128 protein-coding genes, 5 tRNA genes and 2 pseudogenes (1 of these 135 only partly in view) are annotated in these 110,802 nt (G+C 45.9%); 109 read left to right on the top strand and 26 right to left on the bottom strand.

What is annotated here, in order from left to right; genetic code table 11:
* Positions 1-770, top strand: the final stretch of a protein-coding gene (locus G6R29_RS05510) for an ATP-dependent Clp protease ATP-binding subunit (RefSeq protein WP_213809360.1). 1,708 nt of this gene lie to the left of the window's left edge; only the last 770 of its 2,478 coding nucleotides appear in the window; its start codon lies beyond the left edge, outside the window; the stop codon is at positions 768-770.
* A gap of 33 nt (positions 771-803) precedes the next feature.
* Here the strand turns inward: G6R29_RS05510 and G6R29_RS05505 are convergent, their stop codons facing one another.
* Positions 804-1,502 (bottom strand): prepilin peptidase, encoded by a 699-nt coding sequence (locus G6R29_RS05505; protein WP_213809359.1) that lies wholly within the window; start codon positions 1,500-1,502, stop codon positions 804-806.
* Between the two features lie 496 nt (positions 1,503-1,998).
* On the opposite strand from G6R29_RS05505, the gene rpsL reads away from it, so the two are divergent.
* From rpsL to G6R29_RS05305, 40 genes are all read left to right on the top strand, one after another.
* A complete protein-coding gene (gene rpsL, locus G6R29_RS05500) occupies positions 1,999-2,412 on the top strand; it encodes a 30S ribosomal protein S12 (RefSeq protein WP_213809358.1) in 414 nt (137 codons plus the stop codon).
* Positions 2,413-2,428: 16 nt separating this feature from the next.
* Entirely contained in the window at positions 2,429-2,899 is a 471-nt protein-coding gene (rpsG, locus tag G6R29_RS05495) for a 30S ribosomal protein S7 (RefSeq protein WP_213809357.1), read from the top strand.
* Between the two features lie 120 nt (positions 2,900-3,019).
* Positions 3,020-5,134: an elongation factor G gene (gene fusA, locus G6R29_RS05490; protein ID WP_213809356.1), complete on the top strand. Its 2,115-nt coding sequence runs from the start codon at positions 3,020-3,022 to the stop codon at positions 5,132-5,134.
* Positions 5,135-5,411: 277 nt separating this feature from the next.
* Entirely contained in the window at positions 5,412-6,563 is a 1,152-nt protein-coding gene (locus G6R29_RS05485; RefSeq protein ID WP_213809355.1) for an ABC transporter ATP-binding protein, read from the top strand.
* Positions 6,556-7,383: an ABC transporter permease gene (locus G6R29_RS05480; RefSeq protein ID WP_213809354.1), complete on the top strand. Its 828-nt coding sequence runs from the start codon at positions 6,556-6,558 to the stop codon at positions 7,381-7,383. Before G6R29_RS05485 ends, G6R29_RS05480 begins: the two co-directional genes overlap by 8 nt.
* Positions 7,383-8,183 carry an ABC transporter permease gene (locus G6R29_RS05475; RefSeq protein WP_213809353.1) on the top strand — a complete coding sequence of 267 codons (801 nt, stop codon included), beginning with the start codon at positions 7,383-7,385 and terminating at the stop codon, positions 8,181-8,183. The genes G6R29_RS05480 and G6R29_RS05475 overlap by 1 nt, the downstream gene beginning before the upstream one ends.
* The gene (locus tag G6R29_RS05470; RefSeq protein ID WP_213809352.1) at positions 8,180-9,262 is read left to right on the top strand and encodes an ABC transporter substrate-binding protein; all 1,083 of its coding nucleotides are present in this window, start codon (positions 8,180-8,182) and stop codon (positions 9,260-9,262) included. Before G6R29_RS05475 ends, G6R29_RS05470 begins: the two co-directional genes overlap by 4 nt.
* Before the next feature lie 322 nt (positions 9,263-9,584).
* Positions 9,585-9,893, top strand: a complete 309-nt coding sequence (rpsJ, locus tag G6R29_RS05465) for a 30S ribosomal protein S10 (protein WP_010691177.1) — start codon at positions 9,585-9,587, stop codon at positions 9,891-9,893.
* Positions 9,894-9,948: 55 nt separating this feature from the next.
* The gene (gene rplC / locus G6R29_RS05460; protein WP_213809351.1) at positions 9,949-10,632 is read left to right on the top strand and encodes a 50S ribosomal protein L3; all 684 of its coding nucleotides are present in this window, start codon (positions 9,949-9,951) and stop codon (positions 10,630-10,632) included.
* A 26-nt stretch (positions 10,633-10,658) separates the two neighbouring features.
* On the top strand, positions 10,659-11,282 hold the full coding sequence (gene rplD, locus G6R29_RS05455; RefSeq protein WP_213809350.1) for a 50S ribosomal protein L4: 624 nt from the start codon (positions 10,659-10,661) through the stop codon (positions 11,280-11,282).
* A complete protein-coding gene (gene rplW, locus G6R29_RS05450; RefSeq protein WP_213809349.1) occupies positions 11,282-11,569 on the top strand; it encodes a 50S ribosomal protein L23 in 288 nt (95 codons plus the stop codon). The genes rplD and rplW overlap by 1 nt, the downstream gene beginning before the upstream one ends.
* A 22-nt stretch (positions 11,570-11,591) precedes the next feature.
* Entirely contained in the window at positions 11,592-12,428 is an 837-nt protein-coding gene (gene rplB / locus G6R29_RS05445; RefSeq protein ID WP_213809348.1) for a 50S ribosomal protein L2, read from the top strand.
* A 17-nt stretch (positions 12,429-12,445) separates the two neighbouring features.
* Complete coding sequence (gene rpsS / locus G6R29_RS05440) at positions 12,446-12,721, top strand: 30S ribosomal protein S19 (RefSeq protein ID WP_213809347.1); 276 nt, start codon at positions 12,446-12,448, stop codon at positions 12,719-12,721.
* A 14-nt stretch (positions 12,722-12,735) separates the two neighbouring features.
* On the top strand, positions 12,736-13,092 hold the full coding sequence (gene rplV / locus G6R29_RS05435; RefSeq protein ID WP_213809346.1) for a 50S ribosomal protein L22: 357 nt from the start codon (positions 12,736-12,738) through the stop codon (positions 13,090-13,092).
* Complete coding sequence (rpsC, locus tag G6R29_RS05430; protein ID WP_213809345.1) at positions 13,092-13,757, top strand: 30S ribosomal protein S3; 666 nt, start codon at positions 13,092-13,094, stop codon at positions 13,755-13,757. The genes rplV and rpsC overlap by 1 nt, the downstream gene beginning before the upstream one ends.
* Positions 13,758-13,771: 14 nt before the next feature.
* Positions 13,772-14,185: a 50S ribosomal protein L16 gene (rplP, locus tag G6R29_RS05425; RefSeq protein WP_213809344.1), complete on the top strand. Its 414-nt coding sequence runs from the start codon at positions 13,772-13,774 to the stop codon at positions 14,183-14,185.
* Complete coding sequence (gene rpmC / locus G6R29_RS05420; RefSeq protein WP_213809343.1) at positions 14,185-14,391, top strand: 50S ribosomal protein L29; 207 nt, start codon at positions 14,185-14,187, stop codon at positions 14,389-14,391. The genes rplP and rpmC overlap by 1 nt, the downstream gene beginning before the upstream one ends.
* Before the next feature lie 22 nt (positions 14,392-14,413).
* Positions 14,414-14,680, top strand: coding sequence for a 30S ribosomal protein S17 (gene rpsQ / locus G6R29_RS05415; RefSeq protein WP_213809342.1), 267 nt, complete (start codon positions 14,414-14,416; stop codon positions 14,678-14,680).
* Positions 14,681-14,727: 47 nt separating this feature from the next.
* Positions 14,728-15,096, top strand: a complete 369-nt coding sequence (rplN, locus tag G6R29_RS05410) for a 50S ribosomal protein L14 (protein WP_213809341.1) — start codon at positions 14,728-14,730, stop codon at positions 15,094-15,096.
* 22 nt (positions 15,097-15,118) lie between these two features.
* Positions 15,119-15,427 (top strand): 50S ribosomal protein L24, encoded by a 309-nt coding sequence (gene rplX / locus G6R29_RS05405; protein ID WP_213809340.1) that lies wholly within the window; start codon positions 15,119-15,121, stop codon positions 15,425-15,427.
* Between the two features lie 37 nt (positions 15,428-15,464).
* Positions 15,465-16,007: a 50S ribosomal protein L5 gene (gene rplE / locus G6R29_RS05400; RefSeq protein ID WP_213809339.1), complete on the top strand. Its 543-nt coding sequence runs from the start codon at positions 15,465-15,467 to the stop codon at positions 16,005-16,007.
* A 124-nt stretch (positions 16,008-16,131) separates the two neighbouring features.
* The gene (rpsH, locus tag G6R29_RS05395) at positions 16,132-16,530 is read left to right on the top strand and encodes a 30S ribosomal protein S8 (protein ID WP_213809338.1); all 399 of its coding nucleotides are present in this window, start codon (positions 16,132-16,134) and stop codon (positions 16,528-16,530) included.
* Positions 16,531-16,554: 24 nt separating this feature from the next.
* The gene (rplF, locus tag G6R29_RS05390; RefSeq protein ID WP_213809337.1) at positions 16,555-17,091 is read left to right on the top strand and encodes a 50S ribosomal protein L6; all 537 of its coding nucleotides are present in this window, start codon (positions 16,555-16,557) and stop codon (positions 17,089-17,091) included.
* A 90-nt stretch (positions 17,092-17,181) separates the two neighbouring features.
* Entirely contained in the window at positions 17,182-17,535 is a 354-nt protein-coding gene (rplR, locus tag G6R29_RS05385) for a 50S ribosomal protein L18 (protein ID WP_213809336.1), read from the top strand.
* 19 nt (positions 17,536-17,554) lie between these two features.
* The gene (gene rpsE / locus G6R29_RS05380) at positions 17,555-18,061 is read left to right on the top strand and encodes a 30S ribosomal protein S5 (RefSeq protein ID WP_213809335.1); all 507 of its coding nucleotides are present in this window, start codon (positions 17,555-17,557) and stop codon (positions 18,059-18,061) included.
* 11 nt (positions 18,062-18,072) lie between these two features.
* Positions 18,073-18,255, top strand: coding sequence for a 50S ribosomal protein L30 (rpmD, locus tag G6R29_RS05375; protein ID WP_010691200.1), 183 nt, complete (start codon positions 18,073-18,075; stop codon positions 18,253-18,255).
* 28 nt (positions 18,256-18,283) lie between these two features.
* Complete coding sequence (gene rplO / locus G6R29_RS05370) at positions 18,284-18,718, top strand: 50S ribosomal protein L15 (protein ID WP_213809334.1); 435 nt, start codon at positions 18,284-18,286, stop codon at positions 18,716-18,718.
* Positions 18,718-20,016, top strand: a complete 1,299-nt coding sequence (gene secY, locus G6R29_RS05365; protein ID WP_213809333.1) for a preprotein translocase subunit SecY — start codon at positions 18,718-18,720, stop codon at positions 20,014-20,016. The genes rplO and secY overlap by 1 nt, the downstream gene beginning before the upstream one ends.
* Before the next feature lie 20 nt (positions 20,017-20,036).
* Complete coding sequence (locus tag G6R29_RS05360) at positions 20,037-20,603, top strand: adenylate kinase (RefSeq protein ID WP_213809332.1); 567 nt, start codon at positions 20,037-20,039, stop codon at positions 20,601-20,603.
* A gap of 94 nt (positions 20,604-20,697) precedes the next feature.
* Positions 20,698-20,913 (top strand): translation initiation factor IF-1, encoded by a 216-nt coding sequence (infA, locus tag G6R29_RS05355; RefSeq protein ID WP_010691205.1) that lies wholly within the window; start codon positions 20,698-20,700, stop codon positions 20,911-20,913.
* A 46-nt stretch (positions 20,914-20,959) separates the two neighbouring features.
* Positions 20,960-21,079 (top strand): 50S ribosomal protein L36, encoded by a 120-nt coding sequence (gene rpmJ, locus G6R29_RS05350; RefSeq protein WP_213809331.1) that lies wholly within the window; start codon positions 20,960-20,962, stop codon positions 21,077-21,079.
* Positions 21,080-21,156: 77 nt separating this feature from the next.
* Positions 21,157-21,528 (top strand): 30S ribosomal protein S13, encoded by a 372-nt coding sequence (rpsM, locus tag G6R29_RS05345; protein WP_213809330.1) that lies wholly within the window; start codon positions 21,157-21,159, stop codon positions 21,526-21,528.
* 153 nt (positions 21,529-21,681) lie between these two features.
* Positions 21,682-22,068, top strand: a complete 387-nt coding sequence (gene rpsK, locus G6R29_RS05340) for a 30S ribosomal protein S11 (RefSeq protein WP_213809329.1) — start codon at positions 21,682-21,684, stop codon at positions 22,066-22,068.
* Positions 22,069-22,118: 50 nt separating this feature from the next.
* The gene (locus G6R29_RS05335) at positions 22,119-23,063 is read left to right on the top strand and encodes a DNA-directed RNA polymerase subunit alpha (RefSeq protein WP_213809328.1); all 945 of its coding nucleotides are present in this window, start codon (positions 22,119-22,121) and stop codon (positions 23,061-23,063) included.
* Positions 23,064-23,097: 34 nt separating this feature from the next.
* A complete protein-coding gene (gene rplQ, locus G6R29_RS05330; RefSeq protein ID WP_213809327.1) occupies positions 23,098-23,481 on the top strand; it encodes a 50S ribosomal protein L17 in 384 nt (127 codons plus the stop codon).
* A gap of 114 nt (positions 23,482-23,595) precedes the next feature.
* Positions 23,596-24,420: an energy-coupling factor transporter ATPase gene (locus G6R29_RS05325; protein WP_213809326.1), complete on the top strand. Its 825-nt coding sequence runs from the start codon at positions 23,596-23,598 to the stop codon at positions 24,418-24,420.
* Positions 24,396-25,388: an energy-coupling factor transporter ATPase gene (locus G6R29_RS05320; RefSeq protein ID WP_213809325.1), complete on the top strand. Its 993-nt coding sequence runs from the start codon at positions 24,396-24,398 to the stop codon at positions 25,386-25,388. Before G6R29_RS05325 ends, G6R29_RS05320 begins: the two co-directional genes overlap by 25 nt.
* Positions 25,381-26,178, top strand: a complete 798-nt coding sequence (locus G6R29_RS05315) for an energy-coupling factor transporter transmembrane component T family protein (protein ID WP_213809324.1) — start codon at positions 25,381-25,383, stop codon at positions 26,176-26,178. Before G6R29_RS05320 ends, G6R29_RS05315 begins: the two co-directional genes overlap by 8 nt.
* A gap of 39 nt (positions 26,179-26,217) precedes the next feature.
* A complete protein-coding gene (gene truA / locus G6R29_RS05310) occupies positions 26,218-27,003 on the top strand; it encodes a tRNA pseudouridine(38-40) synthase TruA (protein ID WP_213809323.1) in 786 nt (261 codons plus the stop codon).
* A 29-nt stretch (positions 27,004-27,032) separates the two neighbouring features.
* Entirely contained in the window at positions 27,033-27,449 is a 417-nt protein-coding gene (locus tag G6R29_RS05305) for a pyridoxamine 5'-phosphate oxidase family protein (protein ID WP_213809322.1), read from the top strand.
* Between the two features lie 81 nt (positions 27,450-27,530).
* On the opposite strand, the gene G6R29_RS05300 is transcribed toward G6R29_RS05305, so the two are convergent.
* Complete coding sequence (locus G6R29_RS05300) at positions 27,531-27,668, bottom strand: hypothetical protein (RefSeq protein WP_213809321.1); 138 nt, start codon at positions 27,666-27,668, stop codon at positions 27,531-27,533.
* Positions 27,669-27,689: 21 nt separating this feature from the next.
* Positions 27,690-28,235 carry a hypothetical protein gene (locus G6R29_RS05295; RefSeq protein ID WP_213809320.1) on the bottom strand — a complete coding sequence of 182 codons (546 nt, stop codon included), beginning with the start codon at positions 28,233-28,235 and terminating at the stop codon, positions 27,690-27,692.
* Positions 28,236-28,420: 185 nt separating this feature from the next.
* Between G6R29_RS05295 and G6R29_RS05290 the strand changes: the two genes are divergently transcribed.
* From G6R29_RS05290 to G6R29_RS05255, 8 genes are all read left to right on the top strand, one after another.
* Entirely contained in the window at positions 28,421-28,837 is a 417-nt protein-coding gene (locus G6R29_RS05290) for a hypothetical protein (RefSeq protein ID WP_213809319.1), read from the top strand.
* Between the two features lie 99 nt (positions 28,838-28,936).
* Positions 28,937-31,099 (top strand): peptide cleavage/export ABC transporter, encoded by a 2,163-nt coding sequence (locus G6R29_RS05285; protein WP_213809318.1) that lies wholly within the window; start codon positions 28,937-28,939, stop codon positions 31,097-31,099.
* 11 nt (positions 31,100-31,110) lie between these two features.
* Positions 31,111-31,629 carry a hypothetical protein gene (locus G6R29_RS05280; protein ID WP_213809317.1) on the top strand — a complete coding sequence of 173 codons (519 nt, stop codon included), beginning with the start codon at positions 31,111-31,113 and terminating at the stop codon, positions 31,627-31,629.
* Between the two features lie 675 nt (positions 31,630-32,304).
* Positions 32,305-32,664, top strand: a complete 360-nt coding sequence (locus G6R29_RS05275; protein WP_213809316.1) for a CPBP family intramembrane glutamic endopeptidase — start codon at positions 32,305-32,307, stop codon at positions 32,662-32,664.
* A 371-nt stretch (positions 32,665-33,035) separates the two neighbouring features.
* A complete protein-coding gene (locus tag G6R29_RS05270) occupies positions 33,036-33,212 on the top strand; it encodes a hypothetical protein (RefSeq protein ID WP_213809315.1) in 177 nt (58 codons plus the stop codon).
* Positions 33,213-33,254: 42 nt separating this feature from the next.
* Positions 33,255-33,410 carry a hypothetical protein gene (locus G6R29_RS05265; RefSeq protein WP_213809314.1) on the top strand — a complete coding sequence of 52 codons (156 nt, stop codon included), beginning with the start codon at positions 33,255-33,257 and terminating at the stop codon, positions 33,408-33,410.
* Between the two features lie 27 nt (positions 33,411-33,437).
* Complete coding sequence (locus tag G6R29_RS05260) at positions 33,438-33,602, top strand: hypothetical protein (protein ID WP_213809313.1); 165 nt, start codon at positions 33,438-33,440, stop codon at positions 33,600-33,602.
* 208 nt (positions 33,603-33,810) lie between these two features.
* Complete coding sequence (locus tag G6R29_RS05255; RefSeq protein WP_213809312.1) at positions 33,811-33,951, top strand: ComC/BlpC family leader-containing pheromone/bacteriocin; 141 nt, start codon at positions 33,811-33,813, stop codon at positions 33,949-33,951.
* Positions 33,952-34,928: 977 nt separating this feature from the next.
* Here G6R29_RS05255 and G6R29_RS06610 read toward each other — a convergent pair.
* Entirely contained in the window at positions 34,929-35,459 is a 531-nt protein-coding gene (locus G6R29_RS06610) for a collagen binding domain-containing protein (RefSeq protein ID WP_213809311.1), read from the bottom strand.
* Complete coding sequence (locus tag G6R29_RS06605) at positions 35,441-36,211, bottom strand: Ig-like domain-containing protein (protein WP_213809310.1); 771 nt, start codon at positions 36,209-36,211, stop codon at positions 35,441-35,443. Before G6R29_RS06605 ends, G6R29_RS06610 begins: the two co-directional genes overlap by 19 nt.
* A 554-nt stretch (positions 36,212-36,765) precedes the next feature.
* Here G6R29_RS06605 and rplM point away from each other — a divergent pair.
* The 12 genes from rplM to G6R29_RS05185 all read left to right on the top strand — a co-directional run bounded on the left by rplM (position 36,766) and on the right by G6R29_RS05185 (position 43,697).
* Positions 36,766-37,209, top strand: a complete 444-nt coding sequence (gene rplM / locus G6R29_RS05240; RefSeq protein ID WP_213809309.1) for a 50S ribosomal protein L13 — start codon at positions 36,766-36,768, stop codon at positions 37,207-37,209.
* A 17-nt stretch (positions 37,210-37,226) separates the two neighbouring features.
* Positions 37,227-37,622 carry a 30S ribosomal protein S9 gene (gene rpsI / locus G6R29_RS05235; protein ID WP_213809308.1) on the top strand — a complete coding sequence of 132 codons (396 nt, stop codon included), beginning with the start codon at positions 37,227-37,229 and terminating at the stop codon, positions 37,620-37,622.
* A gap of 343 nt (positions 37,623-37,965) precedes the next feature.
* Positions 37,966-38,544: a hypothetical protein gene (locus G6R29_RS05230; protein WP_213809307.1), complete on the top strand. Its 579-nt coding sequence runs from the start codon at positions 37,966-37,968 to the stop codon at positions 38,542-38,544.
* 348 nt (positions 38,545-38,892) lie between these two features.
* A complete protein-coding gene (locus tag G6R29_RS05225; RefSeq protein WP_213809306.1) occupies positions 38,893-39,294 on the top strand; it encodes a hypothetical protein in 402 nt (133 codons plus the stop codon).
* Positions 39,295-39,568: 274 nt separating this feature from the next.
* The gene (locus tag G6R29_RS05220) at positions 39,569-39,808 is read left to right on the top strand and encodes a hypothetical protein (protein WP_213809305.1); all 240 of its coding nucleotides are present in this window, start codon (positions 39,569-39,571) and stop codon (positions 39,806-39,808) included.
* A 3-nt stretch (positions 39,809-39,811) separates the two neighbouring features.
* On the top strand, positions 39,812-39,985 hold the full coding sequence (locus G6R29_RS05215; RefSeq protein WP_213809304.1) for a hypothetical protein: 174 nt from the start codon (positions 39,812-39,814) through the stop codon (positions 39,983-39,985).
* A 185-nt stretch (positions 39,986-40,170) separates the two neighbouring features.
* On the top strand, positions 40,171-41,586 hold the full coding sequence (locus G6R29_RS05210; RefSeq protein ID WP_213809303.1) for a hypothetical protein: 1,416 nt from the start codon (positions 40,171-40,173) through the stop codon (positions 41,584-41,586).
* A 276-nt stretch (positions 41,587-41,862) separates the two neighbouring features.
* On the top strand, positions 41,863-42,030 hold the full coding sequence (locus G6R29_RS05205) for a hypothetical protein (RefSeq protein WP_213809302.1): 168 nt from the start codon (positions 41,863-41,865) through the stop codon (positions 42,028-42,030).
* 18 nt (positions 42,031-42,048) lie between these two features.
* Entirely contained in the window at positions 42,049-42,207 is a 159-nt protein-coding gene (locus G6R29_RS05200; protein WP_213809301.1) for a hypothetical protein, read from the top strand.
* A 265-nt stretch (positions 42,208-42,472) separates the two neighbouring features.
* A complete protein-coding gene (locus G6R29_RS05195; RefSeq protein ID WP_213809300.1) occupies positions 42,473-42,946 on the top strand; it encodes a hypothetical protein in 474 nt (157 codons plus the stop codon).
* A gap of 168 nt (positions 42,947-43,114) precedes the next feature.
* Positions 43,115-43,318: a hypothetical protein gene (locus G6R29_RS05190; RefSeq protein WP_213809299.1), complete on the top strand. Its 204-nt coding sequence runs from the start codon at positions 43,115-43,117 to the stop codon at positions 43,316-43,318.
* On the top strand, positions 43,311-43,697 hold the full coding sequence (locus G6R29_RS05185) for a DUF2335 domain-containing protein (RefSeq protein ID WP_213809298.1): 387 nt from the start codon (positions 43,311-43,313) through the stop codon (positions 43,695-43,697). The genes G6R29_RS05190 and G6R29_RS05185 overlap by 8 nt, the downstream gene beginning before the upstream one ends.
* A gap of 206 nt (positions 43,698-43,903) precedes the next feature.
* On the opposite strand, the gene G6R29_RS05180 is transcribed toward G6R29_RS05185, so the two are convergent.
* A complete protein-coding gene (locus tag G6R29_RS05180) occupies positions 43,904-44,320 on the bottom strand; it encodes a hypothetical protein (protein ID WP_213809297.1) in 417 nt (138 codons plus the stop codon).
* Between the two features lie 3 nt (positions 44,321-44,323).
* Positions 44,324-44,920 (bottom strand): ImmA/IrrE family metallo-endopeptidase, encoded by a 597-nt coding sequence (locus G6R29_RS05175; RefSeq protein WP_213809296.1) that lies wholly within the window; start codon positions 44,918-44,920, stop codon positions 44,324-44,326.
* 185 nt (positions 44,921-45,105) lie between these two features.
* Here G6R29_RS05175 and G6R29_RS05170 point away from each other — a divergent pair, with 185 nt between their 5' ends.
* The 4 genes from G6R29_RS05170 (at position 45,106) to G6R29_RS05155 (ending at position 49,886) form a co-directional block, all read left to right on the top strand.
* A complete protein-coding gene (locus tag G6R29_RS05170) occupies positions 45,106-46,287 on the top strand; it encodes a Fic family protein (RefSeq protein WP_213809295.1) in 1,182 nt (393 codons plus the stop codon).
* A gap of 161 nt (positions 46,288-46,448) precedes the next feature.
* Positions 46,449-47,924: a collagen binding domain-containing protein gene (locus tag G6R29_RS05165; protein ID WP_213809294.1), complete on the top strand. Its 1,476-nt coding sequence runs from the start codon at positions 46,449-46,451 to the stop codon at positions 47,922-47,924.
* 195 nt (positions 47,925-48,119) lie between these two features.
* A complete protein-coding gene (locus G6R29_RS05160; RefSeq protein ID WP_213809293.1) occupies positions 48,120-49,292 on the top strand; it encodes an AAA family ATPase in 1,173 nt (390 codons plus the stop codon).
* Positions 49,293-49,298: 6 nt separating this feature from the next.
* Positions 49,299-49,886 (top strand): RloB family protein, encoded by a 588-nt coding sequence (locus tag G6R29_RS05155; RefSeq protein ID WP_213809292.1) that lies wholly within the window; start codon positions 49,299-49,301, stop codon positions 49,884-49,886.
* 96 nt (positions 49,887-49,982) lie between these two features.
* Here G6R29_RS05155 and G6R29_RS05150 read toward each other — a convergent pair whose 3' ends face one another.
* A complete protein-coding gene (locus tag G6R29_RS05150; RefSeq protein ID WP_213809291.1) occupies positions 49,983-50,501 on the bottom strand; it encodes a DUF6287 domain-containing protein in 519 nt (172 codons plus the stop codon).
* A gap of 116 nt (positions 50,502-50,617) precedes the next feature.
* Positions 50,618-51,601 (bottom strand): DUF6287 domain-containing protein, encoded by a 984-nt coding sequence (locus tag G6R29_RS05145; protein ID WP_213809290.1) that lies wholly within the window; start codon positions 51,599-51,601, stop codon positions 50,618-50,620.
* 362 nt (positions 51,602-51,963) lie between these two features.
* Here G6R29_RS05145 and G6R29_RS05140 point away from each other — a divergent pair, with 362 nt between their 5' ends.
* Entirely contained in the window at positions 51,964-53,649 is a 1,686-nt protein-coding gene (locus G6R29_RS05140) for an SAV1803-related protein (protein WP_213809289.1), read from the top strand.
* Positions 53,650-53,757: 108 nt separating this feature from the next.
* On the opposite strand, the pseudogene G6R29_RS06645 reads toward G6R29_RS05140, so the two are convergent.
* Positions 53,758-54,278, bottom strand: a pseudogene (locus G6R29_RS06645) (SAV1803-related protein).
* 188 nt (positions 54,279-54,466) lie between these two features.
* Here G6R29_RS06645 and G6R29_RS05125 point away from each other — a divergent pair.
* The 5 genes from G6R29_RS05125 (at position 54,467) to G6R29_RS05105 (ending at position 60,705) form a co-directional block, all read left to right on the top strand.
* The gene (locus G6R29_RS05125; RefSeq protein ID WP_213809286.1) at positions 54,467-56,173 is read left to right on the top strand and encodes a DUF2075 domain-containing protein; all 1,707 of its coding nucleotides are present in this window, start codon (positions 54,467-54,469) and stop codon (positions 56,171-56,173) included.
* A gap of 184 nt (positions 56,174-56,357) precedes the next feature.
* A complete protein-coding gene (locus tag G6R29_RS05120) occupies positions 56,358-57,602 on the top strand; it encodes a DNA cytosine methyltransferase (protein WP_213809285.1) in 1,245 nt (414 codons plus the stop codon).
* Between the two features lie 98 nt (positions 57,603-57,700).
* Positions 57,701-59,302 carry a hypothetical protein gene (locus G6R29_RS05115; RefSeq protein ID WP_213809284.1) on the top strand — a complete coding sequence of 534 codons (1,602 nt, stop codon included), beginning with the start codon at positions 57,701-57,703 and terminating at the stop codon, positions 59,300-59,302.
* Between the two features lie 223 nt (positions 59,303-59,525).
* The gene (locus G6R29_RS05110; protein WP_213809283.1) at positions 59,526-59,678 is read left to right on the top strand and encodes a hypothetical protein; all 153 of its coding nucleotides are present in this window, start codon (positions 59,526-59,528) and stop codon (positions 59,676-59,678) included.
* A complete protein-coding gene (locus G6R29_RS05105) occupies positions 59,665-60,705 on the top strand; it encodes an LPO_1073/Vpar_1526 family protein (RefSeq protein ID WP_213809282.1) in 1,041 nt (346 codons plus the stop codon). Before G6R29_RS05110 ends, G6R29_RS05105 begins: the two co-directional genes overlap by 14 nt.
* Before the next feature lie 67 nt (positions 60,706-60,772).
* Here the strand turns inward: G6R29_RS05105 and G6R29_RS05100 are convergent, their stop codons facing one another.
* Positions 60,773-61,354, bottom strand: a complete 582-nt coding sequence (locus G6R29_RS05100; protein WP_213809281.1) for an FUSC family protein — start codon at positions 61,352-61,354, stop codon at positions 60,773-60,775.
* Positions 61,355-61,446: 92 nt separating this feature from the next.
* Here G6R29_RS05100 and G6R29_RS05095 point away from each other — a divergent pair, with 92 nt between their 5' ends.
* The 5 genes from G6R29_RS05095 (at position 61,447) to G6R29_RS05075 (ending at position 65,773) form a co-directional block, all read left to right on the top strand.
* Positions 61,447-62,193, top strand: a complete 747-nt coding sequence (locus G6R29_RS05095) for a nitroreductase family protein (protein WP_213809280.1) — start codon at positions 61,447-61,449, stop codon at positions 62,191-62,193.
* Positions 62,194-62,378: 185 nt separating this feature from the next.
* Complete coding sequence (locus G6R29_RS05090; protein WP_213809279.1) at positions 62,379-62,663, top strand: co-chaperone GroES; 285 nt, start codon at positions 62,379-62,381, stop codon at positions 62,661-62,663.
* 12 nt (positions 62,664-62,675) lie between these two features.
* Positions 62,676-64,319: a chaperonin GroEL gene (gene groL / locus G6R29_RS05085; RefSeq protein ID WP_213809278.1), complete on the top strand. Its 1,644-nt coding sequence runs from the start codon at positions 62,676-62,678 to the stop codon at positions 64,317-64,319.
* Positions 64,320-64,631: 312 nt separating this feature from the next.
* Positions 64,632-65,075, top strand: coding sequence for a DUF3290 family protein (locus G6R29_RS05080; RefSeq protein ID WP_213809277.1), 444 nt, complete (start codon positions 64,632-64,634; stop codon positions 65,073-65,075).
* Complete coding sequence (locus tag G6R29_RS05075; RefSeq protein WP_213809276.1) at positions 65,075-65,773, top strand: DUF421 domain-containing protein; 699 nt, start codon at positions 65,075-65,077, stop codon at positions 65,771-65,773. The genes G6R29_RS05080 and G6R29_RS05075 overlap by 1 nt, the downstream gene beginning before the upstream one ends.
* 521 nt (positions 65,774-66,294) lie before the next feature.
* On the opposite strand, the gene G6R29_RS05070 is transcribed toward G6R29_RS05075, so the two are convergent.
* The 3 genes from G6R29_RS05070 to G6R29_RS05060 are packed head-to-tail and all read right to left on the bottom strand — an operon-like array spanning position 66,295 to position 67,583.
* Entirely contained in the window at positions 66,295-66,591 is a 297-nt protein-coding gene (locus G6R29_RS05070; protein WP_213809275.1) for a hypothetical protein, read from the bottom strand.
* Positions 66,592-66,624: 33 nt separating this feature from the next.
* Positions 66,625-67,044 (bottom strand): Panacea domain-containing protein, encoded by a 420-nt coding sequence (locus G6R29_RS05065; protein WP_213809274.1) that lies wholly within the window; start codon positions 67,042-67,044, stop codon positions 66,625-66,627.
* Positions 67,045-67,067: 23 nt separating this feature from the next.
* Positions 67,068-67,583 (bottom strand): hypothetical protein, encoded by a 516-nt coding sequence (locus tag G6R29_RS05060; protein WP_213809273.1) that lies wholly within the window; start codon positions 67,581-67,583, stop codon positions 67,068-67,070.
* 297 nt (positions 67,584-67,880) lie between these two features.
* Here G6R29_RS05060 and G6R29_RS05055 point away from each other — a divergent pair, with 297 nt between their 5' ends.
* The gene (locus G6R29_RS05055; RefSeq protein ID WP_213809272.1) at positions 67,881-68,879 is read left to right on the top strand and encodes a Fic family protein; all 999 of its coding nucleotides are present in this window, start codon (positions 67,881-67,883) and stop codon (positions 68,877-68,879) included.
* Between the two features lie 52 nt (positions 68,880-68,931).
* On the opposite strand, the gene G6R29_RS05050 is transcribed toward G6R29_RS05055, so the two are convergent.
* Genes G6R29_RS05050 through rbsK form a run of 3 tightly spaced genes read right to left on the bottom strand, consistent with a single transcriptional unit; the run spans position 68,932 to position 71,535 of the window.
* On the bottom strand, positions 68,932-69,891 hold the full coding sequence (locus G6R29_RS05050; protein WP_213809271.1) for a DMT family transporter: 960 nt from the start codon (positions 69,889-69,891) through the stop codon (positions 68,932-68,934).
* Positions 69,892-69,950: 59 nt separating this feature from the next.
* Positions 69,951-70,586, bottom strand: a complete 636-nt coding sequence (gene rpiA, locus G6R29_RS05045; protein WP_338017265.1) for a ribose-5-phosphate isomerase RpiA — start codon at positions 70,584-70,586, stop codon at positions 69,951-69,953.
* Positions 70,587-70,596: 10 nt separating this feature from the next.
* Entirely contained in the window at positions 70,597-71,535 is a 939-nt protein-coding gene (gene rbsK / locus G6R29_RS05040; RefSeq protein ID WP_213809270.1) for a ribokinase, read from the bottom strand.
* 428 nt (positions 71,536-71,963) lie between these two features.
* On the opposite strand from rbsK, the gene G6R29_RS05035 reads away from it, so the two are divergent.
* Positions 71,964-73,187: a NupC/NupG family nucleoside CNT transporter gene (locus tag G6R29_RS05035; protein ID WP_213809269.1), complete on the top strand. Its 1,224-nt coding sequence runs from the start codon at positions 71,964-71,966 to the stop codon at positions 73,185-73,187.
* Between the two features lie 324 nt (positions 73,188-73,511).
* Here the strand turns inward: G6R29_RS05035 and cbpA are convergent, their stop codons facing one another.
* Positions 73,512-74,159, bottom strand: coding sequence for a cyclic di-AMP binding protein CbpA (cbpA, locus tag G6R29_RS05030; protein ID WP_213809268.1), 648 nt, complete (start codon positions 74,157-74,159; stop codon positions 73,512-73,514).
* A gap of 111 nt (positions 74,160-74,270) precedes the next feature.
* On the opposite strand from cbpA, the gene pth reads away from it, so the two are divergent.
* From pth to G6R29_RS04940, 18 genes and pseudogenes are all read left to right on the top strand, one after another.
* Positions 74,271-74,837, top strand: coding sequence for an aminoacyl-tRNA hydrolase (gene pth / locus G6R29_RS05025; RefSeq protein ID WP_213809267.1), 567 nt, complete (start codon positions 74,271-74,273; stop codon positions 74,835-74,837).
* 3 nt (positions 74,838-74,840) lie between these two features.
* Positions 74,841-78,425: a transcription-repair coupling factor gene (gene mfd, locus G6R29_RS05020; protein WP_213809266.1), complete on the top strand. Its 3,585-nt coding sequence runs from the start codon at positions 74,841-74,843 to the stop codon at positions 78,423-78,425.
* An 18-nt stretch (positions 78,426-78,443) separates the two neighbouring features.
* Positions 78,444-78,719, top strand: coding sequence for an RNA-binding S4 domain-containing protein (locus G6R29_RS05015; protein ID WP_213809265.1), 276 nt, complete (start codon positions 78,444-78,446; stop codon positions 78,717-78,719).
* A 78-nt stretch (positions 78,720-78,797) separates the two neighbouring features.
* Positions 78,798-79,196, top strand: coding sequence for an FtsB family cell division protein (locus G6R29_RS05010; RefSeq protein WP_213809264.1), 399 nt, complete (start codon positions 78,798-78,800; stop codon positions 79,194-79,196).
* Between the two features lie 38 nt (positions 79,197-79,234).
* Positions 79,235-80,572 (top strand): tRNA lysidine(34) synthetase TilS, encoded by a 1,338-nt coding sequence (gene tilS / locus G6R29_RS05005; RefSeq protein ID WP_213809263.1) that lies wholly within the window; start codon positions 79,235-79,237, stop codon positions 80,570-80,572.
* The gene (hpt, locus tag G6R29_RS05000) at positions 80,572-81,108 is read left to right on the top strand and encodes a hypoxanthine phosphoribosyltransferase (RefSeq protein WP_213809262.1); all 537 of its coding nucleotides are present in this window, start codon (positions 80,572-80,574) and stop codon (positions 81,106-81,108) included. Before tilS ends, hpt begins: the two co-directional genes overlap by 1 nt.
* A gap of 87 nt (positions 81,109-81,195) precedes the next feature.
* Entirely contained in the window at positions 81,196-83,289 is a 2,094-nt protein-coding gene (gene ftsH / locus G6R29_RS04995; RefSeq protein ID WP_213809261.1) for an ATP-dependent zinc metalloprotease FtsH, read from the top strand.
* A gap of 54 nt (positions 83,290-83,343) precedes the next feature.
* Positions 83,344-84,291, top strand: a complete 948-nt coding sequence (hslO, locus tag G6R29_RS04990; protein ID WP_213809260.1) for an Hsp33 family molecular chaperone HslO — start codon at positions 83,344-83,346, stop codon at positions 84,289-84,291.
* 99 nt (positions 84,292-84,390) lie between these two features.
* Positions 84,391-85,875 carry a lysine--tRNA ligase gene (gene lysS / locus G6R29_RS04985; protein ID WP_213809259.1) on the top strand — a complete coding sequence of 495 codons (1,485 nt, stop codon included), beginning with the start codon at positions 84,391-84,393 and terminating at the stop codon, positions 85,873-85,875.
* A 72-nt stretch (positions 85,876-85,947) separates the two neighbouring features.
* Positions 85,948-86,020, top strand: a tRNA-Asn gene (locus G6R29_RS04980).
* Between the two features lie 159 nt (positions 86,021-86,179).
* Positions 86,180-87,442 (top strand): annotated as a pseudogene (locus G6R29_RS04975) (MFS transporter).
* Positions 87,443-87,619: 177 nt separating this feature from the next.
* A complete protein-coding gene (locus tag G6R29_RS04970; protein ID WP_213809258.1) occupies positions 87,620-88,870 on the top strand; it encodes an MFS transporter in 1,251 nt (416 codons plus the stop codon).
* Between the two features lie 328 nt (positions 88,871-89,198).
* Positions 89,199-89,271 (top strand) — tRNA-Asn (locus G6R29_RS04965).
* A gap of 3 nt (positions 89,272-89,274) precedes the next feature.
* Positions 89,275-89,347, top strand: a tRNA-Thr gene (locus tag G6R29_RS04960).
* A gap of 252 nt (positions 89,348-89,599) precedes the next feature.
* Positions 89,600-90,115: a Panacea domain-containing protein gene (locus G6R29_RS04955; RefSeq protein WP_213809257.1), complete on the top strand. Its 516-nt coding sequence runs from the start codon at positions 89,600-89,602 to the stop codon at positions 90,113-90,115.
* Entirely contained in the window at positions 90,116-90,523 is a 408-nt protein-coding gene (locus tag G6R29_RS04950) for a hypothetical protein (RefSeq protein ID WP_213809256.1), read from the top strand.
* Between the two features lie 11 nt (positions 90,524-90,534).
* Positions 90,535-90,756 carry a hypothetical protein gene (locus G6R29_RS04945; protein ID WP_213809255.1) on the top strand — a complete coding sequence of 74 codons (222 nt, stop codon included), beginning with the start codon at positions 90,535-90,537 and terminating at the stop codon, positions 90,754-90,756.
* Positions 90,740-91,114, top strand: a complete 375-nt coding sequence (locus G6R29_RS04940) for a DUF2335 domain-containing protein (RefSeq protein WP_213809254.1) — start codon at positions 90,740-90,742, stop codon at positions 91,112-91,114. Before G6R29_RS04945 ends, G6R29_RS04940 begins: the two co-directional genes overlap by 17 nt.
* A gap of 37 nt (positions 91,115-91,151) precedes the next feature.
* Here G6R29_RS04940 and G6R29_RS04935 read toward each other — a convergent pair.
* Positions 91,152-91,237, bottom strand: a tRNA-Leu gene (locus G6R29_RS04935).
* Between the two features lie 122 nt (positions 91,238-91,359).
* On the opposite strand from G6R29_RS04935, the gene G6R29_RS04930 reads away from it, so the two are divergent.
* The 4 genes from G6R29_RS04930 (at position 91,360) to G6R29_RS04915 (ending at position 94,644) form a co-directional block, all read left to right on the top strand.
* On the top strand, positions 91,360-91,695 hold the full coding sequence (locus tag G6R29_RS04930) for a hypothetical protein (protein ID WP_213809253.1): 336 nt from the start codon (positions 91,360-91,362) through the stop codon (positions 91,693-91,695).
* Complete coding sequence (gene tpiA, locus G6R29_RS04925; protein ID WP_213809252.1) at positions 91,695-92,465, top strand: triose-phosphate isomerase; 771 nt, start codon at positions 91,695-91,697, stop codon at positions 92,463-92,465. Before G6R29_RS04930 ends, tpiA begins: the two co-directional genes overlap by 1 nt.
* 189 nt (positions 92,466-92,654) lie before the next feature.
* Complete coding sequence (gene eno, locus G6R29_RS04920) at positions 92,655-93,980, top strand: phosphopyruvate hydratase (protein WP_213809251.1); 1,326 nt, start codon at positions 92,655-92,657, stop codon at positions 93,978-93,980.
* Between the two features lie 94 nt (positions 93,981-94,074).
* Positions 94,075-94,644, top strand: a complete 570-nt coding sequence (locus tag G6R29_RS04915) for a DNA-3-methyladenine glycosylase I (protein ID WP_213809250.1) — start codon at positions 94,075-94,077, stop codon at positions 94,642-94,644.
* A 72-nt stretch (positions 94,645-94,716) separates the two neighbouring features.
* On the opposite strand, the gene G6R29_RS04910 is transcribed toward G6R29_RS04915, so the two are convergent.
* Together G6R29_RS04910 and G6R29_RS04905 are read right to left on the bottom strand one after the other, a co-directional pair.
* Positions 94,717-94,788: transfer RNA gene (locus tag G6R29_RS04910), tRNA-Arg, on the bottom strand.
* A gap of 18 nt (positions 94,789-94,806) precedes the next feature.
* Positions 94,807-95,442 (bottom strand): YigZ family protein, encoded by a 636-nt coding sequence (locus G6R29_RS04905; protein ID WP_213809249.1) that lies wholly within the window; start codon positions 95,440-95,442, stop codon positions 94,807-94,809.
* 81 nt (positions 95,443-95,523) lie between these two features.
* Here G6R29_RS04905 and G6R29_RS04900 point away from each other — a divergent pair, with 81 nt between their 5' ends.
* The 7 genes from G6R29_RS04900 to G6R29_RS04870 all read left to right on the top strand — a co-directional run bounded on the left by G6R29_RS04900 (position 95,524) and on the right by G6R29_RS04870 (position 102,467).
* On the top strand, positions 95,524-96,831 hold the full coding sequence (locus G6R29_RS04900; protein WP_213809248.1) for an ATP-dependent helicase ComFA: 1,308 nt from the start codon (positions 95,524-95,526) through the stop codon (positions 96,829-96,831).
* A gap of 75 nt (positions 96,832-96,906) precedes the next feature.
* Positions 96,907-97,608 carry a ComF family protein gene (locus G6R29_RS04895; protein ID WP_213809247.1) on the top strand — a complete coding sequence of 234 codons (702 nt, stop codon included), beginning with the start codon at positions 96,907-96,909 and terminating at the stop codon, positions 97,606-97,608.
* Between the two features lie 171 nt (positions 97,609-97,779).
* Complete coding sequence (gene mreB / locus G6R29_RS04890; RefSeq protein ID WP_213809246.1) at positions 97,780-98,763, top strand: rod shape-determining protein; 984 nt, start codon at positions 97,780-97,782, stop codon at positions 98,761-98,763.
* A gap of 11 nt (positions 98,764-98,774) precedes the next feature.
* On the top strand, positions 98,775-98,984 hold the full coding sequence (locus tag G6R29_RS04885) for a DUF2969 family protein (protein ID WP_213809245.1): 210 nt from the start codon (positions 98,775-98,777) through the stop codon (positions 98,982-98,984).
* Positions 98,985-99,056: 72 nt separating this feature from the next.
* Positions 99,057-100,268, top strand: coding sequence for an FtsW/RodA/SpoVE family cell cycle protein (locus tag G6R29_RS04880; RefSeq protein WP_213809244.1), 1,212 nt, complete (start codon positions 99,057-99,059; stop codon positions 100,266-100,268).
* A gap of 9 nt (positions 100,269-100,277) precedes the next feature.
* Positions 100,278-101,273, top strand: a complete 996-nt coding sequence (locus tag G6R29_RS04875) for a DUF2785 domain-containing protein (RefSeq protein WP_213809243.1) — start codon at positions 100,278-100,280, stop codon at positions 101,271-101,273.
* Between the two features lie 51 nt (positions 101,274-101,324).
* On the top strand, positions 101,325-102,467 hold the full coding sequence (locus tag G6R29_RS04870; protein WP_213809242.1) for a D-alanine--D-alanine ligase family protein: 1,143 nt from the start codon (positions 101,325-101,327) through the stop codon (positions 102,465-102,467).
* Between the two features lie 81 nt (positions 102,468-102,548).
* Here G6R29_RS04870 and G6R29_RS04865 read toward each other — a convergent pair whose 3' ends face one another.
* The 4 genes from G6R29_RS04865 to rpsD form a co-directional block, all read right to left on the bottom strand.
* Positions 102,549-103,001: a universal stress protein gene (locus G6R29_RS04865; protein ID WP_213809241.1), complete on the bottom strand. Its 453-nt coding sequence runs from the start codon at positions 102,999-103,001 to the stop codon at positions 102,549-102,551.
* A gap of 596 nt (positions 103,002-103,597) precedes the next feature.
* Complete coding sequence (locus tag G6R29_RS04860) at positions 103,598-104,893, bottom strand: replication-associated recombination protein A (RefSeq protein ID WP_213809240.1); 1,296 nt, start codon at positions 104,891-104,893, stop codon at positions 103,598-103,600.
* Between the two features lie 61 nt (positions 104,894-104,954).
* Positions 104,955-105,323 (bottom strand): DUF1694 domain-containing protein, encoded by a 369-nt coding sequence (locus G6R29_RS04855; protein WP_213809239.1) that lies wholly within the window; start codon positions 105,321-105,323, stop codon positions 104,955-104,957.
* A gap of 302 nt (positions 105,324-105,625) precedes the next feature.
* On the bottom strand, positions 105,626-106,237 hold the full coding sequence (rpsD, locus tag G6R29_RS04850) for a 30S ribosomal protein S4 (protein WP_213809238.1): 612 nt from the start codon (positions 106,235-106,237) through the stop codon (positions 105,626-105,628).
* A gap of 375 nt (positions 106,238-106,612) precedes the next feature.
* Here rpsD and G6R29_RS04845 point away from each other — a divergent pair, with 375 nt between their 5' ends.
* Entirely contained in the window at positions 106,613-108,313 is a 1,701-nt protein-coding gene (locus G6R29_RS04845) for a septation ring formation regulator EzrA (protein ID WP_213809237.1), read from the top strand.
* Positions 108,314-108,568: 255 nt separating this feature from the next.
* On the opposite strand, the gene G6R29_RS04840 is transcribed toward G6R29_RS04845, so the two are convergent.
* Positions 108,569-109,975 (bottom strand): APC family permease, encoded by a 1,407-nt coding sequence (locus tag G6R29_RS04840; RefSeq protein ID WP_213809236.1) that lies wholly within the window; start codon positions 109,973-109,975, stop codon positions 108,569-108,571.
* Between the two features lie 179 nt (positions 109,976-110,154).
* Here G6R29_RS04840 and G6R29_RS04835 point away from each other — a divergent pair, with 179 nt between their 5' ends.
* Positions 110,155-110,727: a guanylate kinase gene (locus G6R29_RS04835; RefSeq protein WP_213809235.1), complete on the top strand. Its 573-nt coding sequence runs from the start codon at positions 110,155-110,157 to the stop codon at positions 110,725-110,727.
* Positions 110,728-110,802 lie beyond the last annotated feature (75 nt).

The following is a 110,802-nucleotide window of genomic DNA, read 5'->3' as shown; positions in this document are numbered from 1 at the left end:
AATTGGTCTTCGGTTCTGAAGACAACATGATTCGAATCGATATGTCCGAATATCAAGAAAGCTATTCATCATCTCGCTTGATTGGTTCTGCTCCGGGATACGTTGGTTACGACCAGGGTGGTCAATTGACGGAACAGGTTCGCAAGCACCCTTACTCCATTGTGTTGTTGGATGAAGTTGAAAAGGCTCACCAGGACATCTACAACTTGATGCTCCAGGTCTTTGACGACGGATTCCTTACAGATTCGAAGGGCCGCCGCGTGAACTTCCGAAACACGATTATCATCATGACGTCAAACTTGGGTGCGACCCGTTTGCGTGATGAAAAGACGGTCGGATTCGGTTCCGTGGACTTACACGAAAACAACGAAGCCGTTGCCAAGAAGATTCGCGAAACGGTGAAGGAAACGTTCCGTCCCGAATTCGTGAACCGAATTGACGAAGTGCTCGTCTTCGATCCGTTGGAAGAACCAGAAGTTGAACAAATTGTACGTCTCTTGTCTAAGTCACTGCTCGAACGCGTGGCTGAACAGGGCGTGAAGATTAAGATGACAAAGGCGGCTGTCGCAGCCATTGCAAAGGATGGTTACGACCGTGAATACGGTGCTCGCCCGGTACGTCGCTTAATCCAAACTGAAATTGAAGATAAACTTTCCGAAGCTTTGTTGTCTGGTGAAATTTCAACCGCCGACATGGTCACAATTGGTGCCTCAAAGGGTGAAATCACTTTGAAAATCCAAAAGGCTGAAGAGAAGGAAACAAGCAAGTAATATCTTGTAAAGCGCGCCTCTAGGGGCGCGTTTTTATATGCAATGAAAAAGCAGAAGCATGATCCAGCCCATCAAAAGAGACGGAATGAAGGGGATTGCCCGTTTTCTTGTGACACCCGCCGTCACCAGTCCGACAAGACTCGACGCACAGATCCATATGCCAAAGTCCCACCCGCACCAGGCCACGCCTCCCGTCACCAACACCGGCACGTCACCCACACCAAGCTTGCCCATCCGCACCGCGCAAAAGAACGCCCCTGCTAAAAACAGTGCGCACGGTAGCTTGTCTTGTCCAAGCAGTAAAATAACGAGCCATAGTCCGTCCGTCGACGCCTGCCTGCTTTGTTGATCCTGCCTGGCCAAAAAGAAAAGCGGGTAGCACAGCAGGAAGTTTGCGTGGAATGCTTCAAAAAAGCGCGTGCCGTCTAAGTAAGCAAGCAGGCCGTGCCAGCAAACAAAGGTTATTGCCAAAGGAAAGATTCCCTCATAGAAGAGCCAGTCCCACAAGTTTGTAAATCGTTTCTGACAAACAGAACAGCGAAAAAGCAGGAAGAATGCTGACCAGAAGGGGATGAGCTCACATGGCTTCAAGGTGCGTTTGCAGCCATAGCAAAAAGAGCGTCCCTTCCATAAAGAAACGCCAGATACCGAGCGGTCGGCCAGGCAGCACAAAAAGGATGCCAGCACAGACTGGCTAAATAATAGAAATAAAAAGAGTGTTAGTTTTTCCATGTGGAATAATACGCGGACCAGTGGAATTTATTGCGCCCTCAGTTAAGAAATTATCATGCCCTCAGTTAAGAAATTCATGCCCTCAGTTAAGAAAGAGACCGCCGCCTGAATAAAAATCGCCGGCCCACGGCTAGCGCATCGAATTTAAAAAGGAACCATCCTCGGGGCCGACTTTTTAATAGTCGTGCAAAACATTCAACCAACCATACAAAACATCCACCCAACCTTCCAAGAGAAAAACGCCGCTCACCTTCCAATTCAGCCCAAGAAATTCTTAACAAATTTCTTCCAAAAACCCCGGCACAAAGCCTTGACATTCCCTATAAACCTGCTATTATATTCAACGTGCTTTTAAGTCATTAGCTCTTTTTGTCAGCAATATCGCTGAAAAGGGCGGTGTAAAGGCAAGTCTAAGCAGGGCTTCCGGGAGCACTTTTGTTTATTGACAAAAATGACACACCTGGAACTGTGAAATAAAACTAAGGAGAATAGTAGGATGCCTACAATTAACCAATTGGTTCGTAAGTCACGTAAGTCTCAAGCTACGAAGTCAAACTCACCAGCTTTGAACTACGGCTACAACTCAATGAAGAAGAAGGCAACGAAGAACGTTGCCCCACAAAAGCGTGGTGTTGCTACCCGTGTTGGTACGTTGACGCCAAAGAAGCCTAACTCAGCTTTGCGTAAGTACGCCCGTGTGCGTTTGTCAAACTTGTTTGAAGTTACGGCATACATCCCAGGAATCGGTCACAACTTGCAAGAACACTCCGTTGTCTTGATCCGTGGTGGTCGTGTTAAGGATTTGCCTGGTGTGCGTTATCACGTTGTTCGTGGTGCGTTGGATACTGCCGGTGTTGACGGTCGGATGACTTCTCGTTCTAAGTACGGAACGAAGGCTCCTAAGAAGTAATAGGAAAGGAAAACTCATGCCACGTAAAGGTTACACGAAGCGTCAGGAAGTTTTGCCTGACCCAATTTACAACTCAAAGTTGGTATCACGTTTGATCAACCGTTTGATGGTTGATGGTAAGCGTGGAACGGCATCTACTATTTTGTACGATGCCTTCGACCAAATTAAGGAAACGACTGGTAACGATCCATTGGAAGTTTTCGAACAAGCCATGGAAAACATCATGCCGGTATTGGAAGTTAAGGCCCGCCGTGTTGGTGGATCTAACTACCAGGTTCCAATCGAAGTTCGCCCAGAACGTCGTACGACGTTGGGACTCCGTTGGTTGGTTAACTACGCTCGTTTGCGTAACGAACACACAATGGACGAACGTTTGGCCAAGGAAATTATCGATGCAGCTAACGAAAACGGTGCATCTGTTAAGAAGCGCGAAGACACGCACAAGATGGCAGAAGCCAACCGTGCCTTTGCTCACTACCGTTGGTAGGATGAGCGCTGCTTAACATTCTTGTTAGGCAAACGCTTGTTGCAAATAGTTTTATCTAAAAAGCGAACTACAACTAGGTCGCTTTTTATTGCAAATGATTGAATAATTTAGGAGATAATTATGGCTAAACGTGAATACGAGCTTAACCGTACTCGTAACATCGGTATCATGGCCCACATCGATGCCGGTAAGACGACTACGACTGAACGTATCTTGTACTACACGGGTAAGATCCACAAGCTTGGTGAAACCCACGATGGTGCATCACAAATGGATTTCATGGACCAAGAAAAGGAACGTGGAATCACTATCCAATCTGCCGCTACGACTGCCGTATGGCGCGGATTTACTGACCAATACGAAAACGACCCATTCCGTGTTAACATCATCGATACGCCAGGTCACGTTGACTTCACGATCGAAGTTGAACGTGCCCTCCGTGTTTTGGATGGTGCCGTAGCCGTATTGGACGGTGCTGCTGGTGTTGAACCACAGACCGAAACTGTTTGGCACCAAGCCACAACTTACAACGTTCCACGTATTGTTTTCGTTAACAAGATGGACAAGTTGGGTGCCGACTTTGCGATGTCAGTTGAATCAATGCACAAGCGTCTTCAAGTTAACGCCGAAGCCATCCAATGGCCAATCGGTGCCGAAGACGACTTCGAAGGTGTTATTGACTTGATCAACGAAGAAGCTTACTACCCAACTGATGAACTCGGTTCATCATGGGAACCAAAGCCAATTCCTGACGATTACAAGGACATCGTTGCAGAACGTCGCGAAACGTTGATTGAAGCGGTTGCGGATGTCGACGAAGAATTGATGGACAAGTACCTTGGCGGAGAAGAAATCTCTGTTGACGAATTGAAGGCAGCTATCCGTCGCGCAACGTTGGCCCTTGAATTCTACCCAGTTCTTGCAGGTTCTGCCTACAAGGATAAGGGTGTTCAAATGATGTTGGATGCCGTTGTTGACTACTTGCCATCACCATTGGAAGTTCGCCCATACGAAGCAACTGATCCAAAGACTGATGAAGAAGTTAAGTTGGTTGCCGATGACTCAAAGCCATTCGCCGCTTTGGCATTTAAGATCATGACGGACCCATTCGTTGGTCGTTTGACGTTTATGCGTGTGTACACTGGTTCATTGAAGGCCGGTTCATACGTACAAAACACCACTTCAGATACGCGTGAACGTGTTGGACGTTTGCTCCAAATGCACGCTACTTCACGTACTGAAATCGACGAAGTCTTCTCAGGAGACATCGCCGCTGCTATCGGTTTGAAGAACACTACGACTGGTGACTCATTGACTGATACGGGTCACCCATTGATCCTTGAATCAATGGAATTCCCAGAACCAGTTATCGAATTGGCCATCGAACCAAAGACGAAGGCCGACCAAGACAAGTTGGCTACTGCTTTGCAGAAGTTGTCTGAAGAAGATCCTTCATTGCGTGCCTCAACGAACCCTGAAACGGGTGACACGTTGATCGCCGGAATGGGAGAATTGCAATTGGACATCACGTTGGACCGTATCAAGCGTGAATTCAACGTTGACGCCCAAGTTGGTGCCCCACAGGTTGCCTACCGTGAAGCCTTCACGAAGACTGTTTCAGCTCGTGGATTCTTCAAGCGTCAGTCTGGTGGTAAGGGACAGTATGGTGATGTTACCATCGAATTCTCTCCTAACGAAGAAGGTGCTGGATTCGAATTCGAAGACAACATCGTCGGTGGAGTTGTTCCTCGTGAATACATCCCTTCAGTTGAACAAGGTTTGAAGGACTCATTGAACGCTGGTCCATTGGCCGGATTCCCATTGGTTGACTTGAAGGCCCGTTTGTACGATGGTTCTTACCACGATGTCGATTCTTCTGAATCAGCATTTAAGATCGCCGCTTCTCTCGCATTGAAGGAAGCTGCTAAGACTGCCGGTGCGGTTATCTTGGAACCAATCATGGCTGTTTCAATCGTTGTTCCTGAAGAAAACCTTGGTGATGTGATGGGACACGTTTCTGCACGTCGTGGTTTGATTGAAGGACAAGAAAACCGTGGTGCTGTTTTGGCTGTTTCAGCTCAAGTGCCATTGTCAGAAATGTTCGGATATGCAACGACTTTGCGTTCAGCTACGCAAGGACGTGGTACGTTCCAGATGTCATTTGACCACTACTCAGCAGTGCCAAAGAACATCCAAGAAGAAATCATCAAGACGCACGGTTCAGCAGAAGACTAATCTTCGACCGTTTCTTGAAATTAACCAGGTTAGCTTTGCTAGCCTGGTTTTTCTTTTGCTATAAAAACGCGCCCCTTACTGGGCGCTCCAAACGCCATCGGCCCAGGGCATAACAGCCCGGGGCCTTTTTTCATGAAGAAGTGTGGGCAATGAGGGACGCGCGGGTCGGACTTTTCCATTCCCCGTAACCCTAATTGTTCTAATCTATGTCCTAGTGCTTTATACCGCGGTGCTGGCGTTGTAAAATAAGAGTTACTAATCACTTTGGAGATTTGATATGACAGCAGAAAAGATTCTTGAATTTAAGCAGGTGGCTTTGGCCTTCGGGGAAACCGAAGTGCTAAAGAACATCGATTTGACCCTAGACTCCGGGCAGTTCTACACCTTGCTCGGGCCTTCTGGCTCCGGAAAGTCCACGATTTTGAAGCTGATTTCAGGTCAACTCCAACCGTCCGGGGGAGAAGTGGTCTTTGACGGGAAGGTTATCAACGACCAGCCGGCTGAAAAGCGGCGAGTGAACACCGTCTTCCAAAACTACTCGCTCTTTCCTAACATGAACGTCTACGACAACGTGGCCTTCGGGCCCCGGTTGAAGAAGATGTCTGAAACGGTGATTGAAGAAAAGGTGAAGGAGATGCTTTCTTTGGTGAAACTCTCTGGCTACGAAAACCGTGAGATTAACGAATTGTCTGGTGGACAACAACAGCGTGTGGCCATCGCCCGTGCCTTGGCTAACGATCCGGAACTGCTTCTCTTGGACGAACCCTTGTCGGCCTTGGACTACAAGTTGCGAAAGGTGCTGCAGACTGAACTGCGGACCATTCAACGCCGTTTGGGTATCACCTTCGTCTTCGTTACCCACGACCAGGAAGAAGCCTTGGCGATGTCGGATTGGATCTTTGTCATGAACGACGGGGTCATCCAGCAGCAGGGAACGCCTGAAGACATTTACGATGAACCCGTGAACCACTTCGTTGCGGACTTCATCGGAGAATCAAACATCGTGCCCGGTATCATGAAAGACGACTACCTCGTCCACTTCGTTGGCAAGGACTTTGAAAGTGTCGACGCCGGCATGCGACCAAACGAAGCGGTCGAGGTTGTGCTTCGTCCGGAAGACTTGGATTTGACGACACCGGAAGAGGGAAAGCTCTCCGTGACCATCAAGAACCAGTCCTTCCGTGGGGACTACTATGAAATCATGGCCCAGGATGATGATTTGAACCTCTGGCAGGTGCAGGTCACGAACCCGGCCGAAATTGGGGCACGGGTGGGGCTGACTTTTGACCCTGAAGACATCCACATCATGCGCTACAACGAGTCCGAAGAGGACTTCGACGCGCGTTTGGAAGCCTACGAGGACGACGAAACGCCAACCGACCCATCGGATTCCGCCGACAAGGTGCCCGAGGTGTTCGACCATGAATAAGACGAAGAAACGCTTTACGGAGGCCTACCTCGGAATCTACGGGCTCTGGTTAATCGCCTTTGTGGTGGCGCCGTTGCTGCTGCTCGTGATTCAGTCCGTGTCCGTTCCTGGACAGGGCTTCTCGCTTTCAAACTACAAGGAATTCTTCACGTCTGGCCCTTACTTGGCCATGACCGTGAACTCCGTCTGGTACGCCTTTTTGATCACGATGGTGACCCTGGTGATTGCCTACCCATTGGCCCTTTGTTTGACTAAGCTGAAGCACCGGCAATTCTGGTTGCTTTTGGTCATCTTGCCCACCTGGATTAATTTGTTACTCAAAACCTACGCCTTCATCGGACTCTTAGGCAAGGGCGGGTTGCTGAATTCCGGCTTGGAACACCTTGGCTTCGGTCCGACGCAGTTGCTGTTTACGAACGGTGCTTTCTTGCTGGTAGCGGCTTACATTGAACTGCCGTTCATGGTGTTGCCAATCTACAACGCCTTACTGGATATCGACCCCTTGCTGCCGGCCGCGTCACGGGACCTTGGGGCAAGTGCGGGTCAGACTTTGAAGAAAGTCATCTGGCCGTTGTCACTGCCTGGTGTCAAAACCGGGGTGCAGACGGTCTTTATCCCGAGCCTTTCCCTGTTCATGATCACCCGCTTAATCGGTGGAAACAAGGTCATCACACTCGGTACGGCGATTGAGGAACACTTCCTCGTCACGCAGAACTGGTCCTTTGGATCGACCATCGGGGTTGTCTTGATCATCGCCATGGGGTTGACGATGGCTCTGACGGGTGAAAAGAAGAAAAAGAAGAAGGGAGGAAGGCGCTAATGAAAATCATCGAACGAACATGGCTGACCTTCGCCTTCTTCCTGCTCTATGCGCCAATCTTGTTTTTGGTCGTCTACTCCTTTAACTCGGGGGAGGCGATGCAGGGCTTTGACGGCTTCTCCTTTGTGCACTACCAGGAACTCTGGCAGGATACGCGCCTGCTGCAGATTGTGCTGAACACGCTGATTCTGGCCTTGGCCTCATCGTTGATTGCGACCGTTGTCGGAACCATCGGGGCCTTGGCCATCTTCCGCACGCAGCGCAAACTATTGAAGGAAACGTTGCTCGGTTTGAACAACGTGCTCCTCGTATCGCCTGACGTTATCATCGGTGCGGCCTTCTTGATTCTGATGACGGCACTTGGCTTGAAGCTCGGATTCGTAACCGTGCTACTCGCCCACGTCGCCTTCTCGATTCCAATTGTTGTCTTGATGGTGCTGCCAAAGCTTCAGGAAATGAACCGGGACTTAGTGCTGGCCGCCCAGGACCTGGGTGCCACACCAACGGAAGTGCTGACCAAGGTAACGCTGCCGGTTATATCGCCTGGAATTCTGGCTGGCTTCTTCATGGCTCTCACGTATTCCTTGGACGACTTCGCCGTGACCTTCTTCGTCACGGGTAACGGTTTCTCGACCCTCGCCGTCGAAGTATACTCGCGTGCCCGCCAGGGTGTTTCGCTTGAGATTAACGCCCTGTCGACGATCATGCTCTTTGTCGCTTTCATCATGGTGCTTTTCTACTACGGCTACAGCCAGAAGCAAAAGGGTAAGAAGACGAAGTTAAAGGAGAAGGTCAAATGAAAAAACTGTTAATGACTTTTTCAGGAATTGCTTTGCTTCTCGTATTATTCATTGGCTTGCAGTTTGCGCTAACGGCGAGTCGCAGTCAATCGGATTCTGGCAAGAAAGACACCATCACCTTCTATAATTGGGGTGACTACATCGACCCCGAAATCCTGAAAGACTTCGAGAAGGAGTCGGGTTACAAGGTGAACTACCAGACCTTTGATTCCAACGAGGCCATGTACACGAAGATTAAGCAGGGTGGGACTAACTTCGACCTCGCTGTGCCATCCGATTACATGGTGGCCAAGTTAAAGGATGCTGGCCTGCTCGCGAAGCTGGATAAAAGTAAGCTTTCGGGCATGTCGCACTTCGACAAGACTTTCATGAACCAGAGCTTTGATAAGGGAAACGAGTACTCCTTGCCATACTTCTGGGGAACCTTAGGGATTTTATATAATAAAAAAGTCGTATCCGAGGGTGACCTGAAGGGCTGGTCCTCGATTTGGAGTGAAAAGTACCGCCACCGCTTGTTGCTGGTGGACTCTGCCCGGGATGTGCTGGGCTTGACTTTGCTATCACAGGGTAAATCGGTCAATGATAAGAACGTCGCCGACATTGCGGCTGCCCAGGGAAAGTTATCCTCATTGATGCCAAACGTTAAAGCGATTGTTGGGGATGAATTGAAGCTCTACATGGCCCAGGGTGAAGGTGACCTCGCCGTCACCTACTCGGGTGAGGCTAGAAACGCCATGGAGCGGAACAAAGACCTCGCCTATACGGTGCCTGAAGACGGCTCAAACCTCTGGCTCGATAACTTGGTTATCCCAAAGAAGGCGGAACACAAAGAGGCGGCCTACGCCTTGATGAACTACCTGAGTCGTCCGGACGTGGCGGCCAAAAACGCCAAGTACATTGGCTACGCCACACCGAATAAAGACGCGAAGGCCTTGCTGCCAGATTCAGTGAAGAATAACGAAGGTTTCTATCCAAAGCAGGATCTCTTGGATAAACTGCAAGTGTATGAAAAGTTCAATCAGTACTGGACGCAAAAATACAACGACGCCTTTTTGGAATTTAAGCTCGGAAAGTCGTAAAATGTTTGTAGAGAGGAAGGAAAAAATTTAGTGCAAACTGAGTTTTTCCGACTTCAAAACGGGAACAAAAATTCGTTGAAAAAAGTTGAATTAAATCGGAAAAAACCTTGTATATCAAGGGTTTTTTTGCTATTATATTCAAGTACGCCTTTTGGGGATGCCGATGCAAACCCGCTAAAAAGACTGGTGTATCAATGTTTAGCGATGATGATTAAGGTTGCGACACGCGCGGCCGCGTTGCCATGGACGCGCAAAACACAACATGTGTTGTCGGTTTTTGATCGGAGTTAGCTGATTTACAAAATCAACGAGGAGGCAGAAAATGGCACAAAAGAAAATCCGTATCCGCTTGAAGGCATACGAACACCGTATCTTGGACCAATCAGCGGACAAGATTGTTGAAACGGCAAAGCGTACCGGCGCAGAAATCGCTGGTCCTATTCCGTTGCCAACTGAACGCTCTTTGTACACGGTGCTTAGCTCACCACACAAGTACAAGGATGCCCGCGAACAGTTCGAAATGCGGACGCACAAGCGTTTGGTCGACATTGTGAACCCTACTGACAAGACAGTTGACGCATTGCGTAAGCTTGAATTGCCAGCAGGTGTTGCAATCGAAATCAAGCTCTAATGAGAACCACCCCGCTAGTTAATTGAAACTAGCGACGAAATAAAGGAGATTAGTCATGACTAAAGGTATCTTAGGCCGTAAAGTCGGTATGACTCAGGTTTTCACTGAATCTGGTGAATTGATCGCCGTGACTGCTGTTGAAGCTACTCCAAACGTTGTTTTGCAAGTTAAGACGCAAGCAACTGATGGATACAACGCTTTGCAGTTGGGTTACCAAGACAAGCGCGAGATTTTGTCAAACAAACCTGAACAAGGCCACGTTGCAAAAGCCAACACAGCCCCTAAGCGCTACATTCGTGAAGTCCGTGATGCGGAAGGCGAATACAGCGTTGGGGATGCAATTGCTGTTGACACTTTCCAAGCCGGTGAATATGTAGATGTCACTGGTGTTACTAAGGGACACGGATTCCAAGGTGCTATCAAGCGCTTGGGTCAATCACGTGGACCAATGAGCCACGGTTCTCGTTACCACCGTCGCCCAGGTTCAATGGGAGCTATCATTAACCGAGTATTCCCCGGTAAGCTCTTGCCTGGTCGTATGGGAAACCGTAAGCGTACGATGCAAAACATCGCCATCGTACACGTTGATGTAGAAAACAACCTCTTGTTGTTGAAGGGTAACGTCCCTGGTGCAAACAAGTCATTGCTTACTATCAAGTCAACGGTAAAGACAAACGCACAACACCCTGAAATCAAGATGGCCGGTGCACAACCTGCTGCTGATTCAGAAGAAAACTAAACTAACAGAAAGGAGAACAATCAATCATGACTAAAGTTGCTGTATTAAAGCAAGATGGTTCAAAGGCTGCTGACTTGGATTTGAACGAAGCAGTGTTCGCCGTAGAACCTAACAACGCCGTGATCACTGATGCTGTATTGATGCAACGCGCATCAATGCGTCAAGGTACGCACGCCGTTAAGAACCGTTCAGCGGTTTCTGGTGGTGGACGTAAGCCTTGGAAGCAAAAGGGAACTGGTCGTGCCCGTCAAGGTTCAATCCGCGCGCCACAATGGCGTGGTGGTGGAATCGTGTTCGGTCCTACTCCTCGTTCATACGCTTACCGTATTAACAAGAAGGCTTACCAATTGGCCTTGAAGTCAGCTTTGTCACAAAAGCTTTCTGATAACAAGTTGGTTGTAGTTGACGCTTTGGCCTTTTCAGAAGCTAAGACAAAGGACTTCAAGCAAGTTCTTTCAAACTTGGCTGTTGACTCAAAGGCCTTGGTTATCGTTGACAACGACAACGAAAACGCAATGCGCGCCGCTTCAAACTTGGACAACGTTCAAGTGATGACGGCTGCAGGCGTTAACGTCTTGGACGTGGTAAACGCGGACAAGTTGGTGGTTGTTCAATCAGCGATTGAAGAAATCCAAGGAGGTCTCGCCTAATGGAAGCACGCGATATTATCCGTCGTCCAATCATTACCGAAGCTTCAATGGCGCAAACAGAAATGAAGCGCTACGTATTTGAAGTTGACGTACGGGCCACTAAGCCAGAAATCAAGCGCGCTATCGAAGAAATCTTCGATGTACAAGTTGCACGCTTGAACACCGCAAACGTTCGCGGTAAGAAGAAGCGTCAAGGTCGCTATGTCGGATTCACTCGTAAGATGAAGAAGGCTACTGTTACTTTGAAGGCTGACTCAAAAGATATTCAAATCTTTAACGAAGGTTAATTTTTAATAGGAGGAAAAGACATTGGCTATCAAGACATATAAGCCAACCTCAAACGGTCGTCGTAACATGACTTCCTCTGATTTCTCTGAAATCACGAAGACGACGCCTGAAAAGAGTTTGTTGGCAAAGAAGTCAAAGACTGGTGCACGTAACGCATCTGGTCGCATGACTGTTCGCCACAAGGCTGGTGGACACAAGCAAGCCTACCGTATCATCGACTTTAAGCGGGTGAAGGACAACGCGTCTGCCACTGTTAAGGCGATCGAATACGATCCAAATCGTTCAGCAAACATCGCTTTGTTGGTATACGAAGATGGAATCAAGAGCTACATCTTGGCGCCTAAGGGACTTAAGGTTGGCGATAAGGTTCAATCTGGTTCTGATGCCGATATTAAGATCGGTAATGCCTTGCCATTGAAGAACATCCCTGAAGGTACTTTGGTTCACAACATCGAATTGAAGCCTGGTAAGGGTGGACAATTGGCACGTTCCGCCGGTGCATCAGCACAGGTTTTGGGACATGACGGCAAGTACGTCATCGTTCGTTTGACTTCAGGTGAAGTACGTTTGGTTATCGAAACTGCACGTGCAACTGTAGGTCAAGTTGGTAACGCAGAACACTCATTGATCAACTGGGGTAAGGCTGGTCGTAACCGTTGGCGCGGAAAGCGTCCTCACGTTCGTGGATCAGTTATGAACCCTAACGATCACCCACACGGTGGAGGAGAAGGAAAGGCACCAGTTGGTATGCCATCACCACTCTCACCATGGGGTAAGAAGACTGCTGGTAAGAAGACTCGTAACACGAAGAAGAACTCTACTAAGTTTATTATTCGTGGTCGTAAGAAGAGTAAGTAAGGGAAAGGAGATAACTAATGGCTCGTAGTTTGAAAAAGGGACCATTTGCGGACCCGCACTTGCTTAAGAAGATCGAGGCCCAAGCGGACCAAGAAAAGAAGTCAGTGATCAAGACATGGTCACGTCGTTCAACGATTTTCCCAAGTTTCATCGGATTCACGATCGCAGTGTATGACGGTCGTAAGCACGTTCCTGTTTTTGTCCAAGACGACATGGTTGGTCACAAGTTAGGTGAATTTGTTCCAACTCGTACGTTCAAGGGTCACAAAGTAGACGATAAGAAGACTAAGTAAGGAGGAAATGCAAAATGGCTGAACAAGTAACATCAGCTCGGGCGACTGCCAAGATCGTTCGCGTTGCCCCTCGTAAGGCACGCTTAGTTCTTGATACGATTCGTCGGAAGAATGTAAACGAAGCCTTTGCAATCCTAAAGTTCTTGCCAAATACTTCATCAGAAGATATTTACAAGGTATTGAACTCAGCAGTTGCAAACGCAGAAAACAACTTTTCACTTGACCGTGAAGATTTGATCGTTAAGGAAGCATTCGCTAACGAAGGACCTACGCTTAAGCGTTTCCGTCCTCGTGCAAAGGGATCTGCTTCTGCAATTAACAAGCGCACTAGCCACATTACGATTGTGGTAGCTGAGAAGGAGGAAAAGTAATGGGTCAAAAGATTAACCCAACTGGCTTCCGTGTCGGTGTCATCCGTGACTGGGATGCGAAGTGGTTTGCTGATAAGGCAGACTTTTCTAACCAACTTCTTGAAGACTTGCGTATCCGCAAGTACATCGAAGAAAACTTGACGGACGCTTCAGTTGACCGTGTCGAAATCGAACGCTCAACTAAGTCACGTATCGATTTGACTTTGCACACTGCCAAGCCAGGAATGGTTATTGGTAAGGGTGGTTCCGAAGTTGAAAAGTTGCGGACACAATTAGCTAAGTTGACGAACGTTGATGAACGTGGACGCCACAAGCGTGTCTTCATCAACATTGTTGAAATTAAGAAGCCAGACTTGCAAGCTCACCTCGTGGGTATGCAAATCGCTGGTGATTTGGAACGCCGTGTTGCCTTCCGTCGCGCAATGCGTGGTGCTATTCAACGTGCCCGCCGCGCCGGCGCAAAGGGAATCAAGGTTGTTGTTTCAGGTCGTTTGAACGGGGCAGATATGTCACGTATCGAACAGTACACTGAAGGAACTGTTCCGCTCCACACACTCCGTGCCGACATTGATTACTCATGGGACGAAGCATCAACTGCTTACGGTAACTTGGGTATCAAGACTTGGATCTACCGTGGAGATGTGTTGCCAAAGAAGAAGAACTAAGGAGGGAAGCAGACATGTTAGTACCAAAGCGTGTTAAATTCCGTCGTCCACACCGTGGCCACATGCGTGGTGAAGCGAAGGGTGGAAAGACGGTTGCCTTCGGTGATTACGGCTTGCAAGCAGTGACTTCAAGCTGGATCTCTAACCGGCAAATCGAAGCTGCCCGTATTGCAATGACCCGTTATATGAAGCGTGGTGGTAAGGTCTGGATCAAGATCTTCCCTCACTTGTCATATACATCTAAGGGTGTTGGTGTTCGAATGGGTAACGGTAAGGGTAGTCCTGAAGGATGGGTTGCCCCAGTTAAGCGTGGTAAGGTAATGTTCGAAGTTGGTGGCGTGGCTAAGCCAGTTGCCCTCGAGGCATTGCGCCTCGCACAACACAAGTTGCCTGTACGTACAAAGATTATTGCTCGGGAGGCTGAATAATGGCTAAAGCAAATGAATTAAACGCTTTGTCACTTGCGGATTTGCAAAAGCGCGAAGCCGAATTCAAGGAAGAATTGTTCAACCTTCGTTTCCAACTGGCTACTGGTCAATTGGAAAACACGGCCCGTATTTCAAAAGTTCGTAAGGACATCGCACGTGTGAAGACTGTCATTCGTGCACAACAGTTGGCACAAGCCAACAAGTAAGACGAAAGGAAGAAGCTGAAAAATGAGTGAAGAACGTAACGCTCGTAAGGTCAACCGCGGCCGTGTCGTTTCCGACAAGATGGAAAAGACAATTACTGTTGCCGTTGACACTTACGTCAACCACCCAGTATATGGTAAGCGAGTTCGCTATACGAAGAAGTTTAAGGCCCATGATGAAAACAACATCGCCAAGCAAGGCGACATCGTTGAAATCATGGAAACTCGTCCTTTGTCTGCAACGAAGCACTTCCGTTTGGTTAAGGTCATTGAAGAGGCCGTTATCCTTTAATTAGGAAACCAATCGTCTGTAATTATTGCTAACAAGGAGGATGAACCATGATTCAACAAGAGAGTCGTTTGAAAGTGGCTGATAACTCTGGTGCACGTGAAATCTTGACGATTAAAGTGCTCGGTGGTTCTGGCCGTAAGGTTGCTGGCATCGGTGACATGATTGTTGCCACTGTTAAGCAAGCTATTCCTGGTGGTAACGTTAAGAAGGGTGACGTCGTAAAGGCTGTCATCGTACGTACTGTATCTGATGTTCGTCGTACTGACGGTTCATACATCAACTTCGATGAAAACGCTGCTGTTATCGTTAAGGATGACAAGTCACCAGTTGGAACGCGTATTTTTGGCCCAGTTGCACGTGAATTGCGTGACGCTAACTACACGCGTATCGTTTCATTGGCACCAGAAGTGCTCTAATACTTACAAGGAGGAGCCAATCATGTTTGTAAAAACAGGTGATAAGGTTCGCGTCATTGCAGGTAAGGACAAGGGTAAGGAAGGAACAGTTACTAAGACTGTTGATTCTAAGAACCGTGTTGTTGTCGAAGGCGTAAACCTCGTTAAGAAGCATCAAAAGCCTTCTAACGAATACCCACAGGGTGGTGTTATCGATACTGAAGCACCTATCCACGCATCAAACTTGCAAGTACTTGACCCTTCAACTAACGAACCAACTAAGGTTGGATACAAGTTTGAAGACGGAAAGAAAGTACGTTTTGCTAAGAAGTCCGGCAACAAGTTGGGCTAATTAAAAGCTATATATTTGAAAGGTAGAAATCATTATCATGGCAAATGAATTAAAAGAAAAATATGTTAATGAAGTTCAACCTGCTTTGATCAAGAAGTTTAACTTCACGTCAATCATGCAAGCACCTAAGATCGAAAAGATCGTTTTGAACATGGGTGTTGGTGATGCCGTGTCAAACTCCAAGAACCTCGATGAAGCGGTTGAAGAATTGAAGCAAATTGCTGGGCAACAACCAGTAATTACGCGTGCTAAGAAGTCAATCGCCGGATTCCGTTTGCGTGAAGGTATGGCAATCGGAGCGAAGGTTACTTTGCGCGGAGACCGTATGTACGAATTCATGGACAAGTTGATTAACATCTCTTTGCCACGTGTTCGTGACTTCCACGGTGTTTCTGGTAAGGCCTTTGATGGTCGCGGAAACTACACGTTGGGAATCCGTGAACAGTTGATTTTCCCTGAAATCGACTTTGACAAGGTTAACAAGGTTCGTGGTTTGGACATCGTTGTTGTAACGACTGCACAAACTGACGAAGAAGGTTATGAATTGTTGGCTGGCTTGGGCATGCCTTTCGCTAAGTAAACAATTTAAAAACGGTCACTCTAACGAGTGGCACGTTTTTAAGAAGAAGAGAATTACTTCTCTTTTTCTTAAGAGCGTGTCAATTGTTGTCACGTTCAAAATTATAAAAGGAGGATATCGATAGATGTCTATGACTGATCCAATCGCTGATTTTTTGACTCGGATTCGTAACGCCAACTTGGCCCGTCACGCTTCCGTTCAAATTCCAGCATCAAAAATGAAGAAGAGCATTGCTGAGATCTTGAAGCAAGAAGGTTTCATCCGTGATGTAGAATACATTGAAGACAACAAGCAAGGTGTTATCAACGTATTCTTGAAGTACGGGGAAGATCAAAAGCGTGTCATCACTGGTATTAAGCGTGTGTCAAAGCCAGGTTTGCGTAAATACGTAAAGGCTGAAGACATGCCAAAGGTCTTGAATGGCCTTGGTATCGCCATTGTTTCAACTTCAAACGGAGTTGTAACTGATAAGGTAGCACGTGCTAAGCAAGTCGGTGGCGAAGTGCTGGCTTACGTTTGGTAATATATCTAAGAAAGGAGACTTACCATGAGCCGTATTGGAAATCAAGTAGTTACTGTACCTGCTGGCGTTGAAGTTAAGCAGGACGGACAACACGTAACGGTTAAGGGACCTAAGGGTGAATTGTCATACAACATCAACCCTGAAATCACGATGCACATGGACGGAACTGAAGTTCGTTTCACTCGTGCAGCCGAAGATAAGAAGCACCGTGCATTGCACGGTACGACCACTGCAAACTTCATCAACTTGATCGAAGGTGTTACCAATGGTTTCACTAAGACGTTGAAGATGGTCGGAGTTGGTTACCGTGCTGCAAAGCAAGGTTCAACTTTGAACTTGTCAGTTGGTTACTCACACCCAGTTAACTTTGAACAACGCGAAGGCTTGGAAGTTGAAGTACCAGATGCTTTGACGATCAAGATTTCAGGAATTTCAAAGCAATTGGTCGGTGACTTTGCCGCTGAAGTTCGCGCCGTACGCCCACCCGAACCATACAAGGGTAAGGGAATTCGTTACGAAAACGAAGTTGTTAAGCGTAAGGAAGGTAAGACTGGTAAGTAAGCTTAAAGCTTTCATAAACCGTCTTATTATTGATACAAAAATTTTATTTGAACAGGTGGCTTGAGCCGCCTAGAAAAGGAAAGCACAGCTATGATTTCAAAACCAGATAAGAACAAGCTCCGTGCACGTCGCCACAAGCGCGTCCGCGGAAAAGTCTCTGGTACTGCTGCTCGCCCACGTTTGAACGTTTTCCGTTCTAATGTAAACATCTACGCTCAATTGATTGATGACGTAGCGGGTGTAACGCTAGCAAGTGCCTCAAGTCAAAGTGCCGATGTTACCGGTACTAAGGTAGAACAAGCCGTTAAGGTTGGTGAGATGATCGCCAAGAACGCCAAGGCTGCTAAGATCGAAGAAGTTGTCTTTGATCGTGGTGGTTACGTCTATCACGGACGTATCAAGGCGTTGGCTGACTCAGCCCGTGAAAACGGCTTGAAGTTCTAAGGAAAGGAGGAATAAACAAATGGTTGAATTCGTAAACCCTAAAGAATTAGGTGAATTAGAAGAAAACGTTGTCGCAATTAACCGTGTTACCAAGGTTGTTAAGGGTGGACGTCGTTTGCGCTTCGGTGCTTTGGTTGTCGTTGGTGACAAGCAAGGACACGTAGGTTTCGGAACTGGTAAGGCGCAAGAAGTGCCAGAAGCTATCCGTAAGGCCGTTGAAGATGCAAAGCGCAACTTGATTACTGTCCCAATGGTTGGTACGACTATTCCTCACGATGTTCTTGGAGAACACGCTGGTGGTAAGATTTTGATCAAGCCAGCCGAAGAAGGTGCCGGGGTGGCCGCAGGTGGTTCTACTCGTTCCGTTATGGAATTGGCTGGAATCAACGATGTGACTGCTAAGTCACTTGGTTCATCTACACCAGTTAACGTTGTCCGTGCAACTTTTGATGGTTTGTCAAAGTTGAAGGACGCAAACGATGTTGCAAAGATGCGTGGTGTTTCTTTGGAACACTTGGCTGAATAAGGAGCGATACAATGGCTGATTTGAAGATCACTTTGATTAAGAGTGCGGCTCATCGCTTGCCTAAGCAACGTGCCATCGTTAAGTCACTTGGACTTAACCGGGTATCAAGCTCAGTGGTGAAGCCAGACAACGCAGCGACACGTGGTGCAATTTTCCATATTGCACACTTGATCTCTGTTGAAGAAGTAAAGTAATAAAAATTTAGAAAAGGAGGGACCAACCATGGAATTGAACGAATTACAACCTGCTGCTGGCTCACGCTCAGTACGCAACCGTGTAGGTCGTGGTACATCTGCCGGAAACGGTAAGACATCTGGACGTGGTCAAAAGGGTCAAAAGGCTCGTTCAAAGACTCGTCTTGGATTCGAAGGTGGACAAATGCCTTTGTACCGTCGTATTCCAAAGCGTGGATTTACTAACATTTCACGTAAGGAATTCGCCGTTGTTAACTTGGACAAGTTGAACGTCTTTGATAACGGAACTGAAGTAACGCCTGCTTTGTTGATTGAATCTGGTCTCGTAAAGAACCAAAAAGACGGCGTTAAGATCTTGGCCAACGGACAACTTGATAAGAAGTTGACTGTTAAGGCACACAAGTTCTCAGCAGCCGCTGCTAAGGCAATCGAACAAGCTGGTGGAAACACCGAGGTGATTTAATGTTCCGCACGTTATTTAATGCCATCCGTCAACAAGATATTCGCAAAAAGATGCTTTGGACCGTCTTTATCCTTTTCGTTTACCGAATTGGTGTTCACATTACGGTTCCAGGTGTTAACCCTGCTGCTTTGCAGTCAGTGGCTAACTCTGGCTTGCTTAACATCTTAAATATCTTCTCGGGTGGGGGATTGTTGAATTTCTCCCTCTTTGCGATGGGAGTTTCACCCTATGTTACTGCGCAAATCGTTGTGCAGTTGCTGCAGTTAGATATCGTGCCGCGTTTTGTCGAATGGAGTAAGCAAGGTGAAGTTGGTCGCCGGAAGCTGAATCAAGCAACCCGGTATTTAACGATCGTCTTTGCCTTTTTGCAATCAGTCGGAATTACGGCTGGTTTCAACTCCTTAGCCGCCTATGGCTTGGTCAAGCAAACCAATAACGTGACCTCTTTCCTTTTGATTGGTTCGGTCATGACAATGGGTACTTTCTTTGCCATGTGGCTCGGTGAAATGATTACCGAAAAGGGACTTGGAAACGGTGTTTCCATGATCATCTTCTCTGGTATCATTTCCCAAACCCCAAGTTCTTTCTATGACATCTTCAAGGAAAACGTGTTGCAGGCTTCAAAGTCTCAACAAGTTAATGGTTGGGTGTTTGTGACCGTCCTCGTACTTGCCATTATTTTGGTAATTGGGATTACGACTTGGTTCTACGAAGCTTCTCGTAAGCTTCAGATCCAATACACGCGGTCTGCTGTATCTTATGGTTCAGAAGCCTACCTACCTCTGAAGTTGAACGTTTCTGGTGTTATCCCGGTTATCTTTGCATCGTCATTGATTTCCACACCACAAACCATTCTTTTCGCCTTTCAGAGTAAGTACTCTGGTGAACAATGGTTCAAGATCTTAAAGGAAATCTTCTCAATGCAGACGACGACCGGAGCGATCTTCTATACTGTTATGATCATCCTCTTTACTTACTTCTACGCCTTTGTTCAGGTTAACCCAGAAAAGCTTTCTGAAAACCTTCAAAAGCAAGGCGCCTACATTGTCCCAGTACGTCCTGGTGTTGAAACACAACAGTTCATCACTAAGATGTTGCTGCGACTTTCATTTGTTGGATCCCTCTACCTTGGTTTTGTTGCCTTGGTACCGTTGATTGCTTCGGATGTATGGGGATTGAACGAAAAGATTGGATTGGGAGGAACTTCCCTTCTGATCACAATCGGGGTAACCCTCGATTTGCTTCGTCAAATCGATGGTTTGCTGCAAAAGAAAAACTATGTTGGGTTCATCCGCTAGTTTAAAAAAGGAGTCTCGTCATGACGAAAAACTTAATTCTTTTGGGCCTGCCTGGTGCAGGTAAGGGAACCCAAGCTGAGAAGATTGTTGCCGATTATCCGATGGTTCACATCTCAACCGGTGACATCTTCCGTGCGAACTTGAAGGAAAACACGCCTTTGGGTGAAAAGGCACGGTCCTACATGGACTCAGGAAATCTAGTGCCTGATGAAATCACGAACGCCATGGTCGCCGATCGGTTGAACCAAGACGACGTGCTCAAAAACGGATTCATGCTAGATGGCTACCCAAGAAATGAAGACCAAGCCAAGTTCTTGGATCAATTCTTGTCAGAACGTGATGATGCGGTTTCCGCAACTTTGTACTTCAAAGTTTCTGACGATGTATTGGTTGAACGACTCTTGGGTCGTGGTCGAGCAGATGACACGAAAGATGTTATCGCTCACCGTTTGGAAGTCAACAAGGAAGCAAACTTGCCATTAGTTGACTACTATGAAAAGCACAATGTCTTGCACACCATTGATGGTGAAGGCGACTTGGATACGATTTATTCAGCCGTTAAAACTGTCTTGAATGGCTTGAACTAGGCTTTTCTTGTCATACTAAGGTAACTCTGGTATAATTTGATAGGTTAAGCACTTATCGATTATGTTGAACATGGTTACATAGGAGGTAATCTGCGTGGCCAACGATGTCATTGAAATTGAAGGTAAAGTCAAAGAGACGATGCCAAACGCAATGTTTCAAGTCGAACTTGAAAACGGGGCGGTAATCTTGGCGCATGTTTCCGGTAAGATTCGTAAGAATTATATCCGTATCTTGCCAGGTGACCGCGTCACAGTTGAAATGTCACCCTACGACTTGACAAAGGGTCGTATTACTTACCGGTTCCGTTAATCGGAATTCGGTCAATAATCAGTTAACCGAATAGGAGGAATAGATTATGAAGGTACGTCCATCAGTAAAGAAGATGTGCGAAGCTTGCCGCGTAATTAAGCGTAACGGCCGTACAATGGTTATTTGCCCAGCCAACGCAAAGCACAAGCAACGTGCAGGTAAGTAATTTTCTTACCAACACTAAAAAACACTTGAAATTGAACTTTATGGTTCGTTCAAAATATTAAAAGGAGGTAAATTGTTATGGCTCGTATTGAAGGTATCGATTTGCCCCGTGACAAGCGAATTGTCATTGGGTTGACATACATCTACGGAATCGGTTCAAACACTGCACAAAAGATCTTGGCTACGGCCGGTGTCTCAGAAGACATCCGTGTTCGTGACTTGTCAGTTGATGACGAAGACAAGATCCGTGAAGCAATCGCTTCATTGAACTTGCAGTTGGAAGGTGATTTGCGTCGTAAGGTATCACTTGATATCAAGGGATTGCAAGAAATCGCCGCATACCGTGGTATTCGTCACCGTAAGGGATTGCCCGTTCGTGGACAACACACGAAGAACAACGCCCGCACACGCAAAGGCCCAGCTACGGCAATTGCAGGTAAGAAGAAGTAATTTTTCTTACCAACTCTTTAATGTAAAAGCGGCTTAAGCCAATTTTTAAAAAGAGCCTCACTTTCGTGAGAAATGATTATCACAACCACAGTTGTGTAATGTTGATGAGTTTGACTCATCCGAGAAATTATAAGAAAAAGAAGGAGGCATATTATGGCAGTTCGCACTACGCGCAAGCGTCGCGTCAAGAAGAATATTGAAGCTGGTGTGGCACACATCCACGCTACTTTCAACAACACGATCGTCATGATTACGGATGCACAAGGTAACGCTGTTGCCTGGTCATCAGCCGGTGCCCTTGGATTCAAGGGTTCACGTAAGTCAACGCCTTTCGCTGCTCAAATGGCAGCTGAAGCAGCCGCTAAGTCAGCATTGGACGTTAACATGCGTACCGTTGCTGTAACGGTTAAGGGCCCTGGTTCAGGTCGTGAATCAGCAATTCGTGCATTGGCCGCAGCTGGTCTTGAAGTAACGTCAATCAAGGATGTTACCCCAGTTCCCCATAACGGATCACGCCCACCAAAGCGTCGTCGTGTTTAATTGATTTTCATTGCATTTTGCTTTGAAAAGAGGGGGGTTAGAGTTAACTGATGATTGAATTTGAAAAGCCAGATATTCACAACATCGAAGAGGATGCCAACTACGGTAAGTTCATCGTAGAGCCTCTTGAGCGTGGCTATGGTACGACTTTGGGTAATTCCCTTCGTCGTGTCTTGCTGTCATCGCTTCCAGGCGTAGCAATCAACACTGTTCAAATTGATGGTGTTGTCCACGAATTCTCCACTGTAGATGGTGTGGTAGAAGACGTTACACAGCTGATCTTAAACCTGAAGAAAGTTGTCTTTGCTACGGAATCAGCTGAAGAACACTCTTTGGAAATTGATGTTCAAGGTCCAAAGGACGTTACTGCTGCCGACTTAGTTGGATCAGCAGACGTTGAAGTTCTTAACCCAGACTTGCACATTGCAACTTTGGCAGCCGGTAAGTCATTGCACATGACGGTAACTGCTGTTAAGGGTCGCGGTTATGCTTCAGCTGAAGAAAACAAGCAACTACGTGATGAAATGCCAATCGGTGTTTTAACGGTTGATTCAATTTACACGCCAATTGAGCGAGTAAACTACCAAGTTGAACAAAAGCGTGTTGGTTCTCGCGATGACTTTGACAAGTTGACGATGGAAGTTTGGACAAACGGTTCAATCAAGCCATCTGACGCATTGAGTCTTGGTTCAAAGATTCTAACAGAACACCTGAACTTGTTCACGGATATTTCCCCTGTAGCACAAGAAACCAATGTCATGGTTGAGTCTGAAGCACCTGTTAATGCAGCTGCTGATGCGGCTCCAATCGAAGACTTGGACTTGTCAGTTCGTTCATACAACTGCTTGAAGCGAGCAGGCATCAACACTATCGAAGAGTTAACTGACCGCTCAGAAGCCGACATGATGAAGGTTCGTAACCTCGGACGTAAGTCATTAGACGAAATTCAAGAAAAGTTGACTGAGATGGGCTTGGGCTTCCGTCAAGAAGATTAATTCATCAAAAGTTTAGATAAAGGAGGATTGACCGATGTCATACCGTAAGTTAGGCCGTACATCATCACAACGTAAGGCAATGATGCGTGACTTGACGACGGACTTGTTGATCAACGGACGTATTCAGACCACTGAAGCACGTGCCAAGGAAATCCGCAAGACTGCCGATCAAATGATCACGCTCGGTAAGAAGGGCGACTTGTCTGCCCGCCGTAAGGCAGCAGCATTCATGCGTAACGAAGTTGCCGACGTCAAGGAAGACGGCGACAACATCCGCATCCAAACTGCTTTGCAGAAGTTGTTCGAAGAGATCGCACCCCGTTTCGCAGAACGTAACGGTGGATACACGCGTATCTTGAAGACTGTTCAGCGTCGTGGTGACGCTGCACAAATGGTTATTTTGGAGTTAGTTGACTAATTTCTTTTAACCAACAAAACCCTGGCCGAAAGGTCAGGGTTTTTTGTATGCCTTTTTCTTTAGATGCTGGCAAAGTCAGGCCCGGTCCAGGCCGATATGGTAAAATAGACGATAATGACAAACGCAATCACAATCAAAAATTTAACTTATTCCTACCCAGAATCTGGGGATCTATTTAAAGACTTTTCAATGAAGGTTGAAGAAGGTGAATGGCTTGCCATCGTTGGCCACAATGGTTCCGGTAAGTCCACACTCGCCAAACTCATTCTCGGTCTGTTGGACTTCAAGGAGGGTGACATCCATGTCTTCGGTACGAAGTTAACGGAAAAAACGTTAACGGAAGTTCGTAGCCAAATTGGGATGGTCTTCCAGAATCCGGATAACCAGTTCGTTGGTGCAACGGTGGCTGATGATGTAGCCTTTGGGCTCGAGAATCGTCAGATGCCAAGTATCGAAATGCCTGCTCGCATTGAACAAGCACTAAAGCAGGTCGGGATGGAAGACTTCGCTGACCGTGAACCGCATACTCTTTCGGGTGGGCAAAAGCAGCGGGTGGCCTTGGCCTCCGTCTTAGCCTTGCAGCCCAAAGTCATCATTTTGGACGAGGCGACTGCCATGCTCGACCCCGAAGGGAAGCAGGCGGTCATGTCGACCTTAAGAGAGCTAAAAGAAAAGCATGGTTCGGGTCTGACTTTGATAATGGTGACCCATGACATGGAAGAGGCCCAAGAAGCCGACCGTGTTGCCGTCATCGACGACGGGGAACTCCTCTACGACGAGGAGCCCAACGCACTCTTCCAACGTGGAGCCGAACTGAAGAAGCTCGGCTTGGCACAACCCTTTGCCGTCGAAATGAGCCAGGCACTCGGGGTTCCCGCGGAAGAAACGAAAAATAACATAGTGGAGTTAGTAAATTGGCTATCGCAATCGAAGGTTTAGATTTCCATTACGGCGCTGGTAAACAAACGGTGCCGGTTTTGGATGATATCAACACAAGCCTAAACGACAATCAAATAACAGCCATTATTGGACAAACTGGTTCCGGTAAGTCTACTTTCGTGCAGCAGTTGAACGCGCTCTTACTGCCTTCAAACGGTGAGGTGAACGTAAACGGCATGATCATCACGAACAAGACGAAGGAAAAGGAGCTTGGCCCTGTGCGGGCGCACGTCGGCATGGTTTTCCAGTTTCCGGAAGCGCAACTTTTTGCACCAACGGTGTTGGAAGATGTGATGTACGGGCCTTTGAACTTTGGGAAGACGAAGGAAGAAGCGGAAGCAGCTGCGAAAAAGGCTTTGCAACAAGTTGGCCTTTCTGAGGACTATCTTGAACAATCACCCTTTAATTTGTCCGGTGGACAAATGCGCCGCGTGGCTTTGGCCGGGGTCCTCGCCATGGATCCTGAAACGATGGTTTTTGATGAGCCAGCTGCTGGATTGGACCCACAGGGGCAAAAGGAGCTCTTGGACTTAATCCGCGCTTTGAAAGAGGCCGGTAAGACCATCGTGATGATCTCTCACCAGATGGAGCAGGTATTGGCTTTGGCGGACCGTGTGATCGTCATGAAGGACGGAAAGATTGCCGCTGATGAAACAACGGAAGAGTTATTCTCCCGTCCCCGTTGGTGGTTTGCTGACCAACATCTGGACCTTCCTGAAAGCATTGTGTTCCAACGGGCTTTGATGGTGAAGGGAATTCGTCACTTTGACCACTGGGCCAAGAATGTGGCGGAGCTTGCTGACATGATCAAGCATCAGGAGGCTGTGGGTCACCGTTTGGAAGAAACGATGGAAATCGCCTTCGAGAAAACGGACAAAGAAGAAGTTGCGGCTGGCCGGATGAAGGAAGCGCACGCTTACCACCGTCAGGAACCCCTCTTTGATAATGGAGGTGGCGCTCATGAATAACCTTGTTATTGGACAGTTTGTGCCAGGTGATGGTTTTTTGTATAAAATTGACCCAAGAACGAAAATTATGGTCACGATTGGCTACGTTTTCTTCTTGGTGTTCGCACAGAACTTTGCCACCTATCTTTGGTCAGCGGCCTTCCTGGCTTTGGCCTTGATTTTAACGAAGCAAGGGCTTGGACTCTACTGGCGTGGATTGAAGCCAATCCTTTGGCTGATTCTATTTACTGTTATTTTGCAACTGGCCTTTTCAGGTGGGACGCCCATCTTGTTCTCATTCGGACCAATAAAGGTAACGCAACCGGGATTGATTAACGCCATTTACGTGGTGGTTCGTTTCGTGCTCATTGTCTTGATGTCCACGATTTTAACCATTACGACACCGCCAACATCGATCGCCTCAGCCATTGAGTCACTGTTGAAGCCGTTGAAAGCAGTGAAGGTACCGGTCGCTGAACTGGCTCTCATGCTCTCAATTGCGCTCCGCTTTGTTCCGCTCTTGATGGGTGAAACGGATAAGATTATGAAGGCGCAAAAGTCACGTGGGATGTCCATGTCGACCGGATCATTGATGAAGCGCGCGAAGGCCGTTGTACCGCTACTTGTCCCACTCTTCGTTGGGGCGCTGCAACGGGCCTTTGACTTGGCTAACGCGATGGAAGTCCGTGGTTTTGAAAGTGCCGAAGGGCGAACACGATACCGCGAATTAGCATACAGCCGAGATGATTTATGGGTGCTCGTTGCTAGTTTTGTCTTCTTAATCGTGTTCATTATTTTGCTATTTGTATAGAAATTAAATCAATTTATTTTTTAGGAAAGGGGGAAGCGCATGCCACGTTACCGCGCAGTTGTTGCCTATGATGGTTCGGACTTCTTAGGTTTTCAGATTCAAAGTAAAAACGGCGTTGAGCGTCACCGCACTGTGCAGGGTGAACTGATTAAAGCTGTTAACCAGATGGGTAAGAATCCAGCGGAACGAATCAAAGTCGTCGGCGCATCACGCACCGACACCGGCGTTCATGCTAACGGCCAGGTGATTCACTTCGACTTGCCATTTGATATTCCAGGTGAAGGCGTTCGAAAGGGACTGAACACCATCTTGCCCCGCGATATCTTGATTAAGGAAGTCCGGCAGGTCGAAGATGACTTTCACGCCCGCTTCTCCTCACATAATAAGCGCTATTATTACCGGGTGTCGACGCAAGATTACATCGACCCCTTCAAACGACGCTACACGGGTCACTTCCACTGGAAGCTTGATCCAAAGCGGATTGAAAAGGCCTTGCCAGATTTAATTGGTGAGCAGGATTTTGCAACTTTTGCAGCCTCTGGTAACCAGACGGCGACAACCATTCGGACAATCACGAAAGCAGAAGTTGACGTGAAGGAAGATGAACACGAGTTGGTGTTCACCTTTGAGGGAAACGCCTTCTTGTATAACCAGATTCGAATCATGGTCGGTGTCCTACTTGAAATTGGAACGGGTCGTCGTGAAACAGACTGCATTCCTAAGTTGATTGCCGCAAAGAATCGCGAACAGGCGCGCTACACGGCACCGGCTGCTGGCCTCTACCTCGATCACATTTCTTACGATGGTAGTCAGGATTTGAAATAGTAATTTAGAGAATAAAGAAGGAGATCGACATGACTTTATTTGAAGAATACGCAGAAGCCGCAAACGGCCTCATCTACGTTGCCACTGAAAAGGATGGACAACCAAGTCTTCGTATCATGGGGTTCGGGATGGACCCAAAGCAACCCAACCACTGGTACTTGGTTTCCCAGCCAGACGCCAATAAAATGGTGGACTTGAAGCAAAACGAAAAGGTCGCCATCATGACTTACCTGTCATTTGAAAACGGTGGAAAACGCATCGAATCGAACCAGGCAACGATGGAACCATCAAAGAAGACATGGGCGGACGTGAAGGACTGCTTTACAAACCCAGTCTTCCACAAGAATCATCCACATCCAGAAAAAGAAGTCTTACTCGAACTCACGATTCACTCCGCGCGCTTGTCTGCTTTCTCCGGGGATGAGACCGTTACATTCAACGACTAATCATTTAATAAAAAAACCGCCTAGAAAGCGGTGCTTTTTTGTGTGGAAGAAAAGTAAAAAGGGGGTGACGCAAAGGGTACCCTATTGCTGTTTGACGATGACTTCGATTGTAATCTTGTGCTCATCACTGTTTGTTTTACCGAGATAGCGGTGGTTTTCATAGGTGTTATCCATAACACGGTTTAGCGTTTCTTCTAATTCTTTATTAAATTTATCCATAAGGCCTCCAATAAGTAATGGTTAGGGTGTGTAATCCCATTTTTCTAATAGCATTTTCATGTTGTTGAACGAATGATGATGTTTATATTGCCAGGAATAGACATCAGTATTTTGTTTTACAAACTGAATTAAGCTTTCTTTTACAACGGGAAACACCAGATTTTCTTTAACAAGATCATAATTTATATAAATACTAATCTGCTCAAATTCCGAAAAAATAGTATCGGCTCCAGACGCTATTTTCGTTAGGATTCGTAAATTTTCGTTATTTTCTTGAGACAGTTCATAAGAATTAGTATTTTTAGTGAATTCATTGTTCACGATACTGAGTTTTGCTTGATCAAACCGAGAAACCCATTCCGTTTCATATTTTTTGATTTCGGGTAAAATTTCCCCGGAAAATCGCTTTAAAATTTTTACCGAATCCTTCACCCTCTCTTTCTCAATTTCCTCCTTTCGAATACTACGATTTTGGTAATACGAGAGCACGGCGATAAAGACGACGATAACGCCCGCAATCGTTGCTAAGTAAGCTGAAGCCTGAAGATATAAAATGAGACCGTCCATCTCATCCCTCCTTTCCAATGCACCCACAGTTTAATCTCGGATTCTTACATTGTCGCTTCTTTTTCATGCATTTGGCCTAAGTCGACCAGTTCATGACCTGAATGAAAAAGACTGTTCAGCTATTTTAATCAGCGTGCTATATTTCAGGCGAACAAACCAAAATTTTGTAAGAAGAAGGAGAAACAATGATCAAAACAATATGGTTTAAAGTGAAGTGGATTTTCTTGTTGGTGGCCCTCCTCATGATCTTATTAGCAGACTGGATGGCGAGCGTTGACTTTATTCTGTTCGATAACAAAATCACTTGTGCGTGTCAGTTGGCGATGCTCAGTTTGTTTGCCTACACTATGGACCTCGTGATCAAGCAGTTTATTGATTGTGTAAGAGGGGGATGGAAGAAGTGGAAGAATTACCTGGAATCGTTTATTGCCTTGCTATTGGCACTGAATGTGCTAACGATTTTTTGCACCCAGGGTGGAACATGGACTGAACTTCACCAACTTGATTTGGTTACGTACAATGTCATCATCTTCCTTTATTTAGGATTAGCAGTTTTTGATTGCTACTACCGCTATAAGCAGAAGAAAAATAAGAAAAATTAACCCACGCAACTAAGCAACAGTCCTGCCAACTGTATAACAACTGACGGGCTCGCTTGACCTTTTGGTTGGGTGGGCTTTTTTGCTTGGAAAGGAGAAAGAATGAAAATTCGTTATATTGCACAGGTGGATGAAAGGGATTGCGGTGCGGCGGCGCTGGCGATGGTGTTGTCGGCGTATGGAAAGGAGCTGTCGATCGCCAAAGTCCGCCACTTAATTAAGACAAATTTAGATGGTTCGTCTGCGTTGGGTATCAAAGTCGCGGCCGAATCATTCGGCCTCTCCACCACCGCACTCAAGGCTGACGCTTCGCTATTCGACGACCGCCAACCGCTACCCCTCCCGGCTATCGCGCATGTTGTAAAGCCAGCAGGCAAACACCTGCTTGAGCACTACTACGTGATCGAGAAGGTGACAGCCAAAGGCATTCATATCTTGGACCCCGACAACCAGGTGAAACGCAAGGTGTTTACCAAAGCTGAATTCCAAGAACAGTGGTCCGGTGTCATTCTCTTCTTCGAACCAAAGACAACGTTCGAAAAAAGCGCACAGGGAAAAACACCTGGACTTCGTGCCTTTTTCCCCATCATATGGAGGCAAAAGAGCATCCTAAAAAACATTGTGTGCGCCACAATGCTGACGACAATCATTGCGATTGCAGGTTCCGGATTTTTACAACAGCTTGTGGATCACTTGATTCCGGCAGGTGAGGTGCACACGTTAACTATGGCGTCTCTGGTAATCCTCGGCGCATACGCTTTCCAACAGATTATGGCTTATACGCAACAGTACCTGCTGGTCGTGTTTGGCCAACGTCTCTCCATCGACGTGCTTATCCCGTACGCTAAGCACCTTTTTAAGCTGCCGATGGACTTCTATTACACACGACGAGTCGGGGAAATCACTTCCCGTTTCAACGATGCAAACACCATCATCGAGGCAGTGGCGCGCACTGTGCTGTCACTCGTTATCGATGTTGGCACCGTCTTGATGATGGGTGTCGTTCTCTTCCTCTACAGTCCACTTCTTTGCCTGCTGGCCGTGCTGGCCATTCCACTTTATGCGGTGGTGATGGCCGCTTTTGTGTCACCTTTGCACAAGAATAATCTGAAGGTCTTGCAGGCTGGAGCGGAGGTGGAGTCTGCCATCATCGAGAGCGTGTCGGGGATGGAAACAATCAAGGCGCTTGGAGCTGAGGCCACCGCCTATGAAAAAATTGATCAGAATTACGTGGCATTTTTGCGTGCTTCGTTTAAAAAGAATCAGCTATCTATCGTAGAAGATAGCATCAAAATGTTCATTAAATTGGCCTTTCAGGTGCTGGTTTTATGGCAGGGCGGAAAGCTTGTCATTAAGGGACAGCTCACCGTCGGAGAGCTCGTGGCCTTTAACGCCTTGCTGGCCTACTTCACCGAACCCTTGCAGACACTTTTGAATCTGCAGGACAAACTTCAGACGGCCGTTGTCGCAGCCAAACGCTTGAATGAGGTGTTCGAGGTGGAGTCAGAGTTTAAAGAAGTGAAAACAATGGCGCCTGCAACCACCAATCCGTTGATCGAGTTCAAAGACGTCTGCTTTGAATATCAGCATGGCCATCCGATTTTAGCTGGTGTAAATTTTAAGGTGGATAGGGGGGATAAAGTCGCCCTCGTGGGTGGCTCAGGATCAGGGAAGTCCACGTTAGCAAAGCTCCTCGTTTCTTTTTTAGAAATCGAGCAGGGCGAGGGCGTGGCCAAGTACAAAGGGCTAGCTCTTAACCGAGTCGACAAAAAAGTGCTTCGATCTGAGATAACCTACGTACCGCAAGAGGCGCAGGTATTTACGGGTACCATTTTAGACAATTTACTCATGGGATGCCTTGAAAGGCCAACGCCTGAAAGAATCCGGGAAGCCTGTGAATTGGCCTGCATCGATGAGGATATTCAGAAAATGAGCCAGGGATACGCAAGTGAAATCTCGTCTTCGGGTTCACTCTCAGGAGGACAGCGGCAGCGACTTGCACTGGCGCGAGCGCTGCTTCAGGAGAGCTCGGTTTTGATTCTTGATGAATCGACCTCCAACCTCGACCGGCAAACGGAGAAGAAAGTAATCGACAACCTCCTGAAATTAAAGGATAAAACCATTATTTTCGTCGCGCACCGATTAGCCATTGCCGAGCGTGTTGACCGAGTCATCATGATTGAAAGTGGAAAAGTCGTGGGGGATGACAGCCATGAAGCGCTACTCAAAAACAATCACTACTACCAGCGATTAGTCGAAGGATAGGAGGAAGGAAAATGACGGAAAAGAAAAAGGATGTTTTAGTAGAAAAAAGAATGTCTTCCGTTGCTTCGAATGACACCACTCTCTTTTATGAAAAGCGATATCAAAACTTTTGGACTAGAATCATCTGGCCAGTGCTCTTTCTTCTGATTGGCGTCATGCTTTTGATACTGTTACCAGAAAAGTCCGAGCTGATTGAAGCAAGGGGTTTCTTAAATGGGGATGACATCATTGCTGAAATTCCGGCCAATCGAGTTCAGCAAGTGGCGATGGGGCAAGCGACGAGATTCTATCCTGAGGAGCGTTTTTTGCCGATGAAATCGGATGAAGGAACAGCCACAGGAGTAATTGAAGGTGAGGTGGCGACACTGCCAAGATACCCAATTCAGGGCGAAAAGGGGATGCTTTATCAGGTGCAGGTAAAATTGAAGCGACGACCCAATCTTCTACAGGGAACGGAAGGAAAGGTCACCATCATTACGGGAAGAAAATCGGGAGTCAAACACTACAAAGAAAAATTCTTTCACAACTAGAAAAAAGCAGCCCACTTCGGCTGCTTTTTCTTATCTACTAACCCTTACTTAAAACAGCCAAAAAGATTTTCAAGAAATTTTTGGGGCTTATAGTAGCAATGAGTCGCTTACTGTTTATTAACTTAAGAAAATCTGCTTCTGAAAAAATCCGTTTTTTGTTTAATAAATCCGATAATCAGATTAAAGAAATGCGACAAAATGAGGGGAGAAGAATAAAAAGAACGATTTTGATATTCCGAAATGGAATAAGGATATAGAGCACTCACAGATGATCTGTATGACTACAAAGGATAGTTTACAGCCGGCTCAGGACCTGCTATAAGTAGTTTAGACGATGCGTCACACCAATGATTTTGACTGTTTATTCTTTCCTAGGAGCCACCCACGCCCATTCAAATATCTCGAACAAAAGCCTCAATTTTATTACTTTGTTCCACCATCTCAGCCACACTTGCTCTTTTGGGTTTGGACGGATGGCTAGACCTCGCTTTCTTTATTCAAATTTTAGTGCTACTAGCCGTTTTCGATGAACGCTGGTGGGACCTGCTTGGTCGTTTCAATAAACGAAGTTTCCGAAAACTTCTCCTTGCCCTGGTCCTGTGTTACATCACAATGCGACTATTGGATTTCATCCTGCACTTCTTACCATCTTCATTTGCCCCTCATGAGAATTCGATGGCGAGTGCAGCTTTTGAATTAGTCAAACAACACGGTCCCCTCGCAATCATCCCGATAAATGCACCGGCTGTTTTCATGGAAGAGTTCTTCATGGCCTCGTTGACCATCGCTCTTTTCCATTTCTTCCCAAATCCAAAGGCCGAAATGGGCGTCCTGTATTTCACCTCAGCCCTCTTTGCGCTAACGCACGGTCCGGTCGTGGGCTGGATGCCAATCAATTTCTTGTACCTATTTATTTTAAGAATGTTTATTAATTGGGCGTGGCGAATATCCAAAACACTCTGGGGCGCCGTCCTCTTCCACTTCGTTTGGAACAGCCTATTGTTCCTATTAGCCTACTATCAAATCAGAATATAAACAGAAAAAGCAGCCTACTTCGGCTGCTTTTTCTTATCTACTAACACTTACTTAAAACAGCAAAAAAGATTTTCAAGAAATTTTTGGCACTTATGTATATGGGAAAGGGCGATGCGTATCGTAACTCGATTGAAAGCACCTGTACGATTCTATTTTATATGTCTTGCAAAGTCAGACCCGGACATGTCAAAAAACGTGTCCGCTTCTGACTTTTACATGAAAAAGGGGCGAAAAAACTTATTCCAAAAAGGAATGTTTTTCAAACAAATCAGGCCTTTTGTATCGTTAGAAAGCCCTATTTACAAGGGTTTTGGAGCCTGCTATAAATAAATCAGAACTAATGGCGACGTGGTAAATGACAGGAGGACGTTATGCAAAGAAATCACACGTTCGAGCGATACAAAGCGTTAAACGAGACGGAGCTGATGGCTGTTAACGGCGGTCGGTTATATTTGTTGAATTCCTACTTCGACATTGGGCGATACTACGGGAACGCCTTTCGAGATTTGACCTTCGGGTTCATCTACGGCTTCATCTTCGGTATGTAGCAAGCGTGTCGTTTTCATCATCAGACCAGAGGAGGTCTTTCAATGATTAAGAATTCCAAAGCAAACATTGTTGTGCTAGAAGATTGCGACCTGGCAGTTGTAACTGGCGGTCACAACGTCTTCGGCTATCTCATTGGTAGAGCGCTGGGCAAGCAATTGAATCTCTTTAAAAAGGGCGTCTACTCGCTTTTGCGCTAAGCTGACCAAGAAAGAATAGGTGAAAACATGAAAAACAAAATGCAGGATTTTCAAACCGTTTCAGATGATGAGCTTCGATCAGTCCGGGGTGGACTGATCTGTTGCACCATCATGAAGAAGGGGCTTCACTTTGCCGCCGATTTTGTCGGTAGCTTTGCCCATGGAATGATGGACACGGTTTTTGGTAAGTAGTTAGCGTAAGGGGAGGTAGTTGAAGATGAACGACTTAGTTAGTTATCAAGAGATGGATTCTTCTGCTTTGATGGGGGTCACTGGCGGTAGTATTCTCTATGATTTTGGTCATGGTTGTGGCAAGACTTTGAAGTACATGTTCACACACAAGATACATTCCACTCGCCACTACCATTAAGGACAGGAAAGCATAAGGAAGGAAGCACAAATGAAAGAAAGTGTTTTAAATCAATTTTCAGGATTAACGAATGACGAATTAGCCAATCTGAAGGGTGGACTTGGTTTTTGCCACATCCTATCGATTGCTGAATTCGGTAAGGGATTTATTGATGGGCTCACTGGGCATTAGTCTAAATGGATGAGTGCCACGGATCACAGATTATTAGTTCTCGTAAAACGATGCGAAAGGCATCGCTTTTTGCGTGCTATTCAAAAAAGACGTGCAAGCAAATCAAGTAAAAAAGATGATGAAATTATACATATTTAAAATATTTGTATAACAATGTAATTTGTTCTAAAAATATCAAAATAATTGTTGCCAGTTATTACGGACCATGGTATAAATAAAGCAGAGAAAAGAGCCGTCACAGACTGGAGCGTAGGGCTGTCGGGCAGGTGGCGCGTGATGATCGAATTGTTTTAGCGGGGTCAATTATTGGCGACTCCCCTTTAACCCGCTGATGGTTTGCACTGGCCGTTTAGAATTGAGGCCGAAACCGAAGGCCTCTTCTAAAAACACGATTCTCACCTCAACAAGAACCCGCAACACATGTAATCGAGAGCTGAGCGCTTCGGAAAAAGGGTGAAAGAATGATTGAGACGGCAGGAACTTTCATTTTTTCGATTTCGATGGTTTGTTCATTCCTACCCGCTGGTTGTCTGCTGAGGAGCAGCCAACAGACGATTCTTGACTCTGGAATGACGGTAATCACCGACGGTGGTTGCCGTTTCTTTTCGTACCAAAGGGCTTTAAAAGCCCATCCTTTTCTCCTAAAAAAAGAGCAGCCGAAATCGCTTGGACTTCGACCGCTCTTTTTGTTTTGAGTTTGAAAACAAAAAGAGTAAATGCCACTGACTGGGTGACGGGCCCGATGTGACACCTACAATGAAAGGAGGTAACCTCCATATCGGAGGCGAAACCTTCTGAGAAAGGAGGGGTATTTCTACCCAAGCAAAGCATAGCAGGATTTTCCAAAAAAGTCCGGCGTTATTCCAAATGGGTATAAAAGAAAAAGCAGCAAGCCACCCAAAAAAAAGTGGACTGCTGCTTAATTTGTAGTTGATGATTGAAGAAAGCCTTCATATCATTCAAATGAAATTGAAAGCTTAGTTATTTTTCTTCGTAAAGTATAAACCAGAAACCGTAGCGACCAATGCTAAGCTAGCGAGCATGATGGAAGTTTTGCCAGCCGTAGAAGTCTTTCCAGTAAGGGGAAGAACGGGAAGAATTTTATCTGCGGGGTGCGCAGGTTGTGTTGCTGGCTTTTTGTTAGCGTCATCGTTATTGTTGGCACCGTTTTGATCACCATCGTTGCCCTTGTTAGGGATGACCGGTGTTGGGTTTGGTGTTGGTGCTGGCGTAGGGGTGTCTCCACCGTTACCACCATTACCGTGGTAACCAGCGTTACCGCCACCCTTGTATTCAGGGGATTGAACGTCACGCACAATTGTTTTGATGTTGTCACCCGTTAATGTCGCGTGGTTTGTGTAACGGTTACCGGCACCGTTATCAGTGATTTGTGTTGAGTAGTAAACGAGGTAGCTGTCGTCAATGTCACCGAAGTTGATGTGGAACTTTGTGTCGGAATCTTTAACAATCGCATTGCTATTGACCCAACCTAAGGTGTTGAAGTCCAACCGTTGTCACTGTTGTAGTGGACTTTGATAACCTTCGAGATATCGAGCAACTTTTGGTTATCCCCGATTTCATCATTCAATACCGCGTCAGAAATGTGTGTTGCTTTGCGGTTAACACGGATGGCCCATTGAATCACGTTGGGATCGTTTGGATCAATCCAGCCCCACTTAGAGAACATTTCATCGGGATCATCATTGGTAGCGGGCTTCACAATAACGTTGGTTGAGTTAGGCGAAACAGAGGCGCCGTTTGGAAGATCCCAGTTGATTGGCGTTTTCACACTGGTTGTAATTTTAGCAAGGTTCCAGTGGAGAAGAATGTTAAAACTACCTTTGATTTCGTTGTTTGAATTCTTTGAAACGGCTAAGTCCGTCCAGGAAACGTTGATTTTGTGGTTGTTGGGGTCAGTAACGGCTTTATCGATAACGTTACCTTGATCATCTTCAATGTCAAAGGAAAAAGACGTTTGAAGGTTGAACTGTTCAGGAACCTTTACTGAGAAATCGCGACCATTTTTATCAATGTCGCCTTTTGAAATGTCAAAGTCGTACTTCACCTGCATGCTGTCGAGGGGACCGAATTTACCATCGGCGTTAGGGTTGGTGAGGTCGGTGAGTGAAACACCGGTGATGTATTGGTTGTCCTCGCTAGCGGACGCTTGTAGACTGTGGCTGAATCCAAAGATGAAAAGGGTCAAGCAGCTTAAAATGAGCCCGGCGAGGATTCGATTATCTGAATGAATGTGTGTCATAAAATCCTCCATCGTGTTTTTATATCCTATACACTATTTTAGGCTTTTGTTTCGAAAATGTCTAACAATAGTAATGCTTCTGTAACACAATCTGCAAAATAATGGCGATATCTTTTTCTTCCTATAAAAACGGCGCCCCTAAAGGACGCCTCACCCCCCCGTGAGGCCAACAGCGTAAACGGCCCCGCTAACCGCACAAATAACAACATCCACCAAAACGGCCCCGCTAACCGCACAAACGGCCCCGCCCACCAAAACGATCCCTGATTTTCCATAAAGGGACCGCCCATTTCCTAAAAATTCCTCAAGAATGACAAGCACCTGAACCGGGTCTGACTTTTCATGGTAGAATAAGTTTCTAATGCGTCGTCGAAACTTTGTAAAATCAGCCGAATAACTGATAAATAGCGAAGTTTTCGTTGACACAAGTCCGGGAATTTTATATACTATTAGTCGGTATTGTTTACCTCACGATAAGCCCCGGAAACTTATTGTAACCGTCGGATAAGGAACGATTCGACACTGTAAACAACTAATTAAAGGAGCGCGCCATTATGCGTACAACATTTTTAGCAAAGCCAGGCGAAATTGAAAAGAAGTGGTACATCATCGATGCAAAGGACGTTGCATTGGGACGTTTGTCTACTGTAGTCGCTTCAATTTTGCGTGGAAAGAACAAGCCAACTTTCACACCTAACGTTGACATGGGTGACAACGTCATCGTCATCAACGCTTCAGAAGTGAAGTTGACTGGTAAGAAGGCATCAGACAAGATTTACTACCACCACTCAAACCACCCAGGTGGATTGAAGGAACGTACTGCCGGTGATTACCGTCAGAAGGATTCCGATAAGTTGTTGGAATTGTCAATCAAGGGTATGTTGCCAAAGACGACTTTGGGTCGCAAGCAAGGTTTGAACCTCCACGTTTACGCTGGAGCAGATCACAACCACGCAGCGCAAAAGCCTGAAGTGCTTGACATCAACAAGTTAGTTTAAGAAAGGAGACCAATAACATGGCTGAAGCAGTACAATACATTGGAACTGGTCGTCGTAAGAACTCTGTTGCCCGTGTACGTTTGGTACCAGGTACTGGTGCTATTACTATGAACGGTAAGGCAATCGAAGACTACATTCCTTTCCCTAACTTGCGTGAAGTTGTTTTGCAACCATTCAACGCTACTGATACTTTGGGTAACTACGACGTTAACGTTAACGTTAACGGTGGTGGTTTCTCTGGTCAAGCCGGTGCAACTCGTCACGGTATCGCCCGTGCGTTGTTGACTGTTGACCCAGACTTCCGTTCAGCATTGAAGCAAGCTGGTCTTTTGACTCGTGACGCTCGTATGAAGGAACGTAAGAAGCCAGGTCTTAAGAAGGCCCGTAAGGCATCACAATTCTCAAAGCGTTAATCTTTCGATTATCCTTTTGGAAAAACAAAAAGCAGCCATTCGGCTGCTTTTTTTGTGCGCTCTTGCAGCGCTCCACCCCGCTCGATCACATCCATCATCCACCCAAGCAGCCATCACAGGCTGCTTTTGTTTACAAATGGAGTTAATACAAAGTAACGTTTAGATAACTTGATTTTATATGAAATATAATATAAGTATTTCATTCATAATACATTTGTCTTATCTTTGCAAAGCCGGTAATACGCGGTGTATTTTTCTAAAGTTAATTGTTATTTTCTATATTATTGTGATAAGGTGGAAACAGTAATGAATTAATTTTCACAATATTAGAGAAGAGTTTAGAGTGTCAAGTTATATTATAAAAGAGAAAATGAATTCTCTGAGTTTAAAACGCAATCCATTCTTTTTACATAAGGAAGGGATTTTATTCGATGTGGTACATGATGGAAAGATGAATATTCAGTCAGGTGATTTTATTATTTTTTTAGATAATGAAATCGACAAATCAGAGAAGTGGTTTTGTAAATTAGTTTTTCAAGTTGCTGAGTTACTACCTTGGACATATATTAATCCGGTAGATTCGAATAAAAGTGAATATTATGTACCGTACGCCTTAGATTCCTTTAAACCTTCTCATAAAAGTTATTTAACTACGCTATTGTCAACATCTAATGCGAAAACTTTTCGTCCTTATGCCTCTCAAAGTGGTAAGAATATGGAATTGTTGGAAGTTAGTGGGATTTTGAGTTTATTTCCGAAGATAAAAGCATGGATGAATGAAAAAAATCAAAACCAACCAGCTCTGGAAATCGAAGATCGACAGATGATGTCACAAATTGTTAAGATGATTAGCATCAAAGCAAAGAATTATGGTCGGGTGGCGCTTCATTCTGAAATTCGGGAATTGAATCAAAACTCTTAAAGAAAAAATTTAAAAAGTTAGTAGAGTAAAATCAATGAAGGTTTTTGCTTTCCTATTGATTATTATTTTAATTTTGCAAAAGCATTCATGAAAGGAGGCGCATTATAATCAATGTATCTATCCCATTTAATTCAAATGAAAAAGAAATGTACTATGTTCATTCTGGATATAGTTTAAAAGGATTAACATGGTTTGTATGTGTCGAGCATAACAATCAATTATATAGAGAAGATTATCCCACTGAGGAAGAAGCGGATGAAAGAGCTGCAAAGATAATCAAAAAAATAAAAAGCGGGACATTCAAAATTTGAAGTTGATTTTTGGATAATAGCACGTGAAGAGGATTTAATGAATAAAGAACAACAACTGCTATGTCATTTAATATATGAAGGAAAAATTAGCATCAAAGATATTGATTTGCCACTGCGATTAGAAAACGTGGATTACTATTTAATGGCTGAAAGGGCAATTTTTGATAAAAAACTTGGAGTTGAATCCGCTCTTAAGTTTCTTAAAATCATTGCTGATGATTATCAAATGAAGTTCGAAGAGGAACCTTTTCTTAATGATCCACTGGATAATCTGATTTGTTGGACTTGTGAAGATGTTGAAAAACTCTATGAAAAGAAAAGTGAAGCTGTCTCAGACATTGTTCATGAGCTAGAGGGCATTCCTAGTGGGACGTATGAATTATTGCCAATTGAATATAAAGAATTTTATCAATGCTTAAAAAGCAACAAAAAAGTATAAAAAATTTTCTCAACCCAATTCCCACCAGACCAATTACCTTCAAAATCACTCGGTTCGTTGACCAGTCGTCTTCAAAAGCAAAAGTCCGTTAAATTTTCTAAGCACTTTTTAAAGCTTGGAATTCGACCCAAATAAACCAATTGAGGCAGAAGACTGCATCGAGTCCGGGACTGACTTTTACAGGCTTAAAAAGCCTAGCATTGGGCCTTTTATCATGCTAGACTAAAATGGTTGTAAACTAGGAAGACCGTAAAAGGATACAAGGAGAGGCGAAATGTTTAAGAACATCAGTAACAAAACTTGGACGGCAATCATCGCTGTCATCGTTGTGGTTATCGTTGCCGTAACGTTCATTTCAATTCAACACACGAACAACAAGAAGGCAGACGACTGCTGCAACATGGACCACAAGTCCATGTCAATGAAGAGTGGTTCATCAATGAAGGACTGCTGCGACATGGATCACGATAAGATGGACCATTCAAAGATGGACATGGGCTCATCAAAGAAGTAAGCCATGATTAAAATTACGAAGAAGGAAGCCTGGGTGATGGCCATTGCAGCCATTACGATGTTGGTTGTCGTCATCACGGCGACGAGCTGTGAGTGTGCGCACCGTCGGACAAAAGACTGTTGCGACATGGATAGGTCAAAGACGATGAAGATGGACAGTTCATCACATCAATCATAGAAAATAAAGCTGGGCGTGAGGCCTGGCTTTTTTTGTGCATGCGGTTTGATGAAGGCTTTTTTAGCCGACAGACAAAGTGTCGAAAAAATAGAATGTAATGTAAAAAGTGCCCGAAAATCCGCTATGTTACAGCAAAGCGACATGTGAGGTGGTACACTAGAATCAGTATTTTTTTGGAGGGAATTATGGAAGCTGAACAGGCCGAATTAAAGAGCTTAATTGAAAATGAAATGCAGCACGTGGTTGCGTATGAAGATGCGGAAGACGCACTTGCTGCCTTGAAGGAAAAGAAGGCGAACTTGGAAAACCAAGCACGCGCTTTGAAGGGTGATAATCAAGAGTACTTGGACCGCATCGATCAGTTGAAGAACAAGATTGATAACGAAGACTTCCAGGAATTGCGGATGAAGATGTTGGGAAAGAGCGCCCAATCATTATCAGACCGTGATCACCGTCGTGCGGCATCAAAGATTCTTTGGAAGATGGCCTGGATGAACGTGGCCTTCATCGGGGTTGCTATCGTGCTTGGAATCATACACGTGATTGCGAAGACAATTTCTAACCCAAACCAAATGGGTGTGGAACCAACGAATACATCGGGAATGATGATGACCCTCTTCCCAGTGTACGTGGCATGGTTCTTGATTTACTGGTTTGGAAAGCACCACGCTAAGTTGACAGCAGCAAACAAGTACTTGGATGAGAAGAAGTTGTTGTTCCAACACCGAATTATCATGCTGTTGTTCTCAATTGTTGCGTTGCCAATCATGGCGCAATTGTCTGGTGGAATGGATGGAAGCCAGCTTCCAGCAGTGTTGACTTGGGTGGCTTTGTTCGCCAACTGGTTCGGCTTCTACCACTTCGTAAAGAAGGCACAAGAAAGCCTTGAAAAGACTGCAAAGGCAAACGAATCAGAAAACGATCGTCAAAACGAGGCGGCCTACCAAAAGAAGGTGGAAGAAGCCAAGGTCGTTTTGAACGAATTGAAGCAAAAGATTGAATCAGAGCAACTCGATTTGTCTGGTGATATCCAATCAATCGATAGCGATGTGAAGACGATTGAAGGTACCGATATTCCAGCAATGGAAAACAAGGTGCTGGAAGTGAAGAACTCATTGCCACGCGCCATCGACATTGCAGACCAGTACCGCTATGACCTGGTTTACTACCAATTCATGTTGGAAGCGGTTGCGACGGGACAGGCCAAGGAAGCGGGTTACGCGAACCAATTGGCAACGGACCGTATCATGAGTACGCAACAGCATGAGGCCATGATGGCAAAGATGGGTGACGTTCAAAAGGATATCCGTGAAGGATTCAAGAACGTCAACGATCGTTTGGATGGCTTGACGGGAGCGGTGATTAACGCGGCTCGCCAGCAGCACGAAGACCTTGTTCAGTTGGATACGTCAGTGCAATCTGGATTTGCAACGGTTGAAGCAAAGATGGACGACAACGCGCGTCGTATCGAATCAGGAATTAACCGTATGACGGCAGCCCAAGCAGCAACGGCTGCAGCTGTTGTGGAATCAAACAACAAGTTGAATGACATCGATACAAGCATCAAAGATGTTGCTTGGAACACTCGTAACTTCGCTTAAAAAACAAAAGAAGCTCCCTGAAAAAGGGAGCTTCTTTTTTTACACCACCATGCCAACCACCAAAAAACCCTCGCCAACAGCACCCAGGATCAGAGACCAAACAGCGCTTCCTAATGCCACGGTACCATCAACTTCCAAAGTCCAAGAGCAAACAAAACCCGCCAATGTAGAATAGGGCCGGGCTGTGTCCTAAATGACCTTAAATAATCATTCTCCTCGCTTTTGTAGGTTACTGGTGTTGAACTAAATGTAGTAATTAAGAAAAGGGGATAAAAGATGCCAGAACATCCTGAAAATAAAATAGCGTTAGAAATCGTGGCCAAGTATAACGGAGACTACTGTGATTTCGATGAATTCGCTACAAAAGAAGAACAACTCATTGTTTACCGTTACATCACAAGAGAAGCAAATAGAATGCAACGGAGAGTCATGGGACTGGAATGAAGAAAGAGGTTTTGATCAATGATTAATCTTGAGGAGGCCAGAGCCATCGTCGCACGGTACAACAGTGACTACCGTGAGTTCATGGACAATGCGACCAAGGAAGAAAGACAAGAGGTCTTCCAATACATCACAAGAGAAGCAAACAGAATGCAACGACGCGTTATGGGGCTTGAATAAAATGAAAAAGGTCAGGGCATTTGCCCTGACCTTTTTCAATCCTTTGACCAGCGAGCTTAATCCCCTTAAGTTCCAAATCTGTGTCGGGCTGGGGTCTAAACCGTTACAGCGGTGATTTAGTAACCAAACCGCCACATAACGGATACAAACGATCCTATACCTGTTACCTAACTGTTGAACAGTAACCATCTCTTAACCGCCACACAGAGGCGTTCGAGCTACAATTAAAACAGTTATAGATAGAAGAAACAGGAGAATGTAAAATATGGAAACTCGTGTATCACGTTATTCAAACACTACCAAGAAGACCTCACGTCGTTCATTGGTAGCAATCGCTTCAGCTGCAGCAATGTTCACTGTTGGTGGTGGTGTTATGGCATCATACGCTAACTTGGACGATATGAATTCAGATGGATACGTTGCAAAGATTAAAGCATTGGGAGATGCAACCGATACTTTAGTTCAAAAGTTGTCTGGTGCTAACACCGCCTTAGATAACGAGAAGGATGCTCACGCGAAGGATATTGCGTCTGGACGAAACTACCAAGCAGAAGTTCAAAAGGCTGTTGATGCAGCAAACACAAAAGCTGGGTCTGATTCAGCGGCATATAAGAAGGCAGTTAGTGATATTGATGCTCAATCAAAGAAGCAAGCGCAAGCTACGCTGGCGAATGGTGATGGCTCAAATTACGATTCATCAACTAATCAATATCAGAAGAACGTCGTAACTAACAAATAATATATAATGAAATCCATTCTTATTAATAACTATAGATTTCGAGTTCCCCAGCCCTCCCTGCTGGGGTTTTTATTTGTCCTAAACGACATCAAAAGCATGCTTTTCTTCTCTTTCTCACCCCTCCGTGCTACTCTTTAAGCGAAATAACAATGTACTAGGAGGTACACCATGAAAAAATTATGCAAAGATGCTTTTCTAGATGGGTTGCGCGAAGGTTTTGCGGTCTTCTTAAATCCCATTTTAGCGTTGTTTGGTCATCAATATGTGAGTCCAAAGCCCGCATTCTTAGCGATGTCAGATGATGAAAAACTTCATCAGGATTGGATCAACATTAGTCTGGATATGAAGCGGGTGATTAACCGCTATGAATAATTTAAATAAGATTTCGAGGTCCAAAAAGAATGAAAAGGAACTGCTGAAGGAATTGGCCCTGACATTCGATTCATTACCGAATCCTGAGTTATTAGAAAAAATAGAGTTGCTCGCCCCTGGAACTGCTGAGCAAGTGATAAAGAATCGAATTGACGAATCAAAGCATCGCCGTGAAATGGAAATGTGGCAACAAAGCATGTACTGGAAGTGTAAAGGCTTTGGTTATCTTTGTTCAATGGCAGCAACTTTGATTTTTCCAACTTTGACTTTCTTACTTATCAAAGATAATCACCCAGTAGCTGGATCAACTTTTGGGAGTGCAACGTTGATCGCAGTTATTTCTTTATTTTTGAATGGAGCAGCAAATAAATCGGAATAACACCCTCCTGTCGATAACTTCCCATAACGACCTTTTTAGTCTCTTTTAGAACACTTATCCACCGATTTATCGACCGTTTTACCCTCGAAATGCATGAAATATTGCTGAAACAGTCGATAACTCTGTCAATAAGTGACTAAGTGCCTTAGAATTATCCACAAGCGAATTAGAAAAAAGCAGCCGATCTGGCTGCTTTTTCTTTTATTTTAGTGGAGTAGATTGTTGATGTTCTTCATGATTTTTTCAGTGTCTGAAAAGGCATAGCGGTACAAGACCATGAGTAAACCAAATAGATTTCCGAAGAGTCCAATAATGAGACACTTCTGAATTTCGAGGTGAATGCCTTCTCGAACAAAGAGAACAATAAAGAAAACAAGCGTCGTGACGATGACAAAGAACCCCATCATCGCTGAAATGAGGTGCTTTCGTAAGTAGGCCTTATCTTCAAGTTCCTGAAGGAGGAGCTTTCTTAAAAATAGGGCCGTTTGAATAGCGGTTTGCTTCATTAAATAATCACTAAAACCACTATCTTCCGGGTGTGTACTTACGTTGCATTGAAAATCTTTCTCAGTATTAAAACTGGCTTGATCAAGGCCAGCTTCTTCCTTTCTGTTAGCATCCATTTTTCACGCCTTTCCCGTCAATTCTTTAATTCGTTGCAATGCTAAATCCTGTTCAACAAAGTAATAAAAAGCAATCAGCTCAGTGGCGTATAAAAGATTTCGTTTCGGGTTGCAGCACCACTTAAGGAGAAACTTTACAGATTTACGCGGCATCAAAAAGCAAGTGGCAAAGTAGTCGGCTTCTTTCTCGCCCTTTAATTCCTCTGTTGAATAACCATCCTTTCGCTTGTAGCTCGTGGCCAACAATCGTTCATTCTGCAGGTTACTTTCCTTACGTGCAAGCTTTGGCTCTTCAATTTCAACTTTGGTAATGTCAACTTTCCAGTCTAAAACGAGATGCCCAATTTCATGTGCGAGTGAATAAATCGTCTGCTCCGGAGACTGCTTCGCATCAATGCAAATCTTCGGTTTTTTCTTTTTAACATCATAGGTTACATAAACGTCGATTGGCTGGTCAGATAAATCAGCCATCTTGAGACCCACGTCAAATAATTCAAGGTAGCTGGGCAACTTAAAGTTTTCCCTTCGGTCCAACGTCAACTTCTTCCTCGTTTCCACCGCTAACTTCTCAATCTGCTTCTTACGTCTTCTTGTAATCATAAAGTCCTCCTTCTATTCAATTGTCACCTCCATCTTCCTCTCTTTCTTCTCCAGGTCCTAGCCAAGTCAAACTCAATCGCCAAACCCGTCATTCCTGTGTCCTATTTGACACTCCCCCTTGTCTTATTCAAATCCCTCTTCAATACTTAAGGTTGATCGAACACCGATACAGGAGGGCAGCCACCATGACAGCCAATTATCTTTCAGATTCAAAAGCCGGTTCAAAACCCATTTCCGGTTTAAAACTCATGCCACCCATCGTTACAATCAAAGAAGCCCTAATGCTTTATCAGCTCCTAGCGAAAATCAAATCCAAGATTGGCCGATTAAACGCCGAATTATCCCATTCACTAGTGAATCAGAGCTTGATTCAATTGTTGACCTTCCATGAATCAGTGGAATCAACTCGCATCGAAGGTACGCATGTGACTTTTTCAGACTTCGTGAAAGAAACCGGAAAACCGAGAAAAAGGAAAGAGGTCGTTGAGGTCGAAAACTACAAGAGGGCACTGGATCTCGGTATCGAATTAATCCAGGCGGGCAACCCGATTTCAACCAGGTTGATTAAACAAATACACGCCGTTTTGATGCGAGCTGGAACTCGTGGAACGACTGCCGCAAACGGAGAATACCGTCGGATTCAAAACTTCATCGGCCCCGATGACAACATCGAGCATGACGTTTACGTTCCGGTCCCGGCACAAGCGATTGCCGACTACATGACGAACCTGGAGTTCTATCAAAACGGTCGTTCACACCAGTCTTTTTCAGATGCCGAGGTAGAAGAAGGGGAAGTATTACTGGATGAAAAGTGTGACCCCCTGATTAAAACAGCCGTTTTGCACGCACAGTTTGAGTCGATTCATCCCTTTTTGGACGGAAATGGGCGAGTAGGAAGAATCTTGATTGTGCTTTCAACGATGAGCGATGAATTGTTGAATCATCCCGTGTTTTTCGTCAGTGAAGCATTGGAGAAGGAACGCCTGCGCTACTATAAGTATCTGAATGGTGTGCGAGGCAATAAGCCGGATTGGTATTCCTGGATTCGCTTTTTCCTGGAGAAAAGCGAGGAGATGGCAGACTCATTATTAGTAAAGTTAGACAAGGCGAGCCGCCATTATCAAAGGGGGCTAAAAACCATACTAAAAAGTGCGGCAACGACAGAAAGAACGAAAGCGTTGTGGTCGCTTTCGATTCGACAACCGATTCTAACAGCAGAAATCGTCAGCGCTGAATTAAACATGACGAAGAAGACGGCAAACAAGCACCTGCAGTTACTAGTTGAGCTCGAACTGCTAGACGCTGGCTATAATCCGAATAACTGCCGGGTGTTTGTGAATTACGATTTAATTCGGGCCATCGACTAATCTAAAAATCCATAAGCAATGACAAATTCAATGCACTCCCCACATCCCAGTCCCAATACCTCAACAGCGGCAACTAAAGCTAGAAAAATTCTAAACAAATTTGTTTGAAAACCTATTCATTTAACAGTAAAAAGCGTATAACAGGGATAGGAGGTATTGTGATGTTCAAAAGTACGCCACAATCCAAAGGAGGAGAAGCAGTGGAAAAGCACGAGAGCCGTGTTAATAAATTTGACGGTGCTGCCGATCAGAAGCCAACTGGACCAGCAATGAAGACGGGTCAGTGGTTCGTGAAGACATTGGCGATTTTTGCCGTGTTACTCGCTTTCTCATCCCTATCATTTACAGTTAATCAAAACGAATTCGGTGGTTTTCACCATGGCAAGACGGCAGCTGCTGCCGTACTTGATCCAAAGGATTACATCACGGGTGTACACTTGTACGATACGACGCACCCGGAGGCCACGCACTTTGGCTACTACGACGCCTTGGAGGCAGATTGGGATTTCGCAGTGCCTGATGACGCAGAGTTAAAAGCGGGTGATACGCTGACGATTCACATTCCAGAGCAGTTGGAAGCCCTGACCGACGATGACTTTAATGTCTTGTCAACGAAGGGCAACGTCTTTGCAGGCGTGCACGTGAATAAGAACCAGAAGACAATCACGGTTACGTTTAACAAGTACGCCGAAGAGGCGGTTAAGGACCACACGGTTCACGGTGAGCTGAAGCTTGGTTTAACCTTTGGACCGAATGGCATTAAGTACCACCAGTCAAATCACATTAACTGGGGATTTGGAAGTAACGCGACGGACGTTGTGGTTGATCCGGGAAACACCCCACCAGCAAACAAGCTGATATTCAAGTGGTCGTGGTTTGATCCAGATGATAAGAACTTGATTCACTGGCAAATTCGTGTGGACGCGGCGGATAAAGTGATTGATAACGCCGTGGTGACGGATAACTTTGGGCCTAATCAAGAGATGGTGCCTGGGTCAGTGAATGGTGGTAAGACGGTCTATAACGCTGAAAATAACACCTTCTCGGCTGGAACGCCGGTGCCACAAAGTGATATTCACGAGGGGCCAGGAAACAACTTCTCAGTGAACTTGAATACGATTGATCAGTCCTACCTGTTCAACGTGGAAAGCCGGATTACGGATGGCCGCCAGCAGAAGTCTTATGCCAATACGGCGAAGGTGGATAGTCAAAATGTACCAGAGAGTGATATTACGGTGTACCAGGCGCTGACGCAGGGGTCAGGAACGGCGGATGATGGGAATAAGAAGCACCACGATCAGCCGGTGCCTCCGCAGCCAAACCCAGAGCCTAAGCCTGAGCCTAAGCCAACGCCAAATCCACAGCCTAAGCCACAACCAAAGCCTGAGCCAAAGCCAACGCCGGTGAACCCGGTGAAGCCGCGGCCAAACCCACGGCCAATGCCAAGGCATGGATTGCCGGAGGTAAAGCCGCATAACGATGGAAAGCCATCGCATACGGGGCAAAACATCCAGGTGGGCCAGGGCCCAATGCCGGAAACGGCGAAGAAGGCGGGCTGGAAGCTCGACGGAACGCTGGTATTTGCGACGGTAGCGTCAATGACACTCGCCATTTATTTCTCAAAGAAAAATCGTTAGGTAAAAACAAAAGCAGCCACCCGTAGGTGACTGCTTTTTTACTACCGCCATAAAAGGCCACCCATCACAGGGCGGCCTTTTTGTTAGTTAGGACACTATTTTGTCCTAATCGACATTCCTTCCCCCAATTAAGCGTTCTTATAACAAAATCTCGTTATAATATGGTCGAAAAATACCAATCAAAGGAGAGCAACCATGTTTGATTACATCAAGTTCCGAAATTTTAGATCCTATTACGATGAAAACCAATTGACGATGGTCGCGAGTAAAAAGATTCGCGGTCGGCCCAAGGATGCGACACTTCAATTTAAAAAAGAGCGTTTCATTAAGTCCGCTTTGTTATTTGGCGCCAATGCCAGTGGTAAGACAAACGTCATTTACGCCTTTGCCGAAATGGTGAAGTTGCTCAATCAGCCAACTGAATTAGCTGGGACCCCACTGCCCACTGCCGCTTTTGGGAACAACAAGGAAAATACCATGTTTGAGTTTGGCTTCATGAAGGATAAAGTAGCCTTTGAGTATCATATTGAATACAACGAACAGGAAGTAGTTGAAGAGTGGTTGAAGGCGGATGGGCAGCTTGTCTTTTCTCGAAAAGGGCAAAGCTATCCAGTCATGCCTGATCAGTTACAGGTGATTGAGCCAAACATTCGAAAGAACCAGCTGTTACTCTTTGTCGCTCAGGCCAACAATGTCGAACTCGCGAGTGTGGCAACTGCTTGGTTCCTGGAAGATATCGATTTCATCACCCCGGAGACGGGTATCAACAAGGCAGATTTCAAACTGCTTAAGAAACCGATGATTAAAAACAAGTTCGTTCAAATTCTGCAGGCGGCGGATTTTAATATTTTAGATGTGTTTGTCAAAGTCAAGGGCGAACATGACCATCATTTGGAGCAAGGACAAATTGACGTGACGCTGCAACATGAAGATAAGGATAAAAAGTGTTTTAACTTGGATTTTGAAGACGAGAGTCGAGGCACAAAGGCCTGGATGTTTGCCATCATGGCGATTTTGTCCGCAAATGAATCCAAGCAAAATAAACTGATTCTGATTGATGAATTCGATTCTTCCTTCCACTTCGAACTGGCCAAGGTGTTCCTTTCCATATTGGATGAAAGGAACCAGAACAATCAGTTGCTCCTGACGACACATGACTTGTCCCTACTGGATAACAACCTGAGCCAAGATAAAATTTGGTTCACTGAAAATGATGGTGACGGGTATTCAAAATTATTCTCACTCGACGATTTTGACGATCCAAGGCTCCGTCGAAAGGACGCTGGCATTCGCAAACGTTATCTGGAAGGACAACTCGGCGCAACACCAATCATCAATACAGCAGTCATAAAGGAAGCGTTTGGGTGATCATACATGGCTCGATTAGGTAAGAAAAAGAATAGGGTTACGGAAAAGATTCTGATTTTTGTGGAGGGAAGCGAGACGGAACCCAATTATTTGAAAGTCTTGAAGAAAAAGCTGCGTTGGCACAACGTTGATGTGCATAGTTTGCAGAGTTTAGGAAGGGGAAAAGACTGGGTACAGAAAGCGAAAAGACTTTTGAACAGCCAACGTTTAGCTCAAGTTCAACAAGAAGCGGTCTACGTACTATTCGACCATGACGGAATGAAGCGTGATCAGTACGAAATGCTGCTAGCAAGTGCGCAAAAGGAAAGCTTTAAGGTGGTTTTCTCAAATGTCTCTTTTGAAATTTGGCTACTCGCTCACTATCAGGAAATCTTTAAAACTCAGTATGATAACGATATGGTGAAACAGAAATTGTCCGAGTATATTAAAGGATCATACAGTAAAGCGGACGCTATTCTGATGGCTCAACTCGCACAGAAACATGAATTGGCACTAAAGAATACGCAGAAAGTTCGTACGTCATCCTATGAATACAACTGCACCAATGTTGGTGACATGATCGAAGAAATTACAGTACACAGAAAAAGAGCCTAAAAAAGCACCTCCGAATGGGAGGTGCTTTTTATCTCAATTCAATTTAAATCACAGCGTCAAACAGCTGCTCTCACGCCAGCAACATCAAGCAAACGCTTAATCCACCTTCGTGAATACGTTCTTGTCGTCTTGTTGTTGACCGGTGTAGATGCGGTCAATGCTTGGATTCGAAGTGCCGTCGAGCTTGGCAGTCTTAGGAATGAAGTAGGTCGACATGGCGGAAGAAAAATCGATGTTGTCGTGGTTCTTGGGACCGATGAAGGTCTTCAACATGCCGTGGTCGATGGTGGCGGCGGGGATGTTGTTTACGCCGGTTAGGTAGACTTCGGAGTCGGAGCGGGTTTCGCCGTTGAAGGTGGCGGCTTTTAGGCCGGACTTGGTGAAGACGTAGGTGTCACCGGCGGGATTCTTCCAGGTGCCGGAAACGGAGCTGAAATCACCGGACTTGATGGCGTTGAGGTCCATGCCTTTGCGTTGGGGGGTGGACTTTTTGGCGGGTTGCGTTTTCTTGACTTGGTCGTGGCTGCTTGCGGTGTGGATGTAGTGGTAGCCGGCGAAAACGGCGAGGCAGGCGACGACGGCGATGATGAGATAGCGGATGGTTTTGGAATGCATGATGTTCTCCTTTGTTGTGCTGATTTTACTGGAAAAACGAAAGGCAGCCTACGGCGCCTTTCTTCAAAACGCCATAAAAGGCCACCCATCACAGGGTGGCCTTTTTGTACAGAATGTTAGTCCTCTATGATGAGCTTTTCCATTTCTTTCAAGCGCTTTGTACCTTTGTACTGCTTGTACAAATCGTACAGGCTCTTCTTACCAGTGGTTTGATCTTGGACGGATTCGTCCTTACCTTTGCCCTGGCCGAGCACGGTTTCGTTCTTGTAAACGATGGTGTCACCGTCCAAGTAGATCACACCGCGCTGAGAGGTTTGGTTGTAAACGTCGTCGGGTAGGTTTTGGAGCTCCAAGACGTACTTCTCGCGTTCAGGGAAGAGGCGCATGCCGCGGAACTTGACGTCGTAGGTCTGGTCTTGGCCGTTCACCTTGCGGACGGGCTTGGCCTGCCCCTTCAAGAGCATGTCGGGTGTGGTTTCACCGTAGTCCGACTGGAAGTGCTCAGGTAGGCCGAGAAGGGCGAGTGCCTGCTTGGTCTTCAGAGGTAGGTTCTCCATCTCCTTGGTTTGCTTGGACTCAATCGTCTTGGTGAAAACGTTGTCGTCGCCAAGGGCTTGTCCACAGTATAGACGGTCAACGTTTGGATTGGACGTGCCCGGTAGGTTCACGCCCTTGGGGATGAAGTAGAAGGGCGCAACGGTCTCTGCCTTGTTGGCGGAGTGATTTTTGTTGCCGAGGCTTGCTTGAAGCATGCCTTCTTTAATGGAAGCAGCGCCAACGGTGCCTTCGCCCTTCAAAAGAATTTCGGCGTCGGTGATTTTACGACCGTCGAAGATGGCTTCCTTTAGGCCGTGATCGTCGAAGACGTAGGTGTCACCGCCCGGGTTCTTCCAGGTACCGGCAACGCAAGAGAAGTCACCGGATTTGATGGCTTCCAAATCCAGGCCGTTACTTTTCGGTTTGTTGGTCGCGGCCTTCACGGATTTCTGTGGCTTGGCACCACCGTTTCCGTGGAGCGAAAGGGCAGCATAGGAGCTCCCACCACCAACGACCACAAGAGCAGCAATAACGGCTGCAATCTTGCTGTTTTTGGTAAACATGTTATCCTCCTTCAATCTGTGGTAGCTGATTAAAATCGGTCATTCATGTTGAACGTGTTCAGCACAATTGGCTGGTTTATCTGTCATGGTCAAGTATAGCACTCTTTAGAATCTATAAAAACAAAAGCAGCCAGACCTCCCGGCCCGCCTGCTTTTTCCAAACGTGATGCCAACTGAATCCCACTCACCAACTACCATCCACCATGCGCATCCAACACCCACACCCCGGACCCGCGAGAATGTGTGGCAAACCAAACTTATCCATCTCCCGGGCAATATATATAGCGTACTATTGCGATTTTTAAGTTTGTAATTGATATACTGGAACATATATTTGAAAAAAGGAATAATAAATAGGAACCATGCGCTTAGAATATTTATTGGTATCGGGTAAAAGTACATTTTTAAAAAAAGATGTTTTTGATTTACTGAAATCAAGAAAAAGTCCATTTATATATGAAGATGACAAACTAAAGTTAAAAAATGATTCACAATCATGTGAATATTCTGTGAGTGTTCTGTGGAATGGAAAATGTAGAGTAATTCGTATTAATGCACCAGAGATTAATGATGAGAATGCTCGACAACAAAAACAGTTTGATATAACAATTCAAGACTTATTGAAAAGAAAATTTACTGTAGTACGGCTAGAAGATCCTATAAGTTATTTCTATGAAAAGAAATGCAGAGAAATCTTATACAAATACGAAACAAATCTTAGAAAATTAGTTTTTCTTTTATTAGGCATTGAAGAAAATAATCAATTAAAGAATGCTATTGGAAAGAAGCAACAGGGAAAAATTAATAAGTACATTGAAAACCTTTCACTAGGGAACCTGCAGAAATTATTATTTTACAAAAGATGGTACTATGTTCCTGAAAATGATGAGTACTCACAACTTCCGCATTCAACAGTTTCAGATATGAGTGATTGGATTTTAAAGTTGGATGAACTGCCAAAACTATACAGCACTTGGGAACTGAATGCTGTAGAAGATCGTTATCAGCTAATGGATAGTATTGATATTCATAGAATTGATGATATTCGTACAAAGATAGCTCATCATAAAGCTATGGATATTAATGATTATACTTTTAGTCGGGATGTCATAACTAAAGCTAATTTAAAACTGATTAAAATACACAGTCAAATTATAACTAATCAATTTAAGTATGACAGTACGGCTTTTGCTCGGATTGTTGATGACCAAATGAAAGGCTTGCGATCTTTACTTAAAGATTTTAGCAATACAATAAATGGCACTTCACAGATTACTAGTTCGTTAGCTAAGTTGACAGTGTCTCAACGTGAGTTATTTAAGAAGTCAGCGCAGTTTTCAAAAATGGCTACAAGTTTTAAAGTAAAATTTGAGGGGGAGAATATATTTAGTAATTATCAAAAGCATCTTGAGAACCTTAATCAACTTCCCAAAATAAGCAACATACAATCCGAGTTACATGATAGTTATACTATTGTTCTGGATAACATAATTAGTAATAACGGTGCCCCTGAAGAGCGGTCAAGAAATTATATGGAACTATTAGAGATGAATTATGATGCAGCCGTATTAAAACTGCGCGAACTTCATGGAAGGGTTCCGGATCATTTATATAGCAAAAAAACCTATGAAAAATTTATCGAGGGAAGCATTAGTAGTTTGCACAAAAATAAAAAAATAAGTCGGTTAAACGAAGGGCTAATGATTTATCATGTTTTAGAAAATCAATTTGTAAATATTGGTAAGAAGGCGGAGATATTGAAACAAAAGCTTCCATTCTCTGTGCATGAAAGTAATAATTTAATTTATGTAGATGAGTGGGAAAAGGCAATCTTAAAAGTGCTTATTCAGAAAGAAAAAATAGATACTGAACCAAACTTACAATTTATGAAAACAATAACTTCTAAGATTAAACGTTGGTACGTGCAGGGGAAAAATCCAATGGATAAAAATGGTTGGAATTATAAATGTTACGAGTATGCATATGTTGATAGTAATCTGGCCCAAAATTTGATAAAAGCAATGACAGATTGTATTGCAGATTCGTGAGCGAGCTATTAACTTGATTCTATAGTATATAAAATAGATAATATAAAAACGGCAATTAGCTTAAGCTAATTGCCGTTTTTTCAATAAATTTAATTTTATGATTAAAACTCAAAATCGACTATCTTTCAACGCCTCATCCTTCTTATTCACAATCTTCGTCAACAATGTCGTTGCATCTTCCTTGTTCAAGTACGATGTTTTATAGCAGTTCTTGATCCATTGTGGTGCATCAGTGGCAGGAGCTTTCTCATCGATGTACCATTCTTTAATGGTTGGCTTGAGGTAAGCGTTGAAACCTGGCAATCCGTGTTGTCCCTTCGTTTCAATCGCAATCAACGCATGCAAAATCGTGTGTTCCCACTTATCGACGTAGCAAAGGGTCTTGGCTTCTTGAAGGAGTAAGGAATGACTTGCTCTTGAATGGCAACTGGGTTACCCATGTCTTCGTACTTGTCTTCAGCAATGTGGTGAATTTCCAAACCTTCATCAGTGCGTGAGTTTGCAGAGTTCACTTCAGGTGTTTCAACATCGCCTGCTTCCCACTTGTTGTACCTATCTTTAATAAAGAAATCTTCAGCCACTTCACCGTGATCAACAAGCAGTGCCTTCACAGCATCAGCATAGGTCATATCTAATAATTCATAGTAATAGCTAAGTCGTTCTTCTTTGGTTTTTACAGTCATATTGTTCCCTCCATGTTTATTCATCTAACCATTAATAAGAAATGCTATCGTATCGTCCTTTAATTCAAAAGTTTGTGCAGATCAGATCATTTTATAATACAATTTTAGATAATTAGTATTCCTTTGGGGGCGCCATGACATTAAAGAATCCAATCGTTCTAGAAACCAATTATCGAAAAGATGGAATCGAAAATTTAGAACTGCCAAACGGGGAATCAGACGTTATTTTAAAATACCCCACTGTATATATTGTTAATGATGAAAAGAAACATGGCTTTGACGTTTACGTTGGAGAGACGAATAATATTCGTAATCGTACTGCTCAACATCTTCAAGAGAGAAGAGAGGATTGGGAACGGTTAGGATCTTCTAAAACTGCTAAGTTAACTATTATTGGGCATCATCATTTCAATAAGTCACTAACGCTGGATATTGAAAACAGAATGCGACTTTATCTTTCTGCGGTGGATAGTGTCTTTCGCTTAAATAATAGACGAGGGAATCCCCAAGGTGTGTATTATACAAGCGAAGAGGCAGATGAAATTTTTGAAGCTGTTTGGGACGAACTGCATACAGAAAACGCTAAATTATTTCCTAGTCGAGAAGATGTTGAAAAATCCGCCTTATTTAAGTCTTCTCCTTTCCATCAATTGACGGATGAACAATTAGCAAATAAAGAGATTTTGCTGGATAAGATGTTTGATGTGATGAGAAGGGAAATTCCTCATCAGCTAATCATGGTCGAAGGTGCTGCAGGAACTGGTAAAACGGTTTTGTTAAGCTCGTTCTTTTTCGACTTGTTAGCATTAGCTGATTCGAATTCAGGCATGAACTCCAAAAAAATTGCATTACTCGTTAATCACAACGAACAATTAAAAGTCTATAAAAGCATCGCTAAGAAGTTGAACATAAAAGATGCTGTCATTGAAAAACCTAATTCCTTCTTTAAAAAATACATTGAAAAAGGCGAGGTTTTTGATGCTGTTATTGTTGACGAGGGACACCTATTAGCTACCCGAAATGGGCAGGCCTTTCCAAAAAGTTACGGAAAAACTCATTTGGAAGCAATTCAAAAGATGGCCAAGGTTACAGTTCTTGTATATGACATGAAACAAGCGCTGACTTCAGAACAATATTTTCCAATTAAGAAGTTCCAGGACATGCGTGCACATGTAGAGCAAGATGGAAATTTGTTGATATTGAAAAACCAGATGCGGATTGCTGCAGAACCGCAAACCCTTGATTGGTTGAATGATTTTGTCTATGGACACCAAGTGAATCCTATTCCATCTGACGAAACCTACGATTTGCGAATTTTTGATGATCCGCAAAGTATGTATGAGGAGATTCAGAGGAAGGCGAAGAAATCTAATAGCCGATTGTCGCGTATGCTCGCTTCGTATGATTGGGAGTGGAATCTAAATGAAAATCGTGACATGGTTCAAGCAGGTGATTTTAAACAACCATGGAATTATCATTACACAAAACAAAGTAGTGCTGTTTCTTGGGCTGAAAATCCCGAATCGATAAAGGAAGTGGGTTCCACTTTTACCATTCAAGGTTTTGACTTGCATTACGCAGGTGTTATTTTGGGGAAAAGTGTAAAGTATCGAGATGGTAAAGTGATTTTTGATCCGGATGCTTCTTTTTCAAAAAAGGGGAAGCAGAAGCCAAATAAGGCAGATGCTCCAGAAGAAGAAAAAGAACAAGCCCCTATAAAGAATTTAAATAATGAGCTTAATGTGTTGTTGAGTCGTGGTGTTAATGGGCTTTATATTTATGCAGTTGATGAAGCACTTCAACAAAAATTAATGGAAGCTTACAGCAAAAGAAACTATTAATATCTAAAAGCGCTCATATGAGTGCTTTTTTATTTTGATTCCTACTAGAGATCCTGCTAACTTAATTGTGATAATTTTTCTAACAATGAGAAAAATAAAAATAGATATATTGTGGCAGCTATTTCATACTACTTATAGTAAAATAGTATTTAATTCGTATAAAAACAGAAAAGGAGGATTTGGCATGAAAAATGACATCATTAGTTTTTTCGCCGGTGTCGGTGGAATTGACTTAGGGTTTGAAGATGCAGGTGAGTATCAAACAAAGTATGCAAACGAGTTTGATAAGAACGCTCAGCACACGTTTGAATTGAATTTTGAAAAACGTGGAACTTATTTAGATCGTCGAGATATTAAAGAAGTGACACCGGAAGATATTCGTGAGCAAACGACTGATGCGAACGTTTTGCTCGCTGGTTTCCCTTGCCAGCCGTTTAGTGTTGCAGGATTCCGAAAGGGGTTTCAGGATAAAAGAGGAGATCTCTTCTTTGAGACGCAACGCATTATTACATCGATTCAACCAAAGGTTGTGTTCTTAGAGAACGTAAAAAACTTGGTTACGCACGACCATGGAAATACTTTTAAAGTTATCCGCGAGTTTTTAGTTCACTCAGGATATTACATAAAGTGGAAGGTTTTGAATGCTAAGGAATATGGAAACATTCCTCAAAACCGTGAACGTATCTATGTGGTAGGATTTAAGGATGTTGAAGCCTTCAATAACTTTGAATTCCCAGACAAGATTGACCTAACAACAAAGTTAACTGATATCATCGACTTTGATGCAACACTTGATGAAACAACAAAGTTTGGTGACAAGCTTGATGAACGTTTCTTCTACCGGGAAAACAAGCAAACTTTTTATCCTAAGCTAGTTGAGGAAATGACTAGTTCTGATACTGTTTATCAGTGGCGTCGACAGTATGTTCGAGAAAATAAGTCTGGCGTTGTGCCAACTTTGACCGCTAACATGGGAATGGGAGGACATAACGTTCCGCTTATTCTTACAAACAATGGAGAAATCCGTAAGTTGACTCCACGAGAAGCATTTAATGCGCAAGGATATCCTCAGGATTATGAATTACCGACGGATTCTTCGTTGAGCGCTCTGTATAAGCAAGCTGGGAATTCAGTTGTTGTTCCTGTTATTTCAAGAATTGCTCAGAAAATTACTGGAGCGTTAGAACACGGTAACTCTGATTTATCGTTGCCAGAAGTAGATAATAAATTCTCTATCATTTATACAAAGATGCTTGGCCGTATGGCCGGGGAATCATATCCAGTAAAGTGGTATGAAAGCAAGGAACTTGCAGATTCTGAAATTAAAAATCGCAGTGTTGCAGACGACTTACCACTCTTTGAAGATCAAGATGTCTTTAACGCCATTAAGCGTGGTGGAAACTACGAATTTTATTCTGTTGCAGGTTAAAAAAGTCACTCGAAAGAGTGGCTTTTTTATATGAATAGGCCAATAATGTATAATAACGTTGAAACACAATAAACGTGAAAACATTATCGAGGCAAATTATGTGGAAAGAACTTGATTCAACACAGAAAGCAACTTACAAAAAATTAATGACAAACTTTGCTTCATTGAGCGAGGCATTTGCCCAAAAAGAAAATGATAGTTCAGATACTATTATTGCTCCAATTATTGTTTCAAAATTTCAAGAAACTGCCTTCAAACGTGCGTTTAACGCAACCATCGAGGATATTGGCAATTCTTCTTTTGATGCATCAATTAATAATGGTCCAGACAAAAAATATTTAGTTGGTATCAAATCATTTGGAGTAACAAGCGGTTATCAAAAGATCGCGCAATTTAAACAGTCGAGCCAGTTGGAAAATTGGGGAGAATATATTAATAACATTAAACAGCGCGGGAAGGACGGTAAAAGTAAGGAAGACAAAGACGACTATAAAACCCTCGCTATCAGAATTGCTGAGCTACGAAATAAAAGAATTGAGTCATCTAAAAGCCAGTTGCGGGGTTTTAAATACAAGAGCGATGTGGAAGCAGTGTACCATGTGCTGATGCCGTCCAAGGCTATTAAGAACCCAGGTGAAAACGATAAACCTTATATAGCAGTTGGAGAGACTTCTTACCTTCCGATTGACGAGAACAAGATAAAAATCGAGGGGCCTACAGATAAAAATCATTTACAGAATTTTAGGTTTAATGATGGCCAACATTTTTATCAATATAACAGTGCGGATAGTCAACTGTTAATGTCATTTAAGAGCGATGAAAAGGCAAAGAATAATGAATCAATTAGTGTAGCAGAATGGCCTCTTTCATATGTTTCTGATGCTTTCGATTTTTTCGCAAACCTACATGATTCTGAAAATGATGTAAAAACTTTTCTCCAAGAGTCGCAGAATTCGACGCTTGAAACGCATCCAAAAAATAACATCATTGAAAATAGTTTTACTTTTAAAATTAAAACTGAAAAGCGCTCAGGATTTAATGAATGGTTCTCAAAATCTAAAAGTACGCCTAAAGAAGGCGAGACTGCTTACCTGAAATTGATTTCTAAAGTTAGAGAGGTTTTTGGTGAGAACTCTGAATTCGAAAAGAATCTGAAGTATGTGCTGTTTACTTATTTTGGTAAGGAAGTAGAAAAAGAGAAGCGAGAATCAATTCGTGATGATCTGACGAACCAATCAAAGATTGATGAAAATCTCTATGAAATGATTCGTAAAGCTTTATGGAGAGGAGTGAGTCCTTACGAGGTTTATATTCCTGTTCCAAACTCGAAGAAATTTAATCATGAAAATCCTGATTTCTTTAAAAAGGGTGCGGGTGAGCTTTTAGATACGAAACTTGTTGCCAAACCTGAAGACAGGAGTTTTCCCATTAAATTTATTCCTTCTGGTGAAGAGTTGGATATGATTTTAACGCAAAGTGATGGTAAAGCTATACAAAGTGTAGATTCTCAATACCTTTTTGGAGAATGGGTTTTGAAAAATGTTTTTCAGTTAGATGACTGGGAGCTGTTAACAGAAGAGAAACTTGATGAACTTGGAATTAATGCCATGACGTTCACTAAATATAACAATGGGGATCCGATGACGTTGGAGTTCACTTATGTTGACCCTGATAATCCACCATTTGATTATTGGGAATGATTTCATCAATTCTTGTTTGAATAGAAGTTAAGCAAATATAAAAAAGCACCCCTGTGATGGGGTGCTTTTCTTGTGGTGTAGACTTTAATTATTTTTTTCTTAAGAGTTTGAAGTTTTACATATTATGTCTTTGTTTAGAAAATTAAATTATTTGGTTTATACTATAAAGGGATTAAATTTTTATTTTAATATAATAATCGAGAGTATTTGGGAGTTCTTTTTAATGAATATTATTAGTGAAATTTTTAATTTTATAGTGAACCAATTTTCTAAGAAAGGTAAGACAGCTAAAATAAATAAAAAAACGATTAAACAAAAACAAAAAAGCAATGGAGCTTTTAACATTCAAATTGGAGAAGTGAATGAACGGAAATAAACAAAATCAGCGCGGAGGAGATTACTCGACTAATGTACAGGTTGAAAAGCAAGTCATTAATACAGGGCTATCACTGCAAGATGTTAAAAGTCTTCTTGAAGACAAGATTCCTTACGTAGTTGGTGAAGCAGAAAAAGCTGCAGAAAAGAGGGCGGAAAAATTATTTCAAATAATGGCACCTCGGTTTGAAAATGTAGATTTCTTGAAACAGTTTGAGCTTCCGGAAAATCAAGCTACATTAAAACTTGTAGGACAGCAGGTTGTGGGTACAGACAAGGAAAGTGATTATAAACTTTTGTCCGAGTTGTTAGAACATAGAGTTAAGAACAACGGCGATAAGTTAAAGACGACGAATATTGAATATGCTATAAAAACTATAAAAGATTTATCTGATGAAGGACTCATAGTTCTTACTCTGGTTAGTTGTATTTTTGGCCTTTCAGCCAACTCAGCGGATATTGATTCAGCTTTATCAATAATGGATAACCTTTTTACAAAGGTGTGCGATCAAGAATTGCCGGAAACTAATTCTTGGCTAGATCATCTTGATTTATTAAAGACTATTCGGGTAAATTCTGTGACGTCTGCATCTAAATTTGAGGAGATATTTCATAATCAATATTCTGAAATTTTACGTTATGGAATTTTAATCGGGTCAGAAACACATACGGAAGCATTAAAAATCTTAGATAGAAATGAACTGAGCCATTACTTCTTAGTAGTTAATAAAAATCATCCAGGGTATTTGCATTTACGATTATCGAATTCAAAAATAAAAGAGGACAATGCGTTAACAGAAACTGAAAAAAAGGCATTACTCCGTATTTCTGATTTGTACTCTTCTGAAACAGATTCGGTCGAGTTCTTAAATAAGAAAATGGAAGATTATCCTAAATTAGAAGAAATAAGAAATTGGTGGGATAAAAATTTGTCCCCGGGATTTCATTTAACGCAACTAGGGATGTTAATAGGAGATATTAACGTTCATCTAGTTGAACCTGGGTTGCCTAAACTGGCCGACTATTAAATCCATACAAAAAGCACCCCTGTGATGGGTGCTTTTTTGGTTCGGGTTTGACTTTTATATCAATTGATTATTCGTGCTGGTGCTTATCTTTATCTTTGTCCTTACCCTCGATGTGGTGGACCACGTCGACGGTTTTCTTTTCGACCTTTATCATGCCCTCTTCTATCTTTTCGAGTTCCTTTGGCATGAAGAAGCAGTTAATGATTAAGGCCACAACGACTCCGATGAACACGTCCAGCACTCGCAAGATCACGTAGGTGATGGTTGCGTCGAGCGGAATCGTGAGGGCAATCATCAAGAAGGCCGCCATTCCACCAACGATTCCTACGTTATAGTTGATCTTGTCGTGGATGACGATTCCAAGAATCACCAGGAGGGGAATCACGAAGATTTCCAACCAGGTCGCGTTGTGGGTGTATTCGCGAATCAAGTAGTAGACGACCGCAAGGGCACCTCCGACCGCGTTTGATACGAGTCGAATCTTACCGAATGTCATCGTGTTGTCCCAGGTGTCGCGCAATGCGAACACCGCGGCCAACGCCGGCACGAAGGCCGGACGGTCAACAAATTGGTAGGCAATCATGATCACCATGACGGCAAAACCCGTCTTGGCTGTTCGTAATCCGATATGTATATGGAAGAAATTCATGAATGCTCCTAGATAATAAATTTTTTTTGCAGTAACATTGACTTAACGCCAACGATATAATAGTATACAACGATTTTAGGAGGTTGTCATTTATGGTTGAACAAAACGACGTTTTGAAGCAGTTACACAGTCACGCATCCATCCGTGCTTTCCAAGATAAGCCGGTTTCTGATGACGTGATGAACGAAATCTTTTCCGCTGCTTTTGCAGGTCCTAACATGCAAAACTACCAACCAGTAACCTTCATCGAGATTACTGACCAGACCTTGAAGCAAAAGATTACCGACACGGTTCACATGGGCTACATCGCCTCTGCGCCACGTTTTTACGTGGTCTGCGTTGACTGGAACCGCGACTTGATCGGCCAAGACGACGAAGCAAAGGCCGTTATCGAAGACCGCATCCAACACTACCAATTCTTGGAAGGTGGCATCGTTTCCGCTTCCATCACCTTGGGACGTGCCCAGGTCGCTGCCGAGTCACTCGGTCTTGGTACGGTTACCATGGCCGGTGTCATGGGCGCCTTCGAATTGTACGAACAGGAATTGGACTTGCCAAAGTATGTCAAGCCAATCATGGGCTTCTCCGTCGGATACCCTGATCAAGAACCTGGCGTAAAGCCAAAGTTGCCTTTGTCAGGTTCTGTGATGGCTGACAAGTATGACGAAAAGAAGGTCGAAGCTGCCGTTAACGAATACGACCAAACGATGGCCGACTACTACGCAGCCCGCGACATGGACACGAACTGGACGAAGCACAACGCCAAGTTGTTCAAGATGATTTTAGCCGACCCACGTTTGTCAAAGTACCCAATGGACAAGGGCCTCAATTTAAAGTAACAAGATAAGTTAGAGCTCAGATTATCATCTGCTTTTGCTCACTTAGAAATCGCTCCGTCGAACCTCGTTCGATGGGGCTTTTTTACTGTCTTCTAGCCTTTGACAACGGTTTTACCTCTGCTATACTAAAGACAATTATTGGCAGAGAACATTGCGCTCTGCTAGTTAACTTTGGAGGTAAAACCATGTTGAAACCCTTAGAAGATCGAATCATTGTATCGGTGCCTGAACAAGGTGAACAGACGGTCGGCGGTATCGTGCTCGCTGCCCCTTCCGAAAAGAAGACGGCCCAAGGCAAGGTTGTGGCGGCCGGGCCGGGCCGGACTTTGCCAGATGGGGCCAAGTTAGCGATGACTGTGAAGGTTGGCGACCAGGTCGTGTTCGACCACTTTGCCGGACAGGAAATCGAAATCGACGGGGAATCTTTCACGGCTCTCCACGAAACTGACGTTATCGGGGTTTTGGATTAAAAGGAGTTTTTCATGGCTAAAGAATTGAAGTTTGCAGAAGACGCCCGCGCCAAGATGAAGATTGGTGTCGACAAGCTTGCCAACACGGTCAAGACGACCATCGGGCCCAAGGGACGCAACGTCGTCTTGGAAGAAAGCTACGGCTCACCCACGATCACAAACGACGGGGTGACGATTGCAAAGAGCATCGAGTTGGAAGACCACTTCGAAAACATGGGGGCTAAGCTGGTCGCCGAAGTGGCGTCAAAGACCAACGACATCGCTGGTGACGGAACCACGACGGCAACTGTTTTGACCCAGGCCATCGTGGGCGAAGGGTTGAAGAACGTGACGGCCGGGGCCAACCCAGTCGGTATTCGTACGGGTATCGAGAAGGCGACCGCTGCAGCTGTGGCCAAGTTGCACGAGTTGTCACACCAGGTGTCAACGAAGGAAGAAATCGCGCAAATCGCGTCGATCTCTGCCGCTAACGACGAAGTTGGTGCCCTGATTGCCGAAGCAATGGAAAAGGTCGGAAACGACGGTGTGATTACCATCGAAGAATCCAAGGGAATCGACACGACCTTGGACGTCGTCGAAGGAATGTCCTTCGACCGTGGTTACATGTCCCAGTACATGGTGACCGACAATGAGAAAATGGAAGCCAACTTGGACAACCCTTACATCCTCGTGACGGACAAGAAGATTGGCAACATCCAAGACATCCTGCCCGTCTTGCAGGCGGTGGTTGAACAGGGTCGTTCCATGGTGATCATTGCCGATGACATCACCGGTGAAGCCTTGCCAACCCTTGTCTTGAACAAGATGCGCGGAACCTTCAACGTGGTGGCGGTTAAGGCACCAGGCTTTGGTGACCGTCGCAAGGCCATGCTGGAAGACATCGCCGTGTTGACCGGTGGTACGGTGATTACCGACGACATCGGCTTGAACTTGAAGGACGTAACGGTTGACCAGCTTGGTTCAGCCAACAAGGTCAACATCAACCGCGACTCAACGACGATTGTTGAAGGAGCGGGTGACAAGGAAGCGGTTGCTAAGCGCATCGAAACCTTGAAGGACCAAATTGCCACGACGATGTCTTCCTTTGATAAGGAAAAGTTGCAGGAACGCCTGGCCAAGATGGCCGGTGGGGTTGCCGTCGTGAACGTCGGTGCCGCAACCGAAACCGAATTGAAGGAACGTAAGTACCGCATCGAAGACGCCTTGAACGCGACCCGCGCGGCCGTCGAAGAAGGGTTCGTTGCCGGTGGTGGTACGGCGCTCGTGAACGTGATGGAAGCCGCGGCTTCCGTTGAGGCTGAAGGTGACGTCTTGACCGGTGTCAACACGGTCGTTTCTGCGCTTGAAGCACCCGTTCGTCAGATCGCGGAGAACGCGGGTTACGAAGGTTCCGTCATCGTCAACAAGTTGAAGGAGCAGCCGGTCGGAACGGGATACGACGCCAAGAATGACGCCTGGGTTGACATGGTCGAGGCCGGAATCGTTGATCCTACCAAGGTGACACGTTCGGCCTTGCAAAACGCGGCCTCTGTCTCAGCCTTGCTGTTGACGACGGAAGCGGTCGTGGCCGAAGCGCCTAAGTCCGCGGCTGAAATGGCTGCGGCGTCTGCTGCTATGGGCGGCGGTGCTGGTGCCGGAATGCCGGGCATGATGTAAAAGGTTTTGGGGGCCGGGCCCTTGACTGGGCCCAGCACTCTTTGAGAACATAATGGAGTTGACCTGATTGGATTCAGCTCTTAACTGATATTAACTACTCGAAAAAGCAGTGGGCCGGATGGCCTGCTGCTTTTTCTTTTTGCTTGATTGAGTGGCGGGGGATTGGAGCCTGGTACGGGTCGGACTTTGGCAAAGGAAGAAGCCTGTTGATTCTGCTTGGTGAAACCTTGGAAATTTTTAAACAGATTGAGGATTTTCGTTCTTATCTGCGGGCGCTGACTGTGCTAGAATAAAGGCATTGGAGGCATTAGAATGTCATTTTACTCACTCGATTATTTAACGAATCAGAACAATTTGAACAGTAAAGTTCTGTTTATTGTCTTGATTATCGCTTTCGTCGCGGTTGCCTTTGGATTCGTGGCAAGTATTCGCCACCGCTTCAACATGCGCTACCGAGATCTGACGATTATCGCCTTTTTGTTCTTCCTCTTCTTTGGAGGATTAACGTACACCAACATGCAAAACTCCGCTGCGCAAAACACACAACAGTCCGAAATGACGGCCTTTGCGAAGAACTACGCCTACGACCAGAAGATCAAGCGTTCCGACATCGCCTTTAACTCGACGGTCTTGCAGGACGGCATGATTGCGAAGGAAGGTAAGAAGTACTACCAGATTAACCTGTCAAAGGACCAGAAGTCCTACAGCCGCACGGAAGTATTTCTGACGAACGATAAGGTGGAGGTTGTTAAATAATGCAAGTTTACATGCCCATATTCTTAAAGCTGGGGATTGGTCTCTTAGTGATCATCGTCCAGATTAACATCTTCGGTAAGGGGAACCTCGCGCCGACAAACGCCTTGGATCAAGTGCAGAACTACGTGCTTGGTGGAATTATCGGTGGAACGATTTACACGCCAACCATCACGGTCTTCCAGTTCATGATGGTCATGATCATCTGGACGTGGCTGGTCATGGTGCTGAAGTTTGCTAAGGAGCACAACCGTTATGCCAAGCGCATTATTGACGGGATGCCAACTGTTTTGATCGAACGAGGAAAGGTAAAAGTCAATGCCGTCATCGGAGCCGGACAGTCCGCTGCCGATTTGATGTTCAAGTTGCGTGAACAAGAAGTTTACGACATCTCAAAGGTTAAGCGTGCCGTGCTTGAACAAAACGGACAGTTGACCGTCATCGAATACGGTGACCAGTCACCAAAGTATCCGTTGATTTACGATGGTCAGACCAACGAAGACGTCTTGCTTGCCATTGATAAGGATGAAGACTGGCTCGAAGAAGAGATTAAGCGTCAAGGTTACCAGTACTTCGCCGACATCTTCTTGGGTGAATACATCAACGGTCAGGTTCGCCTCACGCCTTACGAAGGGGTTGAACCCATCGTGCCAAAGGAAGAAGCAGAACGAAAGACAGACCAAGACGACACTGCCGAATAATTGACGATATTAAAAAAGCACCCGGATTTGGGGTGCTTTTTTTCTTTGTTTAAGCGTGGCCTCGGGAAGAGGGCTTATGGTGCAGTTGGCCTTATACTTTGAAGTATTTTTTGATTTGATCATTTGGGAGGTCATGAAAGAATGATTTGTAGATTGACTCTAGTGAGGAGGAAAGTTCCGTTATTGAAGATTTGGGTGATTTTTTAAGTTCAATGGAATCAAGCATTATTGTCTCCATATCCTCTATGGCCTTCATGACTGAGTCGAATATTTTAGAGTGCGTATACTTAAAGTATAAAATATCAAACTTAAATAGCCTTAGTTCGATTAAGAACATTTTAGCCGCGTGTCTTGGATTGTGTGAAGTCTGATACTTATGAATAAGTTGAGGAATAGTAGTTTGCAGATGCTTTAAATAAAGCGGTGAGGATTGCTGATTTTCACTTCTAATCTTGAGCTTTCTTTCATATTGCCATGGATTATAAAGTGATATTGCTAAGGCAAGAAAAGTGAATAAGTCGTTATAAGATATCACTATATACCTCCTTAGTTAATTCCTCAGAAGAAGTTTTGAAATTAACTTTTGAATGAACCCCATCGCTCCCGATTAATTCAATCAGTGGGGCAATGAGGCCGTCGATGAAAAACGATCCAATCATAATAATGGAATCTGGAAACTTTATAGTGATTCCTTCTTTTAGAGCATCGGGAGTTAGATGCTTTTTAAGTTGTTCCTGATAGACCTTGTAGCCATTTTTACTACCACTTAAAGTTAACTGGTTTGGATTATCAAATTTAAGTTCAATTGTATTTGGCATGTTGTTCTCCTTTTTCTAATTAGAGTAGGTGTGTTATTTAGTAATTACTTCCAATGGGTAAATGACATTACTTCGCCAACCGTCAATGTTAACTTGGTTTTCCAACCAAAACTTTTCCTTATGAGTCTGCTTAATTAAGGTGAAGACGTTAGTTCTGAGCAGTTCGAGAATATAGGAATTAAGGCAGTTAAATTCTGCAACTTCGTCATTTAGTTCAACGATTGCTGCAGCACCGTATACATGATAGTGGTTGTAAACAGCTTTTGAAACTGGTCCGTAACGCCAAACAAAGAACGGCTCTTGATTTAGCTCTTCGATTTTTCCGAACGGTATGAGCTTTTCCTTCAAGGATTTCTTCACAGAAAAATACATGATTTTTTGGAGTTGAAGATTAGTGATTGGTAGATAGTGTTTATTGGCTACCGCAATAATATGCTTTGCGAGTTGCTTCATAGTGAAAAATCTCCTTTCGAATTTTAATTGTAAGGATAGGGTGAGTGTTGATGGCTGTGGGAGTAAATTTCTTTCGTTAACTTTTCGGATGCTGTTTCAAAACGCACCTTTTTTAGCAGACCCTCACGTCCAATGGACTTAATGATTGGCGCGAGGAGGCCATCGATGAAGAAGGAACCGATATAAATTACGGAATCGGGAAACTTAATCGTCACTCCTTGTTCCAGAATTTCGGTAGTTAGACGCTTTTTCAGTTGTTTTTTGTAAAGCGCTCGTCCTTTTTTCAATCCACCTAAAACTATGCAATTCGGCAGATCAAGTTCAATTACGTTGGGCATTTTGTCGTTGAGTAAGCTCTCTACATCAACAAAGTTATGGAGCAAATCTAGGTAGTAGTGATAAATTTTGTTATTGCGTTTCCTGTTTGCGTAGTCTGCACATTTATCAGCCGTCCATTTACAGATAATCCATAAAAAACCCATGCCGATAATCGAAATAACCCCAGCTATTAAGAAATCTGGAATACTGTTCAAGGTCATATAGACCTCCTTTCTTTTCATTTTTTCGGTTTGTTCTGGCCTTAGTATACGCCCAGGATAAGCCCTTTTTTAATGCTGATATGGAATAAGAAAAAAGCCTATAGAATGCGTATTATCAAGGTTAATCCTCTTTTTCAGAAACGGATTTTTGGCGTAGGGCTTTTTCTTCAAAAATGTCAGTTAGGGCGCCAATTTGTCCTAATCGACATTGAACACAAATTTCTTTTGGCAAGCAAAAAGTTTGGTCGTATCTTTTAAGCAGAACAACAGTGCAATGACTTATTGAAAGGAGTCAATATGACCTATCAATCCCTACATGTTTTTAAGATGAAGACCCATGCCGATCCGAAAACCGTGCAAGAGGAGTACGAAAATCGGCTGTGGTCGGAAACGACTTTTCTAACTTCTTTTAAGCCTTACCTGATGAAGAAAAACACGCCGTCGAGTAAGAACTACCCGCTTTTCTTCAAGGTGACGAAGAAGATGATGCTCTCTGGTGAACGCCTTCGCCAGAACTCAAAACGCATTTTCGAGTTGACGACGGATCTGCCGGAAATGGCACAGCTCGAATTTTTCCATGATCAAATCGTCGAAGAAATTAAGAGCACGAATGACATTGAAGGCGTTCGTTCAACCCGGGAAGACATTGGCCACGCGCTACACAGCGACTGGAAAAGTGACGTACGCCTGGCCTCGACGGTGCAGCTTTACATGGATATTTTGAATCAGGACTATCCGGTGGTTGAATCCCTTGAGGACATCCGCTTTCTCTACGATCACTTGCTGAAGGGGGAGGTGCAAAGAGAAGATGACGTGGATGGAAAATTATTCCGAAGCGGAGCCGTGCACATCGTTTCCCATCACAGTAATAAAGTTGTTCACTATGCGCCAGCAGGTGAAGAGCGGATTCAAAAACGCCTAAACAATTGGCTTCGTTTTATGAAGGATGAAAAGATTCCGAGTCTTTTTCGGGTCATCATCGGCCACTTCATGTTCGAAAACATCCACCCTTTTTATGACGGAAACGGGCGGCTAGGGCGCTACTTACTGTCGGTGGCCTTAGCCAAGGAACTTGACGTGGTCACGGCGGTGAGCCTATCACAGGCCATTCTCAAAAACCGATCCACTTACTACAATGCCTTTGCTGTGACCGGTGACGTTGAAAACCGGGGTGAGGCCACCTTCTTCGTATTGAAACTGCTACACATCATCGAGGACTGGCAGGATGAACTCATTGAAGCGCTAAAGCAAAAGCACGAAGAACTCCGTTATTTCACCGACTGGCAGGTTGGATAGTTGAAACAAAAAAGGGCCTCTCGAAAGAGAAGCCCTTTTTGTGTACCTGAAATTAGCTTAACACCTTGACGAAGATGATGCCCAGGATGAAGAGGATGAGCGCCAACGCCTTGCGTGCTGTTAGCGCTGATCTTTTCACTTTAAAAAGCCCCTTGTGCTCGATGAACATCGTCCCGCCCATTAATCCAATGATGGAAAGAGAAGCGGTGAGACCGGGTCCAATAGCAGGAGTCAGGATGGTCATCAAAAAGACGAAGGCAGAACCCATGCTAGCCGTCACCCAGGAGAGTGGCTTTCTTAGCGCAATGGCCGTCCTTGTCGCGGAGAGTTTTTCGGTGGCGATAAGAATAAAAGACATCGCAATGAGACCGATGAAGAAGGCGAAGAAGGTGGCCGAAAGTGCGGCTTCAAAGGATGACTTTGGAACCGACTGCGTGTAAAGAACGGCACCTAACTTACCGTTAAAGAGACCCTGAAGAGTGGCGGCTACACCTGCAAGAAATGCCCATAGGAGTAACAAGTCCGACCATGGTGTGGGTTCGACCTGAAAATCTGCTTTAGCCTTTGTTGGGGCCTCTTTCTTCGTTGCTAAAAAGACCGCGAACAAAATGAGGGCGACGCCGGCGACACGTAGGCCAGTGAGCGGGCTCTGCTTGACATCGAACGTACCCATCGTATCGATGAAAACGCCGGAAACGATTTGGCCAAGGGTTGGGTAAGTGACGGCTTTGATGGGACCGATGATTGGAAAAAGAACGATGATGGAGAGAACGTAAAACAGTCCGAGAAGTCCGCCGAGAATCCAGGGCGAGCCGAGAATGCTGGCGTCGATGAGAATAACGAGCGGACTTTGACCTAAAATAACGAGCGCAAGCGCAAATTCAAAAGAACCAATCAGGTAAATCAGAAAGGTTGCCTGAATGGGTGAGCGGACTTTCTTTCCGAGGTTCACGTTGAAGGGGTTTTGAACCGCTAAGAGCAGTCCGGAGAAAATGGCAAGTAAGTAGTACATCGATCACCCCTTAATGGTTTGGACGGTTTTTCCTCCGATGATGACGACGTCACAGATGCCTAAGAAGAGCCGTGCTCAACAACACCCGTGATGCTTTTGAGCTGGGTGGCAAGCGACTTCAAATCATAGATGCCGCTGATGTCGAGGTCAATGATGTAGTGGAGTGAGTCGGTTAAGAAGAGCTCGCCGTTTGCCTGTTTTCGAAACGCCGGTTTCAGCCCCATTTGTGTGAAGGCGGGGATGAGGAGTGGGGCCCCGAAACGAACGACTTCAACCGGGAGTTTGAAGTTGGTCCCGAGGTGAACACTCTTTTTTTCTTCGTCGACGATCCAGATGTTTTGCTTGGATTTGAGTGCCACGATTTTTTCAAAGAGCAAAGCGGCTCCGCCACCCTTGATGCCATTCAGGCGGCCGTCGAACTCGTCCGCACCATCGACGGTCACGTCAATCTGTTCAACCTTGTCGATTGGAACGGTGTGAAGGCCGGCTGTTTTGGCCATCTTTTCGGCATCAATGGACGTGCTAACGCAGGTGAGCTGCCAGCCCTTCTTCCGCACGAGGTTGGCGAGTCCTTCGATGAAGTAGGCGGCGGTGGATCCGGTTCCAAGCCCGACGACCATGCCGTCTTCGATGTAGGTTAACGCCTCCTTTGCGGCGACTTTTTTCTGTTCGTTTTTTTCTTCTACTGATAGCATGGCTAACCTCCTATACAAATGATTCGGTTTCCAGGGCGAGTTCGTCGATTTCTTCGGCGGTCGGGATGGCGGGGATGGCACCTTGCCGTGACACCACGAGGCCAGCAGCGAGCGTTGCCCGTTCCAGCGTTTCACGAACGTTTTCGAACTTCGGGTCGAGGTGGGCGGCAATCGTGCCGATGAAGGTGTCGCCGGCACCCGTCGTGTCGATGGCGTTTACGATGGCGTTGTTTAAGCGGCCGACCTTGCCGTTTACCGAGTAGAAACAACCGTCCTCACCGAGCGTGATGATGATGTTTGTTAGGCTGAGCTTTGCTTGGTAAAGCGACACCCGTCGCTCCAATTCCTTTTGGTTGGTTGTGGGCTTCAAGCCGATCAGGGCGGCCCCTTCCGTCTCGTTTGGTACGAGCAGGTCGGTGTTTGCCAGGATGGACGGGTCGATGTTTTCGGTCACCGGCGCCGGGTTCAAGATGGTGAGCGCGCCGTAAATCTTTGCGAGCTCGAAGCCCCGCTTGATGGCCGCGCCAGGAACTTCGAGCTGGGCGATGACGACGTCGGCGTCCCGGAAGTACTCGTCGGCATCCTCGACGTCTTTTGCGGTGAGCGCCATGTTGGCCCCGCCGTGCACCAGGATCGTGTTGTGCCCGTTGTCTTCTAACATGATGAAGGCGGTTCCGGTCGGCTGGTCCTTTTCCAGTAAGTGGCTGGTGTTGATACCTTCTTGTTCCAATAGTTCGCGGTAGGATTTACCCTCCGAATCCGCTCCGACGGCCCCCACAAAAGTCAGGTCCGCGCCTTGCCGAGCGGCGGCGACGGCCTGGTTCGCACCCTTGCCGCCAAAGTTCGTTGACTTGTTGTGGATGGCAAGCGTCTCGCCCTCCTTAGGAAGGCGTTCAATTTGCTGAAGCACGTCCACGTTTAAACTTCCAATAACCAGAATTTTGTTCACTTTTCTACCTCAATTTCGTTATCTCTACGTCGGTTGTTCTGCTGTTATTTTCGTTTGTTTCTCTTGTTTTTCTCGATGGAAAACACCATCCAATAAGTCCTCCGTTTTTTCTTTTAGCATAGAAAGGAATACGCAAAAAAAGATAGGCCTGTGCCCTAAGTCGACAGGTTTGCGCCCTAAATGGTCGACTTTTGCAAAAGTGCTTGGCGAATTTGTCGGCTGGTGTTAAACATGAAGTGAACGATTCAACTGCGTCTTAAAAATCCGATGTGGGGACAGCAATGCGATTGAAGAATAAACAATCAGGAATCCATGGATTAACAGGCGGGCCAGGTAGAAGATGCCACTTAAAGGGCCCGGTTTTTCGCGTTCAGTTGGAATAGGGCGAAATCGTCGTCCTGCCATTCAATGTAAAACGAGGTAAAAACATGTTAATTGTTGTTAATTTTTTGAGTATTTTTGTTTTTCTGATCGTGGCCTATCTTTTCTCAAACGATAAGAAGAACATCCAGTGGAAGTCCATCTCAGGACTTCTGGCCATGGAGTTGGTCTTGGCTTGGTTCTTTACCCAGTTCAAGGCTGGTCAAATCGCAGTGAAGGCTGCGGCCGACGGCTTTAACTGGCTTGTTTCGGTGTCTGAAAAGGGAATCTGTTTTGCGGTGCCGGAGTGGCTGACGTCAAACCACGGGGGACCGAACTTCGTGACGGCGGCGCTCTTGCCAATCCTCTTGGTGGTGCCCTTCTTTGACATTCTGACCTACATTGGCTTTTTGCCCTGGGTCATCAAGTGGATTGGACGCGGACTTTCCAAGGTGACCGGACAGCCAAACTTCGAGGCCTTCTTCTCCATCGAGATGATGTTCCTTGGAAACACCGAGGTGTTGGCTGTTTCCAAGCCACAGCTTGAAAAGATGTCGGCCCGGCGGAACTTCACCTTGGCCATGATGTCCATGTCCTGTGTGTCGGCTGCCATTATCGGTTCCTACACGCAGATGGTGCCCGGAAAGTACGTGTTGACGGCCATTCCGTTGAACGTGCTTTGTGCCATCTTGGTGGCCTCCATTTTCAACCCAACGAAGGTGTCTGCACGTGATGACGTTTTAGTATCAACAAGTCAAAAGCCTGAAAAGCGCGAGCCGTTCTTCTCCTTCTTAGGGGATTCCATCCTGAACGCCGGTCGCCTGATTTTGATTATCGCGGCGACAGTGATTTCCTTTGTTTCCCTGGCGGCTTTGATCGATCAGGTTTTCTCTTTAACCGGTATGCACTGGCTGACGCTTGAAAACATCTTCGGTATCCTCATGTTCCCATTCGCCTTCCTTTTGGGATTCTCAGTCCAGGATGCCTTCCACCTTGCCCAGTACATGGGAACGAAGTTGGTGACCAACGAGTTCGTTGTGATGGGACAGATTTCGAAGTTCATCATGGCTGGTAAGGGACTCTTCTCAAATGAGCACGCCCGAATCGTGATGACGGTGTTCCTGACGAGCTTTGCGAACTTCGGAACCATCGGAATGATTCTGGCCTGCTTCAAGGGTTTGGTGAACAAGGAAAAGAACGAGTATATCTCGAGTCGAATTGGGTACCTGCTCCTAGCCGGTGTGCTGGTTTCCTTGCTTTCAGCAGCCACTGCCGGACTGTTTGTTTGGTAAGCGTTCAGCAAGTTTTAGCCAAAAGAAAAAAGCCGACCATGGAATGGTTGGCTTTTTGTTATTGAAATATGTACGCGGAAACTTTAAAGCTAGGAGAGCGCTTTTTGCCAGCATAAAGCTTGGCAAACAATCTCACTAATATAGCCATGAGTTAGCTGGGTTGGCACCCGAAGTCCAACTAGAAATCTCCTAGGCTTTCCGCAAACCTCAACGTTAATATAACAGCTTATCGCGGGCATAGCTATAGACTTTTGTATAACATCGCGATTTATTCCAAAATCGAATAAAAAACCGCCGGCAATGCGTTGCCTTCGGTTTTGACTTTTACATAAATTGTGACAAATCTTCTTGTGCCACCACGAAGTAGCGCTTCTTTTCGAGCTGCGTGATGATCTTGCGCAAGACCGGTGAATCAGCGGTCAATGGCAAAGTGAAGAGAACGGAGAGTGGTTCGTTTGTTTCCATTTGAAGGGATAAGACAGATTCGATGTTGGTGTACTTGGTGATGACCTTGGCCATCTTCTGCAAGTCACCGCGGCCACCCTTTTCCTTGACGGCGATGGCCACGCCACCCTTGGCCAGTGACCAGGACTTGGCGAGTACGTTCATCAACGTGCCGTGGGTCAACACACCGACGAAGTGGTGGCCGTCATCAACGACCGCGATGTAAGGCAGGTCGCGGATGGCGAAGAACAATTCGTAGAAGTTGGCCGTCGTCTTGATGAACTTGGTGGAGTTGCGCATGATGGCGGTTGCACGCTTGGTTAAGTCGCCTTGTTCGGCCACGTATTCGTAGACATGCTGACGGTAGATGTTTCCGCGGAAGAGGTGGCCGGTCTTGTCTAGGATGGGGATGGTGCGGACGTGTTGGCCTTTGGTGGATTCGAAGAGTTCAAAGACTTCTTCGATGGTTGAGTCCTCAGAGACGGTGAGGAGGTCGGCTTTTTTGATGATGAGTGATTGTGGAAACATAAATCTTCCCTTTCAAAACGAGTGCTTTCCTATATCCTAGCACAGTTTTGCCCAAAATCACCGTGCTATAATGTTAAGATTATAGAAGAGACACGTTAAAGGGGAAATGCCATGAAATTCATCTTTGGTTTAGGAAACATTGGAAAGGAATACGACCAGACGCGCCATAACATTGGTTTTATGGCCCTGGACCACTTCGCTGAGACACAGGGTGTAACATTCGGGCCAACGAAGCTCTTTGCAAACGCCGCGAAGTTGATGGTCGACGGCGAGGTTGTGTGGTTGGTGAAGCCCACGACTTACATGAACGATTCTGGTCAATCTGTCCGGGCCTTTTTGGACTTTTACGGCGGGGATGTATCAGACATTTTGATCTTAAACGACGATTTGGACTCCGATTTTGGAAAGATTCGCTTCCGTGCGAAGGGGTCTGCGGGTGGACACAATGGCTTGAAGTCCATTATTGCCCACGTGAACGGGCAGAACTTCTTGCGCTTGAAGTTTGGAATCGCGCATCCGGAACACACGCATGAAGCGGTGATTAAGTATGTGCTTGGAAAGTTTTCAAAGGACGATTTGAAGGTCTGGGACGACGTCTTTAAAAAGACGGATGACGCCTTGATGGATTGGATTAAAGGAGCGGACGCGGCTACGTTGAGTAACCGTTACAACGGCTAATTGATGAAACTGACAAATTACCTGAAAAATTTGAAGGAATGGCGGCAACTTGCTGAGCAGGAGAAGCCGGGAGAGCGGCAGCTGGTAATCGGTCTGAACGGATCGGCGAAGACGGCGGCGCTCGCGGCAAGCTACGAGGAGAGGCCGCGCGCGGTGATGGTGCTGACGGATACGGTGGCGCACGTCGAGGAGTTGGCGCAGGAGCTGACGGACTTGGTGGGCGAAAAGGCCGTGCACCGTTTTGTGGCAGAGGAAGCCGTGGCGACGGAGCTTGCGATTTCTTCCAATAGTAACGTGGCGGATCGGGTGGAAGCCTTGACGGCACTGGCAAATGGTACAGCGGGATTCTATTTGACGAATTCGGCTGCTTTTTGCCGTTACGAACCGGAGAAAAAGACGCTGGTGGAGGCGCAGTTGAGCTTTAAGGTGGGGGAGACCTACGACTTTGGGGCATTGACTGGACAACTGGTCACCCTTGGTTATGTCCACGCCCCACAGGTCGAACAAATCGGACAGTTTGCAAAACGCGGTTCGATTATCGACGTGTACCCGGCTGACCAGGACGAGCCGATTCGCCTCGACTTCTTCGATGATGAACTGGATCAAATGAAACACTTTGACCCCGTGACGCAGAAGTCGACCGAATCGCTCGAATCCGCGCACATTATGCCTGCCACGGATTTGATTTTAAACGACCAGGCTTACCAAGCTGGAAAGGAAGCTGTCGAGGCAGCCTTCACTGCCTATCGAAAAGAAGCGGACGGTGTGGACAAGAAGCACATTACGGAAGGTTTTGCGCCAACAGCCCGGGCCCTCGAAGAAGGTCGCCGAGATGAAGCCATCCTGCCTTACCTGAGTTACTTCTACCCAGAAAAGAACACGGTGCAAGACTACCTGCCGGATGACGCCGTCTTAGTCATTGACGAGTACGCCCGTCTCCAAGAATCACTGCTCACCCAGACCGGACTCGATTCCGACTGGTTCGAGCAGCAGGTGGAAAATCGCCAGTTGGTTCCACCTTTGGCCCTCCGTGCTGAATTAGCCGACCGTCTGCCTGAAGTGAAGGTGGCCGAGACCTACCTCGCCAACTTAAAGCGTGGCTTGAACCAACTCACGTTCAGCCATCTCACGGAATGGACGTCTCGCCCAGCCAAGCAATACTTCGGCCAAATGGACGCCCTCGTACCGGATCTGACTTTTGCACGGGACCGAGGCTTAACCTGGGTGCTCATGGTTGAAAGCCAGGAGAAGGCCGACCGACTGGTCGAATCACTGGCCGCCCGTGACCTCCACGTGGCCATTAACCAAGAAATCCAAGAAAACCAGGTGCAGGTCGTTGTTGAAGGCCTGTCATCCGGATTCGAGTGGCCGATGGCCCACCTCACGGTTCTGACGGAGCGCGAACTCTTTGCCAAGGCGAAGAAGGTCGTGGCCCGCAAGCAAAAGAAGCTGCAAAACGCCGAACGCTTGAAGAACTACAACGAGCTTGAAGTGGGGGACTACGTCGTTCACCTGAACCACGGAATCGGTCAGTACCAGGGACTTGAATCCATCGAAGCAAACGGTGGAAAGCAAGACTACCTGGTCATTGCCTACCAAAAGAACGCCAAAATCTTCCTGCCCGTCACCCAGTTGAATCTGATTCAAAAGTACATCGGGGGATCGGACGCTGGGAAGTCACCAAAGATTAACAAGCTCGGGGGAACCGAGTGGCAAAAGACGAAGAAGCAGGTCCAAGAAAAGATCGACGACATCGCCGACGACCTCTTGGCCCTCTACGCCGAGCGTGAAGCCAAGCAGGGCTTTGCCTATCCAACAGACGACGAAGCCCAGATTAAATTTGATACCGGCTTCCCTTACCCAGAAACGCCCGACCAGGTGCGCTCGATTGAAGAAATCAAGGTCGACATGCAAAAGAAGCGGCCAATGGACCGCCTCTTGGTCGGAGACGTTGGTTTCGGTAAGACCGAAGTTGCCCTCCGTGCCGTCTTCAAGGCGGCCCACGCGGGAAAGCAAGTCGCCATGCTCGCGCCAACCACGATTCTGGTGCAGCAGCACTACGAAACCCTGGTCGAACGTTTCTCAGACTTCCCTGAGATTCGAATCGGCCACCTGTCCCGCTTCCAAACGGCGGCGGAGAACAAGAAGACCATCCAGGCCTTGGAGGACCACGAGCTAGACATCGTGGTCGGCACCCACCGCCTACTTTCAAAGGATGTTCATTTTGCTGACCTCGGCCTGCTCATCATTGACGAAGAGCAGCGCTTTGGTGTCAAGCACAAGGAGCGCTTGAAGCAGTTGCGGACCAACGTTGACGTTTTGACGCTGACGGCCACGCCAATCCCACGAACGCTGAACATGGCGATGGTGGGTGCCCGTGACCTCTCCGTTATCGAGACGCCACCGTTGAACCGTTTCCCTATCCAGACCTACGTGGTTGAACTGGATTGGACCCTGGTTCGAGACGTCATCCAAAAGGAAATGGCCCGAAACGGTCAGGTCTTCTACCTGCATAACCGGGTGGCTGACCTCGAGCAGATTCGCTCCCAGATTGAAGACGTCGTGCCCGACGCCCGGGTGGCCGTCATTCACGGTCAGATGTCCGAGGTGCAACTGGAATCGATTCTGTACGACTTCTTGAACGGCGAGTTCGATGTTTTGGTCACGACGACCATCATCGAAACCGGTGTCGACATTCCAAACGCCAATACGTTGATTGTCGATAACGCCGACCACATGGGTCTCTCCCAGCTCTACCAGCTGCGCGGTCGTGTCGGCCGTTCGGCCCGTCTGGCCTATGCCTACTTCACCTACCCATTCACCAGGACGCCGTCCGAAGAAGGGGAGAAGCGCCTGGAAGCCATCCGCGATTTCACGGAGCTTGGTTCAGGGTTCAAGATTGCCATGCGCGACCTGTCCATTCGTGGTGCGGGTGACCTACTCGGAAAACAGCAGCACGGCTTCATCGATTCCGTCGGATACGACCTGTACACGCAGATGCTAAAGGACGCCGTTGCCAAGAAACAGGGCGAAGACGTGCCTGCTGAAGACCAGCAAAAGACCGACGCGGAGTTGGTCCTGGGCGTTTTGGCCTACCTGCCTGACGATTACGTCGAAGACAACGCGCAGAAGGTTAGCCTGTACCAGCAGATCCGATCGGCCCGGACCGACGATGACTTTGACACCGTGGAAGACGATTTGACGGACCGTTTCGGTGAGCTGCCGGACGAGGCTGCCCGCTTGATTCTCGTATCCCGGATTAAGAACGTGGCCGACCTGGCTCAGGTGACGCAGATTCGCCGCCAGAAGAACCAGATTACGGTGCGCTTCAACGAGGCCATTTCGAAGAAGTTGGCCGGCGAGACCATCTTTGCCTGCCTGAAGGACGTGCCTTACAAGGCGGTTGTGGACGGTAAGACAGAGCAGTTGGCCGTGACGCTGACCGTAGATTTGAAGCAGGAGTCCGCTTACTGGATGAACGCTTTGAAGGACTTCTTGGAAGTGGTGTTGGAAGAAACGGACGAAGAAAATGACAAAGTCGGTGCCGAACCCGGCACCGGAGATGATGCCAACAGCACAGAAGAATAAATAGAAAAGAGACAAACGATGCGGATTGATAAGTTTTTAAAGTTGTCACGTATTATTAAGCGCCGGACGGTTGCCAAGGAATTGGCTGACCAAGGCCGTATCTCAATCGATGGTAAGGTGGTGAAGTCATCAGCCAACGTTGGGACAAACAACATCGTCGAGATTCGTTTTGGAAACAAGACGTCAACCTTCAAGGTTTTGAAGCTTCAAGACATCGTGAAAAAAGACGAAGCACAAGACATGTACGAAGTCGTTTCTGAGACTTACGAGCGCGATTACAACGAAGAAGTTTAAAAAAAGCTTAATCTTCGGCGAAACTTGCTTGTAACTATGACATAATTGTGTAAGAATAATCGTAAGGAGAAATTGGACATGCCAGGCGATAACAGTCGACTACAACCAAATATTCGACCATTGAACGCCCGCATTGCCCAGCAAATCGCAGCGTCTGATGAAAAGCGCGAAGCGGCGCGTCGGCACTACAAGAAGGCCCACGCCCGTCGTCGAAAGCAGATCATCTTCGTTGGAATGGCGATTGCGTCGGTCTTCATGATGCAACTTGTCTTTGGGCAAGTGCGTCTCCACGCCGCCAACCAAACGCTGACGAAGTCCGAAAACCAGTTGGCGTCCGTTCAAAAGACGAACAGCTCACTGAAAAAGGAGGCCAAGCAACTTCAAGACGAAAAGTACTTGAAGCAAATCCTCCGGGATAAGTACGGTTACTCCAAAAAAGACGAAATTATTTACAATCTGCCTGATAAGCAGGCCTAATTAAAAGCCACCCTTTTTGGGTGGCTTTTCTAACATCTATGACAAAAACCATCCAACAAACAATTGAAAAATTTGACCTTCCGAGTAAGGTCGTTGTTGCTTGCTCCGGCGGTCTTGATTCGACGGTTCTTCTAGAAAGCCTGGTTCGTTTCCGACCGGATTTGAACATTAGCGTGGCTCACGTGAATTACCATTTGCGCACCGACGCGGACGCCGATGCCGACTTTGTTCGCGCAACGGCAGCCGATCACGGGCTGGACTTTTACGAGAAGATCGTTGACCTTTCAAATGAAAGGAACGGCGTGGAAGAAAAGGCGCGCGATATTCGCTACGCCTTCTTCCAGGAGGTGGCGCAAAAGAGCAACGCCGAAGGAATTGTATTAGCCCAGCACAAAAACGACCAGGCGGAGACAATCCTCCTTCAAATCATTCGTGGTGGTGCCAACCAGCAAAAGGCGGGGATGCATGCTCGTTCTGGGGAATACTACCGTCCCTTCTTGGACTTATCCAAGGCGGAACTTCTTGCATATGCTAAAAAAAATAAGCTCGACTGGCATGAAGACATCACGAACTTGGACCCGGACTACACGCCAAGAAACAAGATTCGAAACGAAGTGCTGCCAGCCCTCGAAGAAATTAACGGGCACGCCGTCGACCACCTGGTGCAGTGGGCGAAGGGGGCTCAAAAAGAGCAGGCCTTTTTGTCTGAATCCGTGAAGGCGGATTTGGCGATGTTTAAGACCGACTACCGTCAGATTAAGGTGGACTGGTGGCCCTTCTTCTTAAAGGAACTTGCAAAAGACGCTGGTCTTTACCAACTAAAGGAAGATCAAGTGGACGCCTTTTGCCACCTGTTAGAAAACGATCGTAAGCCGAACGGGGCTGTGGCTTTGAGCCAGGGATATTCCTTTTTCAAATCATACGACCGGGTTTCGGTCCGGAAAAGCCCGTCTAATCCCGAAAAAAGCGGTAAAAATTTGCTAAAAGCAGGGCAAAAGAAACGCCGTCTTGTGTTAGAATTAGACCAATGGTATTTTTTGGCTGATTTAATGTTAGCGGTTCAAAATAAGGAGCAGGTAAAGCAATCCGGTTCGGTTTTGACTTTGCCAGCTGATTTAAACGGACCACTGACGATCGAACAGGCGGATGAAAACTCAGAGGTGCCCATCAAGGGTGGCCACAAGAGTGTTCGACGCTTGCTCATCGACCAGAAGATTTCCCAAGAAGTCAGGTCAGAGACCTACCTCTTGTTAGACAGAACAGAAAATGTTTTGGCCGTTTGGCTGGGCAAGGAGCGCTGGTATAAGAGCGCAAATTGGCCGGCTGACCGTCCAAGTGGCAAGCAATGCTTAGTATGGCGAATTGAGGGAAACTAGTGAATAACGATATTTCTGAAGTACTATTTAACGAGGCCCAGATTGAAGAGGCCGCAAACCGTTTGGGTAAGCAGATTACAAAGGACTACGAAGGGCAAAAGCCCTTGGTCTTGTCCGTGTTGAAGGGGGCTTACCTCTGGACTGCTGACGTCATCCGCAAGATTGACTTGTACGTGGACTTGGAATTCATCAAGATTTCTTCTTACCACGGTGGTGTGTCATCATCCAACGAAATCGCGTTGGTGACAGACGTCCAATCTGACGTAAAGGGTCGCGACATCTTGATTCTTGAAGACATCGTGGACACCGGTCAGTCACTCCAGTTCTTGGAAGACCTCTTGTTGTCACGCGGAGCAAACTCCGTTCGAGTGGCCACCCTTTTGGATAAGAAGGAAGGACGCAAGGTCGATATCAAGGCGGACTATGTCGGCTTTGACGTCCGCAACGAATTCGTTGTTGGTTACGGCTTGGACTACAAGGGTCTCTACCGAAACTTGCCATACGTTGGTATTTTGAAACAAGAGATTTACTCATAAAAGTTCTTCTAACTTTTAAGGATTCGCCGAATCGGCCTTGGCCGATTTCGACTTATATCATTACGAAACAGGATTGAGGATTTTTAGATGAAAAACGAAAACGGTAACGGAGGCTTTTTCAAAAGCTCCTTCCTCTATGTGATCATCTTTTTGGCAGTGATCGCCGGAATCTACTCCTTCATGGGTGGTTCAAACACGAAGACAAAGACGCTTTCTCAAAGCGAATTCGTCCAAGCACTGTCTGATAAAGAAATTGATTCCTTCAGCATGCAACCGGGTCAAGACGTTTACAACGTGACCGGTACGTACAAGCAATCAAAGAAGGAAAAGCAAAACGGCAATAACTCCGGTTTGAACGCGTTGATCTCACAGCAATCAACGACGACGAAGTTCCAAACGTCTGTTTTGGAAAACGACTCTTCCGTTAAGAACGTGACGGACTTGGCTAAGAAGACGAAGACGGAAATGACGACGAAGCCCGCCGCTTCATCTGGTTTCTGGTTGAACTTGGTCATCTCCGTTGTGCCAATGCTTCTGATTTTGGGAATCGCCTACATGATGATGTCTCAATCAGGTAAGGGCGGCCAAGGCGGCATGATGGGTCAGTTTGGTAAGTCAAAGGCTAAGCCATCAAACCCAGAAGATAACAAAACCCGCTTTGAAAACGTGGCCGGTGCCGACGAAGAGAAGGAAGAACTTGTCGAAGTTGTTGAATTCTTGAAGTCACCAAAGCGCTTTACTGAAATGGGTGCCCGTATTCCAAAGGGTGTCTTGCTCGAGGGACCTCCGGGAACTGGTAAGACGATGCTCGCCAAGGCGGTTGCCGGTGAAGCATCCGTCCCATTCTTCTCAATGTCTGGTTCTGACTTCGTCGAAATGTTCGTCGGAGTTGGTGCTTCACGTGTCCGTGACCTCTTCGAACAGGCCAAAAAGACTGCCCCAGCCATCATTTTCATTGATGAAATTGATGCCGTTGGTCGCCGTCGTGGTTCTGGTGTCGGTGGTGGAAACGACGAACGTGAACAAACGCTGAACCAAATCTTGATTGAAATGGATGGTTTCGATAACTCTGAAGGTGTCATTGTTTTGGCATCAACGAACCGTTCTGACGTCTTGGATCCCGCCTTGCTCCGTTCTGGTCGTTTCGACCGTAAGATCATGGTTGGTGCCCCCGATGTTAAGGGACGTGAAGCCATCTTGAAAGTCCACGCAAAGAACAAGCCTTTGGCTCCTTCCGTGGACTTGAAGGCCATCGCTCACCAGACGCCTGGATACGTCGGAGCCGATTTGGAAAACTTGCTGAACGAAGCGGCCTTGCTTGCTGCTCGTCGCAACAAGAAGGAAATCGACACGGCCGACTTGGACGAAGCCGAAGATCGAATCTTCCAAGGTCCTGCAAAGGCTAACAAGACGATGTCCGAGCTCGAACGGAAGACAACGGCCTTCCACGAAGCTGGACACGCCTTGGTTGGATTGGTTAAGTCCGACGCTTCAGTTGTTCGTAAGGTTACCATCGTTCCTCGTGGCCGCATTGGTGGTTACGCCTTGATGACGCCAAAGACGGACCGTTACAACATCCGATTCTCAGAAGCCAAGGAACGCTTGGCTGGATTGATGGGTGGACGTGCCGCCGAAATGACGACTTTTAACGAAGCATCATCTGGTGCTTCAAACGATTTCCAACAGGCTACGAACTTGGCCCGTCAGATGGTAACTGCTTACGGTATGTCTGACAAGTTGGGAATGGTTCAACTCGAAGGTAACGCTTCTGTCGGATACGACGAAGCGGGTGGTGCGAAGTCTTACTCAGATGAAACTGCCGCAACCATCGATTCTGAAGTTCGTCGTTTGACGCAAGAAGCATTCGACGAAGCCAAGAAGATTTTGACGGAACACAAGGACAAGTTGGAACAAATCGCCAACGCCTTGCTTGAAGTTGAATCACTTGATGAAAAGCAAATTAAAGACATCTATGAAACCGGAACCTTTACCAAGAAGGGTGAAGAAGATGACGGTGATGCCAAGTCTTATGATGAAACGAAGGCTGCCTTGAACCACAAGGAAGACGAAGTGGAAGACGCGGAAGCAAAGGGAGAAGATCCAAAGGAAGCTGAAGACGCCGATAAGGCCGAAGCAGAAACGCCTGACGATGCCCCAGCAGACGACGATTCAAAGTCATAAGCAGAATGAAAAGTTGGCCCTAGCGCCAGCTTTTTTGCTTGAAAGGAGGGCCGTATGGCCGATCAATTAATCAAAGTCATTACCAAGGACGAAGCGTTTCGTGCCTTTGCCTTGGATGGAACAAAGTTAGTGGAAGAAGCCGCTGAATCACACGAAACGAGCCGTTTGGCGACCGTTGTTTTAGGCCGTGCTCTACTCGCCACTGAAATTCTTGCCCAGGCTTCATTGAAGGGTGAAGAACGCTTGAACGTGAAGATGGCGGGCCGCGGACCAATCGGTCAAATCGTGACCGAAGCCGACACGAAGGGTGCCGTGCGTGGCTACGTTTCAAATCCTGAAATTGAAAACATCGTAAACGACCATAACCAGTTGAACGTCGCGGGTGCCGTTGGTAACAACGGGGCCTTTACGGTGACGAAGTTTGCGCCATATTCAAATCCATACATTGGGCAATCCATCATGGTGTCCGGTGAAATCGGTGACGACTTCACCTACTACCTGACGCACTCCGAGCAGATTCCGTCTGTTATCGGTGTTGGGGTAACGATGAATCCTGACGACACGGTTAAGGCCGCTGGTGGGTTCATGGTACAGGCATTGCCTGGTGCCACGGATGCCCAATTGGCTGATTTGAACCAAAAGCTTCAAGATATGCCAGCCCTGGCAACCTTGCTGGGACGAAAAGAAGGACCATTGGCCATTTTGGATGCCATCTTTGGTGATCAAAACTACGATGAGCTCCAAGCCATGCAAATTGGATTGGCCGCTGAACCAGCTAAGGAAGCTTACGCCGCACAATTGGCCACTTTGCCATCACATGAGATTCAAGCCATGATTGATGAAGATGGTGGGGCAGAAATTCGCGGTAAGTTCTCAGGTAAAAAGCACTACTTTACCGCCGCGGAATTAGACACGATTTTGCAGGAAGTCTTGAAGCGTGAAGCTGATGACGAAAAGCAAAAAGAGCAAGACGAACAAGAAAACGATACAAAGAAGGATTAAAAAGTCCTAAAGTCGGCTGTGGCCGACTTTTTAAATGGGACGTGTTTTGCTATACTAAACATTAGATAAATCCGAGATAACCAAGGAAGGTAACCATTCATGGCTGAAGAAAAAGCCCTTAATGATCAGATGCGTGCCCGCCGTCAGAAGATGAAGGCGCTCCAAGATGATCTTCAAATCGATCCCTTCGGACATCGCTTTGACCGCGATTCCCTAGCGGCTGATCTCCACGAAAAGTACGACAACAAAACACAGGAAGAATTGGAAGCAAATCCAGTTCACGTTATCATTGCAGGTCGAATGGTAGCCAAGCGTGGGGCCGGTAAGGTCATCTTCGCTGACTTCCGTGACCGTTCAGGACAAATCCAGGTTTACGCACGTCGTGATGACTTGGGTGACAACTACCCAATCATCAAGCGTTCAGACTTGGGTGACTTCATCGGTATCGCCGGTACGATGATGAAGACGGAAGCTGGTGAATTGACGGTCTTGGCAACTCACTTGACGCACTTGTCAAAGGCTTTGCGTCCAATGCCTGATAAGTACCACGGCATTTCTGACGTTGAAACGAAGTACCGTAAGCGTTACTTGGACCTCATTGCCAACAACGACTCATTGGTTCGTTTCCAACAACGTTCAAAAATTATCGCAGCCATCCGTAAGTACATGGACGAACACCAGTTCATGGAAGTGGAAACGCCAATCTTGCAGACGCAAGCTGGTGGTGCCGCTGCCAAGCCATTCATCACGCACCACAACGCATTGAACATCGACATGTACATGCGTATCGCCACTGAGCTTTACTTGAAGCGTTTGATTGTTGGTGGAATGGAACGTGTCTACGAAATCGGTCGTATCTTCCGTAACGAAGGAATGGATGCCAAGCACAACCCAGAGTTTACGACGATGGAATCATACGCCGCATACTTTGATTTCCACGACGTGATGGACCAAACCGAAGGAATCTTCAAGGCTGCCGCAGCCGTTGTGTCAGACGACTTGAAGGTAACGTACCAAGGTGTTGAAATCGACTTGAACAAGCCATTTGCACGTAAGCACATGGTTGACTTGATTAAGGAGAAGTCCGGTGTGGACTTCTGGCCTGAAATGTCAGTGGAAGAAGCGCAAAAGCTTGCTGACGACAAGGGTGTGAAGTACGAAAAGTTCTGGGGCGTTGGTCACATCATTAACGCCTTCTTCGATGAATTCGTTGAAGATACGTTGGTACAACCAACGATTGTTTACGGACACCCAGTGGAAGTGTCACCTTTGGCTAAGAAGAACGCCGAAGACCCACGTTTCACGGACCGTTTCGAAATCTTCATCATGGGTTCTGAATACGGAAACGCCTTTACGGAATTGAACGATCCAATCGATCAACGTGCCCGTTTTGAAGCCCAAGTCGCAGAACGTGAAAACGGAAACGACGAAGCTGAAGGAATCGATGAAGACTTCATCGAGGCCTTGGAATACGGTATGCCACCAACAGGTGGTTTGGGAATTGGAATCGACCGTTTGGTCATGTTGTTAACGGATACGACAACCATCCGCGATGCCATCTTGTTCCCAACGATGCGTCCATAAAAAATAAGTTAAACAATTGACGTACTTAGTTTTTGCTTGTATACTAATCAAGTTGAGTTAAGTACTCATTATTCCGAATTAGCTCAGTTGGTAGAGCACACGACTGTTAATCGTGTTGTCGTCGGTTCGAGCCCGACATTCGGAGTTTTCAAAAAAGTTCATATATTTAAAAAGTCAGCAAACGCTGGCTTTTTTTGTTGCTTTTTAAAGAAAAACAAGCTATCATATTCGATAGTGTTAAGACAGTTGTCCGCACAAAATAATTGGCGTCTGTGAGCGTCACTTTTGAAAGGAATAAAAAACCATGCAAGAAGCAGCAACTACGCAGAAGCCGGAACACCTCCGCTACCGCGACTTTACGAAGAACCAGAAGTTAACCCTCTGGTCAACGACGACGGGATTTGGTTTGGAGCACATGGATCAGCTCTTTATCTCATTCGCGATGTCATCAATCATTGCCTCATTGCACATCTCGAACTTTGCCGGAGGATTCATTTCAACGATCTCAATGTTTGGATCATTGATTGGTGGACTTTTCTTCGGAATGTTGGCCGACCGCATCGGTCGTGTTCGCGTCTTTACTTGAACGCTTATTATCGTGGCCTTCGCCACTGGTATGATTTACTTTGCCCACAACATTTGGTTGGTTTACTTGTTCCGCTTCATTGCGGGAGTTGGAACCGGAGCCGAATACGGTGCCGGCGTAACGTTGATTGCCGAAAACTTCGCTGGTAAGAAGATCGGTAAGTTGACGTCACTCACGCAGATTGGTGGGCAGGTTGGTGCTGTTTTGTCAGCCATCGCCTCAGCCATCATCATCCCAACCTTCGGATGGAACGCCTTGTTCTTGGTCGGTTTGGTACCGGTGCTTTTGGCCTTTGTCTTCCGCCTTCACGTGAAGGAATCAGACGAATTTGAAGCTGAAAAGAAGCACCGTGCTGAATCAAAGGAAACGGTTGTTGAAAAGGCACCAATCCTTGAAGTCTTCCGCACGCCAGCCATGGCTTACCAAACGATTGCTTTGATTTTGATGATGATGATTCAAATCGGTGGTTACTACGGTTTGATGAACTGGTTGCCAAAGATCATGCAAAAGCAATTGCACTTGTCCGTTTCAGGTTCATCACTCTGGATGATCGTAACGATCGTTGGGATGTCACTTGGAATGTACATGTTCGGGTTCTTCTTAGACAACTTTGGCCCACGAATGGCCTTCGGCGTATTCTTGGCTTTGGCCGGAATTTCAGTATACTTGCTCTTGATTGCCCACAGTGCATGGTCACTACTCATCATCATGATGGTCGTTGGATTCTTCTCCAACGGTATGTATGGTGGTTACGGAGTAGTTGTTTCACGTTTGTACCCAACGTACGCCCGTGTAACGGCGAACTCAGTGGTTTCTTCATGTGGAAAGTTCCTGGGAGGATTCTTCCCACCAGTTATCGGTTGGTTGATGGACAAGTACACGTTGGGACACGTGATGATGTTCTTCACGGCGATGTATCTCTTCTCACTCTGCGTGATGTTGACGATTCCAGCCTTCCGTCGCAAGGATATCAAGTTCTAATACAAGTTATTTAAAACAGTTTAAGAGTCGCTTTTGGCGGCTCTTTTTTTGTTGAAATAATGCTTGCGAGGGGGCGTGATTTTAGGTATAGTAACATGTGTTTAAATTTTATAAAAACGCATCATTCACGAAATAATTGACGCCTGTGAGCGTCGGTTTTGAAAGGACATTCAAATAATGACAAACGCTGCTACTGATGCAGACCAAGTCCACTTTAAGGACTTTACGAAGCATCAAAAAGTAACAATGGTCTCAACGACGGCCGGCTTCTCTCTAGAACACATGGACCACTCGTTGATTCCAATTGCAACGACTGCCATCGTCTCTTCTTTGGGCGTAACCCAAGCCGCGGCTGGGTTGATTACAACCTTTGCCATGACGGGTACGCTTTTGGGAGGACTGTTCTTTGGAATCTTGGCTGACAAAATTGGTCGCGCTAAGATCTTCAACTGGACGATTTTCGTGGTTGCCTTTGCAACCGCAGCCCTTTACTTCGCAGACAACATCTACGAAATCTACGCCTTGAAGTTCTTGGCCGGTTTCGGAACCGCAGCCGAATACGGTGCTGGGGTGACGTTGATTGCCGAAAGTTTTGCTGGTAAGAAGATTGGTCGTTTGACTTCCCTTGCACACATTGGTGGACAGACGGGAACGATTTTGGCAGCCATAGCCTCTGCGCTTATCCTGCCTCGATACGGTTGGAACGCACTCTGCCTCTTTGGTTTGTTGCCAATCGCCTTTGCCTTCTTCGTTCGTCGTAACTTGACGGATTCAGCTGAATTCGAAGAAGCACGTCAAAAGCGCGAAGATGAAAAGAAGAAGCAGAAGATGCCGTTGATCGAAGTCTTCAAGACGCCAGCTTTGGCTTATCAAACCATTGCCTTGGTCTTGATGATGATGGTTCAAATTGGTGGGTACTACGGTATCTTGACTTGGTTGCCAAAGACGATGCAGGCCCACTTGGGCTTGCCGGTTGGTAAGTCCACGATGTGGACCGTTGCCATGGTCATCGGGATGTCACTTGGAATGTACTTCTTCGGTTCATTCTTGGACCGCTTTGGCCCTCGTAAGGCCTTCGGATTCTTCCTTGGATTCTCAGCCTTGGCTTTGTACTTGCCAACGCTTGCACACAACGCATGGTCACTCTTGGCCATCATGTTGGTGGTTGGGTTCTTCTCAAACGGTATGTACGCCGGATTCGGTGTGATTGTTTCACGTTTGTACCCAGCTGAAGCTCGTGTGACGGCTAACTCAGTGGTGTCATCCGGTGGAAAGTTCCTTGGTGGATTCTTCCCATTCATCGTTGGTTCTTTGATGGACAAGTTGACGGTGAACCACGTTTTGATGTTCTTCACGTTGAGCTACTTGTTCTCACTTGCTGTGATGCTCTCAATTCCAGCATTGCGTAGCAAGAACACGAAATTCTAATTAAATAATTAATATCTAGCCACTCGTTTCGAGTGGCTTTTTTTATTGCCATTGTAAAGTCAAAGGCAAACCAGGCCGCTTTATCCGTATTCTCCACCCAAAAAAGAAGGGAGGTGTGAGGATTTATGATGCTCTTTTTTAGCTAAAACAGCTCGTACTCAGGCTTACCAGGCGCCAATGATCCAAATCTGAATTAAGACCGGTTTTGACTTTTTCATTTGTCGCTAAAATTCACCCAAAAAAGGTAAAAAATAAGGAGAAAAACGTTGACAGTTATAAGCTCAGATGGCATAATTAAATAGTTGTTTTGATACAGCAAAAGCATTATTCCGAATTAGCTCAGTTGGTAGAGCACACGACTGTTAATCGTGTTGTCGTCGGTTCGAGCCCGACATTCGGAGTATGCCGATGTAGCTCAGTTGGTAGAGCACGGGTATCGTAAACCTGGGGTCGAAGGTTCGAATCCTTTCGTCGGCACTAAGCAAAAGCACTCAGTTTTCTGAGTGCTTTTTTTGTGTCCTTTTTGAACGGAAAGAGAGACAAAATCTTATGGTTAATTAGGCCAATTATTCGACTGAAAAAGGCGGGTGCAAACCCGTCTTTTTTGCGTTATTAAACAGTAAAAATTTCTTTGTATAACATCGCCAAAAACCCTTGATAAAGCTTTTTTACCTGTTATTCTAAAGGTGTTACAAGTCACTTTTTTAAACCTATTATGGGAGGTACAAAATGAAAACATGGTCTGCTTTACAAGTCGTGGATTGGATGCGTCTTCATAGTTTTGCTGAACTGAAATGCAACCCAAATGCGGAAGAACTCACACAAATGAAAGCCATGAAGCTGCTTTACTATGCTCAAGGTCTGGCTCTTGCGGTATTCGGTGAACCTTTGTTCAAAGAAAATTTACTAGCCTATCGTTATGGCCCCGTGGTTGAAACTGTTCATGAACGCTACAAGCACTATCGGGGTATTGTACATATCACTATGCCTGATGGCTTTGTGGTAAACGAAGAAAACGGAATAGATCCTGACGCTCTGGAAAACTATACAGCGATTTTTGAAGATCCCGAAAGCAATAGCGTTTTGCGGAATGTAATGAAGTTGTATGGGGAAGAATCAGCCACTGAATTGATGGAACGGACACATGAGGAGCGTCCATGGAAAGAAACAGAGCAGAGTGGTGTTATTGACCTGGAACTAATTAAGCAGTATTTCACTGACGAAGTTGTAGAAAAGGACGTGTAAATGAAAAATACTAAGAAGATTAAGGAATCAAGCTTTCGTAGTTATGAATTAGAATTTCCCTTGTTTAATTTCACTTTTCTAACAAGCATGAAACGTTATGACTTGAATCGTCAGGAAAATGATAGCGTTTCAAAAATTCTATTGAAGAAACTGATGATGCTGTCTCAGTTGCCAATCGATAAGTTAATTGCTTTAAGAAGGGAAAGCGGATTAGAAGTTATCTCTGAGAATCAAGTGAAGCGAGATGTGATTCCAAACGTATTTTCTGAAAGTGGTCGTTATGAAGAGTGCTTTAATGGGCTCTTTGTATTACGTCTTGGTAAGTCCGGACGTCTGCTGTTAAAACGTCGCCATGAGGTCTTTTACGTCATTGCCGTGGACACGCATTTTGACTTATATAGTCACTAAGGAGGTGTTTGATGGACGTCAAATTAAAACTAAAAGATAAAATCACCGCCTTTTTTTCTGGAATTGGTTATCTGAATTTTGTCGGAAGCATCCCGATTCATACTTATCAAGGAGAAACGATGAGTCCCGAGGAAGAAGACTACTGGGCAATTTATTCAGATTGGAAAGCGGTAGGTGATGATATGCGATGGGCGATGCGAAAGGTGGATGAAGAGATTGGAAGAAAAGAATAAGTCTTTTTCTGATTATGCAGTATCGAAAAATTTGTATCTTGGCCCAATTCCCCCTGCAAATGAGTTGGACTATTATCGTCAAATAGATGCTTCTCTTCCGAAGAAAATTATGAGGATGTCTGAAAGACAAAGTGATCATCGAATGGAACAATCATCAAGAGCGCTGGATATTCGTGAACAAGAATTAGCGCTAGCTAAGTTGGGAATCGTTTGTGGTTGCTTACTATTGAATTTTGCCTTAATAGCAGCTTTCTTCATGATTTATAAAGTCCAGTACACTGGTGGAGTCTTTTCGATATTCGGAGTCTTGTGTGCAGTTGTAACAACGTGGTTTACAATGGCTCGAAAGAAAAATTAGGCAAAAAAAGCAGACCCGAAGGTCTGCTTTTTTCTTATGCGGATGGCGGGAGTCGAACCCGCACGTCCTAAAGCGGACACAGGATCCTTAATCCTGCGCGTCTGCCAATTCCGCCACATCCGCAACTTAACTCATCAAAGTTTACAGAGGTTTACGCTTTTTGTCAAGCAGACAAATAAAATTTACTAATCTTTTCGTCGAAGCCTCAAATATTTGTTAAACTAATACAGGATTGGAGAATGCCGATGAAATTATTTAAGTGGTCCAAACAAGACCAACAAGTAAAAGAAGACCAGAGCCAACTCGAATTGCTGCAAGCAGAAAACGATGAACTCTTAGGTCAGATCGAGTCCTTAAAGCTCGACGTTACAGAATTAGAAGTTGAAAAGGCTCACTTGGAAGACGTGTTGTCACGTTCCGGATACAAGAAGCGCATCATCCGTATCGGCTTAGGATTGCTCGTCTTGGTCGTAACCTATGCAGGACTTGTGTTGGTTGGTGAACGTTCAACGAACCTTCCGTGGTTATTGCTCATTGAAGCAGCCTTCATCTTCTTTATGGGAAGAGGGGACGATAAGTGATGAAAAAGAATCGTCGACCACTTGTTTTAGCCAACTGGAAAATGAATATGCAGCCTGAAGATGTTGCACCATACTTGGACGTGATTTTACCAGAAGTTGAAAAGGATGAAGACGCTGACGTTGCTGTTGCAGGTCAAAACCTCTACCTTGCCCAAATGGTCCAACAATCAAAGGGGTCCCGACTTGCCATCGCTGCTCAAGACGCTCACTGGGAAGACAAGGGAGCCTTCACCGGCGAAACGTCACCGAAGGCGCTAAAAGCAATTGGCGTGTCATACGTGATGATCGGACACTTTGAGCGTCGAAAGCTCTTTAACGAAACGGACGAACGCGTGAACTTGAAGACCAAGGCCGCTTTGAAGAACGGCTTGAAGCCAATCGTTGATTTGGACGAAGACTTGTCTGCTTACGATGGACAAGCACTTGACCAGGTTGAACTGGGCCAGCTGAAAAAGGCTTTGGATGGTATCTCTGAAGAAGAGATGCAAAACGTTGCCATCGCCTACGAGCCAACCTGGGCCATTGGGTCAGGTGAAGCGGCATCGGCTGAGCAGGCTGAGCAGTCCGCAGCTTTGATTCGCGCCTCCCTCGCCAACTTGTACAACCAAGACTTAGCTGATCAGACTCGAATTCTGTACGGTGGATCGGTTAACACGGATAACGCCGCTTCTTTCTTTAAGCAAGAAGACATTGACGGAATCTTGGTTGGTAAGGCGGCCTTGAATCCACAGACTTTCTTGGATTTGATTGACATTGCTCAACAAGGATAAAAAACGCTAAATAAGAATGACGGAGCCAGCCACCCTCGTGGCTGACTTTTTTATTTGCTTTAATCTTAGAAGAAAAGTCGAAAATTGGGCATTCTTGCACAAATTCCTGTTCAATTTGAGTTTTAAGGGTGTTATACTTTAATTGGAATTGTATAAACAATAACCCACATACAAAAGGAGAACAGATAGATGTCTTTGATTTCTGATATTATCGCACGCGAAGTCCTCGACTCACGTGGAAACCCTACGGTTGAAGCCGAAGTGATCACTGAAGTTGGTGGATTTGGACGTGGAATCGTCCCATCAGGTGCCTCAACTGGTGAACACGAAGCCGTTGAATTGCGTGACGGTGACAAGAAGCGCTTTGGTGGAAAGGGAACGACTAAGGCCGTTGCCAACGTTAACGGACCAATCGCTAAGGCTTTGGTTGGAAAGTTCGACGTAACTGACCAACGTGCCATCGACCAAGCAATGATCGACTTGGACGGAACGCCAAACAAGGGTAAGTTGGGTGCCAACGCTATCTTGGCCGTTTCTATCGCTGCTGCCCGTGCGGCTGCTGACGAATTGGGAATGCCTTTGTTCTCATACATTGGTGGTATGAACTCATACGTATTGCCAACGCCAATGATGAACGTTATCAACGGTGGTGCTCACTCAGATAACAAGGTTGACTTCCAAGAATTCATGATCATGCCTGTTGGTGCTCCTTCAATGAAGGAAGCCATCCGTTATGGTGCAGAAACTTTCCACGAATTGAAGAAGTTGTTGGCCGCTGACGGTAAGGCTACTTCAGTTGGTGACGAAGGTGGATTTGCTCCTGACTTCGCAAACAACGAAGAACCTTTGCAATACTTGATCAAGGCCATCGAAGGTGCTGGCTACAAGCCAGGTAAGGACATCGCCATCGCTGTCGATGTTGCTTCTTCTGAATTGTGGGACGCAGACAAGTCAAAGTACGTTTTGCGTTGGTCAACTAAGGAAGAATTCTCAACGCCAGAATTCATCAAGTACTTGGAAGGCTTGGCAGACCGTTACCCAATCATCTCAATCGAAGATCCAATCGACGAAAACAACTGGGATGACTGGGCAGAAATCACTAAGGAATTGGGCAAGAAGGTTCAATTGGTTGGTGATGACTTCTTCGTTACGAACACGAAGTTCTTGGAGAAGGGTATCAAGATGGGTGCCGCTAACTCAATCTTGATCAAGGTTAACCAAATCGGAACGATGACTGAAACGCTCGAAGCTATCGAAATGGCTAAGGAAGCTGGTTACACGGCTATCGTTTCACACCGTTCAGGTGAAACGGAAGATACGACGATCTCTGACTTGGTTGTTGCTACGAACGCCGGCCAAATCAAGACTGGTTCAATGTCACGTACTGACCGTATCGCAAAGTACAACCAATTGATCCGTATCGAAGAATTGTTGGATACGACTGCTAAGTACAAGGGTGTTAACTCATTCTACAACTTGTCAGCACAAGCTCGTGAAGCTATCCAAGCTAAGTAATTCTTTATAAAGAAAAACGCTCTTCGGAGCGTTTTTTTGTGCTCTCATTCGTAGTATTAGTTAGGGAGTTGCATAAGAACTGAAAGGAGCAACTATGCCAAAACGATGCTTATGGGTTGAATCAGAGAAAGCAACCGATATCTTACTGCGTTATCATGATGACGAATACAGTCGAATCGTTCGCGATGAGCGTTTGACCTTTGAGTGGCTTTCGCTCGAATTATTTCAGTCAGGATTAAACTGGCGTGTCGTGCTTTCAAAAAGGGCGGCATTGCAGCGGGCGTTTGCCTATTTTAACGTCGATCAAATTGCCACATTCACGGAAGATGATGTCAAAAGACTACTAGAAGACCCAAACATCATCCGAAATCGATCAAAAATTGAGGCGGTTATACAAAACGCTAAGGAAATTGCTGACTGGCACGAGCGAGGATTAACACTTAACGGATACTGTTGGGATGAAGCCGAAGGCGAGCGTCAAGATGTTGGTGCCCAACCTGGGGAAAAACTAGCGCCAACCACCCCCTTATCCCAAAAGATTAGTCGAGAACTAAAAGCTTCTGGCTTTTCTTTTACGGGCCCGGTGGTGATTGAGTCGTTCTTACAAGCAATAGGCATTCACAACGGACATAACCAGGATTGTGATTGGCATGATGTGCTGTAAAGTTGTTTCGTTTCATTGCAAAAAAAGAGCAAAAGAAAAAGGACGAGCGAATGCTCGTCCTTTTTTTCATAGTGCGCGATCCGGGAGTCGAACCCGGATTGCAAGAACCGGAATCTTGAGTGCTATCCATTACACCAACCGCGCGAACTATGTAATTATAACCTATTTTTTATCGATTTCCAAGTAGGTTTCACCTATCTTATCGAAGGTAATCCGCCCCGCAAAGCGGTTTGTGAGTTCTTCTTCGAAGGCATGAACGTCTTCTGGAGCAACAGCCACTTCATGGTGCACAGCCGTGTCATAAGACGTGTCATGAACCAAATATTCGTTTTCCTTTAGCCAGTAAGTGAGCTCGTCGTTATTGGAATAATCAACGGTTAGTTTTAGAACGGCCCGGTTTAAACGTTCAACTAAACCAAGATCATCCAAACCGCCCGCGGTTGTTCCAGCATATGCGCGGATCAAACCACCTGCACCAAGCTTGATTCCCCCAAAGTAACGGGTGACGATGGCTAAACAGTTGTGCACGCCCTGTTTCTGCAAGACTTCAAGCATTGGCACGCCAGCCGTACCTGAAGGTTCACCATCGTCGGTGTAGCGCTTGATTTCGTCGTTGTCACCGATGACATAGGCATGAACGTTATGGGTTGCCTTGTAGTGTTTCTTGTTGATCATCTCGATTTTTTCTTTGGCTTCGTCTTCGCTATTAACGCGAACCAAGTAAACGATGAAATCAGATTTCTTGATTGTTTGTTCCCAGGTGCCTTCTTGAGGTTTTAATAAGTAAAAGTGTTCCATGTTTCGTATTATATCACGGGGGAAAGAGAGGAGAGAAGAAAGGAAAGGTTGATTTTTAGGTGCTATAAGAAAGGAGCCAAAATGGAAGGGATTAAAAGAGAGCGGATGAACGACGGCATTCTATACGGACGCTTGCTGACGTGGCCAAAAGTTTGGCCAGTTCCAAAAGGAGTGACGGTGATTGAGCCCTTCAAAAACGGTCGGTGTTTTCGCTGTGGTCAAAACGAACACAGTCCATTGCCAAACGGGCACTATTTTTGCTTAGCTTGTTTGAATTTGGGAAGGATTTCGACTCATGATCTGCTTTTGACTTTGCCGGAGCCAAATGTTTTTGAAAGTTTTCCGGGGATGTCATGGAAGGGCCATTTAACAACAGATCAGGGTGAGGTTGGCCAAGCTTTGGTCAACTATTATCGGAAGAAAAAAGACCAGTTGGTCTGGGCGGTGACCGGTGCCGGTAAGACAGAAATGCTTTTTTTGCTGATTAATGACGCCTTGAGAAACGGAGACCGGGTGGCTCTTTTGTCGCCGCGGGTAGACGTTGTCTTGGAACTTGCCCCTAGGTTGAAGGCGGCCTTTCCTGTTTTCACGCAGGTGCTTTACGGCGCGCAAGAAGCACCCTACCAATATTCACAGTTCGTCATTGGCACAACGCACCAGGCCCTTCGGTTCTACCGGGCGTTTGACCTCATTGCTGTCGACGAAGTGGATGCTTTTCCGTTTCGAAACAACCCAATTTTAGAACGTGCGTTGAAACAGGCTAAGAAAGAAACGGGGAGCACCGTCTATCTATCGGCGACTCCGTCAAAGAAACTGTTGCGACAAGAACGCCGAGGGAAACTTATCGTTCATGAGTTGCCCGCTCGTTTTCACGGTCATCTGCTACCAGAGATTCAGGTGTTTTATGAGGGGTCAAACTGGCAACTGGGACCGCCTAAAGCGTTGGCTGAAGCCATTTTGCGTTGGGAACAGGCCGGATTGCCTTTCCTGCTGTTCGTGCCACACGTCGATGATTTGGAGGGGGTCTTCGACTACGTTCAAAAACTGACCAAGTATTCAGGAACAACCGTGCATGCTCGCGATAAAGACCGCCTCTCCAAAGTCAGCCGCTTACGCGGCCACAACTACCAATATCTCATCACCACCACGATTCTTGAGCGTGGCGTCACGCTACCCGGTCTCCAGGTCGCTGTTTTGGGAGCAGACTCACCGGTCTTTTCCGCCAGTGCACTCGTGCAAATCGCCGGGCGTGTTGGTCGTAGTCAGGAGAGTGCGGAAGGGGACGTTATTTTTTTGGCGAAAAGCCCAACGTGGGCAATTTTCCAGGCGAAAAGAGCCATTAAGAAACGAAATCGACTCGCTCAAAAACGTCGCACATCTAAAAAGTAATGCAAGATAACAACAATTAATAAAAAGAGGCAGTGCCAAAGGGAGTCCATCACGAAAAGTGAGGAAGAAACCAACATGAAAAAATGCCTAATATGTGACAAAAAATTATACGAAGAACCAACGATGATACACACACTCTGGGGCATTGATCTGGCAGAAAGCGATTACTGTCTTGACTGCTTAATGGCCTTTGAACCCTTAATTGGCCCGAACTGTCTCGGGTGTGGGCGAAAGGTAAAAGAAGAAGGAAAAGTATGTGGGGACTGCGGCTATTGGAAGAAAAAACAAGTGACCTTGTTAAAGCACCAGGCGCTCTATGTTTATAACGAACAGATGAAAGCTTACATGGCCAAATATAAGTTCATTGGGGATTATCGAATGGCGCGCCTTTTTCAAAAACGGATGCATGAGATGATTCGGCAAATTATTAAGAAAGAAAAAATCGATTACGTGGTGCCAATCCCGGTTAGCAAGACGCGCTATGGCACGCGGGGATTTAACCAGGTGGTGCCTTATCTGCCACCAACACCGAAAGTGATTGAAGCACTGAAAGTTCGAAAAAACAAAGGAAAGGACCAATCCGAAAAGAGTCGTCAGGCCCGCCTGCATGCCAAACAGCCCTTTATACTTGATCAAGAGAAAGTAAAAAGGTTGAAAGGAAAGCGCGTCTTGCTCGTTGATGACGTCTATACAACGGAACGAACACTCTATCACGCACAAGCCCGCTTGCTTGAAGCGGGCGCGACTTTTGTCACTTCCTGCTCATTAGCAAGGTGAAGTTTTCGTAACTGTTTTTAAATTAAGGAAAGATTTTTCATTTGATTAGAAATAAGGGCGAAGATTAACCGGAATTAGCCTTTTCTACTGGCTAAATATGGTATAATCGAAAGGATTGTAGGGGAGGATTTACACTTCCCTCAGTAACCTATATTTTGGAGAAAATGAACGATGGCAAGAGATATTGGAATTGATTTGGGAACAGCCAACGTGTTGATCTACGTCGAAGGTGAAGGAGTGGTTTTGAACGAACCATCCGTTGTCGCCGTTGATGACAAGACTGACCGTGTATTGGCTGTTGGTTCAGAAGCCTACCGCATGGTGGGTCGTACACCTGGTAACATCCGGGCCGTACGTCCTTTGAAGGATGGAGTTATCTCCGACTTTGATATCACGGAAGCAATGTTGACTTACTTTGTTAACAAGTTGAACGTGAAGGGCTTCATGTCAAAGCCAAACATCATGATCTGTGCCCCAACGAACATTTCTGAAATTGAACGTAAGGCAATCATTCAGGCGGCTGAAAAGGCTGGTGGTGCCAAGGTTTACTTGGATTACGAACCAAAGGTTGCCGCTATTGGTGCTGGTTTGGACATCTTCAAGCCTGTCGGATCAATGGTTATCGATATGGGTGGTGGAACTTCTGACATCGCCATTTTGTCACTTGGTGACATCGTTGTCGCAGAATCAATCCGTGTTGCCGGTGACCGCATGAACGTGGACATCGTGAACTACTTGAAGCGCGAACACAACCTGGTTGTTGGAGAGCGTTCAGCCGAAACAATCAAGATTGAAATTGGTTCAGCATTGCCTTCAGATAACCCTAAGACAATGGCTGTCCGCGGACGTGATAACTTCCAAGGAATGCCACAAACGATTACGGTTAACTCAAACGAAATCGAATCTGCCTTGCACGAAACGTTGGCTCAAATCGCTGACGCAGCACACTTGGCATTGTCAAAGTTGCCACCTGAATTGGCAGCTGACATCATCGATCGTGGAATCATGTTGACCGGTGGTGGTGCATTGCTTAACGGAATTGACAAGTTCTTGTCAGACCGCTTGGGTGTTCCTGTCTTCATCGCTGAATCACCATTGGATAACGTAGCCAAGGGTACCGGTGCTTTGCTGGAACACATGATGGCTAAGGACTAAGGAGTTTTTTGATGTCTAAGAAAAATCAGAGCTTTGCTGTTTCACTAAAAAAGGCAAACGACCAAGTTCAGGTCTTTGTTGACGATCAGGAAATCGGTCTAATTGAAGAGAGTCAAGGTGCCTACAAGGCAACCTTGGGTAAGCAAGTTGTGATTGCTTCTGCACAGTCAGAAGACGAAGCTTTGCAAGCTTTGCTTTCTTCATACAACCTTTATTACTAACTCTTAAAAGAATCCTTTGCCTCGGCAAGGGGTTTTTGTACATAAAAAGCTTTATCTCTAAGGGAGAATTTGATGCAACGTTTCAACGCCCACAAAACGAGTCGTACTTCGGCATCCGAGCTCGACTGGGGAATGATCCTCGTCTTGATCTTACTCATGTTAATCGGTTTGTACTCCTTGTACTTTGCCATTCTTGATGGTGGAAAGGGGGCATCACCAATACGTGCCATCATCATGCAGTTACTTTACTGGGTTATCGGTGCTGTGATGATTGCCTTCATTATGCGCTTTGACGCCTTTCAGCTTTGGCGTTTGGCACCAGTGGCATACGGTTTAGGAATTGCGTTATTGATTGCCGTTCTCTTCTTTTATAACCGGGCGCTTGCTTTGCAGGCTGGTGCGAAGTCCTGGATTGCCTTTGGCCCCGTCTCCCTTCAACCATCAGAAATTGTGAAGCCGGCCTTCATCTTGATGTTGGCGAAGGTCGTGGCCAATCACAACCGTCTTTACCCAGAACACACGGTTGAATCCGACTGGGTCTTGATTTTCAAGATGGCAGGCGTGTTCTTGCCCGTTGCCTTCTTGATTGCCTTGCAAAACGATTTGGGAACGTTGCTTGTTTTCATCGCTATGCTTGGTGGAATTACCATCGTGTCAGGAATTACCTGGCGCATTCTTGGCCCGGTTTTGATTTCAATTGGAGCCGTAGCTTCCACGATGCTCTTCTTCGTGACATCTGCAATTGGTCGTTCAATTCTTGGGGCCTTTGGGTTCCAAGCCTACCAATTTGCACGAATCGATGCTTGGTTACACCCGGGACAAGATACTTCTGATTCCGGTTATCAGACCTACCAGAACTTGAAGGCCATTGGATCGGGACAACTTTGGGGCTCAGGTTTTGGAAACCTCAAGGTTTTCGTTCCGGTTCGTGAGTCCGATATGATTTTCTCCGTAATGGGGGAGACCTTTGGATTCGTTGGTGGAGCCTTCTTGATTGCAGTCTACTTCGTCTTGTTGTACTTGATGATTAAGGCAACCTTCAAGGCTCGTAACACTTTCTACGCATACATCGCCACTGGTGTGGTCGTGATGGTTCTCTTCCACGTTTTCGAAAACATTGGAATGAACATCGCCCTCTTGCCATTGACAGGAATTCCATTGCCATTCATTTCGCAGGGAGGATCGTCTCTTCTTTCGAACATGATAGGAGTCGGCTTAATTATGTCGATGTCTTACCAGCAGAAGAGTCGTGTCTTTAACGAATCAAATGACTTCTCACTCTAAGGAGGAATCATGGAAGAATTAGACAGTGTATACGCTCAACTGCACTTCATGCTGGATGGTGTGAAGCAAGGAAAGCTTCTGAAATCACTGCCCGATATGCTTTTTGCAATCCGACAGGATATCAAGTATGGCAAAGAAACGCCGATGCCCCCTTTGCTTTCTGCCTATGAATCGCTCGATCAAATGGCGGCTTACCAAGATCTTTGGAAAAAAGAAGAAAACGGTGAAATTGCACCATCAACGATGGATTCCGATGATTTGCGCCGCTTTCTTTTACTCCTGTCAGCCACGGATTCAACGATTCGCGACACGGGCGCCTTTTTCTTTCTTGGAAACGCGGTAACGGGTCATCATTTAAGCAATGAGCAGTTGCGCACGGTAGTTGCGGAATTGACGGATGAGTCGCGCCTTTTGTCTCACGTCTTGGAAGAAAAGAATGATGGGGCTTTCTACCGCTCATACTGTCTAGCATTACTGGCTATTTTGATTAACGAGGACCAAAACGGTTCGGTCTCCTTCATCGATGACGAGATGAAAGAAAACATCGTTTTGAAATTGTCAGTATTAATGTTGGCAGAAAAGGACACGCGCGGGTATACTGAAGAAAGCGGATGGGTGCATATCTACAGTCACCTAGCCAATGTCTTGGGAGCACTCTTTGAAGATCCGAAGTTAGCACGAGCCGATAAGCTCTTCTTGCTGGCCTGCTTGATGACGAACTTGCGGACATTGGACACGCCGTTAACCATGGGCGAAATGGGACGGCTTGTCGGAACGATTTTGAGCCTTGCAAAGCGACACGCGCTCTATGCAGAATACCTTCTTTTGACGTTGAAGCTTTGGCGTCAGGACTTGGTCAATGAGCCCTTCGTCCAGAGCCGCTCCCGTTGGCAAAAGCTTTACAATCGGGTGGACTTCTTCCAACAGATTTTGGCCTTCGGTGAGAATGGTAGTCCAAAAGAAGTTTGGGAATACGCCCAAGCAACTAAAAATTATTTATCATAACAAAACCAGCTGGTTTGCCTTATGGCTCCAGGCTTAGAAAAGGAAAGAACTATGGCAAAGCAACACGTTGTATTACTCTTCGGTGGAAACTCTTCTGAACACGATGTGTCAAAGCGTTCCGCTTACAACTACTACAAGGCGCTTGAAGAAACGGGTAAGTATGATTTGTCCGTTGTCGCCATTGCACAAAATGGTTACTTCTTGGATGCAAAGCGTTCAATGAAGATCATGATGCAAGAAGACGAACAACCATTGGTTGATTCATACATGGCTGAATTGAAGGACAAGGGGATTTTGTCACCAATCAAGGCCTTGGAAGACTTGCCTGAAATTGATATTTTCTTCCCAGTCGTTCACGGAAACTTAGGTGAAGACGGGACATTGCAGGGGCTTTTCCGACTCTTGGATAAGCCATTCGTTGGTGCCGCTCTCCGCGGCCACGCCGTATCATTTGATAAGGTGTTGACGAAGGAAATCTTGACGCAAAACAACATTCGTAACACGAAGTACTTGGTCACTTACAAGGCTGACAAGGAAAAGTTGACTTGGTCTGAAGTGGAAAAGGAACTTGGGTCCGTTGTCTTTGTTAAGGCGGCAAACCAAGGATCATCCGTTGGTATTTCACGTGCTGAAAACGAAGAAGAATACGAAGCAGCTTTGAAGGATTCCTTCCAATACGACCGTAAGGTTTTGGTGGAAGCCGCCGTTAACGGTCCCCGCGAATTAGAAGTTGGGGTAATCGGAAACGATGATATCCTGGTTTCTGAAATTGGTGCCCACCAAGTGCCAGATCAAGGTGGCGACGGTAAGGGATGGTACGACTACCACTCAAAGTTCGTTGACAACTCCGAAGTGGCCTTCGAAATTCCAGCCAACTTGCCTGATCCTGTGACGGCAGAGATTAAGGAAATGGCTGCCAAGGCATACCGTGTGTTGAACCTGCAGGGTGAAGCCCGCATGGACTTCTTGATTGATGAAGACAACGTGCCTTACTTGGGTGAACCAAACACGTTGCCTGGATTTACGAACATGTCATTGTTCAAGCGTCTCTGGGACTACTCAGACATTAACAACGCGAAGTTGGCCGACATGATGGTGCAGTACGGTTTTGAAGCCTACAAGCAAGCATCAGAAATTTCTTACTCATTCGAATCATTGGGTGAAGAAAAAGTTGGAACATTCAACGGAAAATAATCATATAAAAAAGCTGACCTGTGATGGTCAGCTTTTTATTTTGCTTGAAGCGCCCTGAAAGGGGCGCGTTTTTATATGAGACTAATCTTCTTTACCCTTAACGACCAGGACATCGACCGGCGCCACACGCGTCACGTAGGATGTCACGGAGCCCACCACGATTCGCTCGACCGTGTTCAGGCCCGTCGCACCAATCACAATCAAATCCGCGTTGATTTCCTTTGGAATATCATTTGCAATTAATGACTTTGGCGAACCGTAATCAATTCGGTAGTCGACCACTTCGACGCCCTCGTTTTCTGCCTGTTCCTTGTAAGCCGTGAGCAGTTTCTTCGCTTCTTCCGTCACCGTATCGACCATCGAGTTATCAAAGGCCGTCACGTTGCGGATTGCGCGTGGATCAATCACGTTGGCAATCACTAGTCTGGCATCGGCGCCCGCTTCCTTTGCCATCGAAATGGCACGATTCAAGGCCGCCTTTGCTTCTTTTGAGCCATCCACTGGCACTAAAATGTTTCGGTAGAACGTAGACATGAATTGTCCTCCTTTTCTTTAGTATAGTACTAATTTCTAAAAAAGTGGAATTTATGCAAAATCAGAATCGATTTCTTGTGTGACCGAATCGCCGTAACTGTCCAGCATTAAACAAAAAGTCTGTCTATGTATCTTATTTGAATTCGAGTTGGACTTTTATCTCCCGGTAAAAAGCCCATAAAAAAGTCATAAAAGGCCATAAAAAAAGCCCACTCGAAGTGGACTTCCATGGTTTTACCATGACACTCTGTTGGCACCGTTAATCGCCGCTCAGATTTTCCTCGAAATTGTCGAGGTGGGTGGTTCGGAGCTAGCGCTGGTTTACCAAATGAGAAGGCCTAACCATTACTAGCTCGCTCCCCGCCCTATTAAAAGGTTGTAAGGAAAAAGCTGTAAATGCAGCAACGCGTATACCAGAGTTCACCTATAGTATAACGAATCGCGGGGCGAAATGTCAGTCTTGACATGGATGGATTTCTGTTTAAAATGGCGGGCTTTGATAGAAGACAGTTCGCCTCTTTTTATCTCCTTTTGCTCCTGTAAAAGTCCAACCCGCACACAAAAAAGACGGCATCACAGCCGTCTTTTTCAGAAGCTTATTTACCGGTTAATCCCCGATGTTGTTTATCCTTCAACGTCTTGTTCACGTCCTTCAACTGCTGCTCGAAAGGCGAGTTACCCTTCGGTTTGAAGTAGTGATCATCTTTGATGGCATCCGGCAGGTACTGCTGGGCCACCCAGTCGTTTTCGAAGTCGTGGGGGTAGATGTAGTCGTTTCCGTGCCCAAGCTTTGAAGCGCCTGAGTAGTGGGCGTCCTTCAAGTGTGCTGGAATGGCCTGCGCCTTGGAACGCGAAGCCTGAGCAAGCGCGGCATCCATGGCCGTGTAGGCCGAGTTGGACTTGGGCGACAGCGCCAGTTCGATAACCGCGTTGGCCAACGGAATGCGTGCTTCTGGCAAGCCGAGTTTCTCAGCCGTTTGAATGGCCGTGACCGCGCGGAAGGCGGCGTTGGGGTTGGCCAAGCCGATGTCTTCGTAGGCGATGACCGTCAAGCGACGAACCAGGATGGGCAGGTCGCCGGCAGCAATCAAGCGGGCCGTGTAGTGAAGCGCGGCGTCAACGTCCGATCCACGGATGGACTTCTGCAGGGCGGAAATCACGTCGTAGTGGGCGTCCCCGTCTTTGTCCGCAGACAACGCCTGCTTCTGGGAGGTTTCCTCAACGACTTCCAAGGTGATTGGGATGTTGCCGTCTCCGTCCTTGGCCGTTGAAAGCACCGCGAGCTCCAAAGAATTCAAGGCGGCTCGCAGGTCACCGTTCGTGGCCTGGGCCAAGTGTTCCTTGGCTGCGTCGTCCATCAGAACGGGGTAATTACCCAAGCCCTTTTCCTTGTCATTCAAAGCACGGTCGATGGCGACTTTGATATCGTCGGTCGAGAGCGGATGAACCTGGAAGATCTGCGTACGTGAGCGAATGGCTGGCGTGACGTTCAGGTAGGGATTCTCGGTGGTGGCACCGATCAAGATGATGGAGCCGGATTCGAGGTGGGGAAGCAAGAAGTCCTGCTTGACCTTGTTCAGGCGGTGGATTTCATCCAGCAGCAAGACGACCGTTCCGGACATCTTGGCCTCGGCTGCAACCGCCTGCAAGTCCTTTTGCGAATCCGTCGCCGCGTTCAGGGCGCGGAAGGCGAAGTTGGTGGAGCCGGCGATGGCGGAGGCGATGGAGGTCTTACCGGTGCCGGGTGGCCCGTACAAAATCATGGACGATAGTCGCTTGGCTGCAACCATGCGCCAGATGATTTTGTTCTTGCCGACGAGGTCTTGCTGGCCGACGATTTCTTCAATTTTTTCGGGCCGCATCCGAAAGGCGAGCGGTTGTTGTCCTGCCATGAGGAATCCTTTCAAGTTTTTTGTATAAAAACGGCCGGGGAACCCGGCCTTACCTTACTGCTTATAGCTCAATATTGTCGATGTTGACGGCTTTCTTAGCCGCCAACACGATGGCGTAGGGGTCAGAGACCGCCTTTGATACTTCGTTGTTTGATAATAGGGAGTAGTTGTTACCGGACTTAATGGCCAGCTGCAAGTAGTCGATGTAAGCGCCACCTGCCTGATTCTGATCAATGATGAGATTGGCGTCAGGGTTTGCCTGCAGACGGTCGGCCAAAGTGGTTTTGGCGTTCTCGTCGTTAATCTGTGACGTCTTAATCGCCAAGATGACGCGTTCTCGGTAGGTGCCAAGGTAGAGACGCTTTTCATCTGGCTTCAGGTTAGGACCTGAACCGTTTTGATTCTGTTCGAGACGATCGTTTACATCCATGCTGTTGACCTCCGTTTGTTACTGATACTAATTATACGGAAAAAAGCAGGGGGTTTCAAAAGAGATGGTGGATGGTTCTTAAAGGAGCTGATTTGATTCCTTTAAAAGAGATCGGATACAAAAGGATGGCGGCCGGGCCCTCGGGCCCGACTTTGCCCGCTTTAAAAACGCATAAATGGTCGGCCAAGAAATGACCTATAAAGGAATTAACTTGAGTGCCAGCAAAAGCAACTAAAAGTGCACACAAAAAAGCACCCGCATAAGCGAGTGCTTTTTGTACCGTAACCGGTTGGGTAATGAAATTATCCAAGACGGTTGTAGTATTCAACGATAAGAGCTTCGTTGAGGTCTGCATCGAGTTCTTCACGTTGTGGCAAACGTACCAAAGTACCTTCCAACTTGTCAGCGTTGAACTCAACGAACGCAGGACGTGAAACCACTGATTCAACAGCGATTTGGATAGGAACAATGTTCTTTGACTTTTCGCGAACAGAGATCACTTGACCAGGCGTAACTTCGTATGAAGGGATATCAACGCGCTTGTTGTCAACCATGATGTGACCGTGGTTAACCAATTGACGAGCTTGTTGACGCGTAGTGGCCAAACCTAAACGGTAAACGATTGAGTCCAAACGACGTTCGAGCAAGATCATGAAGTTGGTACCGTGAGTACCTTGACGGATCTTACCAGCCTTGTTGAACAAACCGTGGAATTGACGTTCAGTCAAACCGTAAGTGAAACGCAACTTTTGCTTTTCAGCCAATTGCAATCCATATTCAGAAACCTTACCGCGACGTCCTTGTCCGTGGTCTCCAGGGGCGTAGGCACGACGTGCCAATTCCTTACCAGTTCCAGAAAGTGAAACACCCAAACGACGTGAAACACGCCATTTTGGTCCAGTATAACGTGACATATATATGTCCTCCAAAATGTATTTTGCTGTACATTTGAGGGCCTGCACCAGATGCGTGCAACGTCAAAAGTTTCGTTTCTCAGAAGCCGTAGCTCAGCTCTTACTAACGAGTAGGGACGTTGTTGACGCGCTTCTTTGCAGACTGCTACTCAATACAACTTCAATCATTATAACAGGGTTTGCTATGCAATACAAGCATGGCGCCGGGCCCTCGGGCCCGACTTTTCAGTCATCCATGCCAAAGTCAAAACCGTACCAAGATAAGATATAGAAGAAAAGTTAAGAATATACTAAAAAAGCGCCCGAAAGCCTTTTGTTAAACAATCTTGGTGTAAAGTGGACAGTAGATTATATGGAAGAGACGGAAACAAGACTATGGTAATCATCGTAGGATTAATCATCGTACTGCTCGTGTTTGCACTGGTGGCTTGGGCCATCTTAACGCAACGAAAAGCAGCCGGCCAAGTAGCCGATTTCGAACTCGCCAAGAAGGCACTTTTGGACGAACGCGTTCAAGACGAAATTAAAAAAGCGAAGAAGATCTCCTTAACTGGACAAGCCTTGCGTGAATACCAAACGATTCAAGGGCAATACCAGTACTTAAAGGACCGCTTTAACAAGATTGATCAAGAACAATACAAGGCGCAGAAGTTAACCGGCGGATTGAACGTCTGGGGAACAAAGAAGGCCTTGCGTACGTTGTTGTCCCTTTCAAAGGAAGCATCCCAAGTGCAGGCAAGCATCAAGGATGGTTTGGATAACTTGTACCAGCAAAATGATCGTCACCACGCGGCAATTCGTCAATTCCACGAAGAACGTCCTGCCATTGTGGAACGCATCAAGAGCGAACCGGAATCATTCGGTCCGGCAACGGACAAGTTGCTTGATTTCGTCCAACAAGGTGAAGAATCATACCAAGAATACTTAGGCCTTGTGGAAGCTGAAAAGGCTGTGGAAGCGGCCGAGGCATTTGAAGCGCTCGGAATGGAAGCGGGTCAGGTGACGCACTTCATGCAGGCGATTCCAATGCTTTTGTCTCAGTTGAACGGCAAGTTTGCTGAACAAGTCGAAGAGATTCAAAACGGTGCGGAAGAATTGCGTCAGCGCGGCGTGGTTTTGGACGAAGACGTTGTAAAAGATGGTTTGGCCTTTGTTGAAGAGGAAAAGAACAAGGAATTGTCCGCCATCGAAGAGTTGAAGGTGAAGGAAGCAAGCGAAACGGCTTCTGCCATCGAAGAAAAGATTCAGTCTTTGTACGACATGATGGAAGCGGAATTGGCCGCTTACCACCGTTACTTCAAGCAACAGGAATTTATCCAGAAGGGCTTTGACCGCGTGAAGGAGCAAAACCACTCCTTGATGATCGAGTTGGCTTACTTGAAGAGCCGCTTTACGTTGTCTCATGAAGAAGAAGAGCAACAACAGACGTATGAAAATGAGATCCAGGGAATGGTTGAGGGTCAAAAGGAAGTCGCCGATGCGTTGGCAGATAAGACGATGACCTATAGTAAGGCCTTGGAACGCCAGAGTCACTGGGTGCTCTTGTTGAAGGAGTTGGACAGGGATCAGATTGCTTTGTATAAGCAGATTCAGACTTTCCAGCCGGCGTTGAAGTCAGCTAAGCAGCGCGCACAAGACGATGTGGCTTCGTTGAAGGATTTGAAGCGAACGTTGGAGCGACGTGATTTGCCGGGATTGCCAAAGGTGTTCTTGGACCACTTCTTTGCCTTGTCGGACGAGATGGAACGCTTGGAGACGTCATTGGAGGCGTCACAGGTGGACTTGGACGACGTGCAGCGCCAGGTGAACATTGTGTCATCGGACTTGGATACGTTGAAGGATGAAGCGAAGATTGTGGCGGAGCAGGCGGAGTTGTCTGTGACGCTCGTGCAGTACGCTTCACGCTACCGTGAGGATAATGCGAAGATGGCACAGGCCTTGAGCGAGGCGAAGGACTTGTATGAAAAGGACTTCGATTACGCGGCGGTGGTTGAAAAGGTGAAGACGGCCTTGAACGAGGTCGAGCCGGACGCATACGCGCGTTTGGTGGCTAACCAAGATCCGGTTGATTTATAACATCATGTGAAAACGCCTTCGGCTTACAACGCCAGGGCGTTTTTTTACGGCCTGAATTAAGAAGAGTAGGGAAAACGCCATCCCTCAAGAGATGCTTTCGCTACGTCCTCCAAACGAATGAAGCGCTGCCAGTACCTTCCTCTCTGCTAACGACGTTTCCACTACGTCCTCTCTGCTAACGACGCTTTCACAACGTCACCCGACTTAAGGACACACAAAAAGCGCCACCCCGTTTGGTGGCGCTTTTCTTATCGATTAATCTTTTGCTTTCAAAGCGGAGTGCTTGATACCGTAAGTGAAGTACCAAATCAATCCGATGATGACCCAGATGCTGTAAAGCTTGAATGTTTCAAGTGAGAGCTGTGAAATCAAGAAGAGTGAGATCAAGGCAATCAAAGCAGGGAGTACTGGGTAGAGTGGCATCTTGAAGCCATCGTGCTTCAAGTCCTTGCGCTTCCGCAAGAAAAGGACACCCAACGTGATGAAGAAGAAGGTGGTTAACGTTCCGATGTTAATCAAGTTCGTTAACGTGGAAAGGGGAACCAATCCAGCCAAGAAAGCTTCAACGGTAACGGCCAAGATAATGGCGTTCTTTGGCAGGTGCTTCTCGTTTACCTTGCCGAGTCTTTTTGGCATCAAACCGTCACGACCAAATGAGTAGGCCAGGCGAGATGAGGCGAAGATCAAGGCCAGAATGGCCGTGAACATCCCAATCAAAGCACCGATGGTAATGACAACGGAGAATTGCGTTTGCTTAATCGCTTGAAGGGCAAAGGCGGCGGGGTCATCAACACCCAACTGCTTGTAGTTGACGATTCCCGTCAAAACGATGGCGAAAAGCGTGTACAGGGTGGATGAGATAACAACCGTTCCCAAGATACCGCGCGACATCGTCTTGGTTGGGTTCTTGACTTCGGCGGCGTGAGCGGCGATTGTATCGAATCCTAAGAAGGAGAAGATAATGGCAGCCGTTGCGGCGGTGATACCGCCAAGGCCAAAGGCACCAGAGTGGAACTGCTTTGGATAGAAGTCCGCGTAGTTTTCGGGCTTGATGAAGAAGAGACCACCGATGACAAAGGCCAAGATGATGGCGATCTTCAAAACGACACCCGCGTTTTCGACTTTTTTACTTTGAGACAAACCAGCAAACAAGATGAAGGTTGCCACTAAGATGACTAAGACGGCCAAGAGGTTAACGATACCACCTTCACCTGGACCGGCAGTTAAGTAACTTGGCAAGCCTAGGCCGATGACGTGAAGTAAGGAATTCAAGTAAGCGGAAAATCCGGTTGAGATGGCAGACACTGCCAAGAAGTATTCCAGAATCAATGACCAACCCAAGATCCAACCGATGATTTCGCCGTATATGACGGAACCATAAGAATAAGCGGAACCGGCAACGGGCATGGCGGAAGAGAATTCAGCAAAGGCCATTCCGCAGACGCCAGAAAAAAGTGCGGCGAGGAAAAACGAGATTGCAACCGCTGGGCCGGCGTGGTTTGCGGCTTCGTGTCCAGGGAGTATAAAGATACCGGAACCGATCACAGTTCCGACACCCAATCCGATCAAGTCCTTGGTGGAAAGCACACGGGACATGCGCCCGTCTTTTTCCAAGTAACCCGAAACGGACTCTTTTGCAAAAGCTCGTTTCAATACGTTCATAACATTTCCTCATTTTTCTTTAATATATTCAATAATCTTAGCAACATTGTAGGGAAAAGTCAAAGACGAACTTGGCTCTTTTAAAGTCCTTTCAAAAATTGGAATAACGAATAAATCGATGCAATAAAGTCGTTTTCTTCTATATAAGTGATAAAATAAAAATCATCGGAGGTAGGACCATGCAAAAAAGAGTCATCGTCATTATGGGAGCAACTGGAGTTGGTAAAACATCCATTTGTTCTTATATAGGAGAAAAGTACAACATTCCTCAGGTAATCACCCATACAACACGCCCCATGCGGGATGGTGAAGCGGATGGCGTTGACTACTACTTTGAAACACCTGCTTCCTTTAAGGAAAAGCACTTCTTGGAATCTGTTAGCTACGCGGGTAACTCATACGGTTCTTCAATGGAAGGTTTAAAAAAGGCATGGGCAAAATCTGACCTTGCAGTGACCGTTTTGGATACAAAGGGTGGGATCACTTATAAAGAAGAATTAGGTGACCAGGCCTGGCTTTGGTATGTGACGGTTTCAGATCAAAAGGAGTTGGTTGAACGGTTGCACGAACGCGGGGATGGGGATGTCGCGGTGGAAAAGCGAATCAACTCCGCAGAGTTCAAACGGGATTTGAAACTCCCGGAGGAGCTCGAAGGAAACGCAGAAGTGCTTCTTAACGATGATTGGAAAAGCCTGAAGGCGCAAGTTGATGGGCTTATTAATCAGTCAAAGGCAAACGCAAGGTTTTCTTAATAATTTTCCTGTAAAAAAGCATTGACGAAACCTGGGCAAATCCGTATACTAATTATTGTTCCTTACGAGGAACGG

This window comes from Fructobacillus broussonetiae, assembly GCF_018437275.1.
GTDB classification, from domain to species: domain Bacteria; phylum Bacillota; class Bacilli; order Lactobacillales; family Lactobacillaceae; genus Fructobacillus; species Fructobacillus broussonetiae.
The sequence above is the reverse complement of the archived record's forward strand: the minus strand, read 5'-3'. Positions and strand labels throughout refer to the sequence as shown.

What these genes read in the sequence shown, in the direction of transcription:
- G6R29_RS04875 (WP_213809243.1), top strand. Translation starts at nt 100,278, where the DNA reads ATGGAAGAATTAGACAGTGTATACGCTCAACTGCACTTCATGCTGGAT.
- G6R29_RS05170 (WP_213809295.1), top strand. Translation starts at nt 45,106, where the DNA reads ATGACAGCCAATTATCTTTCAGATTCAAAAGCCGGTTCAAAACCCATT.
- G6R29_RS05335 (WP_213809328.1), top strand. Translation starts at nt 22,119, where the DNA reads ATGATTGAATTTGAAAAGCCAGATATTCACAACATCGAAGAGGATGCC.
- rpsD (WP_213809238.1), bottom strand. Translation starts at nt 106,237, where the DNA reads ATGTCACGTTATACTGGACCAAAATGGCGTGTTTCACGTCGTTTGGGT.
- G6R29_RS05090 (WP_213809279.1), top strand. Translation starts at nt 62,379, where the DNA reads ATGTTGAAACCCTTAGAAGATCGAATCATTGTATCGGTGCCTGAACAA.
- G6R29_RS05175 (WP_213809296.1), bottom strand. Translation starts at nt 44,920, where the DNA reads ATGATTACAAGAAGACGTAAGAAGCAGATTGAGAAGTTAGCGGTGGAA.
- rpsM (WP_213809330.1), top strand. Translation starts at nt 21,157, where the DNA reads ATGGCTCGTATTGAAGGTATCGATTTGCCCCGTGACAAGCGAATTGTC.
- rpmJ (WP_213809331.1), top strand. Translation starts at nt 20,960, where the DNA reads ATGAAGGTACGTCCATCAGTAAAGAAGATGTGCGAAGCTTGCCGCGTA.
- G6R29_RS05120 (WP_213809285.1), top strand. Translation starts at nt 56,358, where the DNA reads ATGAAAAATGACATCATTAGTTTTTTCGCCGGTGTCGGTGGAATTGAC.
- G6R29_RS05210 (WP_213809303.1), top strand. Translation starts at nt 40,171, where the DNA reads ATGGAAGCTGAACAGGCCGAATTAAAGAGCTTAATTGAAAATGAAATG.
- rpsQ (WP_213809342.1), top strand. Translation starts at nt 14,414, where the DNA reads ATGAGTGAAGAACGTAACGCTCGTAAGGTCAACCGCGGCCGTGTCGTT.
- rpsE (WP_213809335.1), top strand. Translation starts at nt 17,555, where the DNA reads ATGGTTGAATTCGTAAACCCTAAAGAATTAGGTGAATTAGAAGAAAAC.
- G6R29_RS05070 (WP_213809275.1), bottom strand. Translation starts at nt 66,591, where the DNA reads ATGCCAAATACAATTGAACTTAAATTTGATAATCCAAACCAGTTAACT.
- G6R29_RS05470 (WP_213809352.1), top strand. Translation starts at nt 8,180, where the DNA reads ATGAAAAAACTGTTAATGACTTTTTCAGGAATTGCTTTGCTTCTCGTA.
- G6R29_RS04860 (WP_213809240.1), bottom strand. Translation starts at nt 104,893, where the DNA reads ATGGCAGGACAACAACCGCTCGCCTTTCGGATGCGGCCCGAAAAAATT.
- rplR (WP_213809336.1), top strand. Translation starts at nt 17,182, where the DNA reads ATGATTTCAAAACCAGATAAGAACAAGCTCCGTGCACGTCGCCACAAG.
- rpsK (WP_213809329.1), top strand. Translation starts at nt 21,682, where the DNA reads ATGGCAGTTCGCACTACGCGCAAGCGTCGCGTCAAGAAGAATATTGAA.
- G6R29_RS05190 (WP_213809299.1), top strand. Translation starts at nt 43,115, where the DNA reads ATGAAAAAATTATGCAAAGATGCTTTTCTAGATGGGTTGCGCGAAGGT.
- G6R29_RS04905 (WP_213809249.1), bottom strand. Translation starts at nt 95,442, where the DNA reads ATGGAACACTTTTACTTATTAAAACCTCAAGAAGGCACCTGGGAACAA.
- G6R29_RS04945 (WP_213809255.1), top strand. Translation starts at nt 90,535, where the DNA reads ATGGACGTCAAATTAAAACTAAAAGATAAAATCACCGCCTTTTTTTCT.
- G6R29_RS04970 (WP_213809258.1), top strand. Translation starts at nt 87,620, where the DNA reads ATGACAAACGCTGCTACTGATGCAGACCAAGTCCACTTTAAGGACTTT.
- G6R29_RS05110 (WP_213809283.1), top strand. Translation starts at nt 59,526, where the DNA reads ATGAATATTATTAGTGAAATTTTTAATTTTATAGTGAACCAATTTTCT.
- G6R29_RS05275 (WP_213809316.1), top strand. Translation starts at nt 32,305, where the DNA reads ATGGCGAGTGCAGCTTTTGAATTAGTCAAACAACACGGTCCCCTCGCA.
- G6R29_RS05035 (WP_213809269.1), top strand. Translation starts at nt 71,964, where the DNA reads ATGTTAATTGTTGTTAATTTTTTGAGTATTTTTGTTTTTCTGATCGTG.
- G6R29_RS05150 (WP_213809291.1), bottom strand. Translation starts at nt 50,501, where the DNA reads ATGCATTCCAAAACCATCCGCTATCTCATCATCGCCGTCGTCGCCTGC.
- G6R29_RS05260 (WP_213809313.1), top strand. Translation starts at nt 33,438, where the DNA reads ATGAAAAACAAAATGCAGGATTTTCAAACCGTTTCAGATGATGAGCTT.
- G6R29_RS05215 (WP_213809304.1), top strand. Translation starts at nt 39,812, where the DNA reads ATGATTAAAATTACGAAGAAGGAAGCCTGGGTGATGGCCATTGCAGCC.
- G6R29_RS05220 (WP_213809305.1), top strand. Translation starts at nt 39,569, where the DNA reads ATGTTTAAGAACATCAGTAACAAAACTTGGACGGCAATCATCGCTGTC.
- pth (WP_213809267.1), top strand. Translation starts at nt 74,271, where the DNA reads ATGAAATTCATCTTTGGTTTAGGAAACATTGGAAAGGAATACGACCAG.
- G6R29_RS05115 (WP_213809284.1), top strand. Translation starts at nt 57,701, where the DNA reads ATGTGGAAAGAACTTGATTCAACACAGAAAGCAACTTACAAAAAATTA.
- G6R29_RS05155 (WP_213809292.1), top strand. Translation starts at nt 49,299, where the DNA reads ATGGCTCGATTAGGTAAGAAAAAGAATAGGGTTACGGAAAAGATTCTG.
- G6R29_RS05360 (WP_213809332.1), top strand. Translation starts at nt 20,037, where the DNA reads ATGACGAAAAACTTAATTCTTTTGGGCCTGCCTGGTGCAGGTAAGGGA.
- rplO (WP_213809334.1), top strand. Translation starts at nt 18,284, where the DNA reads ATGGAATTGAACGAATTACAACCTGCTGCTGGCTCACGCTCAGTACGC.
- rplV (WP_213809346.1), top strand. Translation starts at nt 12,736, where the DNA reads ATGGCTGAACAAGTAACATCAGCTCGGGCGACTGCCAAGATCGTTCGC.
- rpsS (WP_213809347.1), top strand. Translation starts at nt 12,446, where the DNA reads ATGGCTCGTAGTTTGAAAAAGGGACCATTTGCGGACCCGCACTTGCTT.
- G6R29_RS05305 (WP_213809322.1), top strand. Translation starts at nt 27,033, where the DNA reads ATGACTTTATTTGAAGAATACGCAGAAGCCGCAAACGGCCTCATCTAC.
- G6R29_RS04915 (WP_213809250.1), top strand. Translation starts at nt 94,075, where the DNA reads ATGCCAAAACGATGCTTATGGGTTGAATCAGAGAAAGCAACCGATATC.
- rpsC (WP_213809345.1), top strand. Translation starts at nt 13,092, where the DNA reads ATGGGTCAAAAGATTAACCCAACTGGCTTCCGTGTCGGTGTCATCCGT.
- rpmD (WP_010691200.1), top strand. Translation starts at nt 18,073, where the DNA reads ATGGCTGATTTGAAGATCACTTTGATTAAGAGTGCGGCTCATCGCTTG.
- cbpA (WP_213809268.1), bottom strand. Translation starts at nt 74,159, where the DNA reads ATGTTTCCACAATCACTCATCATCAAAAAAGCCGACCTCCTCACCGTC.
- G6R29_RS05270 (WP_213809315.1), top strand. Translation starts at nt 33,036, where the DNA reads ATGCAAAGAAATCACACGTTCGAGCGATACAAAGCGTTAAACGAGACG.
- ftsH (WP_213809261.1), top strand. Translation starts at nt 81,196, where the DNA reads ATGAAAAACGAAAACGGTAACGGAGGCTTTTTCAAAAGCTCCTTCCTC.
- G6R29_RS05255 (WP_213809312.1), top strand. Translation starts at nt 33,811, where the DNA reads ATGAAAGAAAGTGTTTTAAATCAATTTTCAGGATTAACGAATGACGAA.
- hslO (WP_213809260.1), top strand. Translation starts at nt 83,344, where the DNA reads ATGGCCGATCAATTAATCAAAGTCATTACCAAGGACGAAGCGTTTCGT.
- G6R29_RS05485 (WP_213809355.1), top strand. Translation starts at nt 5,412, where the DNA reads ATGACAGCAGAAAAGATTCTTGAATTTAAGCAGGTGGCTTTGGCCTTC.
- fusA (WP_213809356.1), top strand. Translation starts at nt 3,020, where the DNA reads ATGGCTAAACGTGAATACGAGCTTAACCGTACTCGTAACATCGGTATC.
- G6R29_RS05200 (WP_213809301.1), top strand. Translation starts at nt 42,049, where the DNA reads ATGATTAATCTTGAGGAGGCCAGAGCCATCGTCGCACGGTACAACAGT.
- rpsL (WP_213809358.1), top strand. Translation starts at nt 1,999, where the DNA reads ATGCCTACAATTAACCAATTGGTTCGTAAGTCACGTAAGTCTCAAGCT.
- rpiA (WP_338017265.1), bottom strand. Translation starts at nt 70,586, where the DNA reads ATGCTATCAGTAGAAGAAAAAAACGAACAGAAAAAAGTCGCCGCAAAG.
- rpsH (WP_213809338.1), top strand. Translation starts at nt 16,132, where the DNA reads ATGTCTATGACTGATCCAATCGCTGATTTTTTGACTCGGATTCGTAAC.
- G6R29_RS04885 (WP_213809245.1), top strand. Translation starts at nt 98,775, where the DNA reads ATGTCTAAGAAAAATCAGAGCTTTGCTGTTTCACTAAAAAAGGCAAAC.
- rpmC (WP_213809343.1), top strand. Translation starts at nt 14,185, where the DNA reads ATGGCTAAAGCAAATGAATTAAACGCTTTGTCACTTGCGGATTTGCAA.
- G6R29_RS04950 (WP_213809256.1), top strand. Translation starts at nt 90,116, where the DNA reads ATGAAAAATACTAAGAAGATTAAGGAATCAAGCTTTCGTAGTTATGAA.
- G6R29_RS05065 (WP_213809274.1), bottom strand. Translation starts at nt 67,044, where the DNA reads ATGAAGCAACTCGCAAAGCATATTATTGCGGTAGCCAATAAACACTAT.
- G6R29_RS05295 (WP_213809320.1), bottom strand. Translation starts at nt 28,235, where the DNA reads ATGGACGGTCTCATTTTATATCTTCAGGCTTCAGCTTACTTAGCAACG.
- groL (WP_213809278.1), top strand. Translation starts at nt 62,676, where the DNA reads ATGGCTAAAGAATTGAAGTTTGCAGAAGACGCCCGCGCCAAGATGAAG.
- tilS (WP_213809263.1), top strand. Translation starts at nt 79,235, where the DNA reads ATGACAAAAACCATCCAACAAACAATTGAAAAATTTGACCTTCCGAGT.
- rplD (WP_213809350.1), top strand. Translation starts at nt 10,659, where the DNA reads ATGACTAAAGTTGCTGTATTAAAGCAAGATGGTTCAAAGGCTGCTGAC.
- G6R29_RS05195 (WP_213809300.1), top strand. Translation starts at nt 42,473, where the DNA reads ATGGAAACTCGTGTATCACGTTATTCAAACACTACCAAGAAGACCTCA.
- rplE (WP_213809339.1), top strand. Translation starts at nt 15,465, where the DNA reads ATGGCAAATGAATTAAAAGAAAAATATGTTAATGAAGTTCAACCTGCT.
- G6R29_RS05010 (WP_213809264.1), top strand. Translation starts at nt 78,798, where the DNA reads ATGCCAGGCGATAACAGTCGACTACAACCAAATATTCGACCATTGAAC.
- G6R29_RS04955 (WP_213809257.1), top strand. Translation starts at nt 89,600, where the DNA reads ATGAAAACATGGTCTGCTTTACAAGTCGTGGATTGGATGCGTCTTCAT.
- G6R29_RS05165 (WP_213809294.1), top strand. Translation starts at nt 46,449, where the DNA reads ATGTTCAAAAGTACGCCACAATCCAAAGGAGGAGAAGCAGTGGAAAAG.
- G6R29_RS05145 (WP_213809290.1), bottom strand. Translation starts at nt 51,601, where the DNA reads ATGTTTACCAAAAACAGCAAGATTGCAGCCGTTATTGCTGCTCTTGTG.
- G6R29_RS05265 (WP_213809314.1), top strand. Translation starts at nt 33,255, where the DNA reads ATGATTAAGAATTCCAAAGCAAACATTGTTGTGCTAGAAGATTGCGAC.
- G6R29_RS04865 (WP_213809241.1), bottom strand. Translation starts at nt 103,001, where the DNA reads ATGTCTACGTTCTACCGAAACATTTTAGTGCCAGTGGATGGCTCAAAA.
- G6R29_RS05160 (WP_213809293.1), top strand. Translation starts at nt 48,120, where the DNA reads ATGTTTGATTACATCAAGTTCCGAAATTTTAGATCCTATTACGATGAA.
- eno (WP_213809251.1), top strand. Translation starts at nt 92,655, where the DNA reads ATGTCTTTGATTTCTGATATTATCGCACGCGAAGTCCTCGACTCACGT.
- truA (WP_213809323.1), top strand. Translation starts at nt 26,218, where the DNA reads ATGCCACGTTACCGCGCAGTTGTTGCCTATGATGGTTCGGACTTCTTA.
- G6R29_RS04870 (WP_213809242.1), top strand. Translation starts at nt 101,325, where the DNA reads ATGGCAAAGCAACACGTTGTATTACTCTTCGGTGGAAACTCTTCTGAA.
- rplF (WP_213809337.1), top strand. Translation starts at nt 16,555, where the DNA reads ATGAGCCGTATTGGAAATCAAGTAGTTACTGTACCTGCTGGCGTTGAA.
- rplM (WP_213809309.1), top strand. Translation starts at nt 36,766, where the DNA reads ATGCGTACAACATTTTTAGCAAAGCCAGGCGAAATTGAAAAGAAGTGG.
- G6R29_RS05225 (WP_213809306.1), top strand. Translation starts at nt 38,893, where the DNA reads ATGAATAAAGAACAACAACTGCTATGTCATTTAATATATGAAGGAAAA.
- G6R29_RS05105 (WP_213809282.1), top strand. Translation starts at nt 59,665, where the DNA reads ATGAACGGAAATAAACAAAATCAGCGCGGAGGAGATTACTCGACTAAT.
- G6R29_RS04930 (WP_213809253.1), top strand. Translation starts at nt 91,360, where the DNA reads ATGAAATTATTTAAGTGGTCCAAACAAGACCAACAAGTAAAAGAAGAC.
- G6R29_RS04855 (WP_213809239.1), bottom strand. Translation starts at nt 105,323, where the DNA reads ATGGATGTAAACGATCGTCTCGAACAGAATCAAAACGGTTCAGGTCCT.
- G6R29_RS05060 (WP_213809273.1), bottom strand. Translation starts at nt 67,583, where the DNA reads ATGACCTTGAACAGTATTCCAGATTTCTTAATAGCTGGGGTTATTTCG.
- G6R29_RS05180 (WP_213809297.1), bottom strand. Translation starts at nt 44,320, where the DNA reads ATGGATGCTAACAGAAAGGAAGAAGCTGGCCTTGATCAAGCCAGTTTT.
- G6R29_RS05185 (WP_213809298.1), top strand. Translation starts at nt 43,311, where the DNA reads ATGAATAATTTAAATAAGATTTCGAGGTCCAAAAAGAATGAAAAGGAA.
- rplW (WP_213809349.1), top strand. Translation starts at nt 11,282, where the DNA reads ATGGAAGCACGCGATATTATCCGTCGTCCAATCATTACCGAAGCTTCA.
- G6R29_RS05075 (WP_213809276.1), top strand. Translation starts at nt 65,075, where the DNA reads ATGCAAGTTTACATGCCCATATTCTTAAAGCTGGGGATTGGTCTCTTA.
- G6R29_RS05015 (WP_213809265.1), top strand. Translation starts at nt 78,444, where the DNA reads ATGCGGATTGATAAGTTTTTAAAGTTGTCACGTATTATTAAGCGCCGG.
- G6R29_RS04845 (WP_213809237.1), top strand. Translation starts at nt 106,613, where the DNA reads ATGGTAATCATCGTAGGATTAATCATCGTACTGCTCGTGTTTGCACTG.
- G6R29_RS05055 (WP_213809272.1), top strand. Translation starts at nt 67,881, where the DNA reads ATGACCTATCAATCCCTACATGTTTTTAAGATGAAGACCCATGCCGAT.
- secY (WP_213809333.1), top strand. Translation starts at nt 18,718, where the DNA reads ATGTTCCGCACGTTATTTAATGCCATCCGTCAACAAGATATTCGCAAA.
- rplC (WP_213809351.1), top strand. Translation starts at nt 9,949, where the DNA reads ATGACTAAAGGTATCTTAGGCCGTAAAGTCGGTATGACTCAGGTTTTC.
- G6R29_RS06605 (WP_213809310.1), bottom strand. Translation starts at nt 36,211, where the DNA reads ATGACACACATTCATTCAGATAATCGAATCCTCGCCGGGCTCATTTTA.
- G6R29_RS05325 (WP_213809326.1), top strand. Translation starts at nt 23,596, where the DNA reads ATGACAAACGCAATCACAATCAAAAATTTAACTTATTCCTACCCAGAA.
- G6R29_RS04840 (WP_213809236.1), bottom strand. Translation starts at nt 109,975, where the DNA reads ATGAACGTATTGAAACGAGCTTTTGCAAAAGAGTCCGTTTCGGGTTAC.
- rplN (WP_213809341.1), top strand. Translation starts at nt 14,728, where the DNA reads ATGATTCAACAAGAGAGTCGTTTGAAAGTGGCTGATAACTCTGGTGCA.
- G6R29_RS05300 (WP_213809321.1), bottom strand. Translation starts at nt 27,668, where the DNA reads ATGGATAAATTTAATAAAGAATTAGAAGAAACGCTAAACCGTGTTATG.
- G6R29_RS05080 (WP_213809277.1), top strand. Translation starts at nt 64,632, where the DNA reads ATGTCATTTTACTCACTCGATTATTTAACGAATCAGAACAATTTGAAC.
- rpsI (WP_213809308.1), top strand. Translation starts at nt 37,227, where the DNA reads ATGGCTGAAGCAGTACAATACATTGGAACTGGTCGTCGTAAGAACTCT.
- rplX (WP_213809340.1), top strand. Translation starts at nt 15,119, where the DNA reads ATGTTTGTAAAAACAGGTGATAAGGTTCGCGTCATTGCAGGTAAGGAC.
- rplP (WP_213809344.1), top strand. Translation starts at nt 13,772, where the DNA reads ATGTTAGTACCAAAGCGTGTTAAATTCCGTCGTCCACACCGTGGCCAC.
- G6R29_RS05505 (WP_213809359.1), bottom strand. Translation starts at nt 1,502, where the DNA reads ATGGAAAAACTAACACTCTTTTTATTTCTATTATTTAGCCAGTCTGTG.
- G6R29_RS05315 (WP_213809324.1), top strand. Translation starts at nt 25,381, where the DNA reads ATGAATAACCTTGTTATTGGACAGTTTGTGCCAGGTGATGGTTTTTTG.
- G6R29_RS05050 (WP_213809271.1), bottom strand. Translation starts at nt 69,891, where the DNA reads ATGTACTACTTACTTGCCATTTTCTCCGGACTGCTCTTAGCGGTTCAA.
- rplQ (WP_213809327.1), top strand. Translation starts at nt 23,098, where the DNA reads ATGTCATACCGTAAGTTAGGCCGTACATCATCACAACGTAAGGCAATG.
- mreB (WP_213809246.1), top strand. Translation starts at nt 97,780, where the DNA reads ATGGCAAGAGATATTGGAATTGATTTGGGAACAGCCAACGTGTTGATC.
- G6R29_RS04835 (WP_213809235.1), top strand. Translation starts at nt 110,155, where the DNA reads ATGCAAAAAAGAGTCATCGTCATTATGGGAGCAACTGGAGTTGGTAAA.
- G6R29_RS05205 (WP_213809302.1), top strand. Translation starts at nt 41,863, where the DNA reads ATGCCAGAACATCCTGAAAATAAAATAGCGTTAGAAATCGTGGCCAAG.
- mfd (WP_213809266.1), top strand. Translation starts at nt 74,841, where the DNA reads ATGAAACTGACAAATTACCTGAAAAATTTGAAGGAATGGCGGCAACTT.
- G6R29_RS05140 (WP_213809289.1), top strand. Translation starts at nt 51,964, where the DNA reads ATGCGCTTAGAATATTTATTGGTATCGGGTAAAAGTACATTTTTAAAA.
- G6R29_RS05480 (WP_213809354.1), top strand. Translation starts at nt 6,556, where the DNA reads ATGAATAAGACGAAGAAACGCTTTACGGAGGCCTACCTCGGAATCTAC.
- G6R29_RS05095 (WP_213809280.1), top strand. Translation starts at nt 61,447, where the DNA reads ATGGTTGAACAAAACGACGTTTTGAAGCAGTTACACAGTCACGCATCC.
- tpiA (WP_213809252.1), top strand. Translation starts at nt 91,695, where the DNA reads ATGAAAAAGAATCGTCGACCACTTGTTTTAGCCAACTGGAAAATGAAT.
- G6R29_RS05100 (WP_213809281.1), bottom strand. Translation starts at nt 61,354, where the DNA reads ATGAATTTCTTCCATATACATATCGGATTACGAACAGCCAAGACGGGT.
- G6R29_RS04880 (WP_213809244.1), top strand. Translation starts at nt 99,057, where the DNA reads ATGCAACGTTTCAACGCCCACAAAACGAGTCGTACTTCGGCATCCGAG.
- G6R29_RS05125 (WP_213809286.1), top strand. Translation starts at nt 54,467, where the DNA reads ATGACATTAAAGAATCCAATCGTTCTAGAAACCAATTATCGAAAAGAT.
- G6R29_RS05475 (WP_213809353.1), top strand. Translation starts at nt 7,383, where the DNA reads ATGAAAATCATCGAACGAACATGGCTGACCTTCGCCTTCTTCCTGCTC.
- G6R29_RS05290 (WP_213809319.1), top strand. Translation starts at nt 28,421, where the DNA reads ATGATCAAAACAATATGGTTTAAAGTGAAGTGGATTTTCTTGTTGGTG.
- G6R29_RS04900 (WP_213809248.1), top strand. Translation starts at nt 95,524, where the DNA reads ATGGAAGGGATTAAAAGAGAGCGGATGAACGACGGCATTCTATACGGA.
- G6R29_RS05280 (WP_213809317.1), top strand. Translation starts at nt 31,111, where the DNA reads ATGACGGAAAAGAAAAAGGATGTTTTAGTAGAAAAAAGAATGTCTTCC.
- G6R29_RS05285 (WP_213809318.1), top strand. Translation starts at nt 28,937, where the DNA reads ATGAAAATTCGTTATATTGCACAGGTGGATGAAAGGGATTGCGGTGCG.
- G6R29_RS04895 (WP_213809247.1), top strand. Translation starts at nt 96,907, where the DNA reads ATGAAAAAATGCCTAATATGTGACAAAAAATTATACGAAGAACCAACG.
- rpsJ (WP_010691177.1), top strand. Translation starts at nt 9,585, where the DNA reads ATGGCACAAAAGAAAATCCGTATCCGCTTGAAGGCATACGAACACCGT.
- rpsG (WP_213809357.1), top strand. Translation starts at nt 2,429, where the DNA reads ATGCCACGTAAAGGTTACACGAAGCGTCAGGAAGTTTTGCCTGACCCA.
- lysS (WP_213809259.1), top strand. Translation starts at nt 84,391, where the DNA reads ATGGCTGAAGAAAAAGCCCTTAATGATCAGATGCGTGCCCGCCGTCAG.